Origin of the sequence: Leucobacter sp. PH1c (genome assembly GCF_000633415.1) — a bacterium.
Lineage (GTDB): Bacteria > Actinomycetota > Actinomycetes > Actinomycetales > Microbacteriaceae > Leucobacter.
Genome location: NZ_AYMV01000007.1, coordinates 113,230 through 227,694 on the forward strand (window position 1 = coordinate 113,230; position 114,465 = coordinate 227,694).

Annotated in this window: 100 protein-coding genes and 1 tRNA gene (2 of these 101 cut by a window edge); 28 read left to right on the forward strand and 73 right to left on the reverse strand. The window is 70.8% G+C overall.

Annotation, left to right across the window (positions count from 1 at the left end; translation table 11 throughout):
• Nucleotides 1-462: the 5' portion of a 30S ribosomal protein S4 gene (gene rpsD, locus U874_RS0102295; protein WP_025132933.1), read on the reverse strand. Its footprint begins 168 nt before the window's first position; the window shows 462 of its 630 coding nt (coding positions 1-462); its start codon is at nt 460-462; its stop codon lies beyond the left edge, outside the window.
• A 277-nt stretch (nt 463-739) separates the two neighbouring features.
• Nucleotides 740-2,197: a replication-associated recombination protein A gene (locus U874_RS0102300; protein WP_081809856.1), complete on the reverse strand. Its 1,458-nt coding sequence runs from the start codon at nt 2,195-2,197 to the stop codon at nt 740-742.
• A 178-nt stretch (nt 2,198-2,375) separates the two neighbouring features.
• Between U874_RS0102300 and U874_RS0102305 the strand changes: the two genes are divergently transcribed.
• Complete coding sequence (locus tag U874_RS0102305; protein ID WP_025132935.1) at nt 2,376-3,611, forward strand: DUF349 domain-containing protein; 1,236 nt, start codon at nt 2,376-2,378, stop codon at nt 3,609-3,611.
• A gap of 147 nt (nt 3,612-3,758) precedes the next feature.
• Nucleotides 3,759-4,391: a hypothetical protein gene (locus U874_RS0102310; RefSeq protein ID WP_157834196.1), complete on the forward strand. Its 633-nt coding sequence runs from the start codon at nt 3,759-3,761 to the stop codon at nt 4,389-4,391.
• A gap of 28 nt (nt 4,392-4,419) precedes the next feature.
• On the opposite strand, the gene U874_RS0102315 is transcribed toward U874_RS0102310, so the two are convergent.
• The 7 genes from U874_RS0102315 to leuA all read right to left on the reverse strand — a co-directional run bounded on the left by U874_RS0102315 (nt 4,420) and on the right by leuA (nt 13,738).
• Entirely contained in the window at nt 4,420-6,669 is a 2,250-nt protein-coding gene (locus U874_RS0102315) for a bifunctional (p)ppGpp synthetase/guanosine-3',5'-bis(diphosphate) 3'-pyrophosphohydrolase (RefSeq protein ID WP_025132937.1), read from the reverse strand.
• An 86-nt stretch (nt 6,670-6,755) separates the two neighbouring features.
• The gene (gene secF, locus U874_RS0102320) at nt 6,756-7,784 is read right to left on the reverse strand and encodes a protein translocase subunit SecF (RefSeq protein WP_025132938.1); all 1,029 of its coding nucleotides are present in this window, start codon (nt 7,782-7,784) and stop codon (nt 6,756-6,758) included.
• Between the two features lies 1 nt (nt 7,785).
• A complete protein-coding gene (secD, locus tag U874_RS0102325) occupies nt 7,786-9,597 on the reverse strand; it encodes a protein translocase subunit SecD (RefSeq protein ID WP_025132939.1) in 1,812 nt (603 codons plus the stop codon).
• Nucleotides 9,598-9,658: 61 nt separating this feature from the next.
• A complete protein-coding gene (gene yajC / locus U874_RS0102330; protein WP_025132940.1) occupies nt 9,659-10,129 on the reverse strand; it encodes a preprotein translocase subunit YajC in 471 nt (156 codons plus the stop codon).
• 116 nt (nt 10,130-10,245) lie between these two features.
• A complete protein-coding gene (ruvB, locus tag U874_RS0102335) occupies nt 10,246-11,238 on the reverse strand; it encodes a Holliday junction branch migration DNA helicase RuvB (RefSeq protein WP_025132941.1) in 993 nt (330 codons plus the stop codon).
• Complete coding sequence (ruvA, locus tag U874_RS0102340) at nt 11,235-11,864, reverse strand: Holliday junction branch migration protein RuvA (protein ID WP_025132942.1); 630 nt, start codon at nt 11,862-11,864, stop codon at nt 11,235-11,237. The genes ruvB and ruvA overlap by 4 nt, the downstream gene beginning before the upstream one ends.
• Before the next feature lie 107 nt (nt 11,865-11,971).
• Complete coding sequence (gene leuA / locus U874_RS0102345) at nt 11,972-13,738, reverse strand: 2-isopropylmalate synthase (protein WP_025132943.1); 1,767 nt, start codon at nt 13,736-13,738, stop codon at nt 11,972-11,974.
• A gap of 190 nt (nt 13,739-13,928) precedes the next feature.
• Between leuA and U874_RS0102350 the strand changes: the two genes are divergently transcribed.
• A complete protein-coding gene (locus U874_RS0102350) occupies nt 13,929-15,770 on the forward strand; it encodes a DUF2207 domain-containing protein (protein ID WP_025132944.1) in 1,842 nt (613 codons plus the stop codon).
• A gap of 116 nt (nt 15,771-15,886) precedes the next feature.
• Here U874_RS0102350 and U874_RS0102355 read toward each other — a convergent pair whose 3' ends face one another.
• The 12 genes from U874_RS0102355 to lepA all read right to left on the reverse strand — a co-directional run bounded on the left by U874_RS0102355 (nt 15,887) and on the right by lepA (nt 27,677).
• On the reverse strand, nt 15,887-16,264 hold the full coding sequence (locus U874_RS0102355; protein WP_029987454.1) for a DUF5684 domain-containing protein: 378 nt from the start codon (nt 16,262-16,264) through the stop codon (nt 15,887-15,889).
• 33 nt (nt 16,265-16,297) lie between these two features.
• A complete protein-coding gene (gene era / locus U874_RS0102360) occupies nt 16,298-17,254 on the reverse strand; it encodes a GTPase Era (RefSeq protein ID WP_051582769.1) in 957 nt (318 codons plus the stop codon).
• 11 nt (nt 17,255-17,265) lie between these two features.
• Nucleotides 17,266-18,558: a hemolysin family protein gene (locus U874_RS0102365; protein ID WP_025132947.1), complete on the reverse strand. Its 1,293-nt coding sequence runs from the start codon at nt 18,556-18,558 to the stop codon at nt 17,266-17,268.
• The gene (gene ybeY / locus U874_RS0102370) at nt 18,555-19,016 is read right to left on the reverse strand and encodes an rRNA maturation RNase YbeY (RefSeq protein WP_025132948.1); all 462 of its coding nucleotides are present in this window, start codon (nt 19,014-19,016) and stop codon (nt 18,555-18,557) included. Before ybeY ends, U874_RS0102365 begins: the two co-directional genes overlap by 4 nt.
• Nucleotides 19,006-20,070, reverse strand: coding sequence for a PhoH family protein (locus U874_RS0102375; RefSeq protein ID WP_025132949.1), 1,065 nt, complete (start codon nt 20,068-20,070; stop codon nt 19,006-19,008). The genes ybeY and U874_RS0102375 overlap by 11 nt, the downstream gene beginning before the upstream one ends.
• Nucleotides 20,060-20,410, reverse strand: a complete 351-nt coding sequence (locus tag U874_RS0102380) for an HIT domain-containing protein (RefSeq protein WP_025132950.1) — start codon at nt 20,408-20,410, stop codon at nt 20,060-20,062. The genes U874_RS0102375 and U874_RS0102380 overlap by 11 nt, the downstream gene beginning before the upstream one ends.
• 48 nt (nt 20,411-20,458) lie before the next feature.
• Entirely contained in the window at nt 20,459-21,217 is a 759-nt protein-coding gene (locus U874_RS0102385; RefSeq protein WP_025132951.1) for a 16S rRNA (uracil(1498)-N(3))-methyltransferase, read from the reverse strand.
• A gap of 2 nt (nt 21,218-21,219) precedes the next feature.
• The gene (dnaJ, locus tag U874_RS0102390; RefSeq protein ID WP_025132952.1) at nt 21,220-22,317 is read right to left on the reverse strand and encodes a molecular chaperone DnaJ; all 1,098 of its coding nucleotides are present in this window, start codon (nt 22,315-22,317) and stop codon (nt 21,220-21,222) included.
• Nucleotides 22,318-22,373: 56 nt separating this feature from the next.
• On the reverse strand, nt 22,374-23,411 hold the full coding sequence (gene hrcA, locus U874_RS0102395) for a heat-inducible transcriptional repressor HrcA (protein WP_025132953.1): 1,038 nt from the start codon (nt 23,409-23,411) through the stop codon (nt 22,374-22,376).
• A 109-nt stretch (nt 23,412-23,520) separates the two neighbouring features.
• Nucleotides 23,521-24,747, reverse strand: a complete 1,227-nt coding sequence (hemW, locus tag U874_RS0102400) for a radical SAM family heme chaperone HemW (protein WP_025132954.1) — start codon at nt 24,745-24,747, stop codon at nt 23,521-23,523.
• Between the two features lie 21 nt (nt 24,748-24,768).
• Nucleotides 24,769-25,830, reverse strand: coding sequence for a DUF1990 family protein (locus U874_RS14960; RefSeq protein WP_025132955.1), 1,062 nt, complete (start codon nt 25,828-25,830; stop codon nt 24,769-24,771).
• Nucleotides 25,827-27,677 (reverse strand): translation elongation factor 4, encoded by a 1,851-nt coding sequence (gene lepA, locus U874_RS0102410; RefSeq protein WP_025132956.1) that lies wholly within the window; start codon nt 27,675-27,677, stop codon nt 25,827-25,829. Before lepA ends, U874_RS14960 begins: the two co-directional genes overlap by 4 nt.
• A gap of 294 nt (nt 27,678-27,971) precedes the next feature.
• On the opposite strand from lepA, the gene rpsT reads away from it, so the two are divergent.
• Nucleotides 27,972-28,232, forward strand: coding sequence for a 30S ribosomal protein S20 (rpsT, locus tag U874_RS0102415; RefSeq protein ID WP_025132957.1), 261 nt, complete (start codon nt 27,972-27,974; stop codon nt 28,230-28,232).
• Nucleotides 28,233-28,370: 138 nt separating this feature from the next.
• Here rpsT and holA read toward each other — a convergent pair whose 3' ends face one another.
• From holA to U874_RS0102430, 3 genes are read right to left on the reverse strand one after another with little or no spacing between them, the layout of a single operon-like run.
• Nucleotides 28,371-29,414: a DNA polymerase III subunit delta gene (holA, locus tag U874_RS0102420; RefSeq protein ID WP_025132958.1), complete on the reverse strand. Its 1,044-nt coding sequence runs from the start codon at nt 29,412-29,414 to the stop codon at nt 28,371-28,373.
• Entirely contained in the window at nt 29,395-31,893 is a 2,499-nt protein-coding gene (locus U874_RS0102425; RefSeq protein ID WP_025132959.1) for a ComEC/Rec2 family competence protein, read from the reverse strand. The genes holA and U874_RS0102425 overlap by 20 nt, the downstream gene beginning before the upstream one ends.
• Nucleotides 31,893-32,993 carry a ComEA family DNA-binding protein gene (locus tag U874_RS0102430; RefSeq protein WP_232755847.1) on the reverse strand — a complete coding sequence of 367 codons (1,101 nt, stop codon included), beginning with the start codon at nt 32,991-32,993 and terminating at the stop codon, nt 31,893-31,895. The genes U874_RS0102425 and U874_RS0102430 overlap by 1 nt, the downstream gene beginning before the upstream one ends.
• A gap of 180 nt (nt 32,994-33,173) precedes the next feature.
• Here U874_RS0102430 and U874_RS14030 point away from each other — a divergent pair, with 180 nt between their 5' ends.
• The 4 genes from U874_RS14030 to U874_RS14600 all read left to right on the forward strand — a co-directional run bounded on the left by U874_RS14030 (nt 33,174) and on the right by U874_RS14600 (nt 37,485).
• Entirely contained in the window at nt 33,174-34,040 is an 867-nt protein-coding gene (locus U874_RS14030; RefSeq protein ID WP_025132961.1) for an AraC family transcriptional regulator, read from the forward strand.
• A gap of 132 nt (nt 34,041-34,172) precedes the next feature.
• Nucleotides 34,173-35,258: an iron ABC transporter permease gene (locus U874_RS0102440; RefSeq protein ID WP_025132962.1), complete on the forward strand. Its 1,086-nt coding sequence runs from the start codon at nt 34,173-34,175 to the stop codon at nt 35,256-35,258.
• Nucleotides 35,255-36,316, forward strand: a complete 1,062-nt coding sequence (locus U874_RS0102445; protein ID WP_025132963.1) for an iron chelate uptake ABC transporter family permease subunit — start codon at nt 35,255-35,257, stop codon at nt 36,314-36,316. The genes U874_RS0102440 and U874_RS0102445 overlap by 4 nt, the downstream gene beginning before the upstream one ends.
• 140 nt (nt 36,317-36,456) lie before the next feature.
• On the forward strand, nt 36,457-37,485 hold the full coding sequence (locus U874_RS14600; protein ID WP_025132964.1) for an ABC transporter substrate-binding protein: 1,029 nt from the start codon (nt 36,457-36,459) through the stop codon (nt 37,483-37,485).
• A 62-nt stretch (nt 37,486-37,547) separates the two neighbouring features.
• Here U874_RS14600 and leuS read toward each other — a convergent pair whose 3' ends face one another.
• Both leuS and U874_RS0102460 read right to left on the reverse strand, forming a co-directional pair.
• Nucleotides 37,548-40,085, reverse strand: a complete 2,538-nt coding sequence (gene leuS, locus U874_RS0102455; RefSeq protein ID WP_369802341.1) for a leucine--tRNA ligase — start codon at nt 40,083-40,085, stop codon at nt 37,548-37,550.
• A 142-nt stretch (nt 40,086-40,227) separates the two neighbouring features.
• The gene (locus U874_RS0102460) at nt 40,228-41,784 is read right to left on the reverse strand and encodes an anthranilate synthase component I family protein (protein WP_232755848.1); all 1,557 of its coding nucleotides are present in this window, start codon (nt 41,782-41,784) and stop codon (nt 40,228-40,230) included.
• Between the two features lie 33 nt (nt 41,785-41,817).
• Here U874_RS0102460 and U874_RS0102465 point away from each other — a divergent pair, with 33 nt between their 5' ends.
• Nucleotides 41,818-42,618 (forward strand): aminotransferase class IV, encoded by an 801-nt coding sequence (locus U874_RS0102465; RefSeq protein WP_025132966.1) that lies wholly within the window; start codon nt 41,818-41,820, stop codon nt 42,616-42,618.
• Between the two features lie 53 nt (nt 42,619-42,671).
• Here the strand turns inward: U874_RS0102465 and cydC are convergent, their stop codons facing one another.
• From cydC to U874_RS0102485, 4 genes are all read right to left on the reverse strand, one after another.
• Nucleotides 42,672-44,381: a thiol reductant ABC exporter subunit CydC gene (gene cydC / locus U874_RS0102470; RefSeq protein WP_029987471.1), complete on the reverse strand. Its 1,710-nt coding sequence runs from the start codon at nt 44,379-44,381 to the stop codon at nt 42,672-42,674.
• The gene (gene cydD, locus U874_RS0102475) at nt 44,378-46,102 is read right to left on the reverse strand and encodes a thiol reductant ABC exporter subunit CydD (RefSeq protein ID WP_025132968.1); all 1,725 of its coding nucleotides are present in this window, start codon (nt 46,100-46,102) and stop codon (nt 44,378-44,380) included. Before cydD ends, cydC begins: the two co-directional genes overlap by 4 nt.
• A 186-nt stretch (nt 46,103-46,288) precedes the next feature.
• Entirely contained in the window at nt 46,289-47,317 is a 1,029-nt protein-coding gene (cydB, locus tag U874_RS0102480; RefSeq protein WP_025132969.1) for a cytochrome d ubiquinol oxidase subunit II, read from the reverse strand.
• A 13-nt stretch (nt 47,318-47,330) separates the two neighbouring features.
• Nucleotides 47,331-48,770: a cytochrome ubiquinol oxidase subunit I gene (locus U874_RS0102485; RefSeq protein ID WP_025132970.1), complete on the reverse strand. Its 1,440-nt coding sequence runs from the start codon at nt 48,768-48,770 to the stop codon at nt 47,331-47,333.
• 326 nt (nt 48,771-49,096) lie between these two features.
• Here U874_RS0102485 and U874_RS0102490 point away from each other — a divergent pair, with 326 nt between their 5' ends.
• From U874_RS0102490 to U874_RS0102500, 3 genes are read left to right on the forward strand one after another with little or no spacing between them, the layout of a single operon-like run.
• Nucleotides 49,097-49,750 (forward strand): DedA family protein, encoded by a 654-nt coding sequence (locus U874_RS0102490; RefSeq protein WP_029987474.1) that lies wholly within the window; start codon nt 49,097-49,099, stop codon nt 49,748-49,750.
• A gap of 38 nt (nt 49,751-49,788) precedes the next feature.
• Nucleotides 49,789-50,838 (forward strand): App1 family protein, encoded by a 1,050-nt coding sequence (locus U874_RS0102495; protein ID WP_232755849.1) that lies wholly within the window; start codon nt 49,789-49,791, stop codon nt 50,836-50,838.
• Nucleotides 50,835-51,908 carry an aromatic acid exporter family protein gene (locus U874_RS0102500; RefSeq protein ID WP_025132972.1) on the forward strand — a complete coding sequence of 358 codons (1,074 nt, stop codon included), beginning with the start codon at nt 50,835-50,837 and terminating at the stop codon, nt 51,906-51,908. The genes U874_RS0102495 and U874_RS0102500 overlap by 4 nt, the downstream gene beginning before the upstream one ends.
• A 153-nt stretch (nt 51,909-52,061) precedes the next feature.
• On the opposite strand, the gene U874_RS0102505 is transcribed toward U874_RS0102500, so the two are convergent.
• Entirely contained in the window at nt 52,062-52,619 is a 558-nt protein-coding gene (locus U874_RS0102505) for a YceI family protein (protein WP_025132973.1), read from the reverse strand.
• Between the two features lie 390 nt (nt 52,620-53,009).
• Here U874_RS0102505 and U874_RS0102510 point away from each other — a divergent pair, with 390 nt between their 5' ends.
• Nucleotides 53,010-53,669: a mismatch-specific DNA-glycosylase gene (locus tag U874_RS0102510; RefSeq protein WP_025132974.1), complete on the forward strand. Its 660-nt coding sequence runs from the start codon at nt 53,010-53,012 to the stop codon at nt 53,667-53,669.
• Here the strand turns inward: U874_RS0102510 and U874_RS0102515 are convergent.
• The 21 genes from U874_RS0102515 to U874_RS0102615 form a co-directional block, all read right to left on the reverse strand.
• A complete protein-coding gene (locus U874_RS0102515; protein WP_051582759.1) occupies nt 53,666-54,415 on the reverse strand; it encodes a glutamine amidotransferase in 750 nt (249 codons plus the stop codon). The two genes, U874_RS0102510 and U874_RS0102515, sit on opposite strands and share 4 nt — an antisense overlap.
• Nucleotides 54,409-55,740 carry a Mur ligase family protein gene (locus tag U874_RS0102520; protein ID WP_025132976.1) on the reverse strand — a complete coding sequence of 444 codons (1,332 nt, stop codon included), beginning with the start codon at nt 55,738-55,740 and terminating at the stop codon, nt 54,409-54,411. Before U874_RS0102520 ends, U874_RS0102515 begins: the two co-directional genes overlap by 7 nt.
• Before the next feature lie 24 nt (nt 55,741-55,764).
• A complete protein-coding gene (trmD, locus tag U874_RS0102525; protein ID WP_025132977.1) occupies nt 55,765-56,502 on the reverse strand; it encodes a tRNA (guanosine(37)-N1)-methyltransferase TrmD in 738 nt (245 codons plus the stop codon).
• The gene (gene rimM / locus U874_RS0102530) at nt 56,499-57,149 is read right to left on the reverse strand and encodes a ribosome maturation factor RimM (protein WP_051582760.1); all 651 of its coding nucleotides are present in this window, start codon (nt 57,147-57,149) and stop codon (nt 56,499-56,501) included. Before rimM ends, trmD begins: the two co-directional genes overlap by 4 nt.
• Entirely contained in the window at nt 57,149-57,433 is a 285-nt protein-coding gene (locus tag U874_RS0102535) for an RNA-binding protein (RefSeq protein WP_025132979.1), read from the reverse strand. The genes rimM and U874_RS0102535 overlap by 1 nt, the downstream gene beginning before the upstream one ends.
• 6 nt (nt 57,434-57,439) lie before the next feature.
• Nucleotides 57,440-57,874: a 30S ribosomal protein S16 gene (gene rpsP, locus U874_RS0102540; protein WP_025132980.1), complete on the reverse strand. Its 435-nt coding sequence runs from the start codon at nt 57,872-57,874 to the stop codon at nt 57,440-57,442.
• Nucleotides 57,875-58,022: 148 nt separating this feature from the next.
• A complete protein-coding gene (locus U874_RS0102545; protein WP_198525801.1) occupies nt 58,023-59,546 on the reverse strand; it encodes an aminopeptidase P family protein in 1,524 nt (507 codons plus the stop codon).
• 20 nt (nt 59,547-59,566) lie between these two features.
• Complete coding sequence (locus tag U874_RS0102550; RefSeq protein ID WP_025132982.1) at nt 59,567-60,868, reverse strand: alpha/beta fold hydrolase; 1,302 nt, start codon at nt 60,866-60,868, stop codon at nt 59,567-59,569.
• A 40-nt stretch (nt 60,869-60,908) separates the two neighbouring features.
• Entirely contained in the window at nt 60,909-61,886 is a 978-nt protein-coding gene (locus tag U874_RS0102555) for an ABC transporter permease (protein WP_025132983.1), read from the reverse strand.
• Nucleotides 61,883-62,848 carry an ABC transporter permease gene (locus U874_RS0102560; RefSeq protein ID WP_025132984.1) on the reverse strand — a complete coding sequence of 322 codons (966 nt, stop codon included), beginning with the start codon at nt 62,846-62,848 and terminating at the stop codon, nt 61,883-61,885. Before U874_RS0102560 ends, U874_RS0102555 begins: the two co-directional genes overlap by 4 nt.
• Nucleotides 62,845-64,686 carry an ABC transporter ATP-binding protein gene (locus U874_RS0102565; protein WP_025132985.1) on the reverse strand — a complete coding sequence of 614 codons (1,842 nt, stop codon included), beginning with the start codon at nt 64,684-64,686 and terminating at the stop codon, nt 62,845-62,847. The genes U874_RS0102560 and U874_RS0102565 overlap by 4 nt, the downstream gene beginning before the upstream one ends.
• Nucleotides 64,687-64,753: 67 nt before the next feature.
• Entirely contained in the window at nt 64,754-66,517 is a 1,764-nt protein-coding gene (locus U874_RS0102570; protein WP_025132986.1) for an ABC transporter substrate-binding protein, read from the reverse strand.
• 224 nt (nt 66,518-66,741) lie between these two features.
• Complete coding sequence (locus U874_RS14605) at nt 66,742-67,905, reverse strand: hypothetical protein (protein WP_025132987.1); 1,164 nt, start codon at nt 67,903-67,905, stop codon at nt 66,742-66,744.
• Nucleotides 67,906-69,471, reverse strand: coding sequence for a signal recognition particle protein (gene ffh, locus U874_RS0102580; RefSeq protein ID WP_025132988.1), 1,566 nt, complete (start codon nt 69,469-69,471; stop codon nt 67,906-67,908). It abuts the gene before it with no gap.
• A gap of 95 nt (nt 69,472-69,566) precedes the next feature.
• Nucleotides 69,567-70,421 carry a 3-hydroxyacyl-CoA dehydrogenase gene (locus U874_RS0102585; RefSeq protein WP_025132989.1) on the reverse strand — a complete coding sequence of 285 codons (855 nt, stop codon included), beginning with the start codon at nt 70,419-70,421 and terminating at the stop codon, nt 69,567-69,569.
• A gap of 159 nt (nt 70,422-70,580) precedes the next feature.
• Nucleotides 70,581-71,456, reverse strand: a complete 876-nt coding sequence (gene ftsY / locus U874_RS0102590) for a signal recognition particle-docking protein FtsY (protein ID WP_025132990.1) — start codon at nt 71,454-71,456, stop codon at nt 70,581-70,583.
• Nucleotides 71,457-71,517: 61 nt separating this feature from the next.
• Nucleotides 71,518-75,225: a chromosome segregation protein SMC gene (smc, locus tag U874_RS0102595; protein WP_025132991.1), complete on the reverse strand. Its 3,708-nt coding sequence runs from the start codon at nt 75,223-75,225 to the stop codon at nt 71,518-71,520.
• A 112-nt stretch (nt 75,226-75,337) separates the two neighbouring features.
• A complete protein-coding gene (locus tag U874_RS0102600) occupies nt 75,338-75,898 on the reverse strand; it encodes an OsmC family protein (RefSeq protein WP_025132992.1) in 561 nt (186 codons plus the stop codon).
• Nucleotides 75,899-75,973: 75 nt separating this feature from the next.
• Nucleotides 75,974-76,558, reverse strand: a complete 585-nt coding sequence (locus tag U874_RS0102605) for a hypothetical protein (protein ID WP_025132993.1) — start codon at nt 76,556-76,558, stop codon at nt 75,974-75,976.
• Nucleotides 76,559-76,681: 123 nt separating this feature from the next.
• Nucleotides 76,682-78,274, reverse strand: a complete 1,593-nt coding sequence (locus tag U874_RS0102610; protein ID WP_025132994.1) for an isocitrate lyase — start codon at nt 78,272-78,274, stop codon at nt 76,682-76,684.
• A 111-nt stretch (nt 78,275-78,385) separates the two neighbouring features.
• On the reverse strand, nt 78,386-78,988 hold the full coding sequence (locus U874_RS0102615) for a TetR/AcrR family transcriptional regulator (RefSeq protein WP_025132995.1): 603 nt from the start codon (nt 78,986-78,988) through the stop codon (nt 78,386-78,388).
• 53 nt (nt 78,989-79,041) lie between these two features.
• On the opposite strand from U874_RS0102615, the gene U874_RS0102620 reads away from it, so the two are divergent.
• The 8 genes from U874_RS0102620 to U874_RS14615 all read left to right on the forward strand — a co-directional run bounded on the left by U874_RS0102620 (nt 79,042) and on the right by U874_RS14615 (nt 86,241).
• Nucleotides 79,042-79,761, forward strand: a complete 720-nt coding sequence (locus U874_RS0102620; RefSeq protein WP_025132996.1) for an MBL fold metallo-hydrolase — start codon at nt 79,042-79,044, stop codon at nt 79,759-79,761.
• A 100-nt stretch (nt 79,762-79,861) separates the two neighbouring features.
• Nucleotides 79,862-80,272 (forward strand): hypothetical protein, encoded by a 411-nt coding sequence (locus tag U874_RS0102625; protein WP_025132997.1) that lies wholly within the window; start codon nt 79,862-79,864, stop codon nt 80,270-80,272.
• The gene (locus tag U874_RS0102630; RefSeq protein ID WP_198525802.1) at nt 80,265-80,813 is read left to right on the forward strand and encodes a GNAT family N-acetyltransferase; all 549 of its coding nucleotides are present in this window, start codon (nt 80,265-80,267) and stop codon (nt 80,811-80,813) included. Before U874_RS0102625 ends, U874_RS0102630 begins: the two co-directional genes overlap by 8 nt.
• A 115-nt stretch (nt 80,814-80,928) precedes the next feature.
• The gene (locus U874_RS15470) at nt 80,929-81,429 is read left to right on the forward strand and encodes a hypothetical protein (RefSeq protein ID WP_157834197.1); all 501 of its coding nucleotides are present in this window, start codon (nt 80,929-80,931) and stop codon (nt 81,427-81,429) included.
• Between the two features lie 446 nt (nt 81,430-81,875).
• Nucleotides 81,876-83,558, forward strand: a complete 1,683-nt coding sequence (locus tag U874_RS0102635; protein WP_025132999.1) for an ABC-F family ATP-binding cassette domain-containing protein — start codon at nt 81,876-81,878, stop codon at nt 83,556-83,558.
• Nucleotides 83,559-83,735: 177 nt separating this feature from the next.
• On the forward strand, nt 83,736-84,695 hold the full coding sequence (locus tag U874_RS0102640; RefSeq protein WP_025133000.1) for a hypothetical protein: 960 nt from the start codon (nt 83,736-83,738) through the stop codon (nt 84,693-84,695).
• Between the two features lie 277 nt (nt 84,696-84,972).
• Complete coding sequence (locus U874_RS15620; RefSeq protein WP_198525803.1) at nt 84,973-85,419, forward strand: hypothetical protein; 447 nt, start codon at nt 84,973-84,975, stop codon at nt 85,417-85,419.
• Between the two features lie 93 nt (nt 85,420-85,512).
• Nucleotides 85,513-86,241, forward strand: coding sequence for a DUF6226 family protein (locus tag U874_RS14615; protein WP_025133002.1), 729 nt, complete (start codon nt 85,513-85,515; stop codon nt 86,239-86,241).
• 1 nt (nt 86,242) lies between these two features.
• Here the strand turns inward: U874_RS14615 and mutM are convergent, their stop codons facing one another.
• The 10 genes from mutM to U874_RS0102700 all read right to left on the reverse strand — a co-directional run bounded on the left by mutM (nt 86,243) and on the right by U874_RS0102700 (nt 95,710).
• Entirely contained in the window at nt 86,243-87,247 is a 1,005-nt protein-coding gene (gene mutM / locus U874_RS0102655; RefSeq protein WP_025133003.1) for a bifunctional DNA-formamidopyrimidine glycosylase/DNA-(apurinic or apyrimidinic site) lyase, read from the reverse strand.
• 2 nt (nt 87,248-87,249) lie between these two features.
• Entirely contained in the window at nt 87,250-87,996 is a 747-nt protein-coding gene (gene rnc / locus U874_RS0102660; protein WP_025133004.1) for a ribonuclease III, read from the reverse strand.
• Between the two features lie 9 nt (nt 87,997-88,005).
• Complete coding sequence (gene rpmF, locus U874_RS0102665) at nt 88,006-88,209, reverse strand: 50S ribosomal protein L32 (protein WP_025133005.1); 204 nt, start codon at nt 88,207-88,209, stop codon at nt 88,006-88,008.
• 13 nt (nt 88,210-88,222) lie between these two features.
• A complete protein-coding gene (locus U874_RS0102670; protein WP_232755852.1) occupies nt 88,223-88,738 on the reverse strand; it encodes a DUF177 domain-containing protein in 516 nt (171 codons plus the stop codon).
• Nucleotides 88,739-88,830: 92 nt separating this feature from the next.
• Nucleotides 88,831-89,325 (reverse strand): pantetheine-phosphate adenylyltransferase, encoded by a 495-nt coding sequence (gene coaD / locus U874_RS0102675; protein WP_025133007.1) that lies wholly within the window; start codon nt 89,323-89,325, stop codon nt 88,831-88,833.
• 24 nt (nt 89,326-89,349) lie between these two features.
• Complete coding sequence (locus U874_RS0102680) at nt 89,350-90,093, reverse strand: response regulator transcription factor (protein ID WP_025133008.1); 744 nt, start codon at nt 90,091-90,093, stop codon at nt 89,350-89,352.
• A complete protein-coding gene (locus tag U874_RS0102685; RefSeq protein ID WP_025133009.1) occupies nt 90,090-91,499 on the reverse strand; it encodes a sensor histidine kinase in 1,410 nt (469 codons plus the stop codon). The genes U874_RS0102680 and U874_RS0102685 overlap by 4 nt, the downstream gene beginning before the upstream one ends.
• 43 nt (nt 91,500-91,542) lie before the next feature.
• Nucleotides 91,543-92,427: an ABC transporter permease subunit gene (locus tag U874_RS0102690; RefSeq protein WP_025133010.1), complete on the reverse strand. Its 885-nt coding sequence runs from the start codon at nt 92,425-92,427 to the stop codon at nt 91,543-91,545.
• A 29-nt stretch (nt 92,428-92,456) separates the two neighbouring features.
• Nucleotides 92,457-93,368 carry an ABC transporter ATP-binding protein gene (locus U874_RS0102695; RefSeq protein ID WP_025133011.1) on the reverse strand — a complete coding sequence of 304 codons (912 nt, stop codon included), beginning with the start codon at nt 93,366-93,368 and terminating at the stop codon, nt 92,457-92,459.
• A gap of 125 nt (nt 93,369-93,493) precedes the next feature.
• Complete coding sequence (locus tag U874_RS0102700) at nt 93,494-95,710, reverse strand: ATP-dependent DNA helicase RecG (protein WP_025133012.1); 2,217 nt, start codon at nt 95,708-95,710, stop codon at nt 93,494-93,496.
• 87 nt (nt 95,711-95,797) lie between these two features.
• Between U874_RS0102700 and rsmD the strand changes: the two genes are divergently transcribed.
• From rsmD to U874_RS0102715, 3 genes are read left to right on the forward strand one after another with little or no spacing between them, the layout of a single operon-like run.
• A complete protein-coding gene (rsmD, locus tag U874_RS0102705; RefSeq protein WP_025133013.1) occupies nt 95,798-96,385 on the forward strand; it encodes a 16S rRNA (guanine(966)-N(2))-methyltransferase RsmD in 588 nt (195 codons plus the stop codon).
• Nucleotides 96,386-96,417: 32 nt separating this feature from the next.
• Entirely contained in the window at nt 96,418-96,735 is a 318-nt protein-coding gene (locus U874_RS0102710) for a helix-turn-helix transcriptional regulator (RefSeq protein WP_051582763.1), read from the forward strand.
• Nucleotides 96,732-98,018 (forward strand): type II toxin-antitoxin system HipA family toxin, encoded by a 1,287-nt coding sequence (locus tag U874_RS0102715; protein ID WP_025133015.1) that lies wholly within the window; start codon nt 96,732-96,734, stop codon nt 98,016-98,018. Before U874_RS0102710 ends, U874_RS0102715 begins: the two co-directional genes overlap by 4 nt.
• 267 nt (nt 98,019-98,285) lie before the next feature.
• On the opposite strand, the gene U874_RS0102720 is transcribed toward U874_RS0102715, so the two are convergent.
• Nucleotides 98,286-99,752 (reverse strand): NAD-dependent succinate-semialdehyde dehydrogenase, encoded by a 1,467-nt coding sequence (locus U874_RS0102720; protein WP_025133016.1) that lies wholly within the window; start codon nt 99,750-99,752, stop codon nt 98,286-98,288.
• Between the two features lie 25 nt (nt 99,753-99,777).
• On the reverse strand, nt 99,778-101,118 hold the full coding sequence (gabT, locus tag U874_RS0102725) for a 4-aminobutyrate--2-oxoglutarate transaminase (RefSeq protein ID WP_025133017.1): 1,341 nt from the start codon (nt 101,116-101,118) through the stop codon (nt 99,778-99,780).
• Between the two features lie 174 nt (nt 101,119-101,292).
• Between gabT and U874_RS0102730 the strand changes: the two genes are divergently transcribed.
• Entirely contained in the window at nt 101,293-102,900 is a 1,608-nt protein-coding gene (locus tag U874_RS0102730) for a PucR family transcriptional regulator (protein WP_025133018.1), read from the forward strand.
• Nucleotides 102,901-102,927: 27 nt separating this feature from the next.
• On the opposite strand, the gene U874_RS14620 is transcribed toward U874_RS0102730, so the two are convergent.
• Entirely contained in the window at nt 102,928-103,590 is a 663-nt protein-coding gene (locus U874_RS14620; protein ID WP_025133019.1) for an SIMPL domain-containing protein, read from the reverse strand.
• A gap of 80 nt (nt 103,591-103,670) precedes the next feature.
• Nucleotides 103,671-104,675 carry a thiamine-phosphate kinase gene (thiL, locus tag U874_RS0102740; protein WP_025133020.1) on the reverse strand — a complete coding sequence of 335 codons (1,005 nt, stop codon included), beginning with the start codon at nt 104,673-104,675 and terminating at the stop codon, nt 103,671-103,673.
• A 78-nt stretch (nt 104,676-104,753) separates the two neighbouring features.
• Here thiL and U874_RS0102745 point away from each other — a divergent pair, with 78 nt between their 5' ends.
• Entirely contained in the window at nt 104,754-105,266 is a 513-nt protein-coding gene (locus U874_RS0102745; RefSeq protein WP_025133021.1) for a DUF3515 domain-containing protein, read from the forward strand.
• A gap of 47 nt (nt 105,267-105,313) precedes the next feature.
• Here U874_RS0102745 and U874_RS0102750 read toward each other — a convergent pair whose 3' ends face one another.
• The 7 genes from U874_RS0102750 to U874_RS0102780 all read right to left on the reverse strand — a co-directional run bounded on the left by U874_RS0102750 (nt 105,314) and on the right by U874_RS0102780 (nt 113,283).
• Nucleotides 105,314-106,462, reverse strand: a complete 1,149-nt coding sequence (locus U874_RS0102750; RefSeq protein ID WP_025133022.1) for a D-alanine--D-alanine ligase family protein — start codon at nt 106,460-106,462, stop codon at nt 105,314-105,316.
• Nucleotides 106,459-107,580 (reverse strand): NAD(P)H-dependent glycerol-3-phosphate dehydrogenase, encoded by a 1,122-nt coding sequence (locus U874_RS0102755; RefSeq protein ID WP_025133023.1) that lies wholly within the window; start codon nt 107,578-107,580, stop codon nt 106,459-106,461. Before U874_RS0102755 ends, U874_RS0102750 begins: the two co-directional genes overlap by 4 nt.
• Nucleotides 107,577-108,353 carry a 1-acyl-sn-glycerol-3-phosphate acyltransferase gene (locus U874_RS0102760; protein ID WP_025133024.1) on the reverse strand — a complete coding sequence of 259 codons (777 nt, stop codon included), beginning with the start codon at nt 108,351-108,353 and terminating at the stop codon, nt 107,577-107,579. Before U874_RS0102760 ends, U874_RS0102755 begins: the two co-directional genes overlap by 4 nt.
• A gap of 69 nt (nt 108,354-108,422) precedes the next feature.
• Entirely contained in the window at nt 108,423-109,745 is a 1,323-nt protein-coding gene (murA, locus tag U874_RS0102765; RefSeq protein ID WP_029987489.1) for a UDP-N-acetylglucosamine 1-carboxyvinyltransferase, read from the reverse strand.
• 145 nt (nt 109,746-109,890) lie between these two features.
• Nucleotides 109,891-110,496 (reverse strand): 3-isopropylmalate dehydratase small subunit, encoded by a 606-nt coding sequence (leuD, locus tag U874_RS0102770; RefSeq protein WP_025133026.1) that lies wholly within the window; start codon nt 110,494-110,496, stop codon nt 109,891-109,893.
• Nucleotides 110,497-110,501: 5 nt separating this feature from the next.
• Entirely contained in the window at nt 110,502-112,001 is a 1,500-nt protein-coding gene (leuC, locus tag U874_RS0102775; RefSeq protein WP_025133027.1) for a 3-isopropylmalate dehydratase large subunit, read from the reverse strand.
• Nucleotides 112,002-112,260: 259 nt separating this feature from the next.
• Nucleotides 112,261-113,283, reverse strand: a complete 1,023-nt coding sequence (locus U874_RS0102780) for a TerC family protein (protein WP_025133028.1) — start codon at nt 113,281-113,283, stop codon at nt 112,261-112,263.
• Nucleotides 113,284-113,542: 259 nt separating this feature from the next.
• On the opposite strand from U874_RS0102780, the gene U874_RS0102785 reads away from it, so the two are divergent.
• Both U874_RS0102785 and U874_RS0102790 read left to right on the forward strand, forming a co-directional pair.
• Nucleotides 113,543-114,343 (forward strand): TIGR00645 family protein, encoded by an 801-nt coding sequence (locus tag U874_RS0102785; RefSeq protein ID WP_025133029.1) that lies wholly within the window; start codon nt 113,543-113,545, stop codon nt 114,341-114,343.
• Between the two features lie 49 nt (nt 114,344-114,392).
• Nucleotides 114,393-114,465, forward strand: a tRNA-Leu gene (locus tag U874_RS0102790) (it continues 12 nt past the right edge of the window).

Sequence of the window (114,465 nt, forward strand, 5' to 3'; positions counted from 1 at the left end):
GAAGGGCTCGGTGCCCTCCGAGCGCTCCTTGACGTGGATGAGCTGACCCGGCTTCACGCGGAAGGAGGGACGGTCGACGATCTTGCCGTCGACGAGGATGTGACGGTGCACGACCATCTGGCGAGCCTGCGCCGTGGTGCGCGCGAAGCCGGCGCGGAGCACGAGTGCGTCGAGACGCATCTCGAGGAGCTCGACCAGGTTCTCACCGGTCAGGCCGTCCTGGCGGCGTGCTTCCTTGAAGGCGATGACGAGCTGCTTCTCGCGGATGCCGTACTGGGCCCGGAGACGCTGCTTCTCGCGCAGACGGACGGCGTAGTCGCTGTCGCTCTTGCGCTTGGTGCGGCCGTGCTGGCCGGGGCCATAGGGGCGCTTCTCGAGGTAGCGCGCAGCCTTCGGGGTGAGGGCGATCCCGAGCGAGCGGGACAGGCGGGTCTGGGAACGGGTACGCGACGTAGTCGACACGTGGGTCCTTTCGGGTGTTCTGGGTAAATGCGCGCACCTGAGGTGCGGCGCGTGTTCTCTCGGCCACGCTGCGCCCGCATTCACGAACCTGGGCTCGCAATGCACGCGACGCAGCACACCGTTTTCGGTGAGGGAACGACCAGCGCAGAAACCCGGCTACAGGGCGACTGCCACAAGGGCCCGTGCGCAGCCAGCGTCGGGTCCAGTGTTGGCCAGCGTTCAGCTTAGCACGAAGCGGCGGCGATCCGCAGCGGGCGCGCGCAGTGGGCGGCTCGGGTCAGGAATCGGCGCGCGTGATCCGCCGGAGCTTCTCGAGCCGCTCCGAGACCTCCCGCTCGTGTCCGTGCGTGGTGGGACTGTAGTAGACGCGGTCGCGGATCTCGTCGGGAAGGTACTGCTGCGTGGAGACCCCGCGCGGATCGGAATGCGGGTAGAGGTACCCCTTCCCGTGACCCATGCGCTTCGCGCCCGGGTAGTGCGCGTCGCGCAGATGGAGCGGAACCAGGCCGAATCGACCCGCCTTCACATCGGCGAGCGCCGCGTCGATCGCGGAGATCACGGCGTTCGACTTGGGAGCGGTCGCGATGTAGATCGTCGCCTCGGCGAGCGGGATCCGTGCCTCGGGAAGACCGACCAGCTGCGTGGCCTCCGCGGCGGCGACGGCCACCTGCAGGGCCATGGGGTCGGCCATGCCGACATCCTCCGCGGCGTGCACCATGAGGCGGCGCGCGATGAAGCGAGGATCCTCCCCCGCCTCGATCATGCGGGCGAGGTAGTGGATCGCCGCGTCCGGATCCGAGCCGCGCATCGACTTGATGAACGCGCTCGTCACGTCGTAGTGCTGGTCGCCGTTGCGGTCATAGCGGAGGAGCGCCCGGTTCACCGCCGCGGCGACGATGTCCGGGGTGATGACCGGGACCGCTCGCTCTGCCGCGGGTTCCGTCTCCGAGGTGTCGGCGTCGCCGTCCGTATCAGTGCCGTGCTCGTCGTCCCCGCCGTGCTCGCCGTCCGTGCCGCGCTCCTCGTCCGTGGAGTCGGCGGCATCGGCGCCGAGCGCGAGGGCCGAGGCGGCGGCGGCTTCGAGCCCCGTGAGCGCGCGCCGCGCATCGCCCGAGGCGAGCTGGACGAGGGCGTCGAGAGCTTCCGGCTCGATCGCGACGGCGCCGGCGAGGCCGTGCGCCTCCGTGAGGGCGCGCTCGAGCAGTGTGCGCAGGTCCGCATCCGCGAGCGGTTCGAGCGTGAGGAGCAGGGAGCGCGAGAGAAGCGGGCTGATCACGGAGAACGAGGGATTCTCCGTGGTTGCCGCGACGAGCGTTACCCAGCCGTTCTCGACCCCGGGGAGCAGCGCGTCCTGCTGCGCCTTCGTGAAGCGGTGGATCTCGTCGAGGAAGAGCACCGTGGCCATGCCGTACAGGTCGCGGTCGTTGAGCGCGCGCTCCATCACGGTGCGCACATCCTTCACCCCGGCAGTGACCGCGGAGAGCTCCACGAAGCGGCGGCCGCTCGAGTGTGCGATCGCCTGCGCGAGCGTCGTCTTCCCGGTGCCGGGCGGACCCCAGAGGATCACCGAGACGGCGCCGCCGCCGCCCTCAGAATCCGCCGCGAGCACTCGAAGCGGCGAGCCCGGGTTGAGCAGGTGCTGCTGCCCCACGACCTCGTCGAGTGAGCGCGGTCGCATCCGCACCGCGAGGGGTGCGGTCGCTCCAGGGAGTACCGGTGATTCCACGCCTCCCATGCTACCGAGCACCCCTGACAATGCCGCCGTCCGTCGGATCCGCCGCGAGGCGCGGGCGGGCGTGCCCGGAAACACCGCGACTCGCAGACCACCGGCTGGCCCGCTGTGGCATAGTGGAGGGGTCTATTCCGTATGGTCGGCACCGACCGGCCCCCACACCCGACAAGTGAGCAGAACCGTGAGCGAAGCGACCAACGAAACGCCCTGGGGACGAGTCGACGACGACCGGACCGTGTACGTGCGGGAGGGTGAAGGCGAACGCGCTGTCGGGTCGTACCCGGACGGCACCCCCGAGGAGGCGCTCGCCTACTTCACGCGGAAGTTCGCCGATCTGGAGGGTCAGGTCAGCCTGCTCGAGGCTCGCGTGGCCCGGGGCACCGCGGACGCGTCCGCCGCGGACACCGTCGCGAAGCTGCGGGAGCAGCTCGTCGAGCCCGCCGCCGTCGGCGATATCGCCGCGCTGCGCACCCGCGTCGAGGCCCTCGGTGCGAAGACCGCCGCGCTGAGCGAGAAGCAGCAGGCCGAGCGCGAGGCCGCGCGCCAGGAGGCGCTCGCGAAGCGCGAGGCGATCGCGGTCGAGGCTGAGCGCCTCGCCGCGCAGCCCGAGGCATCGATCCGCTGGAAGGACACGAGCCAGGCCTTCGAGCAGCTCTTCACCGAGTGGCAGGCAGCGCAGCGCAGCGGCCCCCAGGTGCCCAAGTCGCAGGCCGACGCGCTCTGGAAGCGCTTCCGTTCCGCACGCCAGTCCTTCGACACCGCCCGTCGCGCGCACTTCGCTCAGATGGACGCGACGAACAAGGACGTGAAGCAGCGGAAGGAGCGGATCATCGCCGCTGCCGAGGCGCTCGCTTCGAAGGGCATCGATGGCATCCCCGCCTACCGGAACCTGCTCGAGGACTGGAAGGCCGCGGGCCGCGCGAGCCGCAAGATCGACGACCAGCTCTGGGCCCGGTTCAAGGCCGCTGGCGACGTGCTGTACCAGGCGAAGGCCGCCGAGGCCGCGCAGACGAACGAGGAGTACGCGGCGAACCTCGCGCAGAAGCAGGAGATCCTCGGCGACGCCGAGCCGATCCTGCAGGTCACCGAGCACACCGCCGCCCGCAAGCAGCTCACCGCCATTCAGCTCCGCTGGGACGAGATCGGCCGTGTGCCGCGCGAGGCCCTGCGCGACATCGAGGGCAAGCTGCGCAAGATCGAGGACCACGTCAAGCACCTCGAGGACGAGCACTGGCGCAAGACCAACCCCGAGACGAAGGCGCGCAGCGAGGGCCTCCGTGGACAGCTCGAGAGCTCGATCGCCGAGCTGACCGCCGAGGTCGCCGCGGCTGAGGCCGCGGGCGATGCCCGGGCGAAGCAGGCCGCCGAGGAGAAGCTCGCTACGCAGCAGTCCTGGCTCGCCGCGCTCGGCGACTAAGCGCAGGCCGAGGGCGTTCCGCCCTCCACACCGAGGCCGGGTACGGAGTTCTCCACACTTCGCACCCGGCCTCTGTCGTTGCGTCGTGTCCACGGGCAGGCTGTCCGCATGACCCCCGTGACCCACACACCTCCCCCACTTCGTCCGATGCATCAGGCTGGCGGCCGAGTTCCCCGCTGGGACCGCTGGCCCGAGGCCGTGCGCAGCGCCGAGCTCCGCGCGGGCTCACTCGTGCGCTGCGGCCCCGGGTATCGGCCCGTCGGCTGGCCGGAGACGCCGCGGGTGCGCGCCGCCGCGCTCGCACCGTGGCTCGGCGCGGGCCGCACGGCGGTGCTCGGCACGGCCGCCTGGATCTGGGGCGCCGCACGCGAGCCGGGATCGCCGCTCGAAGTTGCGACCGAGGCGCGTGCGGAGCTGCGGGAGGAGCACGGCCAGCGGGTGCGGCTCCGCGAGCTCGGGGCCAGGCCGAGGGCGCCCAGCGGCACGGGAAACGCGACCGGCAGAGCGGGGAGGGCGCCCGGCGGCGCAAACAACGCGCGAGATCTGCCAACGGAGCGGGCGCGAGGCACCGCACGGCTCGACGGCATCAGGGTCAGCGTTCCCACGCGCACCGCGGCGGATCTCCTGCGGCTCAGCCCCGTGCTCACGCCCCGGCTGCGACTCGCCTGCCGCTTGCTCCTTGCATCGGCATTCGCGGATCGCGAGGCCATCGGACGTGAGCTCGCCCAGGGGCCCGCGCCACATCGACGCCGGGCGCTGGAGCGCCTGGCCGAGCTCTGAGCGCCTGCTGCTGCCCCGGAGCCGCGTGCTAGTTGGTGATGCGGTAGACGTCGTAGACGCCGTCGATGCGGCGCACCGCGTTCAGCACGTGGTCGAGGTGCGTGGCGTTCGCCATCTCGAACACGAAGCGGCTGATCGCGAGCCGCGAACTCGAGGTGTTGACCGAGGCGGACAGGATATTCACGTGGTGCTCGGAGAGCGTGCGCGTCACATCGGAGAGGAGGCCCGAACGATCGAGCGCCTCGACCTGGATCTGCACCAGGAACACGCTCTTCGACGTGGGCGCCCACTCGACCTCGACCACGCGATCCTGCTGCGCGCGCAGGTTCTGGAAGTTGTGGCAGTCCGTGCGGTGCACGGAGACGCCCTGCCCCTTCGTCACGAAGCCCTGGATCTCGTCTCCCGGAACCGGGGTGCAGCACTTCGCGAGCTTGGCGAGCACGTCGGACGCGCCCTTCACGACGACACCGCTCGAGTCCGTCGGGCGCGCCGCGCGCGGCGCGTCGATGATCGGCACCGTGGCGAGCGCGGGCTCGGTCGAGCTCTGCTCATCCATGACGAGCGCGGTCACCTTCTCCACGACCGACTGCGCCGACACGTGGTTCGCGCCCACCGCGGCGTAGAGCGCCGTGACGTCCGCGTACCGGAGCTGCAGCGCGACCTGCTGCAGCGCCTCCGAGTTCATCACGCGGTGGAGCGGGAGCCCCTGCTTCCGCAGCGCCTTCGCGATCTCGGTCTTGCCGGTCTCGGCCGCCTCCTCGCGACGCTCCTTCGTGAACCACTGGCGGATCTTGTTCTGTGCGCGCTTGCTCTTGACGAACGTGAGCCAGTTCTTGTTGGGGCCGGCGTTCGGGTCCTTCGAGGTGAAGACCTCGACCACGTCGCCGTTCTGCAGCGCCGTCTCGAGCGGCACCAGGCGGCCGTTCACGCGCGCGCCCATGGTGCGGTGCCCCACCTCGGTGTGCACGGCGTACGCGAAGTCCACCGTCGTGCCGCCCGCCGGCAGCCCGATCACGCGTCCCTTCGGTGTGAAGACGTAGACCTCCTTCGCGCCGATCTCGAAGCGCAGCGCGTCGAGGAACTCGCTCGGGTCCTCCGTCTCCGCCTGCCAGTCCGAGATGTGCGCGAGCCAGGCCATGTCGTTCGACGACGGACCGGACCCGGTCTGCTGCCGCTGCTTGTACTTCCAGTGGGCCGCGACGCCGTACTCGGCGCGCTGGTGCATCTCGACGGTCCGGATCTGAATCTCGACGGCGCGGCCGTCGGGCCCGATCACCGTCGTGTGCAGCGACTGGTACAGGTTGAACTTCGGCGTCGCGATGTAGTCCTTGAAACGCCCGGGGATCGGGGTCCAGCGGGCGTGCACGGCGCCGAGCACCGCGTAGCAGTCGCGAATCGACTGCACGAGCACCCGGATGCCCACCAGATCGTAGATGTCGTCGAAGTCCCGGCCGCGCACGATCATCTTCTGATAGATCGAGTAGAGCTCCTTCGGCCGGCCGGTCACCTCGCCCCGGATGCGGGCCTCGCGAAGGTCCGCCTCGATCGAGCTGATCACGACACCGACGAGCTCGTCGCGCTGCGGGTTGCGCTGCGAGATCAGGTTCTCGATCTCCGCGTAGAGCTTCGGCTTCAGCACGGCGAACGAGAGATCCTCGAGCTCCGACTTGATCGACTGGATCCCCAGCCGGTGCGCGAGCGGGGCGTAGATCTCGAGCGTCTCCTGCGCCTTGCGCTTGGCGGAGTCGCCCGAGACGAACCCCCAGGTGCGGGCGTTGTGGAGCCGATCGGCGAGCTTGATCACGAGGACGCGGATGTCCTTCGCCATCGCGACGACCATCTTGCGCACGGTCTCCGCCTGCGCCGAGTCCCCGTACTTGACCTTGTCGAGCTTCGTCACGCCGTCGACGAGCATGGCGATCTCCTCGCCGAAGTCGTCCGTGAGCTGCTGGAGCGTGTAGTCCGTGTCCTCGACCGTGTCGTGGAGCAGCGCGGCGGCGATCGCGACCGGGGCGACGCCGAGCTCCGCGAGGATCTGGGCGACCGCGATCGGGTGCGTGATGTACGGCTCGCCGCTGCGGCGCTTCTGGCCGCGGTGCGCGCGCTCCGCGGTCGTGTACGCGCGCTCGATCACCGAGAGGTCAGCGCGGGGGTAGTTGCCTCGCACCGTGCGGACCAGCTGGTCGACCGCGCCCGGCGCGCTGCCGCGGGAGAAGATCCGGGGCACGAGTCGCCGCAGCGCGGTCGTCCCGCCTTGCGTCACATCGCTCGATACCACCCTGCCTCCTCCTCGAATGCTTGAACGCTACACCACGGGCGCCCATTCCGACGAACTGGGCGCCCGCAGCGAACGGTGGGTTTCCCCTACTTCGAATCCGCCTCGGCGGTCTCCTCTGCGGAGGCCGACTGCTCGCCGCGCGCGCGCCGCACGCGCGCGTCGTGGCGCTTCACCTCGGGCTCGCTCTCGCGCAGGTGCGCGTAAGCGGGGGCCGCGATGAAGATCGTCGAGTAGGCCCCGACGAGGATGCCAATGAACAGCGCGAGGGAGATGTCGCGGAGCGTTCCGGCGCCGAGCATGAAGGCGCCGATGAACAGGATCGAGCCGACGGGCAACAGGGCCACCACGGAGGTGTTGATCGAGCGCACGAGCGTCTGGTTCACGCCGAGATTGACCGCCTCGCCGAAGGTGCGCCGCTCGTTGAGCTCGCCCGGCAGCGTGTTCTCACGGATCTTGTCGAAGACCACGACGGTGTCGTACAGCGAGTAGCCGAGGATCGTGAGGAAGCCGATCATGGCCGCGGGCGTGATCTCGAAGCCGGATATCCCGTAGATGCCGGCCGTGATCACGAGGTCGTGGAGGAGCGCGACGATCGCTGCGAGCGACATCTTCCAGGTGCGGAAGTAGATCGCCATCACGAGCGCCGCGAAGAGGATGAACACGACGAGGGCGATGATCGCCTGGCGCGTGATGTCCTGTCCCCACGCGGGGCCGATGTAGGAGTAGGTGACCTCCTGATCCTCGACGCCGTAGGCCTTCGCGAGCGCGCTCGTGACGGCGCGGTTCTCGGCCTCCTCGAGCGCCTCGGTCTGCACGCGGATGTCGGTCGGGCCAAGCAGGCTGACGCGCGGTGCGCTCTGCGGCAGCACGGTCGCAACCGCCTCTTCGGCGAGCTTCGGATCCCGGTCTGCTCCCTGCGCGAGGTGCACCTGGAACTGGCTGCCGCCCGTGAACTCGATGCCGAAGCTGAAGCCTCCGCGCAGCATCGGGCCGACGATCGAGAGGATGATGAGCACGATCGAGATCGCGTACCAGCGCTTCCGGCGGCCGACGAAGTCGATCGACTTCTCGCCGGTGTAGAGCGCGTTGCCGAACTCTGAGAATGAGCGAGCCATGTCAGCTCTCCTTTCCGGCGGTGGCGCCGGCGGCCTCGGCCGCCTTCCGCTCCGCGATCGTCTGTCGGCGTTCGGCTTCCTTCTGGCTGCGCGCCACCTTCTTGCCCGCACCCTTGCCCGCGACGACGGGCTCGCGGAACTGCGCGCGACCGCGGTACACGGCGCCGAGGCGCTGCGGATCGAGGCCCGAGAAGCGGTGGCCGCTCTGGTAGAAGCGGGTGCGCGCGAGGAGGGTCATCATCGGGTGCGTGAAGAGCGCGACCACGAGGACGTCCACGAGCGTCGTGAGGCCGAGCGTGAACGCGAAGCCCTTCACGTTGCCGACCGCGAGGATGAAGAGGATCACCGCGGCGAGGAAGTTCACGCCGTCGGACGCGAGCACCGTGCGGAACGCGCGCTTCCACCCGTGCTCGACGGCCCGCTCGATCGAGAAGCCGTCGCGCAGCGCGTCGCGGATGCGCTCGAAGTAGACGATGAACGAGTCCGCCGTGAAGCCGACGGCCACGATGATGCCCGCGACACCGGCGAGCGACAGGCGGTAGCCCTGGCGCCACGAGAAGAACGTGAGCAACAGGTACGTCAGCACGCCGGCGATCGCGAGCGAAGCGATCGTGAGCGAGCCGAGCGCGCGGTACTGGAAGAGCGAGTACACGACGACGAGGAGCAGGCCGATAAGGCCGGCGAGCAGGCCGTAGCCGAGCTGGCTCGCACCGAGCGTCGCGGAGATGTCCTCCTGGCTCTGCACCGTGAAGTCGATGGGCAGCGCGCCAAACTTCAGCTGGTCCGCGAGTGCCTGCGCCGACTCCTGCGTGAAGTCGCCGCTGATCGACGGGCGTCCGTCGAGGATCTGGCCCTGCATCTGCGGGGCCGAGAGCACGCGACCGTCGAGCACGAACGCGAACTGGTCCTGCGGCGAGGGCGCGCCGTAGAGGCGCGTGCTGATCTTGCCGAAGGTCTCGGTGCCCTGCTTGTTCATGACGATCTGGATGACCCAGCCACCCGTGGTCGCACCGGTCTGCGTGGTGGCCATCTGCGCGGTGGCATCGGTGATGACGTCGCCGTTGAGTTCGACCGGGCCGAGGATGTACTTCTGGGTGCCCGACTCGTCGCAGGTGATGAGCGGCTCATCGGCCGAGGCGTTGCCCGTCTCGAGTGCCGCATCCGAGGTGCAGGTGAACGCGTCGAACTTGGTCTGCAGGCCCGGGGTGATCCAGGCGAGGTCGCCGGCGCTCTCGGGCTTCGTCTCGGGGAGGATGTCCTCGGGCTTCAGCGCGTCGGCCTTGGCACGCGCCTCCTCGGCGGCCTTCTGGGCCTCGACGCGAGCGTCCTCCGCGGCCTGCTCGGCCTCGGTGAGCGGTACGGGGTCGCCGTTCTCGTCGGTCTTCGGCTCGGGTGCGGGCTGCTGCGTGAGGTCGATGCCGATGCCCGTCGCGAGGACGGGGCGGAAGTCGAGCTTCGCGGAGGCCTCGATGCGCTTCAGCGTCTCTTCGTCGGCCTTGCCGGGGATCGAGACGGAGATGTGCTGGTTGCCCTGCGTGGTGATCTCTGCCTCGGAGACGCCCGCAGCGTCAACGCGCTGGCGAATGATCGAGACCGCCTGCTGCAGCTGCTCGCCGCCGACGGCCTGGCCGTCGGTCTGCTCAGCCGCGAGCAGGATCTGGGTGCCGCCCTGGAGATCGAGGGCCAGTTTCGGCGTCCACGTCGCATCGCTCCTGAACACGCCATAGGTGATCAGGCCCGCGAGGCCCACGAGGAGGACCAATAGGAAGACCAGGGAGCGACGAGCTCCCCGGACGGCTGGAGTGGACGCCAAAACGACTGCTTTCTCTCAGTGCTGGAGTGGAACGGCCGCGGCCGAAGCCGCGGCCCGACGGCTACGCCTTCGGCGTCTGCTCGCCACCCTGCTGGTCGGTGTCCGGGCGCTCGGTCTCCGCGTCGGTCGACGGGCTCTCCGGCTCGGCTGCGGGAGCGTCCTCTGCGGGCGCCTCGGTCGCGGCCTGCTCGGCGGTCCCGTTGGCGATGCGCTCGCCGAACTCGGGATCGTCGTCGGGAGCGAGCGTCGACGTGGGCTCCTCGGCGGGCGCGTCCGTCGGCGTGACGATCTGCGCGATCGCGTTGCGATGAGCGACGAGCGTCGAGGTGCCGCTGCGCACGACGACCTTGTTGTCCTCTTCATCGACGGACTCGATCGTGCCGAAGATGCCGGACTGGAGCATGACCTCCGCCCCCGGACGCAGCCCGTTCTGGAGCTCCTGCATCGCCTGCTGGCGCTTCTTCCCGTTCCGGAACATGAAGAAGATAAGCAGCGCGATCAGCGCAAACATCAGAATGGTAATCGGGTCCATCGGAACTGAGGTCCTTTCGGTGGGCGTGCCCGCGCGGGTGCAGTTGGCACAATCCTTACGAGTCTAGCGCTCGCGCTCCCCGCTGTGCGAGGGTTTTTCCACCGAATCCGCAGCTTTCAGGCGGGCGGCGTGAGGCCCACGTGGTCCCAGCCGAGGCGGGTCGCGATCCGGCCGCGCGGGGTGCGCGTCACGAGGCCCGTGCGCACCAGGAACGGCTCGACCACGGCCTCGATCGTCTCCGCCTCCTCGCCGACGGAGACCGCGAGGGTCGAGAGCCCGACGGGGCCGCCACCGAAGCGCTCGACGATGGCGCGCAGCACCTCGCGGTCGAGCCGGTCGAGGCCGTGCTCGTCGACGTCGTACAGCGCGAGGGCCGCGCGCACCGAGCTCGTGTCCCCCGGCGTTCCGTGGACGAGGCTGTAGTCGCGAACGCGCCGGAGCAGGCGGTTCGCAATGCGCGGGGTGCCGCGGGATCGGCCCGCGATCTCGTCGATGCCCTGCTCGGAGAGCGCGAAGCCGAGGAGGCCCGCCGCTCGGCGCACCACGCTCGCGAGTTCGTCCTCCGCGTAGAACTCGAGGTGTGCGGTGAAGCCGAAGCGGTCGCGCAGCGGGTTCGGGAGCAGGCCCGAGCGCGTGGTCGCACCGACGAGCGTGAATGGCGAGAGCTCGAGCGGGACCGAGGTGGCGCCCGCGCCCTTCCCCACCATGATGTCGACCTTGAAGTCTTCCATGGCGAGGTAGAGCATCTCCTCCGCGCTCCGCGCCATGCGGTGGATCTCGTCGATGAAGAGCACCTCCCCCGGTGTCAGTGCCGACAGCACCGCGGCGAGGTCGCCCGCGTGCTGGATCGCGGGCCCGGAGGTCTGATGGAGGGGCTTGTCGAGTTCGGCGGCGACGATCATGGACAGCGTGGTCTTCCCGAGGCCGGGCGGACCCGCGAGCAGAATGTGGTCCGGCGTGCGCTGCTGGAGGGTCGCGGCGTTCAGCAGCAGCGAGAGCTGGCTGCGCACCTTCGTCTGACCCACGAACTCCTCAAGCGTCGCCGGGCGCAGTGCGCCCTCGTAGCCCTGCTCCGACGGCGCGGCCTGCGCGTTCAGCTCGCCGGTCATCGTGCGGCCCCGCCGCGACCGCCGGGGCGACCAGCCTGGAGCAGCGCGAGCGCCGCGCGCAGGAGCCCGGCGTGCTCCTCAGGAGCTCCGGCCTGGATCGCATCGGCGACCGCGAGCTCGGCGTCCGACTGGCTCCAGCCGAGCCCCACGAGCCCGTCCGCGACGGCGTCGGCTGCGCCCGGAGCCGCGGGGCCGGCGGCGCCGGGCTCGTCTGCGGCCTGGGCGACGGCGTCGAGCTTCCCCGCGAGCGAGACGACGATGAGCTTTGCCGTCTTCGGGCCGATGCCCGACACCTTCCGGAAGGGCTTCTCGTCCTCGGCGGCGACGGCGCGCGCGATCTCCTGCGGTGCGAGCCCGGAGAGCACGCCGAGCGCGCTGCGCGGGCCGACGCCCGACACCGCGATCAGGTGGCCGAAGACGGCGAGCTCGGCCTCCGTCGCGAAGCCGAACAGGGTCAGCGAATCCTCCCGGACCACGAGCGAGGTGTGCAGCGACACCGCATCGCCCGGGTGGAACTGCGCCACCCGGCCGCTCGGCACCTCGACGCGCACGCCGAGACCGCCGAGGCCTACCACCGCCCAGCCCGCGCCAGAGGAGAGCACGGGTCCCTGAATCGAAGCAATCACATCGCCCACCCTAGAGGGGGCCGGAGACGCGAAGGGCCCGCCACTCCGAGACATTCGTACTTTTGTTCGAATTTCTCGGAGCGCGGGCCCCGGCTGCGCGCTGCGGTCTACGCGGTCGCGCCCACCGTCTCTGCGGGAGTCGCGTTGCGGACCGCGCGGTTCACCGAGGAGATGATCGCCTTGAGCGTGGCGCGGCTCGTGTCGGGATCGATCCCGACGCCCCAGAGCCGCTGCCCGTCGACCTCGAGGTCGACGTAGGAGGCCGCGACCGCGTCGCCGCCCGAGCTCATCGCGTGCTCGACGTAGTCGAAGAGCGTCACCTCGTGGCCATCGTCCGTGAGCGCCGCGATGAACGCGTCCACCGGCCCGTTGCCGCGCGCCGTCGCCTGCTTCTGCTCGTCCCCGTCGCGGTAGTCGACCACGAGCTCGGTGACGCCGTCGCCCGTGCTGGTCGCGGCGGTGCGGAAGATCTCATAGCGGCCCCAGCGCTCGGCGTCGGCGTCGCTCGCGGGCAGGTACTCGTCCTGGAAAATCTGCCAGATCGCCTCGCTCGACATCTCGCCGCCCTCGCTGTCCGTCACGCTCTGCACGACCGCGCTGAACTCGATCTGCAGGCGGCGCGGGAGATCCAGCGAGTGGTCGGTCTTCAGCAGGTAGGCGACACCGCCCTTGCCCGACTGCGAGTTGACGCGGATCACGGCCTCGTACGAGCGGCCCAGATCCTTCGGATCGACGGGCAGATAGGGAACCGCCCACTCGATGTCGTCGATCGACGTGCCCGCGGCCTCGGCGTCGCGCGCCATCCGTTCGAAGCCCTTCTTGATCGCGTCCTGGTGCGATCCCGAGAAGGCCGTGTAGACCAGGTCGCCCGCCCACGGGCTGCGCTCGGGCACCCGCAGCTGGTTGCAGTACTCGGCCGTGCGGCGCACCTCGTCGAGACGGGAGAAATCGATCATCGGGTCGATCCCCTGGGTGAACATGTTGATGCCGAGCGCGACGAGATCGACGTTGCCCGTGCGCTCGCCATTACCGAAGAGGCAGCCCTCGATGCGATCGGCGCCCGCGAGGTAGCCCAGCTCGGCGGCGGCCACGCCGGTGCCGCGGTCGTTGTGCGGGTGCAGCGAGAGGATCACGTTCTCGCGGTGGTTCAGGTTGCGGCCCATCCACTCGATCGAGTCGGCGTACACGTTCGGCGTCGCCATCTCGACGGTCGCGGGCAGGTTGATGATGACCTTCCGCTCCGGCGTGGGCTCGAAGACCTCGAGCACGGCGTTGCAGACCTCAGCCGCGTACTCAAGCTCCGTGCCGGTGTACGACTCGGGCGAGTACTCGTAATAGATCTCGGTGCCCGCGGCGATGTGCTCGGCCGCCTTGCAGAGCTTCGCCCCCTCGACGGCGATCTGCTTGATCCCCTCGCGATCCGAGCGGAACACGACGTCGCGCTGCAGGATCGAGGTGGAGTTGTAGAGGTGCACGATCGCCTGCTTCGCGCCGATCAGCGCCTCGTAGGTGCGAGTGATCAGGTGCTCGCGGGCCTGCGTCAGCACCTGGATCGTGACATCGTCAGGGATCGCGTTCTCTTCGATGAGCTGGCGCACGAAGTCGAAGTCGGTCTGGCTCGCCGAGGGGAAGCCGACCTCGATCTCCTTGTAGCCCATCTTGACGAGCAGATCGAACATGATCCGCTTGCGCTCGGGGCTCATCGGATCGATCAGCGCCTGGTTGCCGTCGCGCAGATCAACGGCGCACCAGCGGGGCGCCTCGGTGATCCGCTTCGTGGGCCACGTGCGATCCGGAAGGTCCACGGGAATGATCTCGTGGAACGGGCGGTAGCGGTGGATCGGCATACCGGAGGGCTGCTGCATGTTCTTCATGGGCTCGTCTTTCTCGTCAGATTCAGTATCGCTCAGCCAAACACGAACGCCGCGACGAGGGAGGCCTGAGAACTAGGACTCGTCGCGGCAGCTAAGGAGAAGCGAGCCGAACAGCATGCGACCACCCTATCACGCACGCCAGCCCACCTCGCTCCCCGCGTCCGTCCGCTGTCCTGCGTAGGCTGGTGCCATGCCAGCTTTCTCCAGGCCCCGCCCGCGACGCCCGCTGCTCGCGCGCCTCGGTCTCGTCGCGTCCGCCCTGCTCGCGCTCGTCGCGCTTCCGCTCGGCGCCGCCGCTCACGCCGCCGAAGCCGACGTCGACGCGTTCCGCTACTCCTCCTGGCATGTCGCGGTCGCACTCGACACGCGGGACGACGGGCGCGCGGTCGCGCGGATCGAGGAGCGGATCACCGCGGAGTTCCCCGAGACGGATCAGAACCGCGGCATCGTCCGCGGCATCCCGGACGTCTACCAGGGAGCGCGCACGGATCCCCGCGAGGTCGCGGTGACCGATGGCTCGGGCGCCCCAGTGCCGTTCGAGCTCGACACCGTGAGCTCCGACTCGGGAGACGACTTCCTCGCGGTCCTCACGGGCGACGACCGCTTCGTGCACGGCTCACAGGAGTACGTGATCAGCTACACGCTCGATGACGTGGTGCTCGCGCGAGACGACGGCGCAGCGGACGAGTTCTACTGGGATCTGGTGCCCTTCACCCGCGCCCAGCCGATCGACGCGTTCAGCGCCGAGGTCGCCTTCTCCCCCGGGCTCGCGGAGCAGCTCACCGGTCACTCACGGTGCTACGTGGGCCTCACGGGCGCCACGAGCGAGTGCGCGGTGACGCAGGGCGAGCGGAGCGTGACGATCGCGCCGATCACGCTCGCGCCGGACGAGGGGGTCAGCGTCGCGGTCGGGCTCGCGCCCGGCGCTGTGGTGCAGCCGGCGGAGCGCCTTCCGAACTTCGCGCTCGATACGCTCCCGCTCCTCCTCGGCGGCGGAGCGGTCGCCGTCGGCGGCGCGGGGGCGATCGCCATCGCGGGCCTCGGCCGGCGGCGGCGCGGCACGCGCCCCGTCGTCGCGCAGTACGAGGTTCCGCACGACCTGCCGCCCCTCCTCGCGGGCCCGCTCGTGAGCAGCGCGCACCCGACTCCCCCCGCCGAGCTCGTGCATCTCGCACTGCTCGGCGCCACGCGCGTGGAGGAGGTCCCTCGCCCGGACGGCCGACCGCGGAAGCGGCCCAAGCTGGCGTTCCGCCTCCTCGATCCGATGCGCGCCGCCGATCCGCTCGACGGCGAGGCCGTCGACGCGCTCTTCCCCGCGCGCACGCCGAACTCGGTGTTCGAGCTGCCCAAGGAGAGCAGCAGCTTCGCGGCGCAGATGGACGCGCTCGCCGCGCGCGGCCCGGCCGAGGCGCTCGCCCGCGGCTATCAGGAGAAGGTGCGCAGCCGCCTGGGCCGCTGGCTCGGCTGGACGAGCATCGCGCTCGGCCTCGGGGTGCTCGGTCTCGCGATCGCCGGCATCGGCACCCGGCTCTCGGCCACCCCCTTCATCGGGTTCCTCTTCGCCGTTCTCGCGCTCGTTCTCGGCGTCATCGGAATCGTGAAGCATCGGGTGCTCACACCGCGGGGCGCCGAGGCCAGGAATCTCCTCCTCGGGGTGAAGGAGTTCATCCGTGTCGCCGAGGCAGACCGCATCGCCATGCTCCAGGCGGCGAGCACGGCCGAGCGCCGCACGATCGAGGGCGCCGAGGTCATTGAGCTCTACGAGCGGCTACTCCCCTACGCGATGCTGTTCGGCCTCGAGAAGGAGTGGGGCCGCGCCCTCGCCACGCGCTACGAGGCGGAGCCCGGGTACCTGCCGCTCTGGTACCCCGGGGTCCTCACCACGGGACTCGGCGGGCTCGATCGCGCAGTCTCTCAGCTGACCAGCTCCCTCGCGAACGCGACGAGCACCTCCTCGAGCAGCGCGGGCGGTTCGACCGGCGGCGGCTTCGCGGGCGGCGGAGGCGGCGGCGGCTTCGCGGGCGGGAGGTAGCGCCCGTCCGCTCCCCGGCAGAACAAAAGGGGAGCCGCCTCGCCGAACCGCGGACCCCCGGCGAGGGGGTCTGCGACGGCGAGGCGGCTCCCCTGCGCGTCGTACTGCGGGAACCGCTACGCGGTTCGTCCCCGGAACTGGGCCGAGCCGTAGCCGAGGATGAAGTAGCCGATCGGGTTGAGCAGCCAGAGCAGGAACACGGAGAAGACGCCGCCCTTGCCGAAGCTCTCGCCCATCCGCAGCGCCACGAAGATGCCGAAGATGAAGTTCACGATCGGGATCAGGTACAGGAGCGTCATCCAGGCCGAGTAGCCCGCGACCTTCACCAGGATGAAGATGTTCACGATCGGAATCAGCGCGAGGATCCCCGGGTAGCCCGCCTTCGAGAAGACGCGCCACAGTGCGATCGCCGTGAGCACGTACCAGATCAGCGCAGCGAACCCGCTCACCTGCCCGAGAGCGGTGAAGTCGGCCTGTTCGGTGATGTCGTCCATCAGTCTCTCTCCCCCGCTTCCACCCTGAAAGCGTTAGAACCCGAGCTTACCGAGCGCCTTCGGATCGCGCTGCCATTCCTTCAGCACCTTGACGCGGAGCGAGAGGTAGACGCGTCGACCGATCAGCGATTCGATCTCGCGACGGGCGCGCTCGCCCACCTGCCGCAGGCGGGAGCCGCCCTTGCCGATGACGATGCCCTTCTGGCTGTCGCGCTCCACGTAGAGCGATGCGTAGATCTCGAGCAGACCGGGGGTGCCGTCCTCCGCGGGATCCCGCTCGACCCGGTCGTCGACCGTCGCGGCGAGCGAGTGCGGCAGTTCGTCGCGAACGCCGTCAAGCGCCGCCTCGCGGATGAGCTCGGCGATGCGGTCGTCCTCGCTCTCCTCGGTGGTCTCCTCCGAGTCGTAGAGCGGCGGGGACACGGGCATGAGTTCGAGCAGCACGTCCGAGAGCACGTCGAGCTGCTCATGGGTCACCGAGGAGATCGGTACGACCGCGTCCCACTCGCGCAGCATGCCGAGACGGGTGAGCTGGTCGATGATCTCGCCCTGCGACGCCTGATCGACCTTCGTGAGGATCGCGACCTTCTTCGCGCGGGGGAAGTCGTCGAGGCGCTCGTTGATGAAGCGGTCGCCGGGGCCGAGCTTCTCGGTCGCGGGCACGCAGAACCCGATCACGTCGACGTCGCCGAGGGTCGACTCCACGAGCGCGTTGAGCCGCTCGCCGAGCAGGGTGCGCGGGCGATGGATGCCGGGCGTGTCGACGATGATGAGCTGGCCGTTCGGCCGGTGCGCGATGCCGCGAATTGCACGTCGCGTGGTCTGCGGCTTCGGGCTCGTAATGGCGATCTTCTCGCCGACGAGCGCGTTCGTGAGCGTCGACTTGCCGACGTTCGGGCGCCCCACGAAGGACACGAAGCCCGCGCGGAACTCGCGCTCCTCGGCGGCGGCCGCCGTCTCAGGCCCCGCCTCCTCGCGGGGCTCGTTCATCTGCGGTTCGGTCATGCGTCGTCCTCCGAGTCGGTGTCGCCCAGCCAGCGGGCTTCGACGGCCAGCAGGCGCTGCCGTCGGCGTTCAAGCGCGGCGGCCGTGAGGCCGATCCCCGCGACGGTCACGGTGTCGCCCTGCTCCGGCAGCCGGCCGAGCGCTTTCGCGAACAGCCCGCCCACGGTGTCGACCTCATCGTCGTCGAGCTCGATGTCGAAGAGCTCGCCGAGATCGGTGACCGAGAGCCGCGCGCTCACGAGGTAGGAGCCGTCATCCTGCTCCGCGGCCTCGGGCACGTCGCGATCGTACTCGTCGCTGATCTCGCCGAGCAGTTCCTCGATGAGGTCCTCGAGCGTCACGAGGCCCGAGATCCCCCCGTACTCGTCGACGACGAGCGCGAGGTGATTCGCCTCCTGCTGCATCTGGCGGAGGAGCTTGTCGGCGTGCTGGGTCTCCGGCACGAACACCGCGGGCTTCATCACGCGGGTCACGGGCGAGGTGAGCGCCTCCTCGGTGCGACGGAGGTGGAAGCCGCTCAGGTCGCGCAGGTACGCGATCCCCACCACGTCGTCCACGTCGCCGGAGATCACCGGGAACCGGGAGTGGCGTGAGGAGAGCACCGTGTCGAGCGCCTCGCGCACGGTCGCGGTGCTGTCGAGGGTCACCATGTCGATCCGGGGCACCATCACCTCGCGCACGAGGGTGTCCCCGAACTCGACGATCGAGTGGATGTACTCGCGGTCGTCGTCTTCGAGGAGCGCCTGCTCGGCGGCCTGATCGACCATCGAGAGCAGCTGCTGCTCGTCGCGGATGCGGGCGCTGCTCTCGCCGCGACCGGGCGTCACCCGGTCGCCGAAGCGCTTCAGGGCGATCGCGATGGGCCCGAGGATCACGGTGATCCCCCGGATCGTCGGCGCGGCGAAGCGGATCACGCGGTCCGGGTGATGCGTGCCGACGGTGCGCGGGCTCGAACCGACGAGCACGAAGGTGAGCGCGGTCATCACGAGCGTCGCGATCACGAGCTCCAGCCAGAGCTCGTCGAGCGAGTAGGCGAGCACGAGGGTGATGAGCACCGCTGCGAGCGTCTCGGCGAACACGCGGGCGAAGCTCAGCGCGTTCGCGTGCCGGCTCTCGTCCTCCGCGATGGCGCGGATCGCCGCGCCCGTGCGGGGCGACGCTTCGGCGAGTGCGAGCAGCTCGGCGCGCGAGCGCACCCCGAGCGCGGCGTCCGCGGCGGCGAGCAGTCCGCCGCTCGCCAGCAGGATGACGGCCGCGCCGAGGAGCAGGGCGGCGAGCCCGGGGCTCATCGTGCGCGCTCGCGCATGGCGAACGCGAGGAGCAGGTCGCGCTGGAGCCCGAACATCTCGGCCTCCTCGTCCGGCGTCGCGTGGTCGAAACCGAGCAAGTGGAGCATGCCGTGGGTGAGCAGCACCGAGATTTCCTGCGCCAGGTCGTGGCCCGCGGCCTCGGCCTGGGCCTCGGCGACCTGCGGGCAGATCACGATGTCGCCGAGGAGGCCGGCGGGGGTCTGCGCGTCGACGCGGCCCGGTCGGAGCTCGTCCATCGGGAAGCTCAGCACATCGGTGGGGCCGGGCTCATCCATCCACTGGACATGGAGCCGCTCGATCGCGGCCTCATCGACCAGCACGACACCCAGCTCCGTGTCGGGGTGCACATGCATCGACTCGAGCACGAAGGCCGCGAGCCGCTGCATCCGGCTCTCCTCGATCGCGATGTCGGACTCGTTGTTGATCTCAACGCTCATCCTGTGCCTCCTCGGCGGTTGCTGGTGCGGAGCCGCGCGACGCCTCGGGGCGTTCGGCCGCGCGGTGCTCCTCGAATGCGGTGTAGGCGTCGACGATGCGGCCCACGAGGCTGTGGCGCACGATGTCGTCGGCGCCGAGCTCGGCGAAGTGGATGTCGTCGACGCCGCGCAGAATGCGGTTCACCACGCGGAGACCGCTTGCGCGAACCGGCAGGTCGACCTGCGTGATGTCGCCCGTGACGACCATCTTCGACCCGTAGCCGAGCCGGGTGAGGAACATCTTCATCTGCTCGGGCGTCGTGTTCTGCGCCTCGTCCAGGATCACGAAGGCCTCGTTCAGCGTGCGGCCGCGCATGTAGGCGAGCGGCGCCACCTCGATCGTGCCGCTTGCGAGCAGCTTCGGCACGAGGTCAGCGTCCATCATGGAGCCGATCGCGTCGAAGAGCGGCCGCAGGTACGGATCGATCTTGTCCTCGAGGCTGCCGGGCAGGTATCCGAGGCGTTCGCCCGCCTCGACGGCGGGCCGCGTCAGGATGATCTTCGCGACCTCGCGTCGCTGCAGCGCCTGCACGGCCTTGGCCATTGCGAGGTAGGTCTTGCCGGTGCCCGCGGGGCCGATCCCGAACACGATCGTGTTCGCGTCGATCGCGTCGACGTAGGCGCGCTGGCCACGGGTCTGCGGGCGCACGGAGTTGCCGCGCACCGTGAGGATGGGCTCGCTGAGCACCTGCGCCGCGGTCGCGCCGCTGCCCTCTTGGACCATGCGGGTCACCTCTCTCACGTCGTTTCCCGACACGGGACCGCTGCGACGAGCGATGTCGAGGATCCCGAGCACGACCGCTTCGGCCGCGCGCACCTCGGCGGCGGGGCCGCGAAGGGTCAGCACCTCATCGCGCGCGTGGAACGTCACGCCGGGGTGCTGCGCCTCGAGATCGCGGATGAGCTGATCCCGGTGGCCGAGGAACGACGCCAGGTCGACGCCGCGCAGCAGGAGCGTCCGCTGCAGCTGCGCGGGAACGGGCCCCGACTGGGGCGCGGGTGGTTCAGGCTCCACCGAGCGAACCCTCCTCCAGGCCGCCCGCGAGCACGTGCGCGTGCACGTGGAAGACCGTCTGTCCGGCGGACGCGCCGCTGTTGAACACCAGGCGGAACTCCCCGTTCGCGTGCTCGGACGCGAGCTGCTTCGCGACGGCCACCATCTCGGCGAGCGTCTCGGGCTCGGCCGCGGCGAGCTCCACGACGTTGTCGTACGCGGTCGTCTTCGGGATCACGAGGATGTGCACGGGAGCCTGGGGGTGCATGTCCGGGAACGCGATCACGCGGTCCGTCTCCGCGAGGAGCTCGACGGGGATCTCCCCGGAGACGATCTTGCCGAACACGGTGTCTGCTGCCATGTCCACCAGTCTACGCCAGGGCTGCCAGGACGGGCCGCACGCGCGCGCTCACCAGCGCCCCAGCGCGACGTTCAGCACGGCGAGCGCCGCCGGGCCCGCACTCGAGGTGCGGAGCACCGTGGCGCCGAGCACCACGATCTCGGCCCCCGCCGCCGCGAGTCTCGCGAGCTCGTCGTCCGAGAAGCCGCCCTCCGGCCCGATCACGATCTGGATCTCGGTGAACGCGGCAAGGTCCGCCGAGCCGGCCCACGCGCTGAGCGAGGCCTCCCCCCGCGGGTGGAGGATGAGCACGGCGGTGCCGGGCCGGGCGGCGTCGGCGCAGAGCTCGGCGATCCCGATCGGCGCCGACACCTCGGGCAGCCAGGGCCGCAGCGATTGCTTCGCCGCCTCGCGCGCGATGCGGCGCCACTTCGCCGAGCCGCGCTCCGCCTTCTCGGCACCCGCCCATCGGGACACCGAGCGCTCGGCCTCCCAGGGCGAGATCGCGTCCACGCCGAACTCGGTCGCCTGCTCAACGGCGCGCTCGTCGCGGTCGCCCTTCGCGAGTGCCTGGACCAGACGCAGCCGCGTGCCGGGCGCTGGGTGCTGCGCGGCCGCATCGATCCGCACGGCAAAGCGCTGCTTGCCGAGCTCGACCACTTCGCCCTCCGCGAGCGCGCCGGCTCCGTTCCCCACAAGGATCCGCTCGCCCAACCGCAGCCGGCTCACCCGCACGGCGTGGTGCGCCTCGTCGCCGTCGAACTCGACAACGGCCCCGAGCGCGAACGCGTCGTCAGCGAGCGCCTCGCGGTAGTAGAGGTTCGCCACGCTCAGCCCTGACGGAAGAAGCGGTCCCGGATCTTCCCGAAGAAGCCCTGGTGGAACTCGCCGAGGTGGGGCGGGTCGTCCTTCCGAAGCGTGGCGAACTGGCGCACCAGATCCTTCTCACGCCCCGAGAGCTTCTGCGGCGTCACGACCTGCACGGCGATCTTCAGATCACCGCGGGAGGTGCTGCGCAGTCCCTGGATGCCGCGGCCGCGAACGGTGATGACATCGCCCGACTGGACGCCGGCCGTCACCTCGGTCTCGACCGTGCCGTCGAGCCCGTCCAGGCTCGCCTCTGCGCCGAGGATCGCGTCGGCCATCGAGACCTGCATGGTGCACAGGAGATCGTTGCCGTCGCGGCTGAAGGTGTCGTGGTGCATCACTCGGAACTCGATGAACAGGTCGCCGTTCGGGCCGCCGCCGGGGCCGACCTCGCCGCCGCCGCGCATCTGCAGGCGCGTGCCGGTGTCGATGCCCGAGGGAACGTCGACGTTGAGGGTGCGGCGCTCGCGCACGCGTCCCTTCCCCGCGCACTCCACGCAGGGGTGCTCGATCACGGTGCCATAGCCCTGGCAGCTGCCGCAGGGGTGCATCGTCATGACGTTGCCGAAGAGCGAGCGCACCTGACGCTGCACCTGGCCCTGCCCTCCGCACACATCGCAGGTGACGGGGTGCGTGCCGGGCTGCGTGCAGCTGCCCTGGCAGACCGAGCACAGCACCGCCGTGTTGATCGTCACCTCGCGCTGCACGCCGAAGATCACGTCCTCGAGCGCGACGTCGACGCGGATCATCGCGTCATCCCCGCGCTCGGCCCGGGATCGCGGACCGCGCTGGCCGCCGCCGAAGCCGCCGCCGAAGAACGTCTCGAAGATGTCACCGAAGCCGTTCGCGCCGCCCTGACCGCCGCCCATGTCGTAGCGCTGGCGCTGCTCGGGATCGCTCAGCACGTCGTACGCGTGCGTCACGCCCTTGAAGCGCTCAGCCGCGTCCTCGCTCGGGTTCACGTCGGGGTGCAGCTCGCGTGCGAGGCGACGGTACGCCTTCTTGATCTCCTCGGGCGTCGCCTCGCGCGATACGCCCAGCGTCTCGTAGTGATCGGCCACGGGTGGTACTCCTCAGGATTGTGACGGCGTCGGGATGCAGGAGGGAGCCCGGCGGGCTACCGCTCCTCCCCCAGGAATCGATTCAGGTAGCGGGCGACGGCGCGCACGGCCGCGATGTTGCCGGCGTAGTCCATGCGGAGCGGGCCGAGCACGCCGAGCTTCGAGACCGACGCGCCCTCCTCCTCGTAGTTGGAGGCGATCACCGAGGCGGCCGAGAGGCCGTAGGCGCGGTTCTCACGGCCGATGGATGCGGTGACGTCGCGGCCGTCCTGCACGAGCTCGTCGAACAGGCGGAGCAGCGTGACCTGCTCCTCGATCGCCTCGAGCACGACGGGGAGGGCGCCCTGGAACTCGCCCGGGCGGGAAAGGTTCGCGGCGCCCGCGACCGCGATCCGCTCGGTGCGGTTGGCGCGCAGCTGCGTCTCGACGACGTCGAGCACGCGGCGCACGAGCTCCGCTTCGTCCGGCGTGGACCACGCGTCCACCTGCGCGGACAGCTCACCGATCGCGGCGGCGGCGGCCTCCACGTCGGCGCCCACGGCGTGCGCGGCGATCCGGTCGCGCAGCCCGTGCACCCATGCTTCCGTCACCTGCGCGGCGGGCAGCCAGGCGATCTGCTGCTCGACCACGCCGCTCCCGAGGATGAGGACGCAGAGCACGCGGTCCTCCGCGATGGCGACGAGGTCGATGTGGCGCACGAGCGTGCGGCGGAGCGACGGGTACTGCGCCACGGCGACCTGGTTGGTCAGCTGCGCGAGCAGTCTGACCGTGCGCCCCATGACGTCGTGGAGATCGCTCGACTCGCCGAGGAACCGCTCGATCGCCGTGCGCTGCGCCGCCGTGAGGGGGCGCACCTTCGCGAGCGTGTCGACGTAGAGCCGGTAGCCCTTGTCCGTGGGCACCCGGCCCGAGGAGGTGTGCGGCTGCGCGATCAGCTCGTCGTCCTCGAGCAGCGCCATGTCGTTCCGGATCGTCGCGGCCGAGACGCCGAACTGGTGCCGGTCCACGATCGCCTTCGAGCCGACGGGCTCGTTGGAGGAGACGTAATCGCTCACGATCGCGTGCAGGACGGCGAGGCTGCGCTCCGAAACCACTGACCCTCCTTGCACGATCCGAATGGGTTGGCACTCCCGAACCCTGAGTGCTAAGTCTAGCGCAGCGCCCCGCGGGCGCACGGCGGCTCGCTGAGAGCGAACCGGCGCTTCACCCGCCGAGCAGGCGGTGCACAACGGTGTCGGCGAGCAGCCGCCCGCGCAGCGTCGGCACGATCCGTCCGGCGATCGCCGCGCGCCCGTCGACGAGCCCGTCGGCGATGAGCTGCGGCACGGCGCGACGTTCCTCGGGCGTGAGCGTCTCCGTCGCGAGTCCCTCGGCGATCCGCGTCTCGAGCAGCACCCGCTCCTCGCGGCGCGCCTCGGGCGTGAGTGTCTCGCGCGCGTGGGCGGGCGAGATCTCGGCGTGCACGCGACTCGCGTAGGCGCCGGGGTGCTTCACGTTCCACCAGCGCACGCCGCCGATGTGGCTGTGCGCGCCGGGGCCGGCCGCCCACCAGTCCTCCCCCGTCCAGTAGGAGAGGTTATGGCGGGACCGTGTCTCGGGCGAGCGCGACCAGTTGCTGATCTCGTACCACTCGAGCCCCGCCGCACGGAAGCGCGCATCAGCCAACTCGTACATCTCGGCGTGGAGATCCTCGTCGGGCTCTGCGACCTCGCCGCGCCGGATCTGGCCCGCGAGCTTCGTGCCGGTCTCCACGATGAGCGCGTAGGCGGAGATGTGATCCGGGTCGCAGGCGAGCGCCGCGTCGAGCGAGCGCTCCCAATCGGCGAGCGACTCACCCGGCGTGCCGTAGATGAGGTCGACGCTCACCTGCAGCCCGGCCTCCTTCACCCAGGCCACGACCTGCGGCACGCGCTCGGGCGTGTGCGTGCGATCGAGCGTACGGAGCACGTGCGGCACGGCCGACTGCATTCCCACGCTCACTCGCGTGAAGCCCGCCGCGGCGAGCTCCTGCAGGTATGCGGCGTCGACCGAGTCGGGGTTCGCCTCGGTGGTCACCTCGGCGCCGGGCGCGAGGCCCCACTCCGAGCGAATCGTGCCGAGCATCGCGGTGAGGTCCGATGCGGGCAGCAGCGTGGGCGTGCCGCCGCCGAAGAAGACCGTGGAGACGGGCCGCTCGGGCAGGCCTGCCTCGCGCAGCACGCGTGCGCCGAAGCCGAGCTCCCACTGCACCTGCTCGGCGTACTCGTCGCGGCGGGTGCCGCCGAGCTCGCTCGCCGTGTACGTGTTGAAGTCGCAGTAGCCGCACCGCACCCGGCAGTAGGGCACGTGGACGTAGACGCCGAAGCGCCGGTCCTCGGCTCCCGCCAGAACGCTCGCGGGGAGTGCGCCGTTCTCCGGTGCCGGGTCGCCCTCAGGCAGTGCGCTGGGCATCGCGTGCTCCGCCTCTCGCGCTCACGAGTTCCGGGGCGAGCTCGGGCGCCGCTGGTGCGTCTGAGCCGAAGGCGCGGGAGCCTCGGGGGCGTCGCTCCCGGGTGCGGGATCGTCGTTCGCGACGCCCGCTGCGGGCAGCTCGATCTCGGCCGTCACGATCGGGGCGTCGGCGTCCGTGTCGGTGTCGGGTTCGGCGTCGTTCGCGGGCTCCTCATCCGCCGGCGTCACCTCGACGGTGGGCGCTGGCTCCTCGGCGTCGGCGGTTTCCGTCTCGATGGGAGCGGCGGGCTCCGCCTCCACGGGGGCGGCGGGCTCCGCCTCGACGTCAGCCACGGGCTCCGTCTCGATGGGAGCGGTCGCCTCGGGAGCAGTGTCGCCGCCAGCAGCACCTTCGGTGGGCTCGCCAGCTTCGCCCGCCGCGCCGAGCGCGGGGCCGGTCTGCGCACCGGGCAGCAGGGCTGCGAGCTGGGCACGGACCGCGGCAACGGCGTCGCGCACCTCGGCGCGCGCCCGGAGCCCGAACAGGCCGCTCTTGGGGGCCGCGAGGAAGCCGCGTGCCACCGCCCAGACGGTGTCGTCGTCGCGGAGTTCGATCGTGAAGAGCTGCTCGCCCACGGCGCCGCGCTCGTCGCTCGTGCCCCACGCGAAGCCGATCACGCGGGCCTCGGTGATCGTGTAGATCACGAGCAGGTCCCGATCCTCCGAACCGGGCGCGCTCAGCGTCGCCGTCGTCCCGGCGACCACGAAGGGCTCGCCGCCCGGCCCGAAGTGCTCTTCGGGCTCCGCGGCCGCCTGCGGCTGTCCGTCGCTGTCGAACTGCGGCCCCTGATAGGCGGCCCCGGTGCCGCGCTCGCGCTCGCGCACGGTGGCGCCGGCGCCGCGCTGGGCCCCCCAGGTCATCAGCAGGCTCGACGCAACGATGAAGCGATCCTGGCCGCTGCCGAGTCGGAGCTCCTCCTGGTACGGGGTGCTGCCCTCGGGCGGGAAGCGGAGCAGATCGGGTGCGCGCGACGCCCCCACCGCGGCGTACGCGACGGGCATCTCGACGTGGCTGCGGCGCCGACCGCTCGGCGCCTCGCTCACTTCTTGCTCTCCTTGCCCTCCACGTCGCCCGAGAGGGCGGCGATGAAGGCTTCCTGGGGCACCTCGACGCGACCCACCATCTTCATGCGCTTCTTGCCCTCCTTCTGCTTCTCGAGCAGCTTGCGCTTCCGGCTGATGTCGCCGCCGTAGCACTTGGCGAGCACGTCCTTGCGGATCGCGCGGATGTTCTCGCGGGCGATGACGCGCGCGCCGATCGCTGCCTGGATCGGCACCTCGAACTGCTGGCGCGGGATCAGCTTGCGCAGACGCTCCGTCATCATCGTGCCGTAGTGGTAGGCGTTGTCGCGGTGGACGATCGCGCTGAACGCGTCGACCTTGTCGCCCTGCAGGAGGATGTCGACCTTCACGAGGTCGGCCTCCTGGTCCCCCATCGGCTCGTAGTCGAGGCTGGCGTAGCCCTGCGTGCGGCTCTTCAGGTGGTCGAAGAAGTCGAACACGATCTCGCCGAGCGGGATGCTGTAGCGCAGCTCGACCCGCTCACCGAGGTACTCCATGCCGAGCAGGCTGCCGCGTCGGCTCTGGCAGAGCTCCATGATGGCGCCCACGTAGTCCTTCGGCGCGAGGATCGCGGTCTTCACGACCGGCTCGCGCACGCTGGAGATCTTGCCGTCGGGGTACTCGGACGGGTTCGTCACGGTGACCGTGCTGCCGTCCTCCGTGACGACCTGGTAGACCACGCTCGGCGCGGTCGCGATGAGGTCGAGGTCGAATTCGCGGCGGAGGCGCTCCGAGATGATCTCGAGGTGCAGCAGGCCGAGGAAGCCGCAGCGGAAGCCGAAGCCGAGCGCCACCGACGTCTCGGGCTCGAACTGCAGCGCGGCATCCTCGAGCTTGAGCTTGTCGAGGGCCTCGCGCAGGATCGGGTAATCGCTGCCGTCGAGCGGGTAGAGGCCCGAGAACACCATCGGCTTCGGGTCCGTGTACCCGGGCAGCGCCTCGGTCGCGGGGTTCCGCTTCGCGGTGACGGTATCGCCGACCTTCGACTGGCGCACATCCTTCACGCCCGTGATGAGGTAGCCAACCTCGCCGACGGCGAGCCCCTTGGTGGGGGTCGGCTCGGGCGAGGACACGCCGATCTCGAGCGCTTCGAGATCAGAGCCGTTCGACATCATCTGGATCTTCTCGCGCGGCGAGAGCTTGCCGTCGACCATGCGCACGTACGTGACGACGCCCCGGTACGGGTCGTAGACCGAGTCGAAGATCATCGCGCGCGGCGGCGCATCCGCGACGCCCACGGGGGCCGGGATCCGCTGCACCACGAGGTCGAGGAGCTCCTCGACGCCCGCGCCGGTCTTGCCGGACACCTTCAGGATCTCGTCGGGGTCACCGCCGATCAGCTCGGCGATCTCGCGCGAGACCCGCTCCGGATCGGCTGCCGGGAGGTCGATCTTGTTGAGCACCGGAATGATCTCGAGATCGTTCTCCATTGCGAGGTACAGGTTCGCGAGGGTCTGCGCCTCGATCCCCTGCGCCGCATCGACGAGGAGGATCGCCCCCTCGCAAGCGGCGAGCGAACGGGAGACCTCGTAGCTGAAGTCGACGTGACCGGGCGTATCGATCATGTTCAGCGCGTACGCCTCACCGTTGGCATCCCAGTGCATGCGCACTGCCTGCGACTTGATGGTGATGCCGCGCTCGCGCTCGATGTCCATGCGATCGAGATACTGCGCCCGCATCTCGCGGTCTGGCACAGTGCCGGTGACCTGCAGCATACGGTCGGCAAGCGTCGACTTGCCGTGATCGATGTGCGCGATGATGCAGAAGTTGCGGATGCGCGCGGGGTCGGTCGACGCCGGGACTGGGGGGTTGACGCTGCGTGGAGACATTGTGAGCCATTATCGCACGGCGCAGCGCCGAGATGTCCATTGCGCGCGCGTGCGCGCGGCGCGCGGAGGATAAGGGCCCGGCGACGACTCTGTGGGCGACGGATTGCGATCGGGTCGACAGCGAGCCGCGACACGCGACGCGACGCGCCCCGTCTCGCCGAGCGAAGCGCCTCGGTCTCTGCTAGAGTTGGCTCTTGGCTTGCGTGTGGCTCACACCACACAACCCGCAAGGTGCCCTCTCTCGCCGCGCGGATCCATCTGTTTCACCCGTACCGGATAAGGACACACCACAACGTGGCAAACATCAAGTCGCAGATCAAGCGCATCAAGACCAACCTGAAGGCGACTGAGCGCAACAAGGCGTACAAGAGCGAGCTCCGCACCGCGGTCCGCGCGACCCGCACCGCGATCGCCGCTGGCGACAAGGCGCTCGCGCAGGAGAAGCTGCAGGTTGCCGGCCGCAAGCTCGACAAGGCTGTGTCGAAGGGCGTCATCCACAAGAACCAGGCCGCGAACCGCAAGTCGGCTCTCGCGAAGAAGGTTGCTGCGCTCTAAGCTTCCAGCTCGCTGATCCTCCGGGATCGCCCATGAGGGGCTCCGCTTCGGCGGGGCCCCTCAGTGCGTGTATGGGGGCTGCGCACCCGTGACGACGCGCCCACGGGCTCCGATCCGTGGGCGTGCTCCCGGGTCGCGCTAGCGGGCGCGACCGCGACGGGCGACGAGGAGCACGAACTTCTCCAGCGCGTACTCGGGATCCCGCGTGCCGCCCTTGAGCATCCATTCGGTCTCCGCCGCCTGGTCGATGCAGCGGGCGAGGTCGCCCTCGCGCCAGCCCCGCACCTCGCGCTGGGCGCGTTCGACCTGCCAGGGCGCCATGCCGAGCTCCTTCGCGAGCTGGCCGGAGCTCCCCGTCGCCCCGTAGACGCGCGCGAGGGCGCGCACCTTCATGTTGAGCGCCGCGAGCAGCGGGATGGGGTCCGTGCCCGTGGACAGTGCCTGGCGCAGCAGCACGAGCGCGTCGGCGCCCCGGCCCGCGGTCGCCGCATCGGCCACACGGAACGCGTTCGTCTCCACCCGGCCCTCGGTGGCGCGGTTCACCTCGTCCTCGGAGATCCGCGCCCCCACGTCCGAGACGAGCTGGGCGCAGGCGCCCGCGAGCTCGCCGATTCCGCCGGAGTAGGCCGCGGCGAGCATGCGCGAGGCACCGGGCGTGGCCTGGGCGCCGAGGCGGCGGAACTCGGCCTGCACGAACGCGAGCCGGTCGGCATCCTTCTTCACCTCGGCGCAGGGAATCTCGATGCTGCCGCCCGTGCCCTTGCGGATGAGATCGAGCAGCGCCTTGCCGCGCTGACCACTCGCATGACGCAGCACGAGCACCGTGTCCTCCGCGGGCTCGGCGATGTAGCGCTTCGCGTCCTCGATGAACGCGTCAGAGCACTTCTCCACCGCGTCGACGCGGATGAGGCGCGGCTCGGCGAACAGCGAGGGGCTTGCCACGGTGAAGAGCTCCCCCGCCGCGTAGCTGGCGGCATCGATGTCGTGCACCTCGAGCTCGGGGTGCTCCGCAAGCAGCTGCGTGCGAATCGACTGGCCCGCCCGGTCTGCGAGGAAGCCCTCCGGTCCGCTCACGAGGACGACGGGTGCCGGGCGCGCCTCGGACCAATCGATCTGAGGAGCCTTCGCTGAGGTACTTCGTGCTGCTGCCACGGAGACCAGCCTAGCCGGGGCCTCCGACATCGGATCCGTCGACACGGGCAGGCTGCTGTGCCCAGACGCGGAGCGCGCCCGGACGCCCGGATACCGCGATGGTTCCCTCCCGGTCGGTGCGGTGCACGATCGACCCCGCGTCCGCGAGCGCGTCGAGGGTCTCGCGGGCCGGGTGCCCGTACGTGTTGTCGACGCCCGAGGAGATGAGCGCAACTCCCGCCCCGACGCTCCGGGCGAAGCAGGGGTGCTGGTCCCGCGAGCCGTGATGTGCGACCTTCAGCACATCAGCGGTGACGTCGACCGCGGAACCGGCCGCGGCGCACACCCCGCCGCCGAGGAACGCGCGCTGCGCGTGCTCGCCGGTGTCCCCCGTGAGGAGCACAGTGAGTGCTCCGGCGCGGACGCGCAGCACGACGCTGGAGTCGTTGGGGTCGGTGGGCCTGCGGTCCGGCGAGGGCGCGAGCACCTCCCACCGCAGCGCGGTGCCGCCGCGGTCCCCCGTCGCGGCGACCCGGGTGGGCACACCGGCGCCTGCGAGCTGTCGCACGAGCGGTCGCGCAGGTCCATCGGCGAGATTCTCCGGCGCGATGAGCGCGGCGTCCGCGCGGCCCAGGACCGCCGACAGTGCGCCGAAGTGATCCCGGTGATCGTGGGTGATCACGAGGAGTGCGAGCCGATCGATGCCGAAACGGTCGAGGCAGGCGTTCAACGGCTCGATGTGTTCGCCGGTGTCGACGAGCATGGTCTCCTCGGGGTGCGCCGGGTCCCGGACCAGCACGGCGTCTCCCTGTCCCACGTCGCAGGCGACGACGCTCCAGTCGGACGGCGGCCCGAGTCGGCTCGCCGCGGGGATCACGAGCGTCGGGCCGAGCAGCACCCCGACGCCGAGCCCGAGGCTCGCGAAGGCCCAGCGGAGCACGGGCCGCGCGAGAGCGGTCCGTGCGGGCACGGCTCGCCCCCGGCCCGCGCCTCGCGCGCGGCACGGGCGCCGGGGTCCGTGCGGTCCCCGTGCTGGTCGCCGCCCCCACGGCAGTGCCCCCGGCCCGGGCCAGCCGTGCCGCACGAGCGCCCCGACCCCGAACAGCACCAGGAGCTCCGCCGCGAGGAGCAGCAGCGCGCCGCCCGGACCGCCGGGCCACTGCCAGCGAGCGAGCGGGAGCTGTGAGCACACGACTGCGGTAGCTTCGACCCAGCGGGCGGGCAGCGCCGCCGCCGTGAGCGCTCCGGAGCCGAGGGCGGGCAGGACGGGGAGGAGGATGAGCGCGAGCACCCCGAGCCCCGTGCCCCAGGGCGCTGCGGGAGCGGTGAGCACGTTCGCGAGGACGCTCACGGCGGGCAGGCCGGGCTCGAGGAGCAGCAGGATGGGCCCGCAGGCGAGCTGCGCGAGGAACGCGACGGCGATCGGGAGCGCGAGCGCGCGCGGACACCGGAGACGGACCCGCAGCCCGTCGGCGAGCGGAGCGGCGCCTCCGAGGATCGCGCCGGTCGCCGCGACCGACAGGGCAAAGCCGGGCTGGAGGGACTGCCACGGGTCTGCGCAGAGGAGCACGAGGATCGCGACGCCGAGCGCGGGGAACGCGGCCGGTCGCCTGCCGCCGAAGCCGGAGACGAGGACGACGGCACCCATGATCGCCGCGCGCTGCACGCTCGCATCGGGCCCGACGAGCAGGACGAACGCGCCGAGCGCCGTGCACTGGAGCACCGCCCGCCAGCGTCGCCCCACGCGCAGCCACCCGAGGCCCCAGCCGATCGCCCCCGTGATGAGCGCACAGTTCGCCCCGGAAACCGCGACCAGGTGGGTGAGGCCGCTCGCGCGCATCGCGGAGCTGAGCGGCTCCGCAACGAGCGACGTGTCCCCGACCGCGAACCCCGGCACGAGCGCCGCTCCGGCATGATCGGCCGCGGCCGCACCGAGCCGCGTCCGCAGTTCGCCGGCCAGCTCGCTCAGCGGCGGTCCTGGCGCGCGGAGTGCGACGGAGCGAACGCGGATCCCGGCGGCCGCCGATGACGCGGGGTCGAGCGGAACGAACTCGCCGCGCACGCCGAGGCGGGCACCGGGCACCCACGTGGCCTCACCGCAGGCGGGCGCCGTCTCACCGCACCAGAGCACCACGTCCGTCCCAGCTTCGGGCCCCGGGGACATGATCGCGCCCCGCGCCCAGCGCGTTCCTAAGGCACCCACCCCCGGATACGACTCGAGCTCCACCTCGAACTCGTCCGCCGCCGCTCCCTCAACGGGCAGGGCCGACGCCCGGAGCGCGGCACGGGCCCCCTCGGCGCGTTCGATCTGCGCACCGAGCAGGCAGATCGCGGCACAGGCGATGAGGATCGGCGCGGCCCACGGGAGCCATGCGCGCAGGGGTGGCGAACAGGCGCACAGCAGCACGAGGAGACCGAGCGCCGCCGCGGTGCACGCCATGACGCGTCCGACCCCGGGGAACGGGATCGCGGCCGCGCACGCGAGCCAGGCGAGCAGCGCCGGGGCGAGCAGGCGCCACGTCCCGGGCACTAAGGCACCACCTGCGCGCGCAGGCCCTCGAACGTCTTCGGGCCGATCCCGGGCACCTGCATGAGCTCGTCCACCGAGCCGAACCCGCCGTTCGCGGATCGCCACTCCAGGATCCTGGCGGCGAGGGCGGGCCCGATGCCGGGAAGCGATTCCAGCTCGCCCGCGCTTGCGGAGTTCAGGCTGAGCGAGCCACCGGGCACCGGGCCGCCCGAACCCGAGCCACCGGGAGACGTACCCGAGGCGTCTGCTTCGCGCACGGAATCGGCGCGCAATGGATCTAACTCCACCGGATCATCGAGCGTCGGAACGCGGAGCTGCTCGCCATCGACCACCGCCCGCGCGAGATTGAGATCGTCGATCCGCGCGTTCGGCGCCGCACCACCCGCCGCCTCGATCGCGTCCGTCACCCGGGCGCCGCCCGGCAGCTCGACAACGCCCGGCTTCCGCACCGCTCCCACAACGTGCGCGAGCAGGCGCGCCGCCGCGGGCGCGCGGGAGTCGGGCGACCGCGCCATCTCGTCTCCCTCCGTCGCCCCGCTGCCGAGTGCGGCAGTCGCCCCGCTCTCCCCGAGGGACGCGTGCTCCTCTCCGGGCCGGGACGCGCCGCTCGGCTGCGGCACGCCACTTCCCGCCTCGACCCCGCCGGACTGCGCGAGCGCGACCACCACGGCGACCGCCACTGCCGCCACGAAGAGCACGATTCCGGTGCCGATCGGTGCCTGCACGGCGCGCGCGATCACCTCACGTACCGGGATGAGTCCTTTCCACCGGAGCACCGGGCGGGCCGCGCCCCCACCGGGCGGCATCCCCTCGGACCAGCGGCCACCCGCCTGCGCAGCGTCCTCGGGCCCCGCCGAGCGATCCCACTCGGCCAGGAGCCGCTCCGCGGCCGCGGATCCCTGGAACGCCCGCACCCGCGCGTCGCGCCCGGCCGCAGCAGTGGAGGCCAGTGCAGGGGGTGCCTCCACGGGCGGCACCTCCGCGGGCGCCGCCGCGACCGGCACGACCGCGACAGGCACGACATCGATGGGCTGCGACGCCTCGGGCGCGGACGCACCGCCGTGTGAGCCGCGAGGCACGGGGCGCTGGTGAGGAGGCATGCGGAAACCGTAGGCGGTGCGCGGCGACGCCGATGGCCCGGGGCCGCGGCGGGCGGCGAGCTGGGGAGAAACCGGGAGTCGCGAGCGCTGTGGGCGGGGCCCGCGGCGCGTGCGGACCCCGCCAACGTATTCATCGGACTAAAGTAAGGGGAGACTAAGTTTCCATCACGAAGGCCGTCCATGCTCACGCTCGCTCCGCCACGCACGCCCCGAACGCCCAGCGCACCCGCGCAGCAGGCCGCGCGGGCCCCCGAGCCTGCGGGTCGCGTCGATCCGGCTCCCCTCCTCATCGCCCCTGCTCCGGAGCGGAACGTGGCGCGACCGTTCCTCTTCACGACGAGCGTGCACGAGCCCGAGCGCCCGATCGTCTGGCCCGCTCACCGGCACGCGGAGCACGAGCTGCTCTGGACCGACCGCGGAACCGCGACGATGCTCGTCGAGGGGCGGCAGTGGACGGTCACCCCGGGCGTCGGGCTCTGGATCCCCGCCGGCGCGGAGCACGAGGGGCACACGCGCGACCGCACGGCCGTGCGCGCAACCTACTTCGCCCCGGACGCGTGGGATCCGGGCTGGGTCTCCCCCACCGCGGTCCGGCTCGCCCCCGCGGTCCGAGAGCTGCTGATCCACCTGAAGCGCGCTCGAATGACGGTCGAGCAGCGCATCCGCGCGCAGCAGGTCTGCGTCGACATGCTCGAGGCGACAGAGCTCGTGCAGCTCGAGGTGCCCATTCCCGGGGATCGTCGCCTCGCTCTGCTGGTCGAGATGATCCTTGCGGACCCGGCCGACGATCGCTCGCTCGAACAGTGGGCGTCGATCCTCAGCATGACGACCCGGACGCTGACCCGCGTGTTCGCGGCGGAGGTCGCCCTCAGCTTCGCGCAGTGGCGGCGTCTCGTGCGCATGCGCGCGGCTCTCGCCCTCCTCGCGGAGGGCACAAGCGTGAAGGTCGTCTCCCGCGAGGTCGGGTACCGCACGCCGAGCGCGTTCGTCACGGCGTTCCGGAAGACGGTGGGGTGCACGCCCGGCGAGTACGCCGCCCGGCAGTGATCCTTCGCTCGACGGGCTCCCCTGGCGCGCCGGAGTCCCCGGCACAGCCGACGTCCCCTGCGCAGCCGAGGTGGCCGGAACGCGATAGCGGGTGTCCCCCGCGGGCGGTGCGCCGTGCGTAGCGTCGGAGGCGTGCGATCCGCGACTGCCTCCCCTCCGTCCGCCCCCGCCGCCACTCCGCCTCCCGCCGCCGCGCAGCCGCCACGTCGCGGCCTCCCGGGCGGGCTCGCGAGCCGCAGCGCCGGGCTCGTCGTCCTCCTCTGCGTGCTCGTGCTCGTCGCGATCGCGAGCATCCTCGTCGGCGCGCGCGGCATCGACATCGCGACGATCGGCGAGGCGCTGCTCCGGCCCGCAAACATCGAGGAGCATCACGTGATCCGCGAGCTCCGACTGCCTCGCACGGTGATCGCGATCGCGGTCGGCGCCGCGCTCGGTGTCGCCGGCGCCCTGATCCAGGCGCTCACGCGGAACCCGCTCGCCGACCCCGGGATCCTCGGCGTGAACTCGGGCGCGAGCTTCGCGGTGGCGATCGGGATCGGGGTGTTCGGCGCTCGGACGCTGTCCGCGTCGATGTGGTTCGCCTTCGCGGGAGCGCTCGTCGTGACAATCGGGGTGTACGCGATCGGAGCGGCAGGGCGCGGTGGTGCCGATCCGCTCCGCCTGGTTCTCGCGGGCGTCGCCCTCGGCGCCGTGCTCAGCGGGCTCACGGGCGCGCTCACACTGCTCGACCCGCAGGCCTTCGACGCGATGCGGAACTGGGGTGCTGGATCGGTCGTCGGCCGCGAGCTCGCCCAGCTTGCTCCGGTGCTGCCCGCGCTCGGGATCGGCCTTGTGCTCGCGGCCCTCGCCGCACGCTCGCTCAACGCGGTGGCGCTGGGCGAGGACCTCGCGGCGGCGCTCGGCGCCAACGTGCTCCGCACCCGGATCATCGTGGTCGCCGCGGTGACGCTGCTCGCGGGCGGCGCGACCGCCATCGCGGGCCCGATCGGCTTCGTCGGGCTCATGGTGCCGCACGTAGCGCGGTGGATCGTCGGCCCGGACCAGCGCTGGATCCTCGCCTACACACTGCTCCTCGCGCCGATCCTGCTGCTCGTCTCGGACATCGCGGGCCGGCTCCTCATGCGCCCCGCCGAGATCCCCGTGGGCATCGTGACGGCGTTCGTGGGCGCCCCCGTGCTCATCGTCCTGATCCGGCGCAAGCGGGTGAGCGGACTGTGAGCGCGCGCGAAGCTCCGAGCGTCGATTTCGGACGCCAGGTCTGGGTGCTGCGCGGCCCGCGGCACGGCCTGCGCATCGACGTGCGCGCGGTCTGGGTGGGCGCCTTGCTCCTCGCCGCGTCACTGATGATCGGCGTGCTCGGGCTCGTGAGCGGTGAACTGCCGCTCACCCTCGCGGAGGTGTGGCGCGCGTTCGCGGGAACCGGCGACGACTTCACCACCACCGTCGTCCTGGAGTGGCGCCTCCCCCGCGTTCTTTCGGCAATCGTGTTCGGCGCCGCGCTCGGTGCGAGCGGCGCGGTGTTCCAATCGCTCACGCGCAATCCGCTCGCGAGCCCGGACATCCTCGGCTTCTCGGCCGGCGCATACACGGGCGCGCTCATCGTCATCATCGTGCTCGGCGGCGGCTACCTCGCGGTCGCGGGCGGCGCGCTCATCGGCGGTCTCGGCGCTGCCGCGCTCGTGTCCCTGCTCGCGTTTCGAGGCGGGCTCCAGGGGTTCCGGCTCATCATCGTCGGCATCGCCGTCTCCGCGATGCTCAGCTCGGTCAACACGTGGCTCACGCTCACGGCGGATCTCGAGACCGCGCTCGTCGCCGCCGTCTGGGGCGCCGGCTCGCTGAACGGGATCACCTGGCAGCAGGCGGGAACCGGCAGCCTGCTCGTCGCGCTTCTGCTCGTCTGCACCCTCCTCCTGGCCCGGCCCCTCCGGCAGCTCGAGCTCGGGGACGACGCCGCCCAGGCGCTCGGCGTCCGCGTCGAGCGGACTCGGCTGCTCCTCATGCTCGTGTCCGTCGGCCTCATCGCGGTCGTCACCGCTGCGGCCGGCCCGATCGCGTTCGTCGCGCTCGCCGCTCCGCAGATCGCGCGTCGCGTCGCACGTAGCCCGGGCGTCTCCGTGCCGCTCGCGGCGCTCATGGGCTCGGCGCTCCTCACCGCATCGGACTACGCTGCGCTGCACGCGTTCCCGGCCATGCTCCCCGTCGGCACGGTCACCGTGGTCTTCGGCGGCGTCTACCTGCTCTGGCTGCTCGTGCACGAAGCGCGTCGGCGTCCGTGAGCCCGCGCGAACGTCCGAAACGCACACCGCTTCGTCCGTTCCGAGCACCCTTCCACTCCTAGCGTGGATCGGGAGGGATCACCGCCCCTCCCCCGAATCCTCGCGTGCCACCCGGCGCGCACCGAACAGCAAGGACCTCCATGACCGTCGTGCTCTCCCCTTCCCTCTGCCCGGGTGCCCGCAGTCGCGTGCGCCGCGCGCTGCTCGCCGGTGTCGCCACGCTCGCCACCGCGGGCCTCCTGGCGGGCTGCGCGGGCGCGCCCGCGTCGGATGCCGGTTCCGCGTCGTCCCAGGCCGCAGAGACGATCGAGTTCTCGTACGAGGGATACGAGGCCACCCTCCCGGCGGATCCCGAGCGCGTCGTCGTGCTCGACAGCCGGGCCGGCCTCGAGATGGCGCTCCTCGCGGAGTACCCCATCGTCGCGACCGCGTACGGCACCGATAGCCCGCTCTCGCCGCTCGTCGACGAGGAGGCCGCTCACCTGAAGAACTCCGCGTTCGATCTCAACCGAGAGGAGATCGCCTCGTACAAGCCGGATCTCATTGTGGTGGGGACGGGCTGGTGGAACTACTACGAGGGCGAGGACTTCAAGCTGGGCGAGATCGCCCCAGTCCTCGCGGTGAACGACGGCATCGACGTCGAGGGCGCCTCCGCGGAGAACCCGTTCGTCGCGATGACCGACCAGCTCGAGCTGCTCGGCCGATCCGACCAGGCCGCGGCCGCGATCGCGGACTACGAGGCCGCCGTCGCCGACGCGCGCGAGCGGGTGGGCGAGTTCGCCGAGGGGAAGACGGCGACGGTGATCCATGCCCCGGCGGACAACTTCACGGTCATCTCGGACGACTCAGTGTTCCAGGTCGTGCTGCCCGCGCTCGGCTTCACGATCCTCGAGAACGAGCAGATCGACGCGGCGCCCCTGCACCAGTCCGGTGTCGGCCGCACGCTCAGCTACGAGAGCGCAGTGAGCGCGCTCGGCGATGCCGACGTTGCGCTCGTGTTCAAGGCCGAGCGGGATGCGCAGCTCGATCCGATGCTGAAGCGCGTGCCCGCGATCGAGAGCGGCCAGTGGATCGAGGGCAACCTCGCCGAGCGCTTCGGTTTCGCGCTCACGTACACGAGTTTCGTCGAGCGGGTCGCTGACGCGATCGAGGCCTTCCCGAAGCAGTAGCGATCGGCGTACGCGGCAGCGCCCCCGGGGAGGTTCTCCCCGGGGGCGCTGCTGCGTACGGACTAGGCCGCGGAGGCGGGCTTCGTCGCGATGCTCACGATCTTCGGCACGCGGACGACCGTGTGCACCACGGTGCGGTCGCCGATCGCGCGCTGCACGCCCGCAGAGGCACGAGCTGCCGCCTCCGCCTCCGCCTCGGTCACCGAGGCCGGCAGGGTGAGCCGGTCGCGGACCTTGCCATCGACCTGCACGACCATGGTGATCTCGCTCTCCACGAGGAGCTCGGGCTCGGCCTTCGGCCAGATCGCGAGAGCGACCGTGGGCTCGTGCCCGAGCTTCGCCCACATGTCCTCTGCCGCGAACGGCGCGAAGAGCGAGAGGATCTGCGCGATCACCTCGGCCGACTCGCGCACGGCGGGATCGGCGACGCCCGCGCCGGAGTCGATCGCCTTGCGGGTCACGTTGACCTGCTCCATGAGGCGCGCGACCACGACGTTAAACTTGTACCCCTCGATGAGGGTCGGCGCGTCCGCGAGCAGGTGGTGGGTCGCGCGGCGGAGGCCCGCATCGCCCGAGGCGAAGTCCGCGCCGAGCGGCGCGCCGGCGCGCTCCACGTCGTCGGCGATGCGCCACGCACGAGCCAGGAACTTCGCCGAGCCCTGCACCGAGACGTCGGCCCAGTCGATGTCGTCCTCCGGCGGGCCGGCGAACGCGAGAGTCACGCGCAGCGCGTCAGCGCCGTGCGCCTCCAGCTCACTCGCGAACTCGACGAGGTTGCCCTTCGACTTCGACATCTTCGCGCCGTCCTGCAGCACCATGCCCTGGTTGAGAAGCGACGTGAACGGCTCCTCGAAGTCGAGGTAGCCGAGGTCGTGCAGCACCTTCGTGATGAAGCGCGAGTAGAGCAGGTGCAGGATCGCGTGCTCGACGCCGCCCGCGTACTGATCGATGGGCCCCCAAGTGCGCGCCTGCTCGGGATCGAACGCCTGCGTGTCGTCGTTCGCCGAGAGGAAGCGGAGGAAGTACCACGAGCTGTCCACGAAGGTGTCCATCGTGTCCGGGTCGCGCGTCCAGGTCTCGCCCGTCTCGGGATCGACCACGGTGGCCCACTCGGTGGCTGCGCCGAGCGGCGACGAGCCCTTGGGCTTCAGGTCGAGTCCCTCGGAGGCGGGGAGCTCGACGGGAAGCTGATCCGCTGAGACGGGGCGCATATCGCCGTCGGCGTTGTGGAGGATCGGGATCGGCGTGCCCCAGTAGCGCTGGCGGGAGATCAGCCAGTCGCGCAGGCGGTAGGTCGTCGCGGCGCGGCCGGTGCCGCGCTCCTCGAGGACGGCGATGGCGCGCGCGATGGCCTCGGCCTTCCCGAGTCCGTCGAGCTCGGCCGAGTTGATCATCACGCCCTCGCCGGACGTGGCGACGCCCGACTCGGCGGGGTCGGGCAGCTGCGCGCCATCCGCATCGCGCACGTCGACCACCACGCGCACCGCGAGGTCGAACTTCCGAGCGAAGTCGAGGTCGCGCTGGTCGTGCGCGGGCACGGCCATGATCGCGCCGTGGCCGTAGTCCGCGAGCACGTAGTCGGATGCCCAGACGGGAATGCGCTCGCCGTTCACGGGGTTGATCGCCGTGCGTCCGAGGAAGACGCCGGTCTTCTCGCGCTCGGTGCTCTGGCGCTCGATCTCGGTCTGCTTCTGCGTCTGCTCCAGATATGCCTGGAACTGCATGCGCACGTCGGCATCGGCGTCCACGACGAGCTCCGCCGCGAGATCCGAGTCCGGTGCGACGACCATGAAGGTCGCACCGTGGAGCGTGTCCGGGCGGGTCGTGAAGACGGGCACCTTCTCGGCGCGCCCCTCGATCTCGAACTCGACCTCGGCGCCGCGGGAGCGGCCGATCCAGTTGCGCTGCATGTTGAGCACCTTGGTGGGCCACTGGCCCTCGAGCTGGTCGAGGTCGTCGAGCAGTCGATCCGCGTAGTCCGTGATCCGGAAGTACCACTGCGTCAGCTTCTTCTTCACGACGATCGCGCCCGAGCGCTCAGAAGTGCCGTCCGCGAGCACCTGCTCGTTCGCGAGCACGGTCTGGTCTACCGGGTCCCAGTTGACCCAGCTCGCCTTGCGGTACGCGAGGCCCTTCTCGTACATCTTCAGGAAGAGCCACTGGTTCCAGCGGTAGTACTCCGGGTCGCTCGTGTGGAGCACGCGGCTCCAGTCGAACGACGGCGCGTACAGGCGGAAGCTGCTCTTCTGCTGCGCGATGTTCGCGTAGGTCCACTCGCGCGGGTCGACGCCGCGCTTGATGGCCGCGTTCTCCGCGGGCAGGCCGAACGAGTCCCAGCCGATCGGGTGGAGCACCTCGTAGCCCTGTCCGCGCCAGAACCGCGCGAGCACGTCGCCGAAGCAGAACGCCTCGGCGTGCCCCATGTGCAGGTCGCCCGACGGGTACGGGAACATGTCGAGGACGTACTTCTTGGGGCGCTCTGCGTCGCCTGCCCCGACCTCGAACGGCTTCAGCTCATCCCAGACGGGAAGCCAGCGATCCTGGATCGCCTGAAAGTCGTAGCCCTCGGCATCACGGCCCTGCTGCTCGGTCACACACACCTCGATCTCGGTTCGCCTCGTCGCGCTCGGGCGCGACACATACCCTCCAGAGTACCGCGTCCGGCGGCGCGATCCGGCCTCTCGCCTGGCGCGTTCCCGCTCCGCTCGGGCCCGTCGGGGCGGGAGCGGGCGCGCTCCGGGCTCAGCGTCCGAGCGCGCGGAGGAGCGCGGCCGCCTTCAGGTGCTTCTCCGCGACCTCGGCGTCGGCCCGCGAATCCGCGGTGATCCCGCCTCCGGCTCCGATCCGCACGGCGAATCCCGCGTGAAGCGCTGCCCCGCCGAGCTCGCTGCCGCCCTGCTGCGCCGGGCCCGAGCCCCGGTGCGGCGCTCCGGCACCTTCCGGGTACTCGACGCTCCGGATCGTCATGGCGAGCTCCGCGTCGCCGCTCCGGTCGAGCCAGCCGAAGCAGCCCGCGTAGAGCCCGCGCGGCCCTGCTTCCACTCCGCGCAGAATCTCCACCGCACGGCGCTTCGGCGCGCCCGTCATCGACCCGCCGGGGAAGCACGCCGCGATCGCGTCCGCCGCGCCGAGGCCCGGCCGGAGCGCGCCCGTCACGGTGCTGACGAGCTGGTGCACGTGCGGATGTGTCTCGACCCGCAGAAAGCTCGGCACCGCGACGGTGCCGGGCATGCACACCCGGGAGAGATCGTTGCGCATGAGATCGACGATCATAAGGTTCTCAGCGCGCTCCTTCGGGTCCGCACGCAGCGCCTCCGCGAGCGCTGCATCGCTCGCGGCCGTGACGCCTCGGGGCCGTGTCCCCTTGATGGGGTGGGTGGTGATCTGGCCGTCGCGGACGCTGAGGAAGCGCTCGGGGCTCGCGCTCACGAGAGCGCGGCCCGGCGCAACGATCACGCCCGCGCGCATCGCACCGCCCTGCGCGCGGAGCCGCAGGAAGAGCTCGACGGGGTCGAAACGCGTGCGCGCGCTCAGCGTGTCCGTGAGGCAGATCACGTAGGCGTCGCCCTCGCGGATCGCGTCCTTGCAGCCCTCGACCGCGGCGGCATACGCCCGGTCGTCCTGCCGCCAGCGCGCTCCCGCGGCCCGCTCTGCCGAGGAAGCAGAGCGGAGCGCGTCGGGGGCGGAGCCCAGCGCGTGAGGCTCGGAGCCCAGGGCCTCCGGAGCGTCTCCGCGGACCTGATCGCGATCCGCTCTCGGTGCCGCGAGGACCGCGCCGTGCGCCGCGAGCCACGCATCGATCTCCGCTTCGGAGTCGGCGCGGAGTTCCCCCTGCTCCCCGGTGACCGCGAGCACCACATCGGCCCGGAGCGCGAAGGCGGGCGCGGGTTCGGCTCCCCCCGGCTCCGTCGCTTCGGGTCGCCCGGGCAGCCCGAGGAGCGCCTCACCGAACTCGTAGCCGAGCGCCGCGACCCAGCCTGATGTGAAGCCCCGGCTCGGCACGGAGTCCGCGGCGCTCCGGGATTCCGGGGCGGGCGCGGCGGCACCCGAGATGCGGTCGAGGAAGGCGCGCTCGGCGCCCGGCTCGGCCACGACGAGCTCGGCGGCGATCCCGAGGTAGCTGAGCGCGTCCTCAGCGGCCAGGGCACCGTCCGCCGGTATCGAGTGCGCCGCGGCTTCGCCGTCGAGCCAGAACCAGCCGGTGTCACCCGCGTGCGCGGCCATTCGCGCGGCGACGCGCGCCGCACCGCCGCGCACCGTCACCGGGCGCCGCACCGGCCCCTGCTCGCTCCGCGTCACTCTGCCAGCGTAGCGCGGTGATACGCTCGCGGCATGACGGCACCGGCAGACGCGCGCGCACTCCTCGTCGCCGACTCGTTCCGGGTGCGCGTGCGCGACGGGGTTGCCGAGGTCCGCGGCTTCTCCGCGCACCTCGAACGCTTCCGCGACACGGTCGGGCGGGCCCTCGGCGCGGAGTCGACATCGGGAGCCGCGCCCGCTGCGGAGGAGGCCTCTGCCGCTGAGCAGCTCGACGCCTTCCTCGGAGCCGCGCGGACGCGCATTGCAGAGGCCGGTGCGGGTTTCCCTCGCCTGGAGCTCTGGCGGGAGCCCGACGGCCACACCAGCTTCTCCCTCGCGATCCGCCCCCTCCCGCCGCTCCGCGAGACGATCGAGCTCCGCAGCGCGGGCGTGATCGCGCTCGCGCATCCCGATCGCAAGGGCCCGGGAATCGCGCGGCTCGGCGCGCTCGCCCAGGAGCTCGGCGCCGAGCCGCTCCTGCTTTCCCCCGCGGGCACGGTGCGCGAGGGGGCCACGACGAGCCTCGTGTACTGGCTCGACGGCGACGAGCACGGAAACGAGGCCGCGGGTCGCGTCATCGCGGACACCGAGCGCGTCGCGTCGGTGACCGAGCGGCTGCTTCGCGCCGCCGCCGCGGGCACCGCTCGGCGCAGCATCACGGAGGGCCGCGCGACCCCGGCGCAGCTCCTCGGGTGCGAGGTCTGGGCCGTCAACGCCCTGCACGGGATCCGGCCGGTCACACGGCTCGATGGCGCCGAGCTCCCGGCGCCGCACGCGGCGCGCCTGCGCTGGTTCCGCGAGGCGCTCGACCGGAGCTGGGAGCCCGTGCGCTGACCCGCTGCCCCGCGCGGTTTCGGGTCCGGCGCGGTTTCGGGCGCCGCGCGCCCTCAGGCTCCGCGCGGCGCCTCGAGGTGGAGCCGCGCTGCGTCGATCCCGCTCGGCAGCTCGGTGTGCGTGATGAGCAGCACCGCCCGATCCTCGGGAACTGCGCCGACGAGGTCGGTGAGGAGCCGATCTGCGAGCTCGCGGTCCACCCCCGCGGTCGGCTCGTCGAGCACGACCACCGGGAAGTCCGCGAGCAGCGCCCGCGCGAGCGCGATCCGCTGGGCCTGGCCGCCCGAGACGAGGGCACCGTGCTCACCGACGCGGGCGTCGAGCCCGCCACGTTCCTCAGCCCAGTTCCCGAGCCCCACGCGCTCGAGCGCGGCCATGAGCTCGGCGTCGGTGGCCGTCTCTCGCGCGAACTTCAGGTTCTGGCGCAGATCGGCGTCGAACAGGTGCGGCTGCTGCTCGCAGAGCCCCACCGTTTCGCGCACGCGAGCGATCGGGAGTGCGCTCGCCTCGACGCCGCGCAGACGATAGGAGCCGCCGTAGTCCAGGAAGCGCACGAGCGCGAGGGCGAGGGTGCTCTTGCCCGCGCCGCTCTCGCCGGTGACGACGAGCGTCTCCCCCGCCCCGAGCACGAAGTCGAGGCCGGTGACGGCGTCGTGCGCCGCGCCCGGGTGGCGCACCGAGAGCCCGCGGGCCTCGATGAGAGGCGCGCCGGGGACCTCCCGCACCGCGTCCGGAGCCTGCGCGGATCCGTCGCGCTGCGACACGCTCGGCTCGACCGGAATCTCCCGCGGCAGCGGGGTCTCGGTGAGGGCCGCCACGCGGTCGGCGCTCGCCTGCACGGCCCTGCGGGCTGCGAAGGCCGCTGGCACCTGAGCGAACACCTCGAAGACGGCCGCGGGAACCACGACCGCGGCGGCGAAGAGGGGCGCGGAGAGCCCTGCGCCGATCACCGGCGCGAGCGCGAGGAGCGTCGCGACCGAGGCGAGGCCCGCTGCGGCGGCGAGGATCGCCCCGCTCGTCCCGGCCGAGCGGGCGCGCACGAGCTGCACGTGCGCGAGGCGCGCCTCGGCGGCGGCGATCCGCGCCCGCTGCTCGGGGACCGCACCGAAGGCGACGAGCACCTCCGCGGCGGCGAAGCGCTCGAGCAGCGCATCGACGAGGCCGGCACGTGCTGCGCTGAGCTCCCGGTCGGACGCGCCAGCGGAGCGCGCGGCGAGCCACACCGCGAGCGCGCCTGAGGCGACGAGCACAGCAGCCAGGATCACCGCCGCGATCGGGGAGATGAGAGCGATCGCGAGCACGCTGAGCAGCACCACGGAAAGGCTCACCGTGAGCGGCTGGCGCACGCGCAGCGGCTCGTCCTGGAGCTGGTCCACGTCATCAACGAAGGCGGCGAGCACTTCGCCGCGCCGGTGATTCTCGATGGCCCCGGGCACGCGGGGCACGAGCGCTTGGAAGGTGTCGGCGCGCAGCGTCGCAAGCTGCGCGAGCGCCGCGTCGTGGCTGAACATGCGCTCGGTGTAGCGGAACGCCGCGCGGCCGATCGCGAGCGCGCGCACCCCCACGATCGCGAAGGTCAGGTGCAGGATCGGCGGCTGCTCCCCCGCGCGCACGATCAGCCACATGCTGAGGCCGAGGAGCGCGACGACGCTGGCGTCCGCGAGCACGCCGAAGCTCAGGCCGGGCAGGCGACGACGCAGCGAGGGCAGTGCGCGCGCGAGCACGCTCCGGCGTGCGATCCGGGGCTCGGGCTGGGCGGTCATCGGACGAGCTCCTTCGGCTCGGGGCGGGCGGCTTCGATCCAGGTGACGCGATCGGCGGCGTCCAGCACGGCGGGTCGGTGGCTCACGACGAGCACCGCGCGCCCCGCGGCGGCTTCCGCGCGGAGGGTAGCGCAGATCGCGGCCTCCGTGCCGCGATCGAGCGCCGAGGTGGGTTCGTCGAGGAGCAGGGCCGTTTCGGGGCCGAGGGTCCATGCGCGGTAGAGCGCACGTGCGATGGCGATCCGCTGCGCCTGCCCGCCGGAAACGCCGGCGCCCGCGGCGCCAAGCGCTCTGGCGGGGTCGAGATCCGGCAGCGCGGCGGCCGCGAGGGCGCGCGACACCCGCGCGGCGTCGATGCCGTCGCCGACGCCGAGTGCGACGTTCTCCGCGACCGTGCCCTGCAGGAGCCCGGGCCGCTGTCCGGCCCAGGCGAGGTGCTCGGGGCGAACGAGGCGCCCGGCCGCGGGCGCGACGAATCCGAGCAGCGCTGCCAGCAGGGTCGACTTCCCCGCGCCCGACGGACCGGCGAGCGCCACGAACTCCCCGGGCGCGACGCGCAGGTCGACGGGCCCCACGGCCACGCGGTCGCCGCGCGCCACGGAGACCGCCCGCGCGTCAACCCCGCTGTCGGCGGCCACCGCGACGGTCCCGGCAGCGGCAGTGCCTGCCGCGTCCGTTCCTGCCGCGCCGGGGGTCGCGCCCGGCGCTCCCCCGGCTTCGGCGCCGCCCTCGATGAGCGCGAACACGTCCGCGGACGCGGCGAGGCCCTCCGTGGACGCGTGGAACGCCGCACCCACCTGACGGATGGGGATGAAGACCTCGGGAAGCAGGAGCAGCACGAAGAGGCCGAGCCCGAGCGGGAACTCGCCGCTCACGAGCCGGGTGCCGACCGTGACCGCGACGAGCGCGATCGAGAAGGTCCCCGCGAGATCGAGCACGAAGCCCGAGAGGAAGGTGACCCGCAGCACACGCATGGTGCGGGAGCGGTACTCCTCGGTTGCGGCCGCGATCCGTACCGATTGGCGGTCCTCGCGGCGGAAGATCTTCAGCGTGGCCAGACCGGAGACCGCGTCGAGGAAGGCCGCCGACAGGCGCTGCAGCTGCGCCCACTGGCGATCCTGCACCGTCTGCGTCGCCATCCCGATGAGGATCATGAAGACCGGGATGATGGGGAAGACGATCAGCACCGTGATGCCGCTCACGGGGTCGGCGAGCAGCACCGCGAGCACGAGGATCGGGGTCGCGACGGCGGTGAGGATGAGCTGCGGAACGTAGCCGGAGAAGTACCCGTCGAGCGCGTCGAGGCCGCGGCCGAGCACCGTCGCGAGCTCCGCATCTGAGGCGCCGTCGCCCCGTTCGGGCGAGCGCGCGTCGATCGCATCGAGCGCGGCGGCCCGGAGCTGCGTCTTGACCCGCACGGCGCCGCGCGCGGCCACCGTGTCCATGCCCCAGGCGGCGAGCGAGCGGACGCACAGCGCGACGAGCGCCCCGAGCACGAGGAGCGGGATCGCCGCGGCGTCGGGCGCGCCCTCGCCGATCCGGCCGGCGCCGCCGCCCTCCCCCGCGAGCGCGGGGAGTGCCACCACCGTGATCGACTGCGCGAGGAACCAGCTCCACGCGAGAATCGCGAGCGTGCGGATCAGGCCGAGGAGCCCGCCGAGCAGCAGGACGCTGCGGGCGGCGCGGGCATAGCGGAGCAGCCGGGGATCGAAAGGTTTCACGAGCATCCTGTTGCGGTCGGAGGGGCGAGCACGGGCCGGCGATGCGCCTGCCGCGAGTCTACGGGAGGGGCGTGCATCACATCTGATGAAACCCCGAGCGGGTGCACGAAGCCCCGAGCGGTGGGACCGCCCGGGGCTTCGGTGTGGGGGCGTGGGCCGCACCCGGGAGGTGCGGCCCACGGCGCCCTAGTGCGCGCCGGCCGGGATCGCGTCCCGCGACAGGCGCTTGCGGAACACCCAGTACGTCCACGCCTGGTAGGCGAGCACGAGCGGCAGGGTGAACACCGCGACCCAGGTCATGAGCTCCAGCGTCTTCTGCGAGCTCGCTGCGCCCTCGATCGACATGGAGTAGGCCGGATCGATGCTCGAGTGCATCAGGTTCGGGAACAGCGCCATGAAGATCGCGAGGAGCGCGAAGACGATCGCCGCCGCGTTGCCCGTGAAGGCCCAGCCCTCGCGGCCGCGGAGGTTCGCCACCCAGGCGCCGATGAGCGCGAGGGCCGCGAGCACCGAGCAGCTCACGATGATCCACAGGGTGTCGCTCTCGAGGTGCTGCACGATCGTCCAGACGAGGAACGCCGCGCCGGCGACGATCGCCGCGATGCCGACCTTCGTCGCCAGTGCGCGAGCGCGCTCCCGCATGTCGCCCACCGTCTTCAGCGCGACGAACACGAGGCCGTGCGAGAAGGTGATGAGCAGCATCGTGAGGCCGCCGAGGAGGCCGTACGGGTTCAGGAGCGTGAGGAGCGTGCCCTCGTAGATCCAGCCGCCGCCCTCGAGGGGGACGATGGGGAGGCCCTGGGCGAGGTTCGCGAAGGCGACGCCCCAGAGGAGCGGCGGAAGCACGGAGCCCCAGAAGATGAACTGGTCGAACCAGCGGGTCCAGCTCTCGCCCTTCCCCTGATGGCGGTACTCGAAGGAGACGCCGCGGAGGATGAGCGCCACGAGGATGAGCAGGAGCGCGAGGTAGAAGCCGGAGAACATCGTCGCGTACCACTCGGGGAACGCGGCGAACAGCGAGGCGCCGGCCACGATGAGCCAGGTCTCGTTGAGATCCCAGACCGGCCCGATCGTGTTGATCAGGAGGCGGCGATCGGTGTTGTCCTTCCCGAGGAACGGCAGGGACATCCCCACGCCGAAGTCGAAGCCGTCGAGCACGAAGTACCCGATGAGCATGACCCCGACGATCAAGAACCAGAGTGTGGTGAGTTCCATATTCCCGTTCCTCCTAGTAGACCGTGGCCAGGGCCTGGTGGTCGGGCTCGCCGTCGACATCGTTCGCGATCTCGGGCGGGCCCTCCTTCGCGGCCTTCGTGATGAGCTTGAACTCGACGACCGCGAGGGCGCCGTAGACCACCGTGAACACGATCAGGGAGACGAGGACGGCCCAGCCGGGCACGCCCGGCGACACGCCTTGTTCGGTGGTCATCACCCCGAACACGATCCAGGGCTGGCGGCCCATCTCGGTGAAGATCCAGCCGACGAGCGATGCGAGCATCGGGATCGGGGCCGTCCAGATAGCGACCTTCCAGGTCCAGGCGGGGAGCTCGGTGTTCTTGCGCGTGAGCCACAGGCCAACGGCCGAGACGAGCGCGGCGAGTGCGCCGAGGCCGATCATCCAGCGGAACGCCCAGTAGGTGACCCAGATGATGGGTGCGAACTGGCCGTCGCTCGGGCAGGTCATCAGCGAGTCGGCGCCGCAGTACATGGCCTCGTAGTCGCTCTGCAGGTTGCGGATGCCTTCGACGGAGCCGTCGAACGTGCCCGTCGAGAGGAACGAGAGCAGGTACGGGATGCGGATCGAGAAGATCTCATGAGCGCCGTCGGGCGTGCCGAGGCTGAAGATCGAGAAGGACGCGTCGGCGCCCGAGGCGTTCTCGTAGAGTGCCTCCGCTGCCGCCATCTTCATGGGCTGCGTCTCGGTCATCACCATGCCGAGCGAGTGGCCGGTCAGGCCGACGCCGAGGAAGGCGATGATGTTCGTCCACGCGCCGAAGCGGAGCGCCGTGCGCATCTCGTCGACGTACTGGTTGCGCTTCAGATGCCAGGCCGCGACGGCGACCATGACCGTTCCGGCGAACATGAGCGCCGCGAAGATGGTGTGCGGGAACTGGGTCACCGCAACGGGGTTGAGCAGGACGTCGCCGATGCTCTCGAGCTCGGCGCGGCCCTTCTCCTCGTTCAGGGTGTAGCCGACCGGGTTCTGCATGAACGCGTTCGCCGCGAGGATGAAGTACGCCGAGAGGACGGTGCCGATCCACACGAACCAGATGGTCATGAGGTGGATCTTCTTGGGGAGCTTGTCCCACCCGAAGATCCAGAGGCCAATGAACGTCGCCTCAAAGAAGAAGGCGATGAGGCCCTCCATCGCGAGCGGGGCGCCGAAGATGTCGCCGACGAAGCGGGAGTAGTTCGACCAGTTCATGCCGAACTGGAACTCCTGCACGATGCCGGTGACGACACCCATGGCGAAGTTGATCAGGAAGATCTTCCCGAAGAGGCGCGTGAGCTTCAGGTACTTGACCTTGCCCGTGCGCACCCAGACAGTCTGGAGGATCGCGACGAGCAGGCTCAGACCGATGGTCAGCGGCACGAAGATGAAGTGGTACAGCGTTGTCAGGCCAAACTGCCACCGAGCCAGCGTCAACGCGTCGAGGAATTCGTTCATGTATCGCTCCTGAACGAAGGAGTGGTCCCCACACATTGGAGCCACACTCCCGTAGTGAGATCCGCCACGAGATGTAATTCTCGCCGGAGCTCCCGATCGGCGATCGGGTGAGCTCAGAATATCAATATCTGTGAATCCCCTGCGAATCAATTTTGACGTCAACAGACTTTTACTTCGACCCCGAAATAAATATGCTTCGGGCCCGAAGTATCTCCGCGGGACCCGCGAAAAACTGATACCAGAGCCGCGCCCCCGTGGGAATGGGCCCACAGTACCGTCAGAGAATCCACGGCTCGGCCCCGCCCCGCCTCATTACACTCGGTCGCATGACGGAGCTCCTCGACACGATCATCGCCGCCCTGCGCGACCTCGATCCGGCGATCCGCACCCTCATCGCCGGGATCGGGATCCTGCTCGAGACCTCGGTCTTCGTCGGCCTGATCGTGCCCGGCGACACGATCGCGCTCGTCGCAGCGCTCGGTGTCAGCAATCCCTCAGAATACGCCTGGCTCGTCGCCGCGCTCGTTCTCGGCGCGCTTGCCGGCGAGAGTATCGGCTTCGCGCTCGGCCGCTGGGTAGGGCCCCGCCTCCGCACGAGCCGGCTGGGGCAGCGCCTCGGCGAGAACAAGTGGCGGCTCGCCGACCACTATCTCGGTGAGCGCGGCGGCGTCGCCGTCTTCCTCTCCCGGTTCCTCCCGGTGCTGCACTCCCTCATCCCCCTCACCGCGGGGATGACCGGGATGCGCTACCGCACGTTCATCGCGTGGACGGCGCCCGCGAGCCTGCTCTGGTCGCTCATCGTCGTGTCCCTCGGCTCGGGCGCGGCGGCGGGCTACGAGCAGCTCGCCGGCCGGGTGAAAGGCGCCGGCTACATCTTCGTGGGCGCGGCCGTCCTCGTCATCATCGCGCTATGGGCAATCAAGCGCGCGTTCTTCTCCCGCGAACGCAAGCACCTCGAGCTCGACGACGAGGCCGCGTAGCGCGCGTGCCGGGGGCCCGACGCTCTAGACTGTCTCAGGTGACTGACCCCGACCAGCCCGACTCCCGCCCCCGCTTCGCGGCGCGACTCGAGGACTGGATCCACGTGCGCCGGGCCCGTCGCGCAGTCTCGCGCGGCAAGGCCCCCTCGGTGATCCCCTACATCGGCTACGGCAGCACCGAGTGGGTGCGCGTGCTGGGCCGCGTGCTGTACTTGAAGCCGGATACGCGCGAGCACACCCGGTTCCGCCCCGACGTCGCGCAGGTCTCGCGCGTACGCGGCTGGCGCACCTTCACGAGCCTCTCGGCGCCGCACGAGCGGGTGCGCGTGCACATCGACGGGCAGTTCGTCGCGGAGGTCACGGCCGACCGCGGCGGCGTGATCGACTCGATCGTCCCCGTGCGTCTCACGCCCGGCTGGCACACGATCTCGATCCAGGCGGGCGACAGCGAGGCCGCGGACGCGCCCGTCAACATCGTCGACCCCGCCGCGAAGTTCGGCATCCTCTCCGACGTCGACGACACGATCCTCATCACCGCGCTCCCCAAGCCGTTCGTCGCCGCGTGGAACAGCTTCGTGCTCGACGAGCACGCGCGCTCGGCGACCCCCGGCATGGCCGTGATGCTCGACCACCTCGTCGCAGCCCACCCCGGCTCCCCCGTCGTCTACCTCTCGACGGGCGCATGGAACGCCGCGCCGGCGCTCAGCCGCTTCCTCGCCCGGAACCTCTACCCCATGGGCCCGCTGCTCCTCACCGACTGGGGCCCCACCCACGACCGCTGGTTCCGCAGCGGTCGTGAGCACAAGCAACGCGAGCTCAAGCGGCTCGCCGCCGAGTTCCCCGAGGTGCGCTGGGTGCTCATCGGCGACGACGGGCAGCACGACGAAGCGCTCTACCACGAGTTCGCCACCGCGCATCCGCAGAACGTGGCCGCCGTCGCGATCCGGCAGCTCTCCATCGGCGAGGCGGTGCTCGCGGGCGGCCGCTCGAAGGCGCGTCTCAACCGCACCACGAGCGGCGTGCCCTGGGTCTACGGCCCCGACGGAGCCACCCTCCGTGAGGAGCTGCGCAAGCTGGGCGTGCTGTGAGCGGGCCGGCGACGCACCCGTTCCGCCGCTTCGAGCGGGGCCTCACCGGCCGATTCACGGTCGCGGTGCGACCCTCCTGGTTCCAGCTCGCGAAGGGCGCGGCAGCCGCGATCCTCACCTGGTTCCTCTGCCTGCTCGTGTTCCCCGGGCAGCTGCCTATCTTCGGTGCGATCGCCGCGCTGATCGTCATGCAGGACAACGTCGACCAGTCGCTCACGCGCGGCATCGAGCGCGTCGTCGGGGTGCTCGTCGGCATCTCCGTCGCGCTCGGCGCCGGTGCGCTCTTCGGCCCGCAGTCCTGGCTCTTCGTCGCCGCCATCGTCGTTGCCATGGCCGTCGGCTGGCTGCTGCGGATGACCCCGTCCTCCACGAACCAGATCGCCATCACGGCGCTGCTCATGATCGCGCTCGGCGGGCTCGAGCTCGACTACGGCGCGGAGCGGCTCATCGAGACCGCGATCGGCGCGACCATCGGCGTCGCGCTCAACGCGCTCGTCGTCGCGCCCGTGCAGAACTCCTCGGTGAACGAGGCGATCGTCGCCCTCACGGATCACTCCGCGCGCGTGCTCACCCGCATCGCCGACGCGCTCGACGCGCCGCGGGACGACGCCTGGCTCGCCGAGATGCTCGCCGAGGCGCGCACCCTCCAGGCGGAGCGCGGCCGCGTGCACGACCTCCTGCGCCAGGCGCGCGAGAGTCTGCGCTTCAATCCCCGCAGCCGCCGCTACCGGCAGGGACTCGCCGACGACGACGCGCTCTTCCAGCGCCTGCAGCGCATCGTCACGCAGATCATCGGGATGGCACGCGCCACCGCCGACCTCTACGATCCCGAGCTCGTCACCGATCGCTCCGTGATCGGCATGGTCGAGGAGATGCGGCGCGCGGCCCACGATCTCGAGCGACTTGGACACCTGACCTCCGACGTGGCGGACGCGGGCCCGGTGGAGCCGCCCGCGCTCACGCAGCCGTACACGATCCCGCAGCCGCACCCCGAGCACTGGGTGCTCATCGGCTCGCTCATGGAGGATCTGCGGCGCGTGCGCGGCCGGATCACGGGCGAGCTCGACTGACCTGTCCGCGCGCGAAGCGCGGGAGTACGGGAAGCACGGGAGTGCGGCGTCTCGGGAGTGCCGCGCATCCGGGCTGCAACGCGAACGGGCGGACACCACCTCGTCGGTGGTGCCCGCCCGGTGCGGTCGCCGCAGCGACCGTGTGCGTCGCGCTTAGGCCTGCAGTGCGGCCTGGACGTCGATGTTGATCGTCACGTCGGAGCCGAGCAGGAGGCCGCCCTTCTCAAGCGGTGCGTTCCAGCTGAGGCCGAAGTCCTCGCGCTTCACGACGGTGGTCGCGGTGAAGCCCGCCTTGTAGTTGCCGTAGCCGTCCTCGCCGAAGCCACCGAACTCGAAGTTGAAGGTGACGGGCTGGGTGACGCCGCGCATGGTGAGCTCGCCGTCGACCAGGAAGTCGCCGTTCACCTCACGGGCACCGGTCGACACGAAGGTGAGCTGCGGGAACTCGTCCGCGGCGAAGAAGTCGCCCGTGCGGAGGTGGCCGTCGCGGTTCTTCTCGTTCGTGTTGATCGACGCGACCTCGGCCGAAGCGGTGACGGTCGAGTCGAGCGGGTTCTCGGCGGTGACGAAGGTGGCGTCGAAGTTCTCGAACTTGCCCTTCACCTTGCTGATCGCGAGGTGGCGCACGGAGAAGCCGACCTCGGAGTGCGTGGGGTCGATCACCCACGTGCCTGCGCGGTAGCCGGGGATCTGCTCAGCGGTGATGGTCATGCGATGCCTTTCTTTGGGGGCGGGATATGGGGTGCAACAGATACATGCAGACGAATATTCCTGCCCTCTCGAAAAAAAGTTCTCCCCGGAGTGTCGCCGCGGGTTCGAGCTGCGCGCTGGGGCTCGGCTCCGCGGCGGAGCGGGGCTCGCGAACCCGGTGCCTCACCGATCCCGCAGGCGCCTCCGATCCCGCAGGCGCCTCCAATCCGGCAGGAGAAATCTGGGATCTCGGAGATTCTGCCGGAGCAGCGTCCGAGATTCCAGATTTCTCCGAGGAAGGGGAGGCGGGGCACGGAGACTGGAGCGCGGAGGGCTCACGTCACGCGGGCCGACAACACCGCAACAGACCGCGCCGCGGGCCGACAACACCGCACCGCGTACCCTGGAGCCATGCCACAGCGACGCCCCTCTCCTCTGCACGGAGCCCGGCCCCGCCGCGATCAGCTCGCCCAGTTCGCCACGGACGACCCGCACGCGCTCGACGACGTGCTTCCGGAGGACCCCGCGGCGACCCGCCTGCGCCTCCTCATCGTCGGCGTGAATCCCGGCCTCTGGACGGCCGCCGTGAACGCGCCCTTCGCCTACCCGGGGAATCGCTTCTGGCCCTCCCTGCACCGCGCCGGGCTCACCGAGCGCAGCGTCGACGCCACGGCGGGCCTCGCGCAGGAGGACGAGCGCGCCCTGCTCGACCGCGGAATCGGGATCACGAACCTGATCGGCCGCGCCACGGTCGCCGAGCGAGACCTGGCGCGCGAGGAGTTTCCTGCGGCGGGTCGGAGGCTCGTCGAACGGCTGGGGCGGCTCCGGCCCGAGAGGGTCGCGATCGCGGGGATCGGCGCATTCCGGAAGGCGTTCGCGCTTCCCCGCGCCGCGCTCGGCCCGCAGGACACGAGCCTGATCCCCGACTGGCCGGCCGGGGTGCGCCTCTGGGTCGTGCCGCAGCCGAGCGGGCTCAACGCACACGAGACGATCGACTCGCTCGCCGAGAAGTGGCGGGCGGTGTGGGAGGACACCGCGCAGCCTTCGTCAGCGCGCGGCGACCGGCCCTAGCGGGGGCGGCGCTTCGCGCTCGCTCGCGCCTGCAGCACGGTCTCGCCGAGCTCGGCGCGCGGCTCGAACGCGCCGTAGCGGCGACGCGCCGCCTCCCCGATCAGGAAGTCGCTGAGGGCGGGGTTCTTCGGCAGCAGGGAGCCGTGGAGATAGCTGCCGATCACGTTGCCGGTGCGCGCGCCCTCCACCCCGTCGCTCGGGTTGTTGCCCGCGCCCTGGAGGACGGTGCCGAGCGGTGTGGATCCCGGGCCGAGGGTCGTGTTCCCGCTGTGGTTCTCGTACCCGATGATTTCGCCGAACTCGGCGGTGTCGAGGACGATGTTGCCGATCATCCGCTCGGTCCCCCCGCGGGTCTCCACGTCGAGCACGCCGATACCGGCGAGCTCCTCGCCCGTGTGCGTGATGAAGCGGTGACCGAACAGCTGGTAGAGCCCGCAGACCATGAGCATGGGCACGCCGTCCTCGGCGAGGGCGCGGATCGCGTCGCGACGCGCCACGAGGTCCGCGGCCACGCGTCCCTGCCCGGAGTCCTGTCCACCGCCGCCAACGACGAGGTCGACGGTCTCCGGGAATGGATCGCCGGGGTTCACCTCGACCACGCGCGGCGCGAAGCCGTGCGCGCGTGCACGGCGCTCCAGGGCGAGAACGTTGCCCCGGTCGCCGTAGATGTTCATGTCGCGCGGATAGAGCGAGACGATGACGAGTTCGCGCGGGGTCTCCCCCGTCGTGCCTGCTGCGCTCACCAGATGTCCTCCACATCAGTCAGCTCCGCGAGAGTGCGGCGGAGTTCGAGCATCGCCGTGTAGGTGCAGTAGATGCGGCGCGGCTGCCCCATCGTGCGCTCGCGGAACGCCGTGAGCGCGGCACCGAGATCCTCCTCGACGTGGCCCACGGGGACGTCGTCGTGCTCCAGTCGGAGCGCCATGTCCCAGGCGCGCGCGCCGCTCACCGTGTCGACGCCGCGCGCGGCGAGCGAGCTGAAGTCGACGTCCCAGAGCCAGGACATGTCCCGTCCGTCGGCGTACTGGTCGTTGATCGCGATCATGGCGCCGACGCCCTCGGCCGCGAACGATGCGAGGCCGAGCCGGAAGCCGGCGGGGTTCTTCACGAGGACGAGCTCGAGGGGCTGGCCATCGAGCTCGAGCTGCTCGCCGCGCCCGAATGCGGGGCGCACCTCGGCGAGCGCCGTGACAATGCGATCGGTGTCCGCGGGCGGCGCGATGCGCGCGGCACGCTCGGGCAGCGGACCGGCCTCGAGCACCTGCCGCACGACCGCGAGCGCGGCGGCGGCGTTGAAGGTGTTGTAGAGGCCCTCGAGCTTCAGCGCGGTGCGGTGCGGTGCGCCGTCGATCTGGAAGACCGCCTCGTGGTCGCCGAGCTCGATGAGGGTGACATCGGCGGATCCGGATCCCGCGTCCTCGCTCCGCGCCGCGGGCGCGCCCGCGTGGAAGTCGTCATCGCTCGGGAACGTGGCGAGCAGGTCGTCGGAGAGGCCGAACTCGCGCACGTCGACCGCGGAGCTGCGCGCGCGGGTGCGCACGCCGATCTCGCGGATGAGCCGGTCCTCGCGGTTGACGACGAGGCCCTCCGTCGTGGCGTCGGCGATGCGCTGGAGCAGGCGCGCCGTCGTGTCGATCTCGCCGAAGCGATCGAGCTGGTCGCGGAGCACGTTCAGCAGCAGCGTGAAGCGCGGCGGCACACGATCGATGAAGTACATGGCGTGCGCCTCATCGAGCTCGAGCACCGCGATGTCGGCGTCGAGCCGGCCCGCGAGGGATCCCTCCGCGACGGCCGCGGCCACGACGCCGCGCGAGAAGTTCGATCCCGTGCGGTTCGTGAAGACGCGAAGCCCCTGGGCCTCGAGCATCTCCACGATCATCTTCGTCGTGGTCGTCTTGCCGTTGGTGCCGCTCACTGCGACGACGCCGTACGGGAGTCGCCCGAGCACCCGGCCGAGGAAGCCGGGGTCGAGCTTCTCGACGACGAGCCCGGGGAGGGCGGAGCCGCCGCCCCGCAGGCGCGCAGCCTGCCGGACGCTCTTCCCGACGAGGGCGGAGATCACATCACGCATGGATGCCAGCCTAGTGGAGCTGGGCTAGTCGTCGGCTGCGTGCCGGCCGCGCGGCTCGCCGCGCTGCTCGCGCGAGAGAAGCTCCGGGCGGACCCGGCGAGTGCGCTCGATGCTCTGCTCGCCGCGCCACGTGGCGATGGCCGCGTGGTTTCCGCTGAGCAGCACGGGCGGCACCGCACGGCCGCGCCACTCGGCGGGCTTCGTGTAGCTCGGGTACTCGAGCAGACCGTCCTCGTGGGACTCCTCGACGAGGCTCTCGGGGTTGCCGACCACTCCGGGCACGAGCCGCGCGATGGCCTCGATCATGGCGATCGTCGCCACCTCTCCGCCGTTCAGGATGTAATCGCCGATGCTCACGAGCCGCACGCGGCCGCGCTCGGCGTACTCGTCGAAGACTCGCTGGTCGATGCCCTCGTAGCGGCCGCAGCCGAAGACGAGGTGCTCCTCGTCGGCGAGCTCGCGCGCCATCTTCTGCGAGAAGACCTCGCCGGCGGGCGACGGGAAGATGATGAGCGGCTCGTCGGCGGCGCCCGGATCGGTGAGGATCGTGTCGAGCGCTTCGCCCCAGGGCTCGGGCTTCATGACCATCCCGGCGCCGCCGCCACTCGGCGTGTCGTCGACGGTGCGGTGCTTGTCGTGCGCGTGCTCGCGCAGATCGTGCACGCGCACGTCGACGAGCCCGCGCTGCTTCGCCTTGCCGAGCAGCGAGAGCTCGAGCGCGTCGAAGTAGCCGGGGAAGATCGAGACGACGTCGATCCTCATGCGTCGCGTCCCGCGGTGGGGTCGGCGTCCCGCGCAGCGGGCTGGCCCGCGTCCGGGCCGCCGGCGATCTCGGCGTCGCGCTCCTCGAAGAGCCCGGCGGGCGGGGTGACGCGCACGACGCCCGCCTCGATGTCGACGCTCGGCACGATCGCCTCGACGAACGGGACGAGCACGGAGCCGGTCTCGGTCGTCACGACCAGCAGATCCTGCGCGGGGAAGTGCTGCACCTCGGCCACCACGCCGAGCTTGCGCTCGCCCTCGACCACGTCGAGGCCGACGAGCTGGTGGTGGTACCAGGCGTTCTCTTCCTCCCCCTCGGCGACCGCCGCCTCGTCGATCCAGAGGATCGCGCGGACGATGCTCTCCGCCGCGGTGCGGTCGGGGAGCTCGGCGAAGAAGCCGACGGGAGCATCGTTGAACCACCGCAGTTCGCGCAGCGTGATCGTGCGGCCGAACCACGGGGAGTCCTCGGGGACCTGGAGGTAGAACTCCGCACCCGGCACGAAGCGGAGCTCCGGGTTGTCGGTGAAGAGCTCGAGCTTAATGCCGCCCTTCAGTCCGTGCGGCTTCGTCAGGCGGCCCACACGCAAACTCCCCGCCCCGCTAGCGGGACGGGGAGCCTGCGCGCGCCCGGAGGCGCCGGCCATCAGGCGTCGCTTCCGGTCGACGCGGCCTCGGCGGGGGCGTCGTCGGTGTCGACGACGTCCACGCGCACGCGCTCCCCCGCGGCCAGCGAGGTCACGACGGTGCGCAGCGAGGAGGCGGTGCGGCCGCCGCGGCCGATCACGCGACCGAGGTCGCTCGGGTGCACGCGCACCTCAAGGACCTCGCCGCGGGATCCGCCGCGCGAATCGACCCGCACCCGATCCGGGTGGTCGACGATCCCGCGGACGAGGTGTCCGAGGGCGTCAGCGAGCGCCTGTTCAGCCAAGAGTGCTTAGGCCTCGGTGCTCTCGGCGGCCTCTGCGGCCTCCTCGGCGGGCGCCTCAGCAGCGTCCTCGGCGGGCGCCTCGGCAGGCTTCTCAGCCTTGGGGCGGAGCACGGTCTTCTTCGAAGCGTCGGCCTCGAAGACGGCCTTGGCCTCGGGGGCCTTGACCTGCGACTCGGTCGAGCCCTCGCCCGAGAACTTGCCCCAGTCGCCCGTGAGCTTCAGGATGGCCGCGACCTGCTCGGTCGGCTGCGCGCCGACGCTCAGCCAGTACTGCGCGCGATCCGAGTCGACCTCGATGAAGGAGGGGTTCTCGGTCGGGTGGTACTTGCCGATCTCCTCGATCACGCGACCGTCGCGCTTGGTGCGCGAGTCGGCGACGACGATGCGGTAGTAGGGCGCGCGGATCTTGCCGAGACGCTTGAGGCGAATCTTGACTGCCATGTGATGACTCCTTGATAGTGAACCGACGACACGACGCGGATCCGATCCGCGGCGCGAAAGCCTGGGCACGCGATTGCGTGAACTTGACTATTTTGCCACAGCAGGCCCCCTGAACGCAATTTTTGTCAGGATCAGGGGTTTTGTGCGACTACTTCGCCGAATCGGCCATCCACTGCTCGATCCCCGCCGCGTCAATGGGGAGCGCATCGCTCAGCACCTCGTGCCCGGACTCGGTCACGATGAGGTCGTCCTCGAGGCGCACACCGATCCCCCGCAGCTCCGGGGGAACCGTCTCATCCCAGGCGTGGAAGTAGAGCCCCGGCTCCACCGTGAGTGCCATTCCCGTCTGCACCGTGCCGCCCAGGTAGGCGTCGTAGCTTGACCCGTCGCAGTCGTGCACGTCGAGCCCCAGGTGATGCCCCACCCCGCAGACGATGTAGCGGCGGTGCTGCTGGCCGTGCTCGGAGAGCGCCTCATCCACCGAGACGGGCAGGAGCCCCCAGTCGGCGAGCCCGTGCGCGAGCACCTCCATGCTCGCGGCGTGGAAATCGGCCCAGGGGCGACCGGGGGCAACCGCTGCGAGGCCCGCGCGGTGCGAGCGCTCGACGAGGTCGTGCACCTCGCGCTGCACGGCGGAGAAGGTGCCGTTCGCCGGGAAGGTGCGGGTCACGTCCGCGGTGTAGCCCGATCGCCCCTCGACGCCCATGTCGAGGAGCAGCAGCTCCTCGGGCGAGATCTCGCCGTCCGCGCGCACCCAGTGGAGCACGGGCGCGTGCGCGCCCGAGCCCACGATCGTCGCGTAGCCCGGGGCCTGCCCCACGGTGCGCGCGTGGCGGTCGAAGGTGCCCTGCAGCCACCGCTCTCCGCCCCGCTCGATCGCGCGCGGGATCTCGCGCCGCACCTCGGCGAAGCCGTCGATCGTGTCCGTGATCGCGCGGCGCAGCTCGCCGATCTCCCACGCGTCCTTGAACATCCGCAGCTCCGAGAGCACCCGGATCAGCTCCGCAGAGCGCGGGGTCCCGTCGAGCGTGGCGCCGGCCCCCGCCGCGACGACCGCCGCGCCGCCCACGAGCGCGCCCGCGGGGAGCCGCAGCTCGCCGATGGGGCGCACTGTCAGTCCGAGCGCCTCCTGCAGCTCCGCGACGCCGGGCTGCGGCCCGACCCAGAGCTCGCCGTGCGCCGCGGAGGCGTGGAAAGCGGCCTCGCCGGGACGCGCCGGCGGCGTGATGTACAGCACCGCATCGTGACCGCCCGCGCTCGGCGTGAGCACGAGCACCCCGTCCTCCACACCGGCGCCGACGAGCCAGAGGAAATCGCTGTCCGCCCGGAAGTCGAAGAAGTTGTCGTTGACCCGCAGCTGCGCGCGTCCCGCCGTGATGACGAGCGCCTGGCCCGGGAGGGCCGCGGAGAGCCGGGCCCGGTGCGCGGCGGCAGCGGCGGGAGCGCCGGCCTCGACGCGGGGCGTGCGATCCGCTTCGCCCCAGCCGGTCCCGATCCACTCGGTGAAGCCCGGGGTGGTCGAGAGCAGCGGCATCCGGGGATCGCGCCGGATCGCGCGCGAGTTCGGCATGCCCGATTCCCAGTCGAGCGTGCGCACGGCGGCGCCGAGGCCCGAGAGGCTCGTCGCCGGGGCGGCGTGGGAATCGTGGGAGGCGTGCGAGGCGTGGGTCATGGTGGATTCTCCTCCGGGGATCAGTTGCGGGTTGCTGGGGTGCCGCCGAGGCGGTGCTCGAGCGCGGTGAAGAGCCGCTCGGCGACGCCGTCGTGGTGGATGCCGTCGTGCTCGAACTCGTTCGTCACCCAGGCGTGCAGCCCGGAGACGCGCGCGGCGGTGTCGAGCGAGAGGCCGGCGTCGACGTACATGTCGTCGAAGTAGACGGCGGCCTCGACGGGCACGGGGTTCTCCGCGAGCCGCGCGGGATCGTACATCTCGATCGGCCACGCCTGCTCGGCGAGCAGTTCGACGCCGGCGCGGAAGCCGCGGAGTGCGCGGATCTCCTCGAACATCCAGGGGAAGACCATCTCCCCGGTGAGGAGCAACGGCCGCGCGTCGGGAGCGAAGTCGGGTTGCGCGTCGCGCTCCCGCTGCGCCGCCCAAGACGTGGGGCCGGGCCCGTAGATGCTCTCCTGCAGGGCGATGAAGAGCGGATTCGTCGCGAAGCCCGTCGACTCCCCGACCGTCGCGAGGAAGGTGTCGCTCAGTCGCGTCTCGTCCGCGTCGGCGAAGGCCTCATCGAGGAGCCAGTGCACACGGTCGAAGCCCGGGCCCATGCCGAAGTCGAGGCCGAGCGTCTGCAGGCGGCGGACCGTGAGGCGGTCGCCGTCGGGCAGGCGCACGTCCTCGGCATCGAGGATGTCGGCGATCCGCGCCAGGCGCTCGCGGAGGTGGGGGGCCCGCTCCTGGAAGCGCCGGTTCTTCTCGCGCACGCGCGGGAAGGTGCGGCGGTAGACCTCGGCGGGATCCGGCTCGAGCGAGGCGAGCCCGCCCGCGACGGCGGAGCCGACGATCGCTTCGGGAGCCGTCGAGAGGTAGTGGAGGGTCAGGAACCCGCCGTAGCTCTGCCCGATCGTCCACCACTGGCGCCCCGCGTAGTGCGTGGCGCGCACGGCCTCGAGGTCGCGCACGATCGCGTCCGCGCGGTGCAGGGAGAGCCGCCGCGCGGCCTCGGGCGCGGGCAGCTCGGCGAAGTCGGATCCCGAGAGCGGCGTGGAGCGACCCGTGCCGCGCTGATCGGGAATCACGAGCCGGAAGCGGCGGAGCGCCGCGCCGACCCACGCGCTCCGGCCGAGCGGACGGGTGCCCTTGCCGCCCGGGCCGCCCTGCAGATGCACGAGGAGCGGCAGCTCCTCGTTCTTGCGCTCGGCCGCGACGAGCTCACGGGCGTAGACCCGGATCGTCTCCCCCTCGGGGTCGTTCCAGTCGAGCGGCACCGTCGTCCACACGTCGCGTGCGACGATGTCGGTTCCGATCGGGTATTCAGCGCTGCGTTCCATCGGTGTTCCCTTCTGCGCGTTCATGCTCGGCTCTGCGCGTTCATGCTCGGCTTCGCGCGTTCGAGGTACGGACCCGGGAGTCGAGCAGCGCGTACAGCGTATCGACGACCAGGTTCGAGAGCACCACGAAGACACCGCCGAGGAGCACGATCGCGATCACCACGGGCCGATCCTGCATCGCGACGCTCGTGACGGCGAGGGCGCCGACGCCCTGGAGCCCGAACACCTGCTCGATGACGATCACGCCGCCGAGCAGCATGCCGATGTCGATCCCGAGCTGGGTGACGAGCGGCGGCATCGCGCTCCGGAACGCGTGCACGTAGGTGACGCGGCGCTCGGTGAGGCCCTTCGCGCGGGCCGTGCGCACGTAGTCCTGCCCGAGGACCTCGAGCATCTGGCCGCGCGTGAGCCGGGCGTACACCGCACTCGTGACGAGTGCCAGGGTGAGCCAGGGCAGCGCGAGGTGCCAGGCCCACTGCAGCGGATCCTGTGCGAAGGGCACGTAGCCGGAGGGCGGGAACAGGGTGAACCCGAAGCGTGTCGGAAGGAAGTAGAGCGTGTAGAGCGCCAGCATGCCGAGCACGAACGTGGGGAAGCTGATGCCCACGATCGCGAAGCCCTGGCCGAGCCGATCGCGCACGCTGCCCGGGCGCTTCGCCGAGGCGATGCCGATCGGGATGCCGATCGCGAGCCAGACGAGCACCGCGCCGAACACGAGCGACATCGTGATCGGGATTCGCGCGAGCACGATGTCGGCCACCGGGAGGTTCGTCCGGTACGAGTAGCCGAGGTCGCCCTGCAGTAGGTTCCCGATGAAGCCGAGGTACTGCTCGAGCATCGGCTTGTCGAGACCGAGATTCACCCGGATCTGGGCCATGAGCTCCTCGGTCGCCTTGTCGCCGGCGATGATCCGCGCGGGATCCGACGGCGTGACGTAGAACAGCACGAACACGAAGACGCTGAGCAGGAAGAGGACGAGCACACCGAATCCGATGCGCGAGGCGAGGAAGCGGATCACGACTTCCCTCCCTTCGTGGAGGACGGGTCGAGCGCGTCGCGCAGGCCGTCGCCGAGCAGGTTGAAGGCGAGCGTGAGCGCGAGCAGGGCGAGACCGGGCACGAGCACCATCCACGGCGCCACCATGTACATGGAGCCGTTTGCGGCGTCGGCGAGCATGTTGCCCCAGCTCGGGGTGGGCGGCACGATGCCGAGCCCGAGGAAGGAGAGCGTCGCCTCGAAGACGATCGCGGCCGGGATCATGAGCGTCGTGTAGACGATGATCGGCACGATGAGGTTCGGGAGCACGCCCGTGAACATGATGGAGAGCCGCGACTCGCCGAGCGAGCGGGCCGCCTCGATGAACTCGCGCTCGCGAATGGCGAGCACCTGCCCCCGGATCACGCGGGCGAGGCCGGTCCAGCTGAAGAACACGATCACGGCGATCGAGAGCTGCAGGCTCGGTCCGAGGACGGAGACGGTGGCGATCGCGACGAGCAGGAACGGCACGCTCATCACGAGGTCGATGACCCGGCTGAGGACGGTATCGACGATTCCCCCGAAGAACCCGGCGATCATGCCGATCAGGATCCCGATCGCGGAGGCGATCAGCGAGGCCACGACACCGACGAGGAGGGAGACGCGCGCACCGTAGGCGAGGCGGACGAGTACGTCGCGGCCGAGCTGATCCGTGCCGAGCAGGAACTCGGCGGACGGACCGACAGGGATCCCCGCCGCGGAGAGCCCGGTCTCGCGGAGCTGCTCGGTCGGGCCGTGGCCCGTCCACTCGGCGATGAGCGGGGCCCCGAGCGCGAAGGCGACGATGCCCACGATGACGAGCGCCGAGATGATGCTCGCGGGATCGCGCACCAGGCGGGCCAGCGTGAGCTGCCACGAGCTGCGCGCCTTCACCTCGGCGGCCCGTCGCGCGGCGGCGGCCGGCGTGATGAGCACCGTGGTTTCCTTCGAGAAGACGCGGTTCATGCGAGGTCCTCCATCGTGGCCGGCGCGCCGACGGCGAGCAGCTCGCGCTCCCGGGGTCGGCGCGGGATCTCGGGGGCCGCGGCTGCCAGCAGGCGCTGCGTGAACGGCTGCTGCGGATCGCTGGAGACGCGCTCCGCGTCGTCGAGCTCGATGATCCGGCCGCCCTCCATGACCGCGATGCGGTCACAGACGTGGCGCACGACGGCGAGGTCGTGCGAGATGAACAGGTAGGTGAGCCCGAGCTCGCGCTGGAGATCGTCGAGCAGGTTGAGCACCTGCGCCTGGATCGATACGTCGAGCGCCGAGACCGGCTCGTCGAGGATCACGAGCTCGGGCCGGAGCGCGATCGCGCGAGCGATGCCGATGCGCTGACGCTGGCCGCCCGAGAACTGCGAGGGGAAGCGGTTGAAGTGCTCCGGATTCAGCCCGACGAGCTCCATGAGCTCCTGGACCCGGGCCTGGCGCTCGCGCCCCGAGGCGACGCCGTGGATGCGGAACGGATCGCCGATGATGGCGCCCACGCGGCGCTTCGGGTTGAGCGAGCCGAAGGGGTCCTGGAACACGACCTGCACCTTGCGCCGCTGCGCACGCCACTCGTCGCCGCGCAACTCGGCGGTGTCGCGCCCGTCGAAGCGCACCGTCCCGCTCGTCTGCGGGATGAGGCCCGCGATCGTGCGGGCGAGGGTGGTCTTCCCGCAGCCGCTCTCCCCCACGAGGCCGAGCGTTTCGCCGCGTCGCACGGTGAGCGAGATCCCGTCGAGCACACGCTTCGGCTCGGCCCGTCGCTGGCGGAACTCGAGTTCGAGCTCGCGTACCTCGACGATCGCGTTCTCCTCGGAGATCTCGAGCGGGGGCAGCGCCGGCTCGGGCGGGGCGGGAGCACTCGGCGGCGTCTCGAGCCAGCAGAGCGCCTCGGTGCCGTCGGTGAAGCTCCGCACCGGCGGTCGCTGCCCGCAGATCTCCATCGCGTCGGGGCAGCGGCTCTGGAACACGCATCCGCTTGGCGGCGTGAGCAGGCTCGGCGTGCGTCCGGCAATCGGCACGAGCGGGGCGCCCGGAGCCGTGTTGAACGAGGAGGAGCGGAGGAGGCCCGCGGTGTAGGGATGCGCCGGGTTGCCGAGCACCTGCGCGCTCTCCCCCAGCTCGAGCCGGCGCCCGCCGTACATCACCATCACCCGGTCGGCCACGCGCGCGAGGACGCCGAGGTCGTGGCTGATCATGATGACCGTCGCACCGAGATCCGCGCGCATCTCGGCAAGCAGATCGAGGATCTGCGCCTGGACCGTCGAGTCGAGCGCCGTCGTCGGTTCGTCCGCGATGATGATCGCGGGACCGAGAGACAGCGCCATTGCGATCATGACGCGCTGCCGCATTCCGCCGGAGAACTGGTGCGGGTAGGCGTCGAAGCGCTCCGCCGCGTTCGGGATCCGGACCTTCTCGAGCAGCTCGATCGCGCGAGCCTTGGCCGCGGCGTGCGAGACGGGCTCGTGGGCGCGGATCTGCTCGACGATCTGCCAGCCGATCGTGTACTGCGGGTGCAGGCTCGACAGCGGGTCCTGGAAGATCATGCTGATCTCCTTGCCGCGGAGCCGGCGCAAGCCGTCAGCCCCGAGCGTGAGCAGGTTCTGCCCGCGGAACTCGACGCGCCCCGCGGTCTTCGCCTGCGGGATCAGTCCCATGACGGACTGCACGAGCACCGACTTTCCCGAGCCGGACTCGCCGACGATGCCGAAGAACTCGCCCTCGCGCACCGCGAAGGAGACGTCTTGCACGGCGTGCACGTCACCGTCTTCCGTGGGGATGTCGACCACGAGGTTCGACACTTCAAGAATCGTCATGCGATTCACCTTTCCGAGGCGCGGGTGGGGCCGCGGCGACGCGCCGCCCCACCCGCCTGCCGAGTTGTTACTTCGTGAGCCAGACGTTCGTCCAGTCGCCGTTCTGGGCGAGGGCGTAGATCTCGAAGTTCGCGACCCGATCGGAGTGGTAGTTCGCCTTCTTTCGCGCAACGATGCTCACGATCGGCGCGTCGGCCATGACCGTCTCGTCGACCTGGTGCCAGAGCTTGCCGGCCTCCTCGGGCGTCGAGGCGGCCAGGGCCTCGGCGGCGAGGGCGTTCGCGGCGTCGTTGTTGTAGTCGACGTAGTTGTACGTCTGCGGGGTGCCATCGAAGGTGAACTGCGGCTGGAACACCGAGCGAGCTGCGCCGCCCACCCAGTCGGGCGACCAGCCGACGAGGGCGACATCCCACTCGCCGTTCGCCGCGTTCTCGCGGTTCGACATGAAGTTCGCGTAGTAGTCGGTCGGGGGCACGGGGAAGAGCTCGACGGTGATGCCCGCGGCCTCGAGGCTCGCCTGCACGGTCTGCGCGATGTCGGGCTGCGTGCCGAGGTTGCGGTAGGGGAACTTCAGCGTGAGGTCGGTGACCCCGGCCTCGGCGAGCAGCGCCTTTGCCTTTTCGGGGTCGGCCTTGCCGCTCGGGTCGCCGGTCGTGGAGAACTCCTCGAAGCCGTTGATGCCCGGGCCGAAGATGCCGTTCGTCACCGTAGCGATGTCCTCGCCGCCCATCACCTGGACGACGGCGGGCTTGTCGATCGCGTACTCGATCGCCTGGCGCACCTTGAGGTCCTGCAGCGCGCCGCCGTTGTTGCTCGTCTTCGTGTTGAACCAGAGGAACTGGTCGATACCGCCGTTCTCCATGGTGGAGAACTTCTCATCGTTCGCGGTGGTGAGCTGCTGGATGTTCGCGGGGCTCGGCTGCAGGTCGAAGAGCATGTCGGCCGAGCCGGCCTGGAGCTGCTGCATCGCCGCGTCGCCCTCGAGGCCCATCGTCATGACGATCTCGTCGACGTAGGCGCCGCGCAGCGGATCGCTCTTCGCATCCCACGACTCGTTCCGCACGAACTTCATCGAGACGTCCGGCTTGTGTTCGGCGACCGTGTAGGGGCCGGAGGCGATGAAATTGTTCCGGTACTCGGGCGAATCCGGCAGGTAGTCGAGCACCTCGATCGGCGCGGGGTTCGCAGTCGGGAGGCTCAGCATCGAGGTGAAGTCCGAGGCGGGCTCGGTGAGCGTGAAGATGACCGTGGAGTCGTCCGGGGTCTCGATGCCGGAGATGTCGTTGCTCTCGATGTACTCCTTCATGGCACCCACCTCGGGCGACACGGTGGCGAAGCCGTCGCAGAAGCTCTGCATCCCGTCGATCAGGCTGATGAAGTAGCCGCCGAGGGCTGCACCGATGTGGGGGTTGCAGATCCGCTTGATGCCGCGCTCGACATCGCTCGAGACGATGGGCCGCGCGCCGTCCGGGGCGTCCCAGCTCGCGCCGTCCCGCAGCGTGATCGTGTACGTGAGGCCATCGTTCGTGGCCTCGGGCACCTCGGTCGCGAGGTCGCCCGTGAGCGCGATGCGCTCGTCGACGTCGTTGGACGCCTCGTAGCTGAGGATCGAGCGCGACACCGCGCGCACGACGCTGTTCACCGGCACGTAGGCCGTGAGCTGAGGGTCGAGCCGATCGACGTCGCCGTTCGCGAGCACCTTCAGCGTTCCGCCCTGCTGCGGTTCTCCGGCCGCATCGCCGCCGCCCCCGCCGCCGCTCGCGCAGCCGCTGAGGCCCAGTGCGGCGACAGCGACGAGTGCCGCGCCGGTCAGGATCTTGTTCCGAGTCATTGAGTCACCTTTGATTCGTTGAGTCGCACAGAGCCGCTCGGCCCCGTGGTCAGGATCCGGGAACCTCCCCTCACCCGGTTAGTACAATAGTACATGTCAGAGTGCACATGTCGCAGGAATGTCACGGCTCGGTCACGATCGACCGGGAACGCGCAGCGAGCACGGGCATCGGGGCGCGCCGGAAGCACCGCGCGCACGGGCGCGGAGCGGGGTCCCCGTGGCGGCTAGTTCAGGTCGAGGAGCCAGCCGAGCACGAACGGGAAGGCGAAGAATGCGGCCCCGATCGCGCACACGAGCACGGTCTGCCAGACCCGGGAAGCGCGTGCGAGGCGCTGTCCGGGCTCGGCGACCTGAAGGCGCGGGCGTGCCGCGCGAGGATCGGTGTAGTGCTGCGCCTGGTGCCCGAGTTCGGCGCCCAGCACCTCCGCGAAGAGCAGCAGCGCGGTCGTCTCGCTCCGATCCCAGCGGCTGCGCACGCGGCGCGAGACGATCAGGATCCGGTCCTCCACGATCTCCACGTCCCAGTGCCGCCCGTGATCGATCAGCACGGCCATGACGTCGGGAGTGAGCAGCTCGAGCGCGTCGCGCGCATAGCCCTCGGGCGCATAGCACGCGAAGAAGCGGTCGAAGTCGCCCTCGAGCGAGAGACGCTGCGCACCGGCGAGAAACTCGCGGAGCTTCCCGTTCGCGAGCGAGTCGATCACGAGGTGCGGGAGCACGCGCGGTGCGCGCAGCTGGAGGTATCGGAACCCGCCGAGGGGACCGCGCGGCTCGTTCTTGCCGCCGGAGAAGCCGGCGATCGCGAGCTGCAGTTCGGGCTCCTGCCCGAGCCAGGAGCGGCCGGGTTCACCCACAACCTGCTGGGCGAGTGCGAAATTCGCGCGGAAGCGGGCGGCGTCGCCCGCGGCCGGAGCCTGCCCGAGGCGTCGCCGCCGCGCCGCACCTGCGGCCGTTCCGTCGACCGGCTCCGCGAAGAACAGCCCGCGCGCCGGGGGCGTCGCGCCGAGCCGGGCGAAGGTCAGCCCCCGCGCGTCGGCGAAGCGCTGGAAGGCGAGCTCACGGCGCAGTTCGCGCGGCCGCTCCAGCAGGGCGAGCGCGAGCACGCCGACGAGGAGCGCAGCCCAGAAGCCGGCCACCACGAGGAAGCCGCGCGCCCAGTCGAGCCAGGCGGGAAGCACGATCGCGACGGGGAACTCGCTCGTGAGCGAGGTCCAGAGGAGCAGCAGCGCGAGCGCGGGGAGCACGAGCGCACCGCCGCAGGCGGCGCGCCAGAAGACGCGCGGCTCCGCCGCCCGCACCTCGCCCCAGCCGATGAAGCGGGGCCACTCGGAACGGAGCTGCGTGAGCCGCCCATCGGCCCCCGCGGCGGGCTGCCGCGGATCGTGCACCTAGCGGATGCCCTTGCCGAGCATCTGCTGCAGCTTGGCCAGGTCCTCCTCGGTGGGCTGCGCTCCCGCACCCTTGCCGAGACCGAAGCCCGACCCCGTGGGCGCCTCAGCCGGCTTCGCGGCGATGCCCGCGGCTTCCTGGGCGCGCTTCGCCGGGTTACCCGAACGCTGCTTGCCCTTGCTCTTCGCCTGCTGCTTCTTCTTGCCGCCGTGACCGCCCATGCCGGGCATGGGGCCCATGCCCGGAATCTGGGGCACACCGCCGCGTGCGACGGTCTTCATCATCTTCGCGGCCTGCTCGAAGCGCTGCACAAGTGCGTTGACGTCGGTCACGGTCATGCCGGAGCCCCGCGCGATCCGGAGGCGGCGCGAGCCGTTCAGGATCTTCGGGTTCTGGCGCTCGGCCTTCGTCATCGACTGGATGATGGCCTCGGTGCGGACGATCTCGCGCTCGTCAAAGTTGTCGAGCTGCTCCTTCATCTTCCCCATGCCGGGGAGCATGCCCATCATCTTCTTGATGGAGCCCGCGCCGCGGAGCTGCTGCATCTGGCCGAGGAAGTCGTCGAGGGTGAACTCGTCCTTCGCGATCTTCTCGGCGACCTTGCGCGCCTCTTCCTCGTCGAAGGCGCTCTGCGCTTGCTCGATGAGGGTGAGGATATCGCCGAGGTCGAGGATGCGGCTCGCCATGCGGTCGGGGTGGAACGGCTCGAAGTCGCCGAGCCCCTCACCCGTCGACGCGAACAGGATCGGGCGACCGGTGACGCCGCGGATCGAGAGCGCCGCGCCGCCGCGGGCATCGCCGTCGAGCTTCGTCAGCACGACGCCCGTGAAGTCGACCCCCTCCTGGAAGGCCTGAGCCGTTGCGACCGCGTCCTGGCCGATCATCGCATCGATGACGAAGAGGACCTCGTCCGGGTCGATCGCCGTGCGGATATCGGCGGCCTGCTGCATGAGCTCCTGGTCGACGCCAAGGCGGCCGGCCGTATCGACGATCACGAAGTCGTACTGCTTCGAGCGGGCCTCGGCGACGCCCCCGCGGGCCACCGCGACCGGATCGCCCACGCCGTTGCCCGGCTCGGGCGCGTAGATCGCGACACCCGCCTGCTCCGCGACCACACCGAGCTGCGTGACCGCGTTCGGGCGCTGGAGGTCACACGCGACCAGCATGGGCGTGTGCCCCTGATCCTTCAGCCACTTCGCGAGCTTGCCCGCGAGCGTCGTCTTACCCGCACCCTGCAGGCCGGCGAGCATGATGATCGTCGGCGGCTTCTTCGCGAATTCCAGGCGGCGCTGCTCGCCGCCGAGGATCGCGACGAGCTCCTCGTTGACGATCTGCACGACCTGCTGGGCCGGGTTGAGTGCGGCGTTGACCTCGTCGCCGAGCGCGCGCTCGCGCACCTTGCCGGTGAAGTCCTTCACCACGTCGAGCGCGACGTCGGCCTCGAGCAGCGCGCGACGGATCTCGCGGACGGTGCTGTCCACATCCGACGCCGAGAGCTTGCCCTTCGCCCGCAGGTTCTTGAAGGTGTCGGTGAGCCGCGCAGAGAGGTTTCCGAAAGTAGCCATGATGGGTCGATTCTAGCCGTTCGCAGGGTGCGCGTGCGCACCAACCGGCTGCGGCCCGGGTCCTGAGGACCCGGGCCGCAGAGACGAGGTGCGGACTACTTGCCGCTGTAGTCGTAGAAGCCGCGCCCGGCGCCCTTCCCGAGCCACCCCTTGTCGATGTACTCGCGCTTGATGTACGCGGCGAACTCCTGCATCTCGGGGTCCTCGCTCGCGAGCCCCAACTGGTAGGGAGTCATCATGCCGACGACGTCGTAGATCTCGAACGGTCCGCTCGGCGCGCCCGTGGCGATCTTCCACGTCTTGTCGATGTCCTCGGGCGTTGCGACCCCGCGCACGAGGAGGTGCGCCGCCGCATTGAGGAAGGGCACGAGGAGGGAGTTGAGCACGTACCCGGGCTGCTCCTTGTGGATCCGGATCGGCACCATGCCGATCTCCTCGGCGAACTGCGCGACGGCCTCGAACGCTGCGGGGTCGGTGCCCTCGTGGCCCATCACCTCGCCCACGTTGAACTTCCACACCTCGTTCGCGAAGTGCAGGGCGAGGAACTTCTCGGGGCGGCCGGTGAACGGCGCGATTTCGCTCGGCAGCAGGGTCGAAGAGTTCGTGGCGAAGATCGTCTTCGCGGGAGCGAGTGCCCCCACCTGCTCCCAGGTGCTTTGCTTGATGTCGAGCCGCTCCGGCACGGCTTCGATCACGAGGTCCGCGTCCGAGAGCGCGTCGGCGAGGTCGGAGGAGGTGCGGATGCGGGCCACCGCGGCGTCGAGCTTCTCGGGCGTCGCGTCCGGCAGGTCACGCAGGTAGAGCGGCTTCAGATACTCCCAGCGCGCCGCGAGTTTGGCGAGGATCTCGTCGTTCAGGTCGTACGCGACGACCTGCTTCCCCGAGTACGCCGCCTGGAAGATGATCTGGGATCCGAGGACGCCGGTGCCCAGGACGGTGAGGTTCTGCATGTCTACCCTTTCTCGAACGCCCCGCCGGGTTGGCGTGGCTTTCGGTCCGGCGGCCGCAGCTCGTGGCTCGGCCGTCAGGCCTCATTCTTCAGGTATACCGCACTTTTATACTCAATCGTCAGTTTTTCGCGACGGGCGGAAGAAACTGCGGCGGCGGGGTTATCCGACGAGCTGCTGCGCGAAGACGTGCGGGGTGAAGCCCGTGAGATCCGTGATCCCCTCGCCCTGGCCGACGAGCTTGATCGGCAGCCCCGTCTTCTCCTGCACCGCGAGCACGAAACCGCCCTTGGCGGAGCCGTCGAGCTTCGTGAGCACGAGCCCGGTGACGCCCGCGTGCTCGATGAAGGCCTCCGCCTGCGCGAGCCCGTTCTGCCCCGTCGTCGCGTCGAGCACGAGCAGCACCTCCGACACCGGCGCCTGCTTCTCGATCACGCGACGCACCTTGCCGAGCTCGTCCATGAGCCCGCCCTTGGTCTGCAGCCGCCCGGCCGTGTCGATAATCGCGATCTCGAACTCGTCCTCGATCGCCCGCTGCACCGTCTGGAACGCGACGGAGGCCGGATCCTGCCCCTGCTGCTGGGGCTTCACGATCTCGACGCCGGCGCGATCCGCCCACGTGGCGAGCTGCTCGACGGCGGCGGCGCGGAACGTGTCCGCCGCGCCGACGATGATCCGCTTGTCGAAGTTCTTCAGGTAGTTGGCGAACTTCCCGATGGTGGTCGTCTTGCCGACGCCATTGACGCCCACGACGAGGATCACGGCGGGCCGTTCGGAGAGCCGCAGGGTGGGATCGTACTTCGCGAGGCGCTCCTCGACGGCGTCCCGGAGCATGCTCCGGAGCTCCGTGACCTCAGTGACGCGGTGCCGCTCCACGTCCTCGCGGAGCTGGTCGAGGATGCTCTCCGTGACATCCGGGCCGAAATCGGCGGTGATGAGCGCGGTCTCCAGCTCGTCCCACGTATCCTCGGTGATCAGCGCGGGGCCGCTGAAGATGTTGCGGAATGCCTTCGAGAAAGACCAGGATCGCTCAGCCATACCCCGAGTCTAGCGGTGGGCGTCACCGCGACCGGCCCCAACCGCCAGCGCACGGGAGCGGTCAGTCCTCGCGGGTGATCCGCTGTCCCACGACGGCGGAGATCCCGTCCTGCCGCATCGAGACGCCGTAGAGCGCATCAGCGATCTCCATGGTGCGCTTCTGGTGCGTGATGATGATGAGCTGCGAGTTCTCCCGCAAGCGCTCGAACACCTGCAGCAGCCGCCCGAGGTTCGCGTCGTCGAGCGCCGCTTCGACCTCGTCGACGATGTAGAACGGGCTCGGCCGAGCCTGGAAGATCGCGATGAGCCAGGCGACCGCTGCGAGGGAGCGCTCACCGCCGGAGAGCAGCGAGAGCCGCTCGACCTGCTTGCCCGCGGGGCGGACCGTCATCTCGATGCCTGTCCCGAGGAGGTCGTCGGGCGAGGTGAGTGCGATCTCGCCGGATCCGCCGGGGAACAAGATCGGGAAGACCTCCGCGAACGCTGTCCGCGTGTCCTCGAATGCCGCGGCGAAGATGCCCTCCATCTTCTCGTCGAGCTCGGCGATGATCGCGAGCAGATCGGCGCGCGTCTTCGTGAGGTCGGCGAGCTGCTCGGAGAGGAACGCATGACGCTGCTCCAGCGCGGCGAACTCCTCCAGCGCGAGCGGGTTGATCCGGCCGAGCTCCGCAAGACGCCGCTCGGCGCGGGCGAGGCGCTTCTCCTGCTCGGCGCGCACGAACGGGCGGGTGCGCGGTGCGCTCGCACTGCGCTCCCCCGCGTCCGCCTGAGCGCGCGCGGCGCCCTCGGGGCGCGCGCGGTCCTCTGCTGCGCTTGCGTCTGCGTCGTCGAGGCCGAGTTCGGCCGCGAGCTCCGCTTCGAGCGCGTTCGCGTAGCGCGGGGCCTCAGCGCCCCGCTCGGGCTCCGGCGCTGCGGAGCGCCCCGCTTCGTCACCCTCGTCCGCTTCGGGGATCGGCTGGTCCGGACCGTACTCCGCGATGAGCACGTCCTCGACGAGACCGAGCTCGTTGCCGGCGCGTTCGAGCAGCCCGGAGAGCTGAAGCTTGCGCTCGTAACTCTTCAGTTCGGCACCGTGCACGCGATCGGTGAGGCCCTGGAGCAGCTGCCGCAGCTCGGCGTCCTCTGCGCGGAGGAGCGTGAGCTCCTGGCTGTGCCGCGCCCGCTCGGCCTCGGCCTGCTGCTGGGCGATGCGGGCCTCCGCGAGCGAGCGGTCGCACGCATCGAGAATGCCGGGGAGGATCGCGGCCACGCGCTCGGCCTGGGCGACCTGGCGCGCGCGGAGCACAGCCCGGCGCGCCGCCTCCTCCGCAGCCCGCTGCTCGGCGGCGAGCTGCGCGACGAGCGTCTCGTGCCGGGAGCGCCCGGCGCGGGAGCGCTCACGCGCGGTCTCGAGCGCGAGCCTGCGCTCCAGCTCGGCGGCGCGGGCGGTCTCGACCTCGATCAGTACGCCGTCGCGCTGCCCGGCATCGAGGATCGGCCGCGGCGTGGCCTCCGCCTCCCGCAGCGCGCGCTCGGCCTGAGCCGCGTCGTCCGCGAGCGGGGCGGCGGAGGCGACGACGCCCGCGAGCCCGTGCTCGGCGCGCTCGAGTTCCGCCGCAGCGGCGTCCGCCCGGGTGCTCAGCCGGTTGCGCTCCTTCGCGAGATCCGCGAGCCGGGCGTCGGCGGCGCGCAGCTCGGCGAACGACTCCTGAGCCGCCGACTTCGCCCGCGCGGAGACCGTGCGCAGCTCCGCGAGCTCGGCTTCCGTCTCGGCGAGCTCCTCGGCGAGCCTGGCCCGGCGCTCGGACGCCTGCTCGAGTTCTGCGGTGAGCTCGATGCGCGACGGGGCGCCGCCGGATCCGCCGGTCAGCGTGTGCGCGGTCAGCACCTCCCCGGCGCTCGTCACGACGGTGAAGCCGCCGTCGGGGAGGCGCTCTCGAAGCGCGGTCGCCGCAGCGACCGCGGCGGGGAGGTCCGCCGCGATGTAGCTCCGCGAGAGCAGCCCGTGCACACCGTCGGGCGCCGTCTCCAGCACGTCGACAGCGCGGGTGAGGCCGGGCACCTCGGGCGCCTCTGCCGCGAGTGCGGCGCACTCGGCGAGGACCACCCGCACGCGGCCGAGGTCCCGATCCCGCGCGAGCCCCACCGCTTCCGCGCCCGCGGGGGCATCCACGACGAGGAGGGCATCGGCGAAGGTGCCGAGCGCGGCGCCGATGGCGGCCTCGGAGCCCTCGCGCACGCGGACGTGCTCGGCCACCCGGCCGCTCATGCCCGGGCCCGCCTCGGCGAGCAGCGCCTCGGACGCGTCGCGCTGGTCGAGCGCTCGCGTGAGCGCCGCGACCCGCGCATCGAGCCCGGCGCGCTCCTGCTCCAGGCCGTGGAGGCGGTCGCGGGCGGCATCCCGCTGCTCCTCCGAGCGGGCCTGGGCCTCCTGCGCCGCGCGGTACGCGTCGTCGAGCCCGCCTTCGGGAGCCTCAGCGGCCTCCTCGCTCGCTTCGAACGCGGCGAGCGCTTCCCTGGCCTCGCTCAGCCGGGCGCCGGCCTGCGCGACGGCGTGCTCGCGCCGCGCGATCTCCTCGCCCACGGTCTCGTGCTTCTGCGCGGCGGCCTCCGCCCGGCCGCGGAGCTGCGAGAGCTCCAAGTCGTGCTTCGAGACGAGCGCGCTCTGCGCGGCGATGTGCTCGTCGATCGCGTCGAGCGCCCGCTGCGCCGCCCGGGTCGCGGCACCGGCGCGCTCCCACTCTTCCTCCGCGACGGGCACGGCCGCCTCGAGCCGCTCGGCCTCGGCCCGCGCCTCGTCGACGGCGGCCTGCCCAATCCGAGACAGCTGCTCGGGTGCCTCGGCCTGCGTCGCGAGGAAGGTGAGGCGCTGCTGCGTCTGGGCGAAGAGGCCGCGCAGCTTCGCCTGCACCGATTCGAGCCCGATCGTCACACGCCGGGCGGCGTCGAGCTCGTCGCTCTGCTGCTCGGCCTCGAGCCGCTGGATGCGCAGCTGCTTCTGCTCCGTCTGCTCTTGCAGCACGATCCGCTCCGAGTGGCGCTCCGCCTCATCCCGGGAGAGCGCATCGAGCTCTGCACGCACGCGCGCGACGTCGTCAGCCAGGAGGCGGGCCTTCGCGTCGCGCACCTCCGCGGCGATGCCCTGCGCGGCCCGGGCCACCTCCGCCTGGCGACCGAGCGGCTTCAGCTGGCGGCGGATCTCCCCCGCGAGATCGTTCAGGCGGGTGAGGTTCGTCTCCATCGCGTCGAGTTTGCGGAGCGTCCGCTCCTTGCGGCGCCGGTGCTTGAGGATCCCCGCGGCTTCCTCGATGAAGCCCCGCCGGTCTTCCGGGGTTGCGCGGAGCACGGCGTCGAGCTGCCCCTGCCCCACGATCACGTGCATCTCGCGGCCGAGACCCGAGTCGCTCAGGAGTTCCTGCACATCGAGCAGCCGGCACGCCTCGCCGTTGATCGCGTACTCGCTCGAGCCGTTGCGGAACAGCGTGCGGCTGATCGTCACCTCGGTGTACTCGATCGGCAGCGCGCCGTCCGAGTTGTCGATCGTGAGGCGCACCTCGGCGCGGCCGAGCGGCCCGCGCGTCGCGGTGCCCGCGAAGATGACGTCCTCCATCTTCCCGCCGCGGAGGGTCTTCGCACCCTGCTCGCCCATCACCCAGGCGAGCGCGTCGACCACGTTCGATTTGCCCGATCCGTTGGGGCCGACGATCGCGGTGACGCCCGGCTCGAACTGGAAGGTCGTCGGCTGCGCGAACGACTTGAAGCCCTTGAGAGTGAGGCTCTTCAGGTGCACGCTGCCTCCTCCCGGTCCCGCATCGGCCACGGACACTCCCCCTGAGCTTAGCGGGGACCGGGCGCCGTGCTGCGGAAGACGCGGGCGCGGTGCGCCGGCGCCGCTGCCCGGCCTAGGCCTTGGCGACCTCCACCGCGATCGGCGTCGGGTTCGCGAAGAGGTCGTAGACGGGGCAGTTCACGTCCACCGCGTCGCGCAGCTGCTCGTAGCGCTCCTGCGTCTCGGGCCCCGTGAGCTCGATGCGCAGCCGGATCGCGCTAAACCCGGGGCGCACGGTGTCGTCCTTTCCGAGGAGCCGCGCCGCATCGATGTCACCCTCGGCGGTGACGTCGATGTCGTCGAGCTGGATCCCGAGCGCCTGCGCGTAGAGGCGGTACACGACGACCTGGCAGCCGATGAGCGCGCCGAGTGCGAGCTCGACGGGGCTCGGGGCGACGTCGTCGCCGGCGAGCGGTGCGGGCTCGTCGATCACAAACTCGTGCCGGCCGGAGCGGAGGCGGGTCGCAACGGCGCCCTCTCCGGAGCCGGTGACCCGGTAGGTCAGCTTCGAGGAGTCGCGGCGCGCGTCGATGCGCTCGCTCCAGGCGGCGCCCGCCTCGGTGAGGCGGTCGGCGCGGGCTGCGGCCGCGATCTCGGGAATGGCGATGGTGGGGGCTGCGGTGAGGGTCGTCATGCGGGCCACGCTAGCCGCGCGCTCCGGCGTGCGCACGCGGCGCCGACACACGCGGTCACGGTGCGTCACGGAGCGTCATCGAGGGGCGACGGGGAGGCTCGCGGCTCCCCCGACGGTCGTGGTTCGGATGCCCCGCCTGCGCTCCTCCCGCACCATGCACCCCGCTGCCGAAAGCGCGTCGCGGAGCGACTCGGGAAGCGGTGCGAGATGCGGCTCGGGGCGCGCATTGCGGTGCAGCTGCCCCACGGTCCACCGCTGCCCGGGAGGCCCGGCCAGTGCGACCCTGGCGGGAGCGCCGTCGTGGACGATCACGAGGCGGGAGAGGTTCGTCAGCGCGATCCGGAGCGGCTCCCGGTCGGCCTCGGCGATCGCGATCGTCCCCGCTGCGACGTCGATCTCCAGTTCGACCGGGTGCGCCTGGGCGGAGAGGCGAAAGAAGCCCACGAGCGAGGCCACCAGTCCCCCGGAGAGGATCGCGGCGAGCACGGATCCTGCCGCCCCGGCCCCGGCCAGCGCGCTCACGGCGCCCACCGCGAGGGCGATCGCGGTGCAGACCGCGAGAAAGCGAGGCGAGTACGCGTCGCGCAGGCGCGCAGCGGTGAAGGTGAGGCGCGCGGCGCCCGGCCGCTCGACCCACTCGGCGGTGCTCGTGCTGCTCATGCGCTCCCCGCTCTCCCCTCACACCCCACGATCGTTCCGCGCCCAGCCTACTGAGGCTCCGGCGCATACACGCGGCAGCGGGGGCCCGGCCGAAGCCGGACCCCCGCTGCGCAGGGACGAACCTTAGAACTGGTTCATGGTGTTGTCCTTGCCGCCGGCCTTGAGGGCCGCGTCGCCGGCGAAGTACTCCTTGTGGTTGTCGCCGATGTCGCTGCCGGCCATGTTCTGGTGCTTCACGGTGGCGATTCCCTGGCGGATCTCCTCGCGCTGCACGTCGCGGACGTAGGTCAGCATGCCCTCGTCGCCGAAGTAGCCCTTCGCCAGGTTGTCGGTCGAGAGCGCAGCCGTGTGGTACGTCGGCAGGGTGATGAGGTGGTGGAAGATGCCGGCGCGTGCCGAGCCGTCCTTCTGGAAGGTGCGGATCTTCTCATCGGCGAGCTGCGCGAGCTCGGTGCCGTCGTACTCGACCGCCATGAGCTTGTCGCGATCGTACGCGGAGACGTCCTTGCCCTCCTCTGCCAGCTGGTCGAAGGCCTGCTGGCGGAAGTTCAGGGTCCAGTTGAACGAGGGGCTGTTGTTGTAGACGAGCTTCGCGTTCGGGATAACCTCGCGGATGCGATCCACCATGCCGGCGATCTGCTCGACGTGCGGCTTCTCCGTCTCGATCCAGAGCAGGTCGGCTCCGTTCTGCAGCGAGGTGATGCAGTCGAGCACGCAGCGGTCCTCGCCCGTGCCCTTGCGGAACTGGTACAGGTTCGACGCGAGGCGCTTCGGGCGGAGCAGCTTGCCGTCGCGCTTGATCACGACGTCGCCGTTGCCGAGATCGGCCTCGGAGATCTCCTCGACATCGAGGAACGCGTTGTACTGGTCGCCGAGGTCGCCGGGGGTGGAGGTGACCGCGAGCTTCTGCGTGAGGCCTGCGCCGAGCGAGTCGGTGCGGGCGACGATCACACCGTTGTCGATGCCGAGCTCGAGGAACGCGTAGCGCACCGCGTTGATCTTCGCGAGGAAGTCCTCGTGGGGAACCGTGACCTTGCCATCCTGGTGACCGCACTGCTTCTCATCGGAGACCTGGTTCTCGATCTGGATCGCGCAGGCGCCCGCCTCGATCATCTTCTTCGCGAGCAGGTAGGTCGCCTCCGGGTTGCCGAAGCCGGCGTCGATGTCCGCGATGATCGGAACGACGTGCGTCTCGTAGGTGTCGATCTGCGACTGGATGAACTCGACCGCGGTCTCGTCACCCGCGACGCGAGCGTCGTCGAGCTGCGTGAAGAGGAGGTCGAGCTCGCGGGCATCCGCCTGGCGGAGGAAGGTGTACAGCTCCTCGATCAGCGCGGGCACGGAGGTCTTCTCGTGCATCGACTGATCCGGCAGCGGGCCGAACTCCGAGCGGAGCGCCGCGACCATCCAGCCGGAGAGGTAGAGGTAGCGCTTGTTCGTGGTCTTCAGGTGCTTCTTGATGGAGATGAGCTTCTGCTGCCCGATGAAGCCGTGCCACACGCCGAGCGACTGCGTGTAGACCGAGGAGTCGCCGTCGTACTCCGCCATGTCGCGGCGCATGATGTCGGCGGTGTACTGCGCGATCTCGAGGCCGGTCTTGAAGCGGTTCTGAGCGCGCATCCGAGCGACGTACTCGGGGTTGATCTGGTCCCAGGCGGAGCCGTTCTCCGCCTTCAGCGCCTCCACGGCTTCGATGTCGTTCTGGAATGCAGTCATGGTGACTCCTTTGTAGTGGCTGCCGGATCACTTTCCCCGTGACCCTCTGGACTACTTCTCACTCTGCACCCAGCTCACGCCCCGGAAGCGCCATTTCCGAGGTGAAAAAACTCAGTTCTTCTCTCGAACGGAAGAACCTCGCGCCTGCGGACTCGTTTCGCCCGCTCCAGCAACGGCGTCGAGACCGCCCAGCACGAGCGACAGCCCGAAGTCCCACGCCGCATCCAGGTCGCCGCCGAGGTTGAACCCTGAGTGGAGCTCCATGCCAATGAACCCCGTCGCCCACGCCGTCACCGTGCGGGCCGCCTCGAGCTCCCGCACCCCGGAAACCCCGAGCCGCTCGCGCACGAGCCGCCGGACGGCGGCGCTCGCCGCAGCGGCGTACGAGACGTCGACCGCGGGCACGCCGACGCCCGGGCTCACGATCAGACGGAACGCCGCGGGCCGCGCGTGCCCGTAGGCGCGGTACACCGCTGCGAGCTCGGGGAGACCCCGCGCCGCATCGAGACGTTCCGCGAGATCCGCGAACGCACGCTCCGCGACGAGCCGCAGCAGGGCCTCGCGTCCGGCGACGCGCTTGTAGAGCGAGGGCGCGCGCACCCCCACCCGCTCCGCGACCGCCTGCATCGTGACCCCGTCGAGCCCACGCTCTTCGAGCAGCGCGCTCGCGGCGGTGACGATCTCGGGCAGGGAGGTGCGATCCGGAGCAGGCATGTCGCCAGTATAGCTATTGACAGTAGCCATGATGGCTATGTATCGTAGCCATCATGCAACTCACCCCCTCCCTCCACCGCATCGGCAACGACCTCGTGGCCGCCTACCTCATCGTGCAGGCCGAAGGCATCACCGTCGTCGACGCGGGTCTCCCCGGGCACTGGGGCGAACTGCTCGCCACGCTGACGGAGCTCGGTCGCTCCCCCGCGGACCTCCGCGGCCTCATCCTCACGCACGGCGACTCCGACCACCTCGGCTTCGCGGAACGGCTCCGTCGCGAGCACGGCGTACCGCTCTTCATCCACGAGGCCGACGCGGAACGCGCGCGGGGCGGGCCCAAGCCGAAGACTCCCGGGCAGTCGCTGCGGCTCGGCCCGACCCTCGGCTTCCTGGGCTACTCCGCGCGGAAGGGCGGCTTGCGCACCCGCTGGATCACCGAGGCGCGCGAACTCGTCGGCGGCGAGACCCTCGACCTCCCCGGTTCGCCCCGCATCCTCTCCATCCCGGGTCATTCCCCCGGGAGCATCGCCGTGCACGCACCCGCGGCGGATGCCGTCTTCGTCGGCGACGCCCTCACCACCCGCCACGTGCTGACCGGCGCGCGCGGCGCGCAGCCCGCGCCGTTCACCGACGAACCGCAGCGCGCCCTCGACTCACTGCAGGCGATCGCCGAGACGGGCGCACGCTGGGTGCTCCCCGGCCATGGCGCGCCCTGGGACGGCGGGGCCGAGCGCGCGGTCGAGGCGGTGCGCCGGGCCGCCAAGGAGCAGTAGCTCCCGGCGCGCGCGACCGAGCGCGGGCGACCGTGCACGTCACCCCGCTGCTCACGCCGTACTCTGGAGCGGTGACGATCTTCCAGAAGGCCGCGCGCTCGTGAGCGCCGCTGCGCAGCACACGACGCGCGAGCGCCCGAGCATCCGCGCGTTCCTTCGCATGTTCCTCGCGATGCTCCCGTTTGGAGGGCTGGCGACCTTCTACCTCCTCTTCGCGCGCCCCGCAGTGGCGCACGCCCCCGGCGAACTCGCCCATGCCCGCTACGGGCTCCCGCTCACCTGGATCGAGCAGGATCTCTCGCGCTTCGATCAGGGCGAGTACCCACTCGAAGTGCCGTTCAACTTCACCCGAGCGTGGCACGATCCGATCGTCACCCACTACGAGCTGTTCGTGTTCGCGCTCAACACCCTCATCGTCGGGCTGGTCATCACCGTCTGCGTGCTGGCGGGACTCTCGCTGGCCCGCACCCTCCGCCGCGCCCCCGAGCAGCCGGAGCGCACCGATGCCTGAGCACAGCCAGGTGCGCCTGCAGACCGCCCGGCTGCGGCTGCGAGAGCTTGGCGATCAGGATCTCCCCGCGCTCCGCGCGATCCTGCAGGATGACGAGGCCATGACTGCCTACGAGGGCGCCTTCGACGAGCGGATGACGCGCGACTGGATCCTCCGGATGCGTGAGCGCTATCGGAACGACGGCTACGCGCTCTGGGCGGTGGAGTCGCGCGACTCGGGTGCGATGATCGGCCAGTGCGGCCTCACCCGCCAGCACATCCTCGGCGCAGACGTGATCGAGGTCGGCTACCTCTTCAACCGCGCGCACTGGCACCGGGGCTACGCCGTGGAGGCAGCCCGGGCCTGCGTCGACTACGCCGTCACGGCGCTCGGCGCGGACCGGGTCTGGGCGCAGGTGCGCGACACGAATATCGCCTCGATGAACGTCGCGATCCGGCTCGGGATGACCGTGCGCGGCCGCTTCGAGAAGCACTACCGCGGCGTGACGATGCCGCACCTCGCGTTCGCATTGGACGCGGCGGACGTGCCCGGCGAGCGCTGAGTCCGGGCACGAGGGTACACGCCCACGCGACGCATTCCTCCCCAAATACCTATGTCCACCCACGGATGCTACGCAGAGCCGAATCAGGCGGATCAGACGGCATTACGCTCGCCGCATGGAGAGCACAGCGCTGGTCATCTGGTCAGAAACCGTCCCCAATTGGCTGATGGCCTTGAGCGCGGTATCAGCAGCGGTGCTCTTCTTTTGGAGGAAGCAGGATCGGCGAGAGGCGTTCGCAGCGCGCGAGGCCGGCATTCGTGACGGCGTCAACGCAGTTTGGGTGACCGCGCAGATCGATTCTGACCCGAAGGCGCGGTGGGGCATCCTCGTGACGAATCAGCTGAGTGTCCCCATCACCCAGCTACATCTGGACTGCCACGGAAACCTGAACTCTGCATCACTCGAACACCCCAGCGTCCAGCCCGGCAGACACTTCTTTGAGTCCCTTCCTCAGGGCAGCGCTCGCCCCTGGGCATTGCCTTCAAGCAACGTCGCGCATGTCGAGTATGTGTCGGTGAGTCGACGGCACGCCGTCCATGAGCTCACGTTCTCACACGCCGGTCGGAGCTATACCCGTCGATGTGAGACGGTGGAGCAGTCCACACGCTCGAACTGAGCACCCCTCACATCACGGTGCGGACCTCGGCGGCCGGCCACATCGCGTACGGCGATCCGGCCCCGGAAGATCCCCCAAAGTACCTGCTCAGCCCTCAGGGCTGGCGCTTCGTCACGGGTTCGCGATACGGTTCTCGTGTGTACCGCCTGTCGTTTGGCTAACGGGCCTGCGTTTCATCCGCGCAGGGTTTCCCCAGAAGGGTGTCATTGCTGACCCCTCCTGACCCCCGTCAGACCACCGCGAGCGTTCATGCCGCTCGGGACACGCAGTACAGGAGGCCTCGTGGCCATCCCCGCTTCGGCGCACGCCCGCCGTCTCCCCGCGATCCGGGTTCGCCTCGTCGCGCCCGCACGCGACCCGACCCGCGCCGCGCGCACCCGCGCGCCCCTCCGACCCTCAAGTCCTCTCGTTCCCCGCGCCCGCGGGGAAGAAAGAAAGCAGTTCCCATGTCCCATCTCGAACTCACCGGCATCAGCTACACGCTCCCCGACGGGCGCCCGCTGCTCAGCGACGTCGGCTTCCGCGTCGGCCCCGGCGCCCGGCTCGGCCTGATCGGCGCCAACGGCGCCGGCAAGACAACGCTGCTCCGCATCATCACGGGCGACCTCGCTCCTGACGATGGCGTCGTCTCCCGCGGCGGCGCGATCGGCGTCATGCCGCAGTTCCTCGGAGAGGGCTCAGTCCACGAGCTCCTCCTCTCCTTCGCTCCCCCCAGCGTGCAGGAAGCGGCACGGCGCGTCGAACGCGCCGAGAACGCGCTCCTCGAGAACACCGATCCCGATCGGGAGGAGGCCATCAGCATGAGCTATGCGCGCGCGCTCGCCGAGTGGGGGGACGCCGGCGGATACGACGCCGAAGTCCTCTGGGACGTCTGCACCATCGCGGCGCTCGGCGTGCCCTACGACCGCTGCCGTGATCGCTCGCTCGGCTCCCTCTCCGGTGGAGAGCAGAAGCGGCTCGCGCTGGAGGCGCTCCTGCGGGGCGGCGCGGAAGTGCTCATCCTCGATGAGCCCGACAACCACCTCGATGTCCCCGGGAAGCGGTGGCTGGAGGAGCGGCTCATCGCTTCCGACAAGAGCATCCTGTTCATCAGCCACGATCGGGAGCTGCTCGCGCGCAGCGCAACCGCGATCGTCACCCTGGAGCTCGGCGCCGCGGGCAACACGGCGTGGACCCATCCCGCGTCGTTCGCAAGCTACCACGCGGCACGGACGGCACGATTCGCTCGCCTGGAAGAGCTCCGGAAGCGCTGGGATGAGGAACGGGCGAAACTGAAGGCGCTCGTGCAGATGTACAAGGACAAGGCCGCATACAACGCGGACATGGCGAGTCGCTACCGGGCCGCGCAGACCCGTCTCGCACGCTTCGAGGCGGCCGGGCCACCTGAGGAGCAGCCGCGCGAGCAGGAGCTCGCGATGCGCCTTGCGGGCGGGCGCACCGGGAAGAAAGCGATCGTGTGCGCGCAGCTCGAGCTGAGCGGGCTCATGCTGCCCTTCGACCTCGAGGTCTGGTACGGCGATCGCGTGGCGATCCTGGGCTCGAATGGTTCGGGGAAGTCGCACCTCTTGCGTCTGCTCGCCGCGGGCGGCACTGACCCCGAGGCGGAGCATCGGCCGGGCACCGACGCGGTGATCGAGCCGGTGCAGCACGAGGGCACCGCGAAGCTCGGAGCTCGGGTGCGTCCGGGCTGGTTCGCGCAGACGCAGGGTCGGCCGGATCTGGCGGGGCGCACGCTCCTCGACATCCTGCACCGCGGGGACGAGCACCGCCAGGGCCTGCCCCGCGAGCAGGCGGCACGTGCGCTCGCGCGCTACGAGCTCGCGAGCGCATCCGAGCAGGCGTTCGAGGCGCTCTCCGGCGGGCAGCGGGCGCGACTGCAGATCCTGCTCCTCGAGCTCGGCGGTGCGACGCTCCTGCTCCTGGACGAACCGACCGATCACCTGGACCTCGTCTCGGCCGAGGCACTCCAGGGCGCGCTCCGAGCCTTCGACGGAACCGTGCTCGCAGTGACGCACGACCGGTGGTTCGCACGCGACTTCGACCGATTTCTCGTGTTCGGCGCGGACGGTGAGGTCACCGAGTCAGATACGCCCGTCTGGGACGAGACGCGCGTGCGACGAGCCCGCTAGTGTCGTCGGTGGTCCGCGCGGGCAGGATCGGCCGCGCGGACCACGCGCACGACCGGGCCCTCCGCGCAAGGTGCGCCGATGGGGCGCGGGTGCGGCACGGAGGGCGTCGCAGGTCACGGTTCGGCGATCGCGTCGAAGCACGAGTTTCGGAGCGTCCACGCTGCTACGTTGGTGCCTGTGAAACTCATCGAGACTGCCCGGGTCGCGCTCGGCGAGCGCGTGTATCTGCGAGAGAAGAGCGTGCTCCTCGAAGACGACGGATCCGTGCTGATGATCGTGGAACGGCAGGAGCACGGCGAGTGGCGCACCTGCATCGAGCGCATCACCGAGGCGGGAGTGCAAGCGTCTGGCATCATCCCGCCGGGAGCGTTCGGTGCGACGCCCACCATTGTGCTGCTGGGCGGAGGCGTGATCGCGGTGCTCTCCGACACTGCAACCGTGACGGTGTTCGATCGCGAACTCCGTCCGCAACGCACCGTTGCGCTCGACGCCGAGTGGCCGGAGCCCTGGTCCGGGACGACCGCAGGAGGCATCGCCCGCCCAGGGCGGGACGGCGCGTTCCTCGTGCGGCTCACCGATCCGGTGTCGTTCCAGAACTCCCGGGCGATCGCTTCGCTTCGACTCACGGAGACCGAGGGATCGTGGCAGTCCTGGCGGCTCCTCGCACGCTCCGATTTCGCCATGTCGGGGCCGCGCGCGAAGAGCGCCGCAGGCCCCATTGTCGGCGATGTGTGGGAGTCGGACAGTACGCGAATCGTCATCGCGGAGGGCAGTGACAGTGGCAGCGTCAACCGCTACGGGAGCGACTTTTTCACGGTTGCGGAGCTCGACAGCGATTTCCGGATTGCGTACCGGGTGTTCGAGGAGTCCGGGTGGCTGCGCCTCACGGGGAAGCACGGCATGACGGGGCGTTTCACCGCCGGAGGCGCCTCGATCCTCCTCCGGCAGGTCTTCGCGACCGGGAGCTGGAAGGGCCGGGCACACCTCCTCGATCTCTCGGACGGGAGCCTGGCGGAGTTGCCGCCGGTGCGGGGCGCGGCTGCCTTCATTCCCGCCGACGTGCGCGGATCCCGGGTCGTGCTGCTCTCCGAAGACTCCCTCCTGTTCGCGCGCTTCGACGACGAGCCGGCTCGCTGAGCGCACGCACGCGCCGATATCGTGGGCGGAACCGCCCGGCGCACCGCCCTCCGGTCCGTCGGGCGCACGCGGGCTCATGTGCGCAGCCTGGGCCGTGCACGACGTCGCAGAAGCGCTCGCGTTCCCCTCGACCTGCGCGGACCTGGCCCAACGCACCGGAATGAAACGAGTGAGGATCGCGGTACCGAGCGACCGTCGCGGGTCTTGAGGGGCGTGTCTCCACGCACCTGGCCGCGTCGGCCTGCTTCGGCGCTCCACGGAGGGAGTGGGTACGGCGGTGCCGGTCAGGCTCACGGGAGCGGTCGCGGCTCGCCGGGAGCTCGAACGCCTCGGGTCTCCGATCCAGGCGGGCGATCTCATCGCGGGCGCCGGTCTGTTGACGACCGGCGCGCTCATCAGCCCGACGCTGGCGCGCTGGGCCCTCCCTGGGAGCACGGGGCTGATGCTCTGGCACGTCGCGAACGCGTGGCAGCGCGCCATCCGAGCCGCACTCGGCCCGTTCGGCATCACCCACGTGCAGTTCGTCCTCTTGGCGGTCCTCGCGTCGCTGGGGCGGTCGGCGTCGATCACGCAGCGGGAACTCGCCGACCGCGCCAACTCCGCGGTCGAGGGCGCGGATCGCGCGTTCTTCAGCGTCCTCGGCGCGGGCGCCGAAGGGTTCACCCGGTCGCTGGTCGCGCTCGACGCGGGCGAGCCGGCCGCCGACCGCACCGCATCGAGCTGAGCTCCCGCACCATCGCTGTGCAGCATTCGCCCGCGAAGTGCGCCCACCCGGCCCGGCCGTGCCGTCACATCGCGTTCCCTCTAGATTGGAGACATGCGCACGTACACACGACCGCCCATCGAGACTCTCGAGTTTCGAGATGGCTCGGGTGCGGTAATCAACTACGGGAATCGCTGGGCAGGCCTCGATGGCCCTCCCGAGGACACGTACTCCGTGATCCACGACCCGGAACGATTCGCTCCGCTGCACACGGTTGCAACAGCGGTCGTGGAGTATCTGATCGCGCACACTGACATCGACGTCGAAGAGGGCTCCCACCTCCTTGCAGGAGTCCTTCACGCCCCCGATACCGAGCACGTCGTCCGAGCGGTGCGGTTGACTCCGCGCTCGGAGCACGCCGCCGCACTCACCTTCGTATGGACCCGCGACCCCGCGATCCACATCCACGCGGGCGTGCTTTTCAGCGCCACGTACCCCTCATGCGCGTGCGACGCGTGCGACGAGCGGTGGGACGAGTGCGCTGACCAACTCGAAGAGCAGGTGTTCTCGATCGTTGCGGGCGGGCTCTTCGAAGACATCAGTGCGCCGACGCGTCCGACGTGGCGCTTCGAGTGGGGCAGAGGACTCGTCCAGGGGATGGGGCAGACGGTCTCATACCGCCTGCGCGAGCGCGACGGAGAATCCGAGCAGAGCGGCCAGACACGTGCCGAGCACGTCCCCGCCGCGATGCTCCAATCGGCCCACGCCACACTCCAGGGCGTTCACGCGGCAAGCCCAACGCGCGACTGGCTGTCCTGGCAGGAGAAGCCGCGCCAGTCGTGAACTATCTCCGCCGCTGGCACCGGGGACAGAAGTGGGAAGACCGCCCACCGAAGGGCACGCGCGTAATCTCGGTGCCGCAGCGCGGGCAGGGATCCCCCGTGCGCCCGTACGCGTTCAGCGAATGGGCGAAGTACCCAGCCTGGCCATTGACGTTGACGTACTGCTCGTCGAAACTCGTGCCGCCCTCCGCGAGCGCCTGCGCGAACACCGCCCGGAGCTGGCCGAGCAGTTCCCGGAGCCGCACCGCAGCGATTCGGCGGCCGGGCGTGGCGGGGTTCAGCCGTGCCCGCCACAGGGCCTCATCGGCGTAGATGTTGCCGACGCCGCTCACGAGCGCCTGATCGAGTAGCAGCTGCTTGATCGCCGTGCCGCGTGCACGGACCGCGGCGACGAAACCGGCGTCGTCGAAGAATGGATCGAGCGGGTCTCGGGCGATGCGGGCGGCCTGCGCCGGGAGCAGCGGCGGCACCAGGGCGGTGAGTCGCTCCGCGTCAGCGCTCCCCCGATGAAGTTCCGGGCCGCCGAACCCGCCCGGTGCACCATCCGGGGTGGGCTCCAGTCGGTCGAGCGCGAGCGAGCCGAAGAGGCGCTGGTCAGAGAAGTCGAGGCGCAGCTCCCCGTGCTCCGGGTGCTCGATCCAGAGGCGGATCCGCACGTGCCGATCATCGAGCGCGGCCGTGTCGCGCAGCAGCAGCTGACCGCTCATTCCCAGGTGCGCGAGCAGCGCCCAGGGCTCGGCGGACACCGGCATCCACATGAATTTGCCCCGGCGGGCGGGAGCCCCCAGGGTGAGGCCCGTGATTCGGCGCTCGAAGTCCGCGGCACGCGCCGACGCGGCCTCGGCGGGCAGGGTGACCCCATGGCCGCCGAGACCGTCGTCCCCCGTCAGCGGGACGTGCCGCTTCAGCGCGCGGGGGTCTCGCACCTCGGCGGCGAGCACGCGCGCGCCCGTCACCGCGGGGGCGAGGCCCGCGCGGACGACCTCGACCTCGGGAAGCTCCGGCACGGCTAGCGGCGCGCCTGTCCGCGCAGCTGCGCGACGGCATCGCGCGCTGCCGCGAGCTCGGCGTTCTTCTTGCTCGTCCCGGTGCCCCGGCCGGTCACCGAGGCGACCGACACGTGCGAGGTGTACCGGCGGTCGTGGTCGGGACCCGAGCCGCGCGTCTCGTAGGGCGGGTGCGGCAGACCGCGCTTCCCGGCCTCCTGCTGCAGCGCGGTCTTCGGATCAAGCGCGTCCGTGAATCGGTCGGGATCCGCGAGCAGCGTCTCCACGAGCCCGAGCACGAAGCGATCCGCCTCAGCCGGACCCGCGGACAGGAACACCGCACCGATGATCGCTTCGACTGCGTCGGCGAGGATCGAGTCCTTCTCGCGTCCGCCGGTGAGCTCCTCGCCCTTGCCCAGGAGCAGCACCTCGCCGACCCCGAGGCCGCGCGCGATCTCCGCCAGCGCGGTCGAGGAGACGAGCGCGGCGCGGCGCTTCGCGAGTTCGCCCTCGCTGAGCTCCGGATAGTCGCGGTAGAGCTTCACCGTGACGGCCTGCCCGAGGATGGAGTCGCCGAGGAACTCGAGGCGCTCGTTGTGGGGCGCCCCGCCGTGCTCGTACGCCCAGGAGCGGTGCGTCAGCGCCAGTTCACCCAGCTCCGGCTCGACCGCGACACCGAGAGAAACGAGAAAGCCGCCGAGGCCACCCTGAGGGGACCCCGACGGCTTCTCGCGGTCGGTGCGCGGGAGCGAAGATTCGTTCCCGTTCACGCGGCAGTCTTAGACGTCAGCGACCTTGCGGCCCTTGTACTCGAGGAACAGGGGGGTACCCTGCGAGTCCTCGACGACGCGGGCGCGGTGCGGCAGGCTGTACACGGTCTTGCCGTTCTCAACGGTCTTGACCAGCGAGGGCACAGCGGCCTTCCACGCCGAGCGGCGGTGACGGGTGTTCGAGCGCGACATCTTCCGCTTGGGAACAGCCATGATGTTCTCTTTCCTACTTGCTTTCAGACCCGGGGTGCTCCCCCGAGCCAGGTTCTGTTTCAGCCGTGACGGTCTCAGCGCTGGCATCAAAACCAGCCAGCGCCGCCCAGCGCGGATCAATATCCGCATCGGGCACCGCCGCAGCCATGGCCTCGCGCAGCTCACCGGACTCGGGATCGAGTCCCGGGCAGTCCGGGCGACACACAGGCTGGAACGGAAGTGCAAGCACTACCGCGTCTCGGAGCGGAGGTTCAAGATCCACGTGATCACCGTGAACCTCATACTCGTCGGCCTCCGTAGGAGTATACGCGAAAAGCTCCTGAAACTCGACTTGAAACGGCGTGGTGAAATCTTTCAGGCATCGACCGCACTCGGCGTGCATCGTGGTGCGCGCCTCCGCGGAGACGAGAATGCCCTCGTGGACCGATTCGAGTCGCAGATCGAGCTCGACCGTTTCCCCCGCGGGGATCTCGGCGAGCGCCTCGCCCCACTTCTCGGGGAGGGCGAGGGTGCGCGAGCGCTCGCGCATCTCCCCCGGCCGGTGGGCGATGTCGCGGATACTCTCCTCGAACACGCGTGCTGCTGCGCCGCGAGCGCCTGCCGCGGTGTGCTCCCCGGCCATCAGGCGGGCCGCGTCTTGTCGAGGAAGCGGGCGACGGCCGGCGGCACGTACGGGCTCACGTCTCCGCCGAGGGAGGCCACCTGCCGCACGAGCGTGCTCGACACGTGCGCGTGGGCGGGATCCGGCAGCATGAACACGGTTTCGACGCCGGCGAGGCTGCGGTTCATCAGCACCATCGGGGTCTCGTACGCGACATCGATCTGGGAACGGATGCCCTTCACGAGCACCGACGCGCCAACCTCCGTGCAGTAGTCGACGAGCAGCCCGACCGACCAGGACGCGACGAGGATGTTGTCCGGGATGTCCGGATCCTCCGCCAGCGACTTCTGGATCAGGCCGACGCGCTCCGAGAGCGGCAGCATGGCGTTCTTCCCCGGGTTGTGCACGACGAGCACATGCACCTCATCGAACACGCCGGCGGCGCGCCGGATGACGTCGAGATGCCCCAGGGTCACGGGATCGAACGATCCGGGGACGACTGCGATCTTACTCATGGCTCTAGCCTAGCCGCCCGCGCCTTAGAGTCCGTGCTGTTTCGCGAAGATCACGGCGTGGACCCGGTCGCGCAGCTGCAGCTTCGCGAGCACGCGGCCGACGTGGGTCTTGACCGTCGACTCGGAGAGGAACAGCTCGCCGCTGATCTCCCCGTTGTTCTTCCCCTCGGCGATGAGCCGCAGCACGTCGAGCTCGCGCTCGGTGAGCACGTCGAGCTCGGGCGCGAGCCCCGCCGCGTCGGCCGGAACGGGGGCGCCGGGCGCGGCGAAGCCGAGGCCGCCGTGCGGAGCCCCGCCCTCCTGCGGCAGCGTGCCGTTCAGGCGCAGCTGCTCGAGGAGGCGCTTCGTGACGCTCGGCGCCATGGTCGCGTCACCCGCGGCCACCCGACGGATCGCGTCGACGAGCTCGGTCGGCCGCGCGTCCTTCAGCAGGAAACCGCTCGCGCCCGCTTGGATCGCGCCCGTCGCGTACTCGTCGAGGTCGAAGGTGGTGAGCACCACGACGCGGACGCTCGGGAAGCGCTCGACCACAGCGCGTGTCGCGTCGATCCCGTTCATCCCGGGCATGCGCACGTCCATGAGCACGATGTCGCACCCCGCGCTGGGGCCCGCCTCGGCGAGCCGCGCGAGCTGCGCCAGCGCGTCCTCGCCGTCGATCGCCTCGGCGACAACGTCGATGCCGGGCTCCCCGAGCAGGACGAGACGGAATCCCGTGCGGATGAGCTCCTGGTCGTCCACGAGCATCACGCGGATCGGGGTGTCAGTCATTCGGTCGGCTCCTCTGTTCTGCGCGAGGGATCGCGCTCTGCGGGGACGGGGACGTGCGGGGTCTGCGCTGCCGCGCTCACGGGGAGGACGGCCCAGAGCCGCCACCCACCGCCCGCGGGCTCGGGCACCGGCCCGGATTCGATGTGGCCGCCAAAGACGCGGGCCCGCTCGCTGAGCCCCGCAAGGCCGCGGCCGGATCCGACACCGACGACGGGGCGGACGGAGCCCGCGGCGCGGCCGAAGTCGCGCACCTCGACACTCGTGCGATCGGCGTAGCGCGTCACCTCGACGCGCGCGCGAGCCCCGGTGCCCGCGTAGCGGAGCACGTTGGTGAGACCCTCCTGCACGACCCGATAGACGGCGAGCTCCTGGCCGCGATCGCCCGAGGCCTCACCGGAGACCGTGAGCGACACCCGAAGCCCCGCGCTCGTGAAGCTCTGCACGAGCGCCGGGAGCTCCTGCACTCCCGGCTGCGGCACGAGCTCGGCCCGTTCCTCGGGCGAGTGGAGCGCCCCGAGCAGGCGGCGCATCTCCCCGAGCGCTGTGCGCCCGGTCTCGGCGCTGCGGTGCATCGCATCGGCGGCCGCCGCGGGCGCGGCCTCGGCTGCGCGCGCGGCGCCCTCGGACAGCGCGATCATGACGGACACGGAGTGCGCCACGATGTCGTGCATCTCGCGAGCGATCCGGGACCGCTCCTCCGCGACGGCGAGCTGCGCGAGCTGATGCCGCTCACGGGCGAGCTGGTGCGCGCGGTCGATGATCGCTTCCAGGTAGCGCCTCCGGTTGCCGAGGTTGATGCCGAGCAGCAGGATCGCGAGCAGCCAGAGCGAGGTGAGCAGGCTGATCGCGATGAACTCGTTGACCGAGCGCACCACGCCCATGTCCGCCGTGATGACGCCAACGGGGCCGGTCTGGCTCAGCTGCTCCGCTGCGCGGCGGGAATCGAGCGCGAGCTGCAGCAGCGAGCCGACGACGGCGATGGCGTAGCCGAGCCAGCCCGCGGCAACGCTGCGGTACACGGGCACCGCGTAGATCATGAAGAGCAGCGCGACCCCGTTCGCGAGCCCCTGCATCCCCTGCTCACCGAACATCACGAGCACGACGACGATGAGTCCGGCGAGCGGGTAGCGCCTGCGGAAGAAGAGCGCCGTGGCGACCACAGCCACTCGGATCACGGTGAGCGGCCAGAGCGGCCAGTCGAGGTAGGGCGGGATCCCGAACCACGTCTCGGGATCGGCGGTGCCGCTCCAGTCCGCTGCGGCGAGCAGGTCGAGCAGTACCCCGAAGAGGCTGCCGAGCACGAACCAGACGACGATGAAGACGTCGACGACGACGGGGTGCGCCGCGAGCGCCCGGCGAATGACGCCGGGCGGTCGCGGGAGGCGCACCTCGGCTTCGCTGATCACGCCTCTAGCCTAACTTCTGTGCGCGGAACGGGGGCTCGCGCCGCTAGCGTGCGTCGCGGCGCTTGAACAGGATCGCCGCGGGGACCACCGTGACCGCCGCCCAGATCACCATCGCGACGAGCGCCTGCCAGAAGCCGGGCTCCATCGGGAGCTCCGTGATGCCCTGGGAGAGCGTGCCGCCGAGCGGCGTCGGCAGGTACGCGCTCGCCGTGCCGACCCATTCCCAGCCGGTCATGCTGAGCACCTGGAAGACGATCGGGAGCACGAAGGTGATCCCGGCAACGACGGCGATGCCGCCGGCGGTCGAGCGGAGCAGCGCCGCGACGCCGAAGGCGAAGAGCGAGATGAGCACAAGGTAGGCGATCGTACCGAGCGCGCCGGTGACGACGGGGCGGCTCGTGAGCTGCGCGGCCGCATCCGGGGTGCAGATGATGGCGACCGCGAGCCCGCCCACGACGAGGAGCGTGGCCGTCAGCGCGGAGACGACGGCGAGCACGAGCGCCTTCGCCAGGAACACGGGCGTCCGCTTCGGCACGGCCGCCAGCGTCGACAGGATCATGCCGCTCGAGTACTCGCTGGAGATCGCGAAGACGCCGAGCACGCCGAAGATGAGCGCGAGGAACGGTGCGGAGAGCGTGCTGGAGAGGAGCAGGTAGCTCTGCAGGCCAGCTTCGCCCCCGCCGAACATGGCGTCTCCGGCGCGCATCTCGGCGCTCCACAGCACGGCGATGAGCGTGCTGATGCCGAGCCCGGAGAGGACGGTGATCAGGAGGGTGAGGCGCACCGAGAGGAGCGAGGAGAGCTTGATCCGCTCGCTGCGGAGCACGCCGCCGAAGGTCTGGCGGTGACCGGGCAGCGGAGCCCGCATGGCGGCGGTGGGCTGAGGTGCGGGAGCGGAGCTGCCGTCGATGATGAGCGTGGAGGTCATGAGAAATTCCTTGTCTACCGTGGCCCGGGCTACGCTGCGGCGTACTCGAGCTCGGAGCGGGTGAGTTCCAGGTAGGCGTCCTCGAGGCTGGCCGCGATGGGGCTCAGCTCGTGGAGCACGACACCGTTCGCCGCGGCGACGGCGCCGATCTCCGGGGCGGAGAGGCCCGAGACCGTGAACGCTTCGTCCCCGGCCGGCTCGAGCGTCGCGGTGGTCTCGGGGAGCGACATGAGAAGCGAGGCGAGGCGGGCGGCCTCGGGGCTCCGCACCGTCACCCGCTGCTGGCGCCCGCCCGCGATGAAGTCACCGATCGGCGCGTCGGCCACCACGCGGCCGCGGCCGAGCACGATCACGTGGTCGGCGGTCTGCGCCATCTCGCTCATGAGGTGGCTTGACAGCAGCACCGTGCGGCCCTCGCTCGCGAGGTGACGCACGAGCTGCCGCACCCAGAGCACCCCGTCGGGGTCGAGGCCATTGACCGGCTCGTCGAGGATGAGCACCCGCGGATCCCCGAGGAGCGCCGCGGCGATGCCGAGCCGCTGCCCCATGCCGAGCGAGAAGCCGCCGACACGCTTGTTCGCGACGGCGCCGAGGCCCGTCTGCTCGAGCACCTCGTGGACGCGGCGATCGGGGATCCCGTGCGTCGCAGCGAGTGCGCGGAGGTGGCTGCGCGCCGTGCGGCCCGGGTGCACGCCCTTCGCGTCGAGCAGCGCGCCCACCTCGTGGAGCGGGGCGGGAAGGTCGGCGTAGCGGCGGCCGTGGACGGTCACGGTGCCAGCGCTCGGCCGGTCGAGGCCGACCATGAGCCGCATGCTCGTGGACTTGCCCGCGCCGTTCGGGCCCAGAAAGCCCGTCACCTGGCCGGGCTGGATCGTGAAGCTGACGTCGTCGACGGCGAGCTTGCCGCCGTACCGCTTGCTCAGGCCGCGTGCCTCGATCATGGATCCTCCTCGGAGTCGTGTGCCGGAGTTCCGGCGATACTTCCAAGGTAGGGAGCGCGGCGGCCGCGCACATCGGCCGCGAGTGCCTCAGTCGGTGGTACCCAGGTATGAATCCGGGGACGGGCTCACGACTTTGCGAGGTTGTCGAGGTGACCGGCCTCGCGCTCACTCGTGAGGAGCGCGGCGAGCTCGGGAGCGGAGACGAGCTCGGGATCCCGTTCGAGCAGTTCGCCCGCGAGCTCGCGGGTGCGGATGATCAGTTCCCCGTGCTCGACGACGCGGAGCAGTCGCAGCGTGGAACGGCCTCCCGACTGCTCCGTGCCGAGGATGTCGCCCTCGCGGCGCAGTTCGAGATCGACCTCGGCAAGGGCGAAACCGTCGGAGGTCGCGGCGATCGCGTCGATGCGCTCTCGGGCGACCGATCCCTGCTCCGCGGTCGTCATGAGGAGGCAGAGACCGGCGTGCGCGCCTCGGCCCACGCGGCCGCGCAGCTGGTGGAGCTGGGAGATGCCGAATCGGTCCGCGTCGCGCACGATCATGATCGTCGCGTTCGGCACGTTCACCCCCACCTCGATGACCGTCGTCGCGACGAGCAGCTGCACCTCCCCAGCCGCGAACGCCTGCATCACTCGGTCCTTCTCGGGGCCGGACATGCCGCCGTGCAGCCCGGCGATCGCGATGCCCGCAAAGTCCGCCCGCGCGCGGAGCTCGGCGACAGTGTCCTCGACGTTGGCGATGGGCCGGGGCTGCTCCCCCGCCCGCGCGTCGGCCCGCGCGGCGCCGTCCGCCGCGCCGTCCTCGTCCGCGGCGAGCTCTTCGCCCGCTTCGACCTCGCCCGCGGCGATCGCGGGGCAGACGACATAGACCTGCCGGCCCGCGCGGATGTCCTCAACAGCGCGGGCCCAGACCCGGGCGGCGCGGTTCGGCATCTCGAGCTCGGGCACGGCAAACGTCTCGATGCCCTGGCGCCCAGGCGGCAGCTCGCGGATGGTCGTGACCTCCAGGTCACCGAAGGCGGTGAGCGCCACCGTGCGCGGGATCGGCGTCGCGGTCATGGCGAGCACGTGCGGCTGCGCCCCCTTCCTGCGCAGCGCCTCGCGCTGCTCGACGCCGAAGCGGTGCTGCTCGTCGACGACGATGAGGCCGAGATCCGCGAACATCACGGCGTCGCCGAGCAGCGCGTGCGTGCCGACGGCAATCAGCGACGCTCCGGCCGCGATCGCGAGCAGCGTGCGCTTGCGCTCCGCGGCGGGCATCCGGCCGGTGAGGAGCACGGGCTGCAGCTCGGCCACGAGCTCGGGGCCGAGGGCCTCGCAGATGGAGCGGAAGTGCTGCGACGCGAGCACCTCGGTGGGAGCGAGCAGGGCGCTCTGCCCCGCGCTCCCGGCGACCTGGAGCATCGCCCGCAGGGCAACGAGGGTCTTGCCGGAGCCGACCTCGCCCTGCAGGAGGCGGTGCATGGGGTGCGGCTCCGCGAGGTCCGCGGCGATCGCTGCTCCCGCCGCCCGCTGGTCGCCCGTGAGCGCGAACGGGAGCGCGGCGTCGAAGCGTTCGAGCGCGGCACCCCCGTGCGGGCGCGGGGTGCTCTGCTCGGCCGCGGCTCGGCGGCGGCGGTCGAGGAGTGCGAGCTGCAGTTCGAAGGCCTCGCGGAAGCGCAGGCTGTCGCGAGCCGCGCGCCAGTCGGCGTCGTGCTCGGGGCGGTGGACGAGCTCGATCGCCCGGTGGAGCGGGAGCAGGCCTTCGCCGCGGAGCAACTCGCTGGGGAGCGGATCCGGGACGGGCCCGAGGGCGTCGAGGGCGAGCTCGATCGCCCGCTGCACCGTCCAGCTCGGCACCTGCGCCGTCGCCGGGTAGATCGGCACGGGCGTCTCGGCCCAGGCCTTCGCCGCGGCCTCGTCGAGCTGCTCGCCGCCGGGCGCGTCCTCCCGGTTGTCGAAGAGCTCGTACTCGGGGTGCTGCAGCTGGAGCTGGCCTCGGTACTCGCTCACTTTGCCGGCGAAGATGCCCCGACGCCCGGAGATCAATTCGCGGGCGCGCCACTCCTGGTTGAAGAACGTGAGCGTGAGCGACCCCGTTCCGTCGGTGATGCGCACCTCGAGGATGCTGCCGCGTCGTCGCTGCATGAAGCGCGTGCGCACGTCGAGCACCTGGGCGACGACGGTGATCTGCTCGCCGAGCGGCAGCCCGGAGAGCGGCGTGAGCTCCCCCCGGCGGGAGTAACGGCGCGGCACGTGCATCACGAGATCGCCGACGGTCTTCATGCCGAATGACTTCTCGAGCGGTTTCGCGGTGCGCGCACCGACCACTCCGGAGAGATCCGTCTCGAGCGTGACCTGCGACATGCTCCCAGCGTAGCGCCGACCACCGACATCGCGACTGCGCAGCAGCGGCTGCGGCGGGGGTGCCGTCGCCCGCGGTACCCTCGGAGGGTGACCAGGATTATTGCGGGAGCCGCCGGCTCGCTCCGACTTGCCGTGCCGAAATCGGGGACCCGTCCGACGAGCGATCGGGTGCGCGAGGCGATCTTCTCGGCGCTCGAGTCGTGGGAGCTTGTCCGGGGCGCCCGCGTGCTCGATCTCTACGCCGGTTCGGGCGCGCTGGGCCTCGAGGCGGCGAGCCGTGGCGCGCGCACGGTCGCGCTCGTCGAGAAGCACGCCGCCGCCGCGCAGATCACGACGCAGAACGTGCGCGTCGTCGAGCGGGCCTTCGCCGCGGGCGACGCGCCGGAGATCTCGGTCGTGCGGCAGAGCGTGCAGACCTATCTCGACGACGCAGGCGCGCGCGGCGCCCGCGCAGCGTGGGACGTCGCGCTCCTCGATCCGCCCTACGACCTCGGCGAGGAGGAGCTGACCGCGAACCTCACCGCTCTGCTCCCCCTGCTCGCCCCCGATGCCGTCGTGCTCGTGGAGCGCAGCTCGCGCAGCCCCGAGCCGCGGCTTCCCACCGGCCTCGTGCCGCTGCGGGAGAAGCGCTACGGCGAGACCGCCCTCTGGTGGTCGGAGCCGGATCCTGCCTAGAAAATAGGGCAGAACCGGCGTATTCTTGACGTATGCCTAATAATTTGGTCAAGCGCCGCTGGACGACCGAGCGCTGGGAAGCGCACATCGGCGAGCAGCTCCGGCGCGCGCGGCGCGACGAGGGCTGGTCGCAGGCCGAACTCGCGCGGCGCGCGAACGTGAACCGGAACTCGGTGAGCGCGCTCGAACGCGGCGAGGGATCCTCCCTCTCAACGCTCATCCGGGTCGTGCGCGCGCTCGGCCGCGGCGACTGGCTCGACGAGCTCGCACCGGATCCCGGCCCGAGCCCGATGGCGCTCCTGCGCGAACAGCAGCGCGAGCGCGGCGGCGGGACGGGGGGCCGGGCATGACCTTCACGAGAGTCGAAGTGCTCGAGGTGCGGGCCTGGGGCGAGACCGTTGGCGCGCTCTCGAGCGGCCGAGGCGGCATCGCGGCGTTCGAGTACGCGCCGGGCTGGCGCGAACGGGAGCTCGCGCCGATCCTCATGCCGACGCGGCCGCGCGGTCGCGTCTGGCGCTTCCCGGACCTCCCGCCTGAGACGTTCCACGGCCTGCCGCCCATGATCGCCGACGCGGCGCCCGATCGCTTCGGCAACGCGGTGATCGCGGCGGCTCTCGCACGGCAGGGCGTGCTGCCGAGCGAGGTGCGTCCCATCGACCGCCTCGCCTATGTCGGTGAGCGCGCGATGGGCGCCCTCACCTTCCACCCCGCGCAGTCGCCCGGCGAAACCGCGTCCTCGCTCGAACTCGCGCAGCTCGTCGAGGCCGCACGCGCGGCCGTCCACGGCTCCCTCGACGCCGATGCCCGCACCAGCGCGGTGAACGACCTCCTCCAGGTCGGCAGCTCGGCGGGCGGCGCCCGCCCCAAGGCCATCATCGCGTGGAACCGCGGCACCGACGAGATCCGCGCGGGCGGGATCAGCGCACCCGCGGGCTTCGAGCAGTGGCTCCTGAAGTTCGACGGCGTGGGCGCCGACGCCCAACTCGGCACCACGGGAGAGTACGGGCGCACCGAGTACGCCTACTCGCTCATGGCGGCCGCGGCGGGCATCGATATGGCCGAGTGCCGGCTACTCGAAGAGGGCGGACGGGCGCACTTCATGACCCGGCGCTTCGACCGGCCCGGCACCGCGGGCGAGCGGCTGCACCTGCAGTCGCTCTGCGCCCTCTCGGGCGCCGATTTCAACGCGCTCGGCACGCACGACTACGCGACCCTGTTCCTCGTGGCCGAGGAGCTCGGTCTCGAGGTCGGCGAGCAGCTCTTCCGGCGGGCCTGCTTCAACGTGCTCGCCGCGAACAACGACGATCACACGAAGAACCACGCGTTCACGATGGACTCGGCGGGCGAGTGGCGCCTCTCCCCCGCGTACGATCTCACCTTCGCGTACAGCCCGACGAGCGTCTGGCTGCGCCAGCACCTGATGTCGGTCAACGGCCGCTTCGAGCAGATCACGGCCCGCGACCTCCTGAGCCTCGCGGATCAGTTCTCCGTGCCCGGGGCCCGCGGCATCCTCGCCGAAGTGGGCGAGGCCGTGGCGCAATGGCCGGAGTTCGCGCGCGCGAGCGGCATCTCCGCGGACCGGATCGCGGAGGTCGGCGCCCGGCTGGACGCCGTTCGGCGGGAGCTCGGCTAGCCCCCGCGCCCCTCCGCCACACCGCGGAAGATCGGGTCGACTGTGATCCGGTATCCGGGTCGAATACCGGATCAGAGTCGACCGAATCTGGGCGTGGGGGCAGCGCAACGGGCGGAGCGGGGCAGCACAGCGCAGCAGCGCAGCGCGGCAGCGCAGCGGAGCGGGCAGAGCGGGCAGAGCGGGCGCGCGGCGGCACGCGCGGGCGGCAAACGCCGAACGGCCCCCGGGATCGCAGGATCCCGGGGGCCGTTCGATTGAGCGCAGCGCTTAGCGCGGCAGGAGGGTGTACTTCGACGAGAGGAACTCGTGGATGCCCTCGAAGCCGCCCTCGCGGCCGAGGCCCGACTGCTTGAGGCCGCCGAAGGGGGCCGCAGCGTTCGAGACGAGGCCCGTGTTGAGGCCCATCATGCCGCTCTCGAGCTTCTCGATCATGCGGTGGCCACGGTGGATGTTCTCCGTGAACACGTAGCTGATGAGGCCGTACTCGGTGTTGTTCGCGATCTCGACCGCCTCCTCCTCGGTGGAGAAGCGGATCACGCCGAGGAGCGGTCCGAAGATCTCCTCGCGCATGATGGCCGACTGCGGCGTCAGGTGATCGACGACGGTGGGCTGGAAGAAGTTGCCCGGGCCGTCGATCGCCTCGCCGCCCGTGACGACGGTCGCACCGGTGTCCACCGCGTCCTGCACGAGACGCGCGGTGTTGGCCACTGCCTTGTCGTCGACGAGGGCGCCGATGTCGAAGCCCTCCTCGGCGCCGCGGCCGACCGAGAAGGCGGCAACCTTCTCGCTCACGCGGCGCACGAACTCATCGGCGACCGACTCGTGGACGATGACGCGGTTCGCCGCGGTGCACGCCTGGCCGATGTTGCGGAACTTCGCGAGCATCGCACCCTCGACGGCGCGGTCGAGATCAGCGTCCTCGAACACGATGAAGGGAGCGTTGCCGCCGAGCTCCATCGAGGTGCGGAGCACGTTCTGCGCCGCCGCCTCGAGCAGCTTGACGCCCACGGGGGTCGAGCCCGTGAAGCTGAGCTTGCGCAGGCGGGGATCCGAGAGGATCGCGCTCGACTGGGCGCTCGACTTCGACGTGGCGACGACGTTCACGACACCGGCGGGGAGGCCGGCCTCTTCGAGCAGCTGCGCGAAGAAGATCGTGGTGAGCGGCGTGAGCGCGGCGGGCTTGATGACCACGGTGCAGCCGGCGGCCAGCGCCGGAGCGATCTTGCGGGTCGCCATCGCGAGGGGGAAGTTCCACGGGGTGATGAAGTAGCAGGGGCCCACGGGGAGGTGCGAGACGAGCATGTTGCCCGTGCCCTCGGGGTTCTGCCGGTAGTCACCCTGCACGCGGACGGCCTCTTCCGAGAACCAGCGCAGGAACTCGCCGCCGTAGTTGACCTCGCCGCGAGCCTCGGCGATGGGCTTGCCCATTTCCATGCTCATGAGGAGCGCGAACTCCTCCTTGCGCTCCATGAGGAGGTCAAAGGTGCGGCGGAGGATGTTCGAGCGCTCGCGAGCGGGCGTCGCCGCCCAGCTGTCCTGCGCGGCGACTGCGGCGTCGAGCGCCCGCACGGCGTCCTCGACGGTCGCGTCGGCGATCGACTTGATGACCTCGCCGGTGGCGGGATCGTGCACGTCGAGGGTCGCACCCGACGTCGCGGGCTCCCAGGTCCCGCCGATGCCGAGGCCGGACTGGACGCGGTCGAGCAGTTCCTGCTCGTTGGGCTTCAGAGCCATGATTCAGTGTCCTTTCGGGGTGGACTTAGGCGTTCGCTGCGAGAGCGTCCGCGACGATCTGCAGGCCCTCGCGGAGCAGCTCGTCGGAGATCGAGAGCGGCGGGAGGAAGCGGACCACGTTGCCGTAGGTGCCGCAGGTGAGGAGGATGACGCCCTCGTTGGCTGCGTGCTTGGCGATGGCGCCGGTGAGCGCGGCGGCGGGCTTCATGGAGCCCGACTCGACGAACTCGACAGCCATCATGGCGCCGCGGCCGCGGATGTCGCCGATGCGGTCATCGGTCTTCTGGAGCTCGGTGAAGAACTCGGTGATGATCGCACCGATCTCGCTGGCACGAGCCGCGAGGTTCTCCTTCTCGTAGGTCTCGATCGTCGCGAGCGCTGCGGCGCACGAGATCGGGCTACCCGTGTAGGTGCCGCCGAGGCCGCCCGCGTGAGCGGAGTCCATGATCTCGGCGCGGCCGGTCACGGCCGACAGGGGCAGGCCGCCTGCGATGCCCTTCGCGGTGGTGACGAGGTCGGGGACGACACCCTCGTGGTTCGCGGCGAACAGGTCACCCGTGCGCGCGAAGCCGGTCTGCACCTCGTCGAGGATGAAGACGACGCCGTTGGCGGTCGCCCACTCCTGGAGTGCGGGGAGGAAGCCCTCGGCGGGAGCGATGAAGCCGCCCTCACCCTGGATGGGCTCGATGATGATCGCGGCGAGGTTCGCGGCGCCGACCTGCTTCTCGATCTGCGTGAGCGCGACCTCGGCTGCCTCGGCGCCCGTCAGGCCGTCGCGGTAGGGGTAGGAGGTCGCCACGCGGGTGATCTCGGGCGCGAAGGGACCGAAGCCGTCCTTGTACGGCATGTTCTTCGCCGTCATGCCCATGGTGAGGTTGGTGCGGCCGTGGTACGCGTGGTCGAAGACGACGACGCCGTTCTTCTTGGTGTAGTGGCGAGCGATCTTGATCGCGTTCTCCACGGCCTCGGCGCCGGAGTTGAAGAGTGCGGAGCGCTTCTCGTGATCGCCGGGGGTGAGCTCGTTCAGCTTCTCGGCGACCTGCACGTAGCCCTCGTAGGGGGTCACGGTGAAGCAGGTGTGGGTGAACTGCTGGACCTGCGCGGTCACGGCCTCGACGACGGCGGGAGCCGAGTTGCCGACACCGGTCACGGCGATGCCGGAGCCGAGGTCGATGAGCGAGTTGCCGTCGGCGTCAACCATGACGCCGCCGCCTGCTGCGACGATCGAGACGGGGAGCGCCACGCCGACACCGGCGGCAACGGCGGCGTTCTTCCGCGCGAGGAGCTCCTGCGACTTCGGGCCGGGGATGCTGGTAACGAGCTTGCGCTCCTGCGGGAGCGAGGGGCCGCCGATGACATCGACCATGAGTGATTCTCCTTGCGTTGCTGTCGCGCGGGCGGCACCCCGCTCGCGCGTCCAAATGATTCGGGTTCAGCATAACGCCAGGACGCACGCCACTGATGTGCCAGAATGGCGAGCAGAGGCACTGGCTTTCGACAGATCGGCACCGGAGTGTCACCGGTGGGACAGGAGCGATTCATGCAGCTCGAACACGCCCGGAACACCGAGGCCGCCACGCCGCGGCCGACGATCGAACTCGGCGAGCTGCTGCACCAGTATCAGCTCGGCCTCGTGCTCATCGCGGGCACCGACGCGGACACCGCCACCCGCCCGGTCCAGTGGGTCCACGTGAGCGAGCTGGAGGATCCCACCCCCTTCCTCACCCCGCGCACCGTGCTCCTCACGACCGGCGCGCGCTTCGACGCCATGCAGGCGCAGGACGAGGCGGACGCCTACATCCGGGGCCTCGTGGACGCCGGCGTGACGGCGCTCGGGGTCGCGATCGGCCTGCACTGGGACCGCGTCCCCGCGCCCGTCGTCGCCGCCTGCGATCGCTTCGGTCTGCCGCTCTTCCGCGTGCCCTACGACACCGCGTTCATCGAGATCGTGCAGACGGCCGCTCGGCTCATCGACGCGCAGACTCGGGATCGGGATCTCTGGGCCATCGACTCGCAGCGCGCCGTGACCGCGGCGTCGCTGCACCGCGACGGCCTCGGCGCCGCGGTGCGGGAGGCCGCAGCGCGGCTCGGCAAGTGGGTCGGCGTCACCGACCGCTCGGGCCGACTCGTCGAGTTCGCCCCGCAGGAGGCGCGCTCCGCGATCCGCGCGGAGTGGATCCAGCGCGAGACGCGGCACCTCATCTCCCGCGGGCTGAGCGCCGGGCGCATCGGCGCAGCCTCGGGCGGCGGGCTCCAGATGCAGGCGCTCGGCCGCCAGGGGCAGGTGCTCGGCGTGCTCGTCGTCGAGGATCGCGGAGCACCCGACAACGCCGAGCGCACCCTCCTCGGCCTCGTGGGCGCGCTCGCCACCGTGCAGCTCGAGCACCGCAGCGGCATGGATGCGGCGCAGGCCTCCCTGCGCGGCGCGATCCTCCACCTGCTCGTCGCCGAGCAGTTCGCGCTCGCAGAGCGGCTCTCGGAGGGTGCGCTGATCCGGATCCCGAGCGGGGCCGTCGCCGCCGTGCGCTACCGCGGACCCATTGAGCCCGATCCGAGCTTCGCCGAGGACCTCTACTCGCTCGATGCGGGGAGCCCGGGCCTCATCGGCGCGCTGTACGCGGACGCCCCGCTGATCGTCACGGAGACGCGGCACCTCCCGGTGGTGAAGCGGCTCCTCGTGGCGCACCGGCTTCCCGCTGGCATCTCCGAGCGCGGCACGCTCAGCGGCGTCGTCGGGCTGAGCGAGCTCGTCGGGCAGGCGGACCGCGCGCTCGAGGCCGCGCTCGGCACCGACGCCGAGGTCCCCGTCGAGTATCGGCCGGAGCTCCACGGCGGGATCCTGCGGCTCCTCGCCGCCCAACCCGAGGCGAGCGCGCGGGCTGCGGCGCTCCTCGCGCCCGTTCGGCACCACGACGAGCGGCATGACGATCGGATCGAGGAGAGCCTCTCCACGTGGCTCGCGCACCACGGGCAGACGAGCCCCGCCGCCACCGAGCTCGGGATCCATCGCCACACGCTGAAGTCGCGCGTGCAGACCGCGGCGAGCCTGCTCCAGCTCGATCTCGACTCCCCCGATGCTCGCGCCGAGCTCTGGGCGGCGCTCCGCGTGCTCGCGGCCGACTCGGCGGCCGAGCCGGGGCGACGCTGACGCGAGGCGGTGCCGAGGCGAGCCGGGCTAGGCCAGCGCTGCGGTGAAGTGCGCCTCGACGTCGACCGAGACCACAATGTCCTGCACATCGACCTCGACGCGCGGCGCGTCCGCCGCCATCGCGAAGCGCGGCGCCCCCACGGGCATGATCCCTCCCCCGCCGAGCTCCGCATCGCGGAGCTGCACAAGTGCCAGCTCGGCGGCACCGATGGCGGCGGCGTAGTCCCCCGCGGTCGTGCGGGCGTCAGCGACCGCCGCAGCTCGCAGTTCCCGCAGGACGCTCGTGCGCCGCGCGTCGCTCAGCTTCCAGTTCAGCCGCGGGTCGACGCCCGTCTCCGCGAGTTCGGTCGTGAGCGCCCCCACCTGCTCGAGGGCACTGAGCTCGATCGCGATGCTCACGGACGCGCGGTGCTCCACCACCTGCTCCCCGCGCTCATCGCGCCAGCTGTTCGTGTACGTCGACAGCGCATCCGCGCTGAAGCTCTCCGCCGCGCCGCTCGCGACGAGCTGCTGCGCGCGCTCCACGAGCCGCGCGTGCTGGGCGGCCGCCTCGGCGACGACGGCGCGCCGCTCAGTGCCGACGTGGGAGGTGCTCAGCGCCAGCTCCACGCGATCGGCCGGGAGACGGCGCTCCGCATGGCCGGAGACCAGGATCTGCGGTGCCGGATTCGCGCTCGTCGTCTGCCCCATCACTCGTCTCCCCTGCTCGCGATCACGCGACGGTGCGTCGCGCGGAGGCCTGCGCCTCTGCGGCCACTGTACTCCGGCGTCTACGCGCCGGGCCAGCGCACGACGTAGGGATCCCAGCCCCGCCCGGGTGTCGCCGTGTCGTCGAGCAGTACGCCGTGCGCTGCCGCCTCGCGGACCTCCCCGATCGGCGCGAATCCGGCGGGCAGCTCGATCCCCACGGGGAATGCTGCAAGCAGACCGTGATCCTCGCCGCCGCTCAGCATCGCCTCGACGGGCACCGGGATCCCCTGCTGCAGGCCGTAGCCCGTGCGCAGCAGCTCGGACGAGAGCGCGATCGCCACGCCGCTCGCCCGTGCCATGCGCTCCGCGTCGATGGAGAGCGAATCGGACACGTCCATCATGGCGCTCGCCCCGGCCAGGGCTGCAACGCGTCCGAGTGGGATCGGTGGCGCCGGTGCGAGCTGCGCGGCGAGGATCTCGGGGTGCGCGGCCCAGAGCCCGGCGAGCGGCTCGGAACTCGCCGTTCCCTCCGCGTCGGCGGCCTCCGCGAAGAGGAGGGAGAGGCCCATACCCGCGAGCCCCAGTTCTCCCGCATAGGCGACGACGTCGCCGGGGCGCGCCCCAGCGCGGGTGACGGCCGCCACCTCGCCGAGTTCCCCCAGCGCGGTCACCGCCGCGGTGATCACGGGCGCTGTGCCGAGGTCGCCGCCGACCACACCGCAGCCGGGAGCCAGCGCGCGGCAGGCCGCGGCCATGCCCTCGGCGATCTCCTCGAGGAGCGATACGGGCGTGTCGCGCGGCACCGCGAGCGCGAGCGTGAGCGCGGTCGGGCGGGCGCCCATCGCGGCGACGTCGGAGAGGTTCGTCGCCGCGAGCTTCCACCCGAGCTCGAAACCGCTGTGCCACGCCGCACGGAAGTCAGGGCCCTCGATCATCGTGTCGGTCGTGACGACCAGCCGGCCCCGCACCGCGAGAACCGCGCAGTCATCGCCGGGACCGAGCTCGGCCGCGTCGGCCGGTTCGAGCCTCGCCAGGACTCGTCGGAGCACGCCGTGCTCGCCGAGCTCCCCCACTGTCTGCGTCATGCTCTCAAACTACCCCAGCCGGGGAAGCGCGGATCGCTCCCCACGAATCCTCCAAGTGAGTGCAGCTAGGCTGAGAGGGTGACCTCGCACGTTCGTTCCCGTCGCCCCTCCGTCCGCCCCGTCGCCGCGCTCCTCTCGGTCGGCGCGATCGCCTCGATCCTCACCGGCTGCGCCGGAACGGTCCCCATGGAGCCTGCTGCGGACGCGAACAATCCGGCCTGCGCGGACGTGACGGTGCGCCTGCCCGACTCCGTGGCCGGCGAGGGGCGTCGTTCGACGACGGCGCAGGCGACGGGCGCGTGGGGCGGCGACGCCGCCGTGCAGCTCGTCTGCGGGGTCGAGCCGAGCGGACCGACGACCGACACGTGCGTGAACGTGAACGGCGTGGACTGGATCATCGATGACTCGGCCGCGCCGATCTACCGTTTCGAGGCGTACGGGCGCGATCCCGGGCTCGCGGTGTTCGTCGATTCGAACCAGGTCTCCGGCACGGAGGCCATCGTCGACCTGAGCGCCGTCGCGAAGGAACTGCCGCAGACGCGCAAGTGCCTCGCGCTCTCCGACAGCCTGGACATCACCAAGCAGAAGTAGCCGGGGCACGGCGGGGCTGAGGCGCCCCACCGTGATCCCCGAGCGGCTCAGTAGGCCGGGCGCTTCTCGATCGCGAGCTCGATGAGCTCCGTGATGAGGTCGCGATAGCTCATCCCGGACTCCTCCCAGAGCCGCGGGTACATCGAAATGGGAGTGAAGCCCGGCAGCGTGTTGATCTCGTTCAGCACGGGGCCGTCTTCGGTAAGGAAGAAGTCGATTCGCGCGTGGCCCGCGCACTGCGTGACCTCGTAGGCGCGCACCGCGGCGTCGCGAATCGCCGCGAACTCGGCGTCCGTGACCTGGGCGGGCAGCGCGAGCTCCACGCCGGCGGCGCCGAGGTACTTCGCCTCGAAGTCGTAGAACTCGCGTCCGGTGAACACGATCTCGCCGATCACGGAGCTCGTGCGAGGCGCAGCCGTGCCGCGGCCCTCGAGCACCGCGATCTCGACCTCGCGGCCCGTCACCCCGGACTCCACGAGCACCGTGCGGTCCTCCGCGAAGGCGATCTCGAGCGCCGCGGGGATCTCCGCCGCGCTCGTGACGCGGCTCACGCCGACGCTCGATCCCGCGCGGGCGGGCTTCACGAAGAGCGGGTAGCGGAGCTCGGCGTCGATCCGGCCGACGAGACCGGGGTCGGCGTCCACCTGCTCGCGGGTCACCGTGACCCAGGGCGCCACGCCGATGCCGGCGTCGGCGAGCATCACCTTGACGGCGTGCTTGTCCATGCAGAGCGCGGAGCCGAGCACCCCGCTGCCCACGTAGGGCAGGTCGACGAGGTCGAGCATGCCCTGCACCGTGCCGTCCTCACCGTAGGGGCCGTGGAGCATCGGGAGCACGGCATCGACGTGGCCGAGGCTGCGCAGCGCGCCCGTCTGGTCGATCAGCGTGAGCGACCGGGTCGCGGTCGACGCCGGCCACAGCACCCGGGTGCCGTTGTCGCGCACCTCGGGGAGCGCGCCCGCCTCGAGACGGTACTCGGCGAGGTCGTCCTCCTGCATGAGCACGGTGGCGCCCTGCTTCGTGATCCCGACGAGGATCACGTCGAACAGCTCGCGGTCGATCGAGCGGAGCACGCCCGCCGCGGTGACGCAGCTGATCCCGTGCTCGCTCGATCGCCCGCCGAAGAGGATCACGACGGTGCGGCGCCCGGGCGCGCTCGCGTGCTCGGCTGCGGTCTCGGGCTGGGTCTCGGTCACGCGGGGCTTCCCTTCATACGGTTCACGAATCGCCGCCAGCGGCCGGGCTGGGCCGCATCGAAGCGCTGCTCGGGCCGGGGCACATCGTCCTCGGTCGCGAGGTGGGGGCCGAGGTTCGCCGGCGCCATGGTGCCGCTCAGCACCATCTGCACCTGCTCGACGATCGGCATGACGATCCCGCGCTCCCGCGCGAGTTCGAGCACGGGGGGCACCGAGGTGATGCCCTCGGCGACCTGCTGCATCTGCTCCTTCGTCTCCTCCTGCGAGTAGCCCTGGCCGATGAGCCGGCCCGCGGTGTTGTTCCGCGACAGCGGGGACTGGCAGGTGGCGATGAGGTCGCCCAGGCCGGCGAGGCCGGAGAGCGTCGCCGCGTCCGCCCCGGAGGCGACCGCGAACTCCGTCATCTCCGCGAGGCCGCGCGTGATGATCGCGGCCTTCGTGTTCTCGCCGTAGCCGACACCGTCGACGATGCCGATGGCGAGGGCGATGAGGTTCTTGAGCACTCCGCCGAGCTCCGTGCCGACGACGTCGGTGTTCACGTAAGTGCGGAAGTACGGCGCGGACGCGGCCGTCGCGATCTCCTGGGCGACGGCGAGGTCGGCGCAGGAGGCGACCGCGCCGGTCGGCTGCTCCTTGGCGATCTCGAGCGCGATGTTCGGGCCGGAGACCGCGGCGATGCGCTCGGGCGGCAGGTCGAGCGTGTCGGCGATCACCTCGGACATCCGCATGGTCGTCGACTTCTCGACACCCTTCACGAGGCTCACAAGCACGCTGCGGCGGTCGAGGAACGGCTCGAGATCGAGGAGGTTCTGCCGGAGCGTCTGGCTCGGCACCGCGAGGAACACGAGCTCCGCCCCGCGCAGTGCGGTGCCGAGGTCGCTCGTCGCGGAGAGTCGCTTCGGGAGGTTGATCCCGGGAAGGTACTGCGAGTTCCGCTTCGCGACCTGGATCTCATTCGCGAGCTCGGGCCGCCTCGCCCAGATGGTCACGTCGCACCCGGCGTCGGTAAGCACCTTCGCGAAGGTCGTCCCCCAGCTTCCCGAGCCGATCACCGCGACGCGGCGCCCGCGGTTGCGGCGCGCGTTCACGGTCGGTGCGGCAACTGCCGTGCTGTTCAAAAGCGCCCCGTCTCGCTCTGCTGGTGCTTGCTGGGATCCCAGCGCTCGGCCGGCGCCTGCTCACCACGGAGCTCGGCGAGGAGCGCCGTGATCGCGTCCATGAGCTCGCGCGTCGCCTCGGTGACGATGCGCTGATCGACGGGCTTGCCCGCGTACTTGCTGAGGTCGAGCGGCTCCCCCACCGAGACGTGGATCGTCTTGCGCGGGAAGGGGTGGATGCGCTTGGCGTAGCGCGGCATGAGCTCCTGCGTGCCCCAGTGCGCGACGGGGACGACCGGGATCCCGGACTCGAGCGCGAGCCGGATCGCGCCGCTCTTGCCGCGCATGGGCCAGAGATCGGGATCGCGGGTCAGCGTCCCCTCGGGATACACGATCACGCCGGCCTCACGGGCAATCAGCTCGGCGGCCGCCCCGATCGGATTCGCGCTGCCCGAGCTCGGACGCGCGGCGCCCACCCGCTCGACGGGAATCTGCCCCGATGCGCGAAGCAGCCAGCCGAAGACGGGCACCTTGAAGAGGCTCGCCTTCGCCATGAAGCGCGGCAGCCGACCGAGGTGCCACACCGCGGCACCGACCGCGATCGGGTCGATCTCGCTGTAGTGGTTCGGCGCCAGGATGAAGGGCCCCGTCTGCGGCAGCTTCGACTGGGGAGTGAAGCGGTACCGCACCATGAGCGACCACAGCGGGAGGATGAGCCCCGCCAGGAGCCAGAACACGGACGGTCGCCGTTTCTCCGCAGATGAGCGGCCGCGAATCTTTACCGTGTCAGTCATAACTCACATTATCCCGGAGGCTCGGTCCGACATCGGTATGCCGAACCGAGTCTCCGCAGATCGTTCGATTCAGCTCTCGTAGACGAAGTCCGCGCCGAGCAGCCGGAGCTTCTCGATGAAGTTCTCGTAGCCGCGCGAGATGATGCCAAGGTTCGTGACCTTCGACTGTCCCTCGGCCGTGAGCGCGGCGATGAGGTGGCTGAAGCCGCCGCGCAGATCCGGCACCTCGATGTCGGCGCCACTGAGCGGGGTCGGCCCCGTGATCACGGCGGCCTGCTCGAACTCGCGGCGCATCACGCGGCGCTCGTCTGCGGCAAGACCGTTCTTGTGGACCACGATGTTCGCGCCCATCTGGTTCAGCGCGTCCGTGAAGCCGAAGCGATTCTCGTACACCGTCTCGTGGATCGTCGAGGTACCCTGCGCCTGCGTGAGCGCCACGACGAGCGGCTGCTGCCAGTCGGTCATGAAGCCGGGGTGCACGTCGGTCTCGATCGTGACGGGCTTCAGCTCGCCGCCCGGGTGCCAGAAGCGGATCCCGTCGTCGTGCACGTCGAAGTCGCCGCCAACCTTGCGGAAGACGTTCAGGAAGGTCATCATCTCTTCCTGCTTCACCCCGCCGACGAACACGTCGCCCTTGGTCGCGAGCGCGGCCGCAGCCCAGCTCGCGGCCTCGTTGCGGTCGAAGATGGCCTGGTGGTTGTAGCCGCGCAGCGACTCCACGCCCTCGATGAAGATGACCCGGTTGGGCTCCATCGAGATGATCGCGCCCATCTTCTGCAGGATGCAGATGAGGTCGACGATCTCGGGCTCGATGGCCGCGTTGCGCAGCTCGGTCTGGCCCTCGGCGAGCACTGCGGTGAGCAGCACCTGCTCGGTCGCACCGACCGAGGGGTAGGGCAGCTCGATGTTGGCGCCCTTCAGACCGTTCGGCGCCGTCAGGCTGATGCCGCTCGGCAGCTTCTCGATGACGGCGCCGAACTCGCGGAGCGCATCGAGGTGGAAGTCGATCGGGCGATCGCCGATCCGGCAGCCGCCGAGATCGGGGATGAACGCCTCGCCGAGACGGTGCAGCAGCGGGCCGCAGAAGAGGATCGGGATCCGGGATGAGCCCGCGTGCGCGTCGATGTCCGCCTTGTGGGCCATCTCGACGTTCGACGGGTCGAGGCGCCACTCGCCCGGCTCCTCGCCGCGCGTGATGAGCACGCCGTGCAGCGCGAGCAGGCCGGCCACGACGCGCACGTCGGAGATGTTCGGCACATTGCGGAGCACGCTCGGGGTCTTGCCGAGGAGCGCGGCGACCATCGCCTTGGTGGCGAGGTTCTTCGCGCCGCGCACCTCGACGCGGCCGCGCAGCGGACGCCCGCCGTTGATGATGATCTCGTCGGAGGTCAGACCGACCCGCGCGCCGGCCTTCTGGGCGTCGCGCTTCCGGCCCTCCGCGGCCTCCTCCTCGGGGCTGCGCGTGAGCGCGCCCTCCGGGAGATCCGCATCGTCTGCGGGGGTGTTCACTGCTTCGGTCACTCGGTGTCTCCGAACTCTAGGCGGTCTGGGCCAGCGGCGTCGTCGTGGGCATCCACGCCGGGCGGCGGGACTCGAACTCGGCGATCGCGTCCTCGTTGCGGAGGGTCAACGAGATGTCGTCGAGCCCCTCCATGAGGCGCCAGCGGGTGTAGTCATCGATGTCGAAGGGCACGGTGAGCTCGCCCACGGAGACCGTGCGGTCCTCGAGGCTCACCGTGAGGGCGAGCCCGGGCTCGGCATCCATCGCTGCCCAGAGGCGCTCGACGTCGGCCTCAGCGACCTGCGCGGCGAGGAGGCCCTGCTTGCCCGAGTTGCCCCGGAAGATGTCGGCGAAGCGCGGCGAGATGACGACCTTGAAGCCGTAGTCGCGGAGCGCCCACACGGCGTGCTCGCGGGAGGAGCCCGTACCGAAGTCGGGGCCAGCGACGAGGATCTCCGCGTCCCGGTACTCGGGCTGGTTCAGCACGAAGCTCTCGTCCTGGCGCCAGTGGTGGAACAGGGCGTCATCAAAGCCGGTCTTCGTGACCCGCTTCAGGAAGACGGCGGGGATGATCTGGTCGGTATCGACGTTCGAACGCTTCAGCGGTGCTGCGACGCCCGTGATGGTGGTGAACTTCTCCATGGTGATCAGGCCTCCACCTTCTCGGTCGCGTCATGGGAGATGCCGTTGGCGGCATCGGTCTGCAGATCCCAGGGGCTCGACAGGGTGCCGCGGATCGCGGTCGCCGCGGCGACGAGCGGGGACACCAGGTGGGTGCGGCCGCCCTTGCCCTGCCGGCCCTCGAAGTTGCGGTTCGAGGTCGAGGCGCAGCGCTCCCCCGGCTCCAGCTGGTCCGGGTTCATGCCGAGGCACATCGAGCAGCCCGCGAAGCGCCACTCGCCGCCGAACTCCTCGACGATCTTGTCGATCCCCTCGGCCTCGGCCTCGAGGCGCACGCGCGCCGATCCGGGAACGACCATGAGGCGCACGCCCTCGGCCTTCTGCTTCCCCTTGATGAGCTCCGCGAACGTGCGCAGATCGTCGAGACGGCTGTTCGTGCAGGAGCCCATGAAGACGGCGTCGACCGCGATCTCCTTCATCGGCATGCCCGCGGTGAGGTCCATGTACTCGAGCGCCCGCTCCGCGGCGGCCCGCTCGTTCGGGTCGGCGATCTCGGCCGGGTTCGGCACGGTGTCGCTGAGCAGCACGCCCTGTCCCGGGTTCGTTCCCCAGGTCACGAAGGGCTCGAGCTCGTTCGCGTCGATGAAGACCTCGGCGTCGAAGCGGGCGCCCTCATCGGTGGGGAGCGTCTTCCAGTACTCAACGGCCGCGTCCCAGTCGGCGCCCTGCGGAGCGTGCTCGCGGCCGCGGACGTACTCGAAGGTGATCTCGTCGGGAGCGACCATGCCCGCACGGGCGCCGGCCTCGATCGACATGTTGCAGATCGTCATGCGGCCGTCCATCGACAGCGAGCGGATCGCCGAGCCGCGGTACTCGAGCACGTAGCCCTGCCCGCCGCCCGTGCCGATCTTCGCGATGACCGCGAGGATGATGTCCTTGGCCGTGACGCCCGGGCGCAGTTCGCCCTCGACGTTGATCGCCATGGTCTTGAACGGCTTGAGCGGCAGCGTCTGCGTCGCCATGACGTGCTCGACCTCGCTCGTGCCGATCCCGAAGGCGAGCGCGCCGAACGCGCCGTGAGTCGACGTGTGGCTGTCGCCGCAGACGACCGTGATGCCGGGCATCGTGAGGCCGAGCTGCGGGCCCACCACGTGGACGATGCCCTGCTCCTTGTCGCCCAGCGGGTGCGCGCGCACGCCGAACGCCTCGACGTTCTGGCGCAGCGTGTCGATCTGCAGGCGGCTCGTCGGATCTTCGATCTGACGCGTGATGTTGAGCGTGGGGGTGTTGTGATCCTCCGTGGCGATCATCAGATCCACGCGACGGAGCGGACGGTCCGCGGCGCGGAGCCCATCGAACGCCTGGGGGCTCGTGACCTCGTGGATGAGGTGGAGATCGATGTAGATCAGGTCGGGCTCGCCGTTCTCGCCCTTGACGACGACGTGGTCGTCCCAGAGCTTCTCGGCCAGCGTGCGCGGCTGCTTCGCCGCGGCACTGCCGGATCCTGATGCGTTCTGATCGCTCATTCTTGCTTCTCTTCTCAGTCTCTACGCTGTACAAGCACTGCGCGGCACGAAATATTCCATCGCACCGACGCGGTGCAGATTCGGCCATGCGGGAACTCCGCGACGGGGCGGCCGATGGCTAGAACCCGTCGCGGCTGTGAAGAAGCAGTCGCCGCATACGCATAGGGGCCACTCTACCATTCGCGACTGACAGACCTCGGCACCCCCGGACGCCGTGGCGTGCCGGGGGTGCCGAGGTGCTGTACGAGCGGCGGCGGGATCAGTCCTCCGAGTGCGGCTCGGCGGCGCCGAGGTGCAGCCGCTCCCCGCCCGCGCGCTCCTCGCGCTTCACCTTCACGAGGCTCGCCACGGTCGCCACGAGCATCGCGACCACGATGAAGCCGAGCGACGTCCAGGTGGAGATCTCGGGAACCGGCACGTGCTCGCCGCCGTTGATGAACGGCAGCTCGTTCTCGTGGAGGGCGTGGAGAATCAGCTTCACACCGATGAACGCCAGGATCGCGGCGATGCCGTACTTCAGGTACTCGAGCCGCTCGAGCAGACCGCCCAGCAGGAAGTAGAGCTGGCGGAGTCCCATCAGCGCGAACACGTTCGCGGTGAAGACGATGAACGGGCTCTGCGTGATGCCGAAGATGGCCGGGATCGAGTCGAGCGCGAAGAGCAGATCCGTCGCGCCGAGGGAGATGAGCACGAGCAGGAAAGGCGTGAACATGCGCTTGCCGTCGACCGTGGTGCTCAGCTTGCCGCCGTCGTACTCGTCGGTGAAGGGCATGACCTTCTTGACCTGCCGGATCAGCCAGCCGTCGCCCTGCTCCTCGTGTCCGCCGGGCTTGACCTGCTGCCAGGCCGTCCAGATGAGCCACGCACCGAAGATGAAGAAGACGGCGATGAAGCGCTCGATGATGGCGGCGCCGACGAGGATGAAAATGCCGCGGAAGATCAGCGCGAGCACGATGCCGATCATGAGCGCGCGCTGCTGATACGCCGTCGGCACCTTGAACGCGGCGAGGATCAGCACGAAGACGAAGAGGTTGTCGATCGAGAGGCTGTACTCGGTGAGCCAACCGGCGAGGAACTCGGTGCCGTGCTGCACGTCGCCGAGGAGGAAGATCGCCCCGGCGAAGAGCAAGGCGAGCAGCACGTAGAAGCCGACCCACAGGCTCGCCTCGCGCATCGAGGGGACGTGGGGGCGGCGGATGATGAGGAGGAGGTCGACCACGAGGATCGCCACGAGGACGATCATCGAGGTGATCTCGAACCAGAGCGGGAGTACTGAGGTCACGGGCGGGGTCTTCTCCTTCGGCCGGCGCAGGGTGCGCGAAACGCCGAAAGTCTCTTCCCGGCACCCCCTGCGGATGGCGCCGCGCCCGCACCGGCCGCGCGGTCGGCGCGCGGCGTATTGACGACACGGGCGAAAACGGAATACTCCCCTTCGCGATGCATCAGTATACCTCCGGCGCTCCCCCACAGCCGCCGACGCGCGCATTGCGATAGCATGTGACTCCGCTTTTCCCGCCTCGACCCACGCCAGGAGAACACCTGTGAATCACCGCACGACGTCGCCGATCGAGCGCAGCACCGAGCACGGCCCGGGCGCGGCGTCGCGCACCCTCGCGGCGTTCATCTTCGCGAGCCGCTGGCTGCAGGCCCCGCTCTACCTGGGCCTCATCATCGCGCAGGCCGTGTACGTCATCCTGTTCTTCGTCGAGCTCTGGCACCTGGTCGAGAAGGTCGTGGTCACCGGGCAGGTCACCGAGACCGACATCATGCTCAGCGTGCTCGCGCTCATCGACATCGTGATGATCGCGAACCTGCTCATCATGGTGATCATCGGCGGCTACGAGACCTTCGTCTCGAAGATCCGCGTGCAGGGGCACCACGACGAGCCCGACTGGCTGTCGCACGTGAACGCGAACCTGCTCAAGGTGAAGCTCGCGGTCTCGATCATCTCGATCTCTTCGATCCACCTCCTCAAGACCTTCATCGAGGTCGGCCGCATGGAGGACGGGCTCGTCAAGTCGGGCGACAAGGTCATCTACTCCTCGACGGGCGTGTTCTGGGAGGTCATGATCCACCTCGCCTTCATCGTCTCGGCGCTCGCGCTCGCCTGGATCGACAAGATGGCGCAGCACCACCCCGCGGTGCAGCGCGACGAGGTCACGGCGGGCGGCATGGAGGCCGAACTGCGCGGATCCGTCGTCGCCGCGCCCGCTCCGGCCGCCGCGCCCGCTCCCGCTCCCGCTGCCGCCGAGGCTCCGCTCAGCTCCGCGGACGGTTTCGTCACCGTGCGCCTCCCCGCGGGCGCACCGCTGCCGCAGGGCGCCGAGATCGTCGAGCGCTAGCTCCCCGGGCCTCCACTAGGCTGGTCTTCGGGCCACCCCGGTGGTACTCGCGCGAGTGGCGGAATTGGCAGACGCGCTGGATTTAGGTTCCAGTGTCTTCGGACGTGAGGGTTCAAGTCCCT

Coding starts and splice junctions, on each gene's coding strand:
- U874_RS0102300 (WP_081809856.1), bottom strand. CDS start 2,197: ATGGGAGGCGTGGAATCACCGGTACTCCCTGGAGCGACCGCACCCCTC.
- U874_RS0102310 (WP_157834196.1), top strand. CDS start 3,759: ATGCATCAGGCTGGCGGCCGAGTTCCCCGCTGGGACCGCTGGCCCGAG.
- secF (WP_025132938.1), bottom strand. CDS start 7,784: ATGGCTCGCTCATTCTCAGAGTTCGGCAACGCGCTCTACACCGGCGAG.
- yajC (WP_025132940.1), bottom strand. CDS start 10,129: ATGGACCCGATTACCATTCTGATGTTTGCGCTGATCGCGCTGCTTATC.
- ruvB (WP_025132941.1), bottom strand. CDS start 11,238: ATGACCGGCGAGCTGAACGCGCAGGCCGCGCCGTCGGAGCAGGGCTAC.
- leuA (WP_025132943.1), bottom strand. CDS start 13,738: ATGAAGAACATGCAGCAGCCCTCCGGTATGCCGATCCACCGCTACCGC.
- U874_RS0102350 (WP_025132944.1), top strand. CDS start 13,929: ATGCCAGCTTTCTCCAGGCCCCGCCCGCGACGCCCGCTGCTCGCGCGC.
- U874_RS0102355 (WP_029987454.1), bottom strand. CDS start 16,264: ATGGACGACATCACCGAACAGGCCGACTTCACCGCTCTCGGGCAGGTG.
- era (WP_051582769.1), bottom strand. CDS start 17,254: ATGAACGAGCCCCGCGAGGAGGCGGGGCCTGAGACGGCGGCCGCCGCC.
- U874_RS0102365 (WP_025132947.1), bottom strand. CDS start 18,558: ATGAGCCCCGGGCTCGCCGCCCTGCTCCTCGGCGCGGCCGTCATCCTG.
- ybeY (WP_025132948.1), bottom strand. CDS start 19,016: ATGAGCGTTGAGATCAACAACGAGTCCGACATCGCGATCGAGGAGAGC.
- U874_RS0102380 (WP_025132950.1), bottom strand. CDS start 20,410: ATGGCAGCAGACACCGTGTTCGGCAAGATCGTCTCCGGGGAGATCCCC.
- hemW (WP_025132954.1), bottom strand. CDS start 24,747: ATGCCCAGCGCACTGCCTGAGGGCGACCCGGCACCGGAGAACGGCGCA.
- lepA (WP_025132956.1), bottom strand. CDS start 27,677: ATGTCTCCACGCAGCGTCAACCCCCCAGTCCCGGCGTCGACCGACCCC.
- holA (WP_025132958.1), bottom strand. CDS start 29,414: ATGTCGGAGGCCCCGGCTAGGCTGGTCTCCGTGGCAGCAGCACGAAGT.
- U874_RS0102430 (WP_232755847.1), bottom strand. CDS start 32,993: ATGCCTCCTCACCAGCGCCCCGTGCCTCGCGGCTCACACGGCGGTGCG.
- U874_RS14030 (WP_025132961.1), top strand. CDS start 33,174: ATGCTCACGCTCGCTCCGCCACGCACGCCCCGAACGCCCAGCGCACCC.
- U874_RS14600 (WP_025132964.1), top strand. CDS start 36,457: ATGACCGTCGTGCTCTCCCCTTCCCTCTGCCCGGGTGCCCGCAGTCGC.
- U874_RS0102465 (WP_025132966.1), top strand. CDS start 41,818: ATGACGGCACCGGCAGACGCGCGCGCACTCCTCGTCGCCGACTCGTTC.
- cydC (WP_029987471.1), bottom strand. CDS start 44,381: ATGACCGCCCAGCCCGAGCCCCGGATCGCACGCCGGAGCGTGCTCGCG.
- cydB (WP_025132969.1), bottom strand. CDS start 47,317: ATGGAACTCACCACACTCTGGTTCTTGATCGTCGGGGTCATGCTCATC.
- U874_RS0102485 (WP_025132970.1), bottom strand. CDS start 48,770: ATGAACGAATTCCTCGACGCGTTGACGCTGGCTCGGTGGCAGTTTGGC.
- U874_RS0102490 (WP_029987474.1), top strand. CDS start 49,097: ATGACGGAGCTCCTCGACACGATCATCGCCGCCCTGCGCGACCTCGAT.
- U874_RS0102505 (WP_025132973.1), bottom strand. CDS start 52,619: ATGACCATCACCGCTGAGCAGATCCCCGGCTACCGCGCAGGCACGTGG.
- U874_RS0102510 (WP_025132974.1), top strand. CDS start 53,010: ATGCCACAGCGACGCCCCTCTCCTCTGCACGGAGCCCGGCCCCGCCGC.
- U874_RS0102520 (WP_025132976.1), bottom strand. CDS start 55,740: ATGCGTGATGTGATCTCCGCCCTCGTCGGGAAGAGCGTCCGGCAGGCT.
- trmD (WP_025132977.1), bottom strand. CDS start 56,502: ATGAGGATCGACGTCGTCTCGATCTTCCCCGGCTACTTCGACGCGCTC.
- rimM (WP_051582760.1), bottom strand. CDS start 57,149: ATGGCCGGCGCCTCCGGGCGCGCGCAGGCTCCCCGTCCCGCTAGCGGG.
- rpsP (WP_025132980.1), bottom strand. CDS start 57,874: ATGGCAGTCAAGATTCGCCTCAAGCGTCTCGGCAAGATCCGCGCGCCC.
- U874_RS0102545 (WP_198525801.1), bottom strand. CDS start 59,546: ATGACCCACGCCTCGCACGCCTCCCACGATTCCCACGCCGCCCCGGCG.
- U874_RS0102550 (WP_025132982.1), bottom strand. CDS start 60,868: ATGGAACGCAGCGCTGAATACCCGATCGGAACCGACATCGTCGCACGC.
- U874_RS0102560 (WP_025132984.1), bottom strand. CDS start 62,848: ATGAACCGCGTCTTCTCGAAGGAAACCACGGTGCTCATCACGCCGGCC.
- U874_RS0102565 (WP_025132985.1), bottom strand. CDS start 64,686: ATGACGATTCTTGAAGTGTCGAACCTCGTGGTCGACATCCCCACGGAA.
- U874_RS0102570 (WP_025132986.1), bottom strand. CDS start 66,517: ATGACTCGGAACAAGATCCTGACCGGCGCGGCACTCGTCGCTGTCGCC.
- ffh (WP_025132988.1), bottom strand. CDS start 69,471: ATGGCTACTTTCGGAAACCTCTCTGCGCGGCTCACCGACACCTTCAAG.
- U874_RS0102585 (WP_025132989.1), bottom strand. CDS start 70,421: ATGCAGAACCTCACCGTCCTGGGCACCGGCGTCCTCGGATCCCAGATC.
- ftsY (WP_025132990.1), bottom strand. CDS start 71,456: ATGGCTGAGCGATCCTGGTCTTTCTCGAAGGCATTCCGCAACATCTTC.
- U874_RS0102600 (WP_025132992.1), bottom strand. CDS start 75,898: ATGACGACCCTCACCGCAGCCCCCACCATCGCCATTCCCGAGATCGCG.
- U874_RS0102605 (WP_025132993.1), bottom strand. CDS start 76,558: ATGAGCAGCACGAGCACCGCCGAGTGGGTCGAGCGGCCGGGCGCCGCG.
- U874_RS0102610 (WP_025132994.1), bottom strand. CDS start 78,274: ATGACTGCATTCCAGAACGACATCGAAGCCGTGGAGGCGCTGAAGGCG.
- U874_RS0102615 (WP_025132995.1), bottom strand. CDS start 78,988: ATGCCTGCTCCGGATCGCACCTCCCTGCCCGAGATCGTCACCGCCGCG.
- U874_RS0102620 (WP_025132996.1), top strand. CDS start 79,042: ATGCAACTCACCCCCTCCCTCCACCGCATCGGCAACGACCTCGTGGCC.
- U874_RS0102630 (WP_198525802.1), top strand. CDS start 80,265: ATGCCTGAGCACAGCCAGGTGCGCCTGCAGACCGCCCGGCTGCGGCTG.
- U874_RS15470 (WP_157834197.1), top strand. CDS start 80,929: ATGGAGAGCACAGCGCTGGTCATCTGGTCAGAAACCGTCCCCAATTGG.
- U874_RS0102635 (WP_025132999.1), top strand. CDS start 81,876: ATGTCCCATCTCGAACTCACCGGCATCAGCTACACGCTCCCCGACGGG.
- U874_RS14615 (WP_025133002.1), top strand. CDS start 85,513: ATGCGCACGTACACACGACCGCCCATCGAGACTCTCGAGTTTCGAGAT.
- rpmF (WP_025133005.1), bottom strand. CDS start 88,209: ATGGCTGTTCCCAAGCGGAAGATGTCGCGCTCGAACACCCGTCACCGC.
- U874_RS0102670 (WP_232755852.1), bottom strand. CDS start 88,738: ATGCGCGAGCGCTCGCGCACCCTCGCCCTCCCCGAGAAGTGGGGCGAG.
- coaD (WP_025133007.1), bottom strand. CDS start 89,325: ATGAGTAAGATCGCAGTCGTCCCCGGATCGTTCGATCCCGTGACCCTG.
- U874_RS0102680 (WP_025133008.1), bottom strand. CDS start 90,093: ATGACTGACACCCCGATCCGCGTGATGCTCGTGGACGACCAGGAGCTC.
- U874_RS0102690 (WP_025133010.1), bottom strand. CDS start 92,427: ATGACCTCCACGCTCATCATCGACGGCAGCTCCGCTCCCGCACCTCAG.
- U874_RS0102695 (WP_025133011.1), bottom strand. CDS start 93,368: ATGATCGAGGCACGCGGCCTGAGCAAGCGGTACGGCGGCAAGCTCGCC.
- U874_RS0102700 (WP_025133012.1), bottom strand. CDS start 95,710: ATGTCGCAGGTCACGCTCGAGACGGATCTCTCCGGAGTGGTCGGTGCG.
- U874_RS0102710 (WP_051582763.1), top strand. CDS start 96,418: ATGCCTAATAATTTGGTCAAGCGCCGCTGGACGACCGAGCGCTGGGAA.
- U874_RS0102715 (WP_025133015.1), top strand. CDS start 96,732: ATGACCTTCACGAGAGTCGAAGTGCTCGAGGTGCGGGCCTGGGGCGAG.
- U874_RS0102720 (WP_025133016.1), bottom strand. CDS start 99,752: ATGGCTCTGAAGCCCAACGAGCAGGAACTGCTCGACCGCGTCCAGTCC.
- gabT (WP_025133017.1), bottom strand. CDS start 101,118: ATGGTCGATGTCATCGGCGGCCCCTCGCTCCCGCAGGAGCGCAAGCTC.
- U874_RS0102730 (WP_025133018.1), top strand. CDS start 101,293: ATGCAGCTCGAACACGCCCGGAACACCGAGGCCGCCACGCCGCGGCCG.
- U874_RS14620 (WP_025133019.1), bottom strand. CDS start 103,590: ATGGGGCAGACGACGAGCGCGAATCCGGCACCGCAGATCCTGGTCTCC.
- thiL (WP_025133020.1), bottom strand. CDS start 104,675: ATGACGCAGACAGTGGGGGAGCTCGGCGAGCACGGCGTGCTCCGACGA.
- U874_RS0102760 (WP_025133024.1), bottom strand. CDS start 108,353: ATGACTGACACGGTAAAGATTCGCGGCCGCTCATCTGCGGAGAAACGG.
- leuD (WP_025133026.1), bottom strand. CDS start 110,496: ATGGAGAAGTTCACCACCATCACGGGCGTCGCAGCACCGCTGAAGCGT.
- leuC (WP_025133027.1), bottom strand. CDS start 112,001: ATGAGCGATCAGAACGCATCAGGATCCGGCAGTGCCGCGGCGAAGCAG.